Below are 111,984 nucleotides of genomic sequence, written 5' to 3' on the forward strand. Positions count from 1 at the left end.
CGGCTGGCTGCACACCTACAATCACCACCGTGGACACACCGCACTCGCAGGCAAACCACCCGCCAGCCGCGTCCCCAACCTCACAGGGCAATACATCTAGGGCGTGTTCCGGAAGTAGCGTCGTCTGCCCGGAGGGCGGGCTCGGGGGTGTCCGGTGCGTGCGATCCCGACAACGCGGCGAGCGTGAGCGCCGGGCGCCCCCGAGCAGACGGGACTTCCGAAACACGCCCCAGGGCGCCAGCACGTGGAAGAGGCCGGTCCCGCCGTGTACGCGGCGGGACCGGCCTCCTGCTGTTCGGGGGCCTCGGGGCGGTGGCCCCGGACACGGCATCAGACGCGGGCCCAGCTTCTGACGTACGGGCGTCTCGCGGCGGGGGCAGGGGCCGGTGCCTCCGCGGCGCGGAGCTCGCGGTCGATGCGGCGCTCCCGGGCGAGCCCGGCCAGGGTCGGCGCCAGGAAAAGAACGATGAGTGCGGATATGCCGAGTACGTTCTCGATTGCGGTCATGGCTCCACTCTCGCCCCCGCCGGAGGATCGCGGCAGTGGCAGGACTGTCATAGAGCATCGAATTACTGCCACACTGGTGCGATGCTGAACAATGTCGCCGCGCTGCTGCTGGACGAGGTCCACCCCTTCGAGCTGGGGGTGCTGTGCGAGGTCTTCGGGCTCGACCGCAGTGACGAGGGGCTGCCGTTCCACGACTTCGCGGTGGTCTCCGCCGAGGGCCCGGTGCTGCGCACCCACGCCGGTTTCACCCTCAGCACGCCGCACGGCCTCGACCGACTGGAGGAGGCCGACCTGATCGCCATCCCGGCCGGCGGCCACTACGTGGACCGGGAGTACCCCGAGGAGGTCCTGGACGCGCTGCGCCGGGCGGTGGACCGGGGCGCCCGGGTGCTGAGCGTCTGCTCCGGCGCGTACGTGCTCGGCGCGGCCGGACTGCTGGACGGGCGCCGCTGCACCACCCACTGGCGGCACACCGAGGAGCTGGCCCGCCGCTACCCGCGGGCCGTCGTCGAGCCCGACGTGCTGTACGTGGACGAGGGGCAGATCATCACCTCGGCCGGCACCGCCGCCGGGATCGACGCCTGCCTGCATCTGATCCGGCAGTCCTACGGCCCGGACGCCGCCAACGCCATCGCCCGCCGCATGGTGGTGCCGCCGCACCGGGACGGCGGCCAGGCCCAGTACATCGAGCGGCCGCTGCCCCGCACCTCCTGCGACACCGTGGGCGAGACGCTCGTCTGGATGGAGCGCCACCTCGACGAGGAGATGACCGTCGACCAGCTGGCCGCGCAGGCCCACATGTCGCCGCGCACCTTCGCCCGCCGCTTCCAGCAGGAGACCGGCACGACGCCGTACCGCTGGCTGCTGCGCCAGCGGGTCCTCCTGGCGCAGCACCTGCTGGAGACGTCCGACGAGACGGTGGACACCATCGCCGGGCGCACCGGTTTCGGGACCGCCGCCGCCCTGCGCCACCAGTTCGTCCGCTCCCTGGGCACCACGCCGAACGCGTACCGCCGCACCTTCCGCGGACCGGACGCCGTCGTCGACGTGGCCTGAACCCTGGAAGGTCTGACGTCTGACGATTCGTCCAAGCGCTCGCCGCACCTGTCCATGGACCGGCGCCCGGCGGGCCCAGCAGGGTCTCGGGCATGGACATGCAAAGGACAGGACGAAGGACCATCGGGGCCCTGGTCGTCGCGCTCGCCGCCGCACTGCTGCCCTGGCAGAGCGCCTCGGCCACGGACCCCTCCACCACCGCTCCGCCGCCCGAGGTGCTGCCCTCGCTACGGCAGTGGCAGCCCGCGGAGGGCGAGTTCACCCTGACCGGCCGGACCCGGATCGTGCTGGCCGGGGTTCGGGACGGCCGGACGGCCGCCGATGCCCGGCGGTTCGCCGGTGAGCTGGCCACCGGCCGGGCCCCGGTGACGCGGGGCCCCGCCGCGGCCCGGAGCGGGGACGTCGTACTGCGCCAGGACCCCTCGCTGAAGAGCTCGCTGGGCACGGAGGGCTACCGGCTCGACGTCGGGGACCGGATCACGGTCACCGCCGCGACCTCCACCGGCGTCTTCTACGGATCCCGGACCGTGCTCCAGCTGCTGAACGACGACGGCAGGGCCGCGCGCGGCACCGCGACCGACGTACCCGCGTACCGGGAGCGCGGAGTGGGCGTCTGCGCCTGCTACGTCAATGTGTCGATTCCCTGGTTCGAGCGGCTGCTCAAGGACATGGCGTCCCAGAAGCTCAACCAGTTGTGGATCGAGGCCAAGGTCAGAAGCGACACCGACCCGGCGTCCGCCTTCTGGGGCTACTACACGAAGCCCCAGGTGCGCACCCTCGTCGCGCTGGCGAAGAAGTACCACGTCGAACTGGTCCCGGAGATCAACTCCCCCGGCCACATGGACACCTACCTGGAGAACCACCCGGAGCTCCAGCTCAAGGACCGCGACGGGGTCTCCTCCCCGCCCCGCCTCGACATCTCCCGGCCCGAGGCGCTCACGTACTACACCTCGCTGGTCGACGAGGCGCTGGAGGTGTGGGACACCCGCTCCTGGCACATGGGCGCGGACGAGTACATGATCGGCTCCTCCTACCCCGACTACCCGCAGCTCCAGGCCGCCGCGACCGCGCGGTTCGGCGCGGACGCGACCCCGGACGACCTCTTCGTCGACTTCGTCAACCAGGTCGACGCGCATGTACGGGCCGGCGGCCGGTCGCTGCGGATCTGGAACGACGGCCTAGTGGGCCGCAACGGCGTGGTCCGGCTCGCCCCCGACATCACCGTCGAGCACTGGCTGGGCGGCGGGTCCATCCAGAAGCCGTCCGCGCTGCTCGCCGAGGGCCGCCCGGTCATGAACTCCGCGTACGCCCTGTACCTGGTGCGCGGCGGCTACACCAGCCGGACCCGCGAGCTCTACGAGAGCGACTGGACGCCGCTGCGCTTCGAGGGCGAGACCCTGCCCGCGCGGCCGGCCGGCCTCACCGGGGCGAAGATCAGCCTGTGGCCGGACAGCGCGGCGGCCGAGACCGAGAACGAGGTGGAGGCCAAGACCTTCATGCCGCTGCGCTTCCTGGCCCAGGCCACCTGGGGCGGCCCGAAGCCGAGCGACAGCTACGACGGCTTCGAGGCGATGGCCCGCCGGATCGGCCACGCCCCGGGCTGGTCGAACACCGACCGCACCCCGCTCCCCGACGGCACGTACCGGCTGACATCGGGCGCCAAGTCCCTGGCCCCCGGCAACAATGCGGGGGTGTCCCTGGTCCGGGGCGGCAGCACCGCGTGGACCCTGGCGGCGACCTCCGACGGCTACTACACGGTGCGGCCGGCCGGCACGGATCAGTGCCTGGACGCGGTGCGCGGCAGGAAGTACCTCGGGGCACCGCTGGAAGTGGGGGCCGAACTCTCGCTCGGCGCCTGCGCCACGGCCTCACGCACCCAGCGCTGGCAGCTGGACGCCTCGGCCGGGGCGCTCGTCCTGCGCAACGCCATCTCGCAGCTCCGCCTGACGGAGCGGGCCGCCGACGGCGCCGCCGTCCAGACGACGGACGGCACCCGGCTCACCGCGCACGCCGCCTGAGCCACCGGACGGAAAGGGTCCCGCGCACCGGAGGGCCGGTGCGCGGGACCCGGTGCGTCAGATGCCGCAGCTGGGCGCCGACCAGTAGTGCGAGGGGCCCTGGTTCACGTGGATGTGGTCGTTGTGGCCCGGGTAGCCGGGGCCGAGGATCCCGTTGAAGCCGTGGTTGCGGGCCTGCTTGGCGATGGTGCACAGCGCGTGCGGCCCGGCGCCGAGGTCGACGGCGTCCCCGTACATGTGGCGGCTGTTGGAGGCGCCGCCGACCGCCGAGTTGCAGGGAGCGGAGCGGAATCCGCTGGTGACCCGGAGCGGCTGATCGCCCAGCGCGTGCCGCAGCGCCTCCAGCTTCCACATGGAGCTGAGCGCGTTGGCCTTCGCCGTTCCGGCCGCGACCTTGCCCCCGGCCCAGGTGCTGTTGCACGTGTTCAGCTCGGGGTACGTGAAGTGCGCCGGGGTGCAGTCGTTGTCCTGGAGCGCGTAGATCTTGGCCTGGGTGGCGGGGCCCGCGATGCCGTCGGCGGCGAGGCCGTAGGCGGCCTGGAAGCGCTTGACGGCGGCGGTGGTGGCCGGCCCGTAGGACCCGTCGATGGCGAGCACCGAGTTGTAGCCGGGGTAGCCGGACACCCGGATCTGGAGCTGGACGACGTCGTTGCCGGTGGCGCCGGGGGACAGCGTGCGGGTCCAGGTGTAGCAGCCGTCGGCCTGTGCGGTGCCGGCGGTCACCACGGCACCACCCCAGGCGAACGCCATGGTCATGACAAGGCCGAGCAGGAGTCGTGCGGTGCGTTTGAGCATGAGGGGGCTCCCAACACGAAAGAGGTGTGGGGGGAAAGACTGGCGGACGAGTCGACGCGCGTCAACTTCTCGTAAAGGAACGGCAATTGACAGTTCCGGAACGGAACGGCGGACGGGCCCGGTCCCCCGCTGAGGAGGACCGGGCCCGTCCGCGGAAGCCCGACGCGTACGTACGGATCAGTCGTTCGGCACGGTCTCGTAGCGCGGCGTGCCCTCGGCCATCTGCCGCAGCGCGTCCTTGCGGTCGCGCTTGGAGAGCCGGTCGATGTACAGGTAGCCGTACAGGTGGTCCGTCTCGTGCTGGAGGCAGCGGGCGAAGTAGCCGGTGCCCCGGACGCGGATCGGGTTGCCCTTGGCGTCCTGCCCCGTGACCACCGCGTAGTCCGGGCGGGCCAGCTCGGCGTACGCGGTCGGCACCGAGAGGCAGCCCTCGTTGGAGTCGTCCAGGACCCGGAGCTCGGGCGCCAGCTCCTCCAGCACCGGGTTGCAGACGACGCCCACGTGCCGTGCGCCCTCGTCGTCCGGGCAGTCGTAGACGAAGACCTTCAGGCCGACGCCGATCTGGTTGGCGGCCAGGCCGACGCCCTCCGCCGCCCGCTGGCTCGCGAACATGTCGTCGATCAGCGTGGCCAGCTCGTCGCCGAACTCGGTGACGTCCGCGCACTCCTTGTGGAGCACCGGATTGCCGACGACCGTGATCGGACGGGCGGTGCCGCGCTCGCGGTACGCCGCCTCGCGCGCCTCGCAGTCCTCGGTGTCCACGACGAATCCCTCGTCGTCGAGGGTGATCTGCTCGTCCGTCTCCTGCTGCGCCATCTCCGCCGTACGCCTTCCTCAAAGCCCGAAACCGGCCGCCCGGCAGTCCCCGGGACCCGGTTGCCCGTGCACCGCGACCGGTGTCCGTACAGCCTACGGGCACCGGTCAGCAGACTTCTTCCAGATCCCGCCACTCGCGGCTGTCCGGGCTGTCGGCCACCCAGCCGTCCAGCAGACCGCGCACCAGCCCGGCCGGCGCGGCTATCCCGCACTCCCGCTCGGGCACCCACAGCTCGCCGGAGGTGCGGTGGCCCAGCGGACCGGGATGGCCCGGCTCGCTGTGGTCGTGCGGGTCGAGGTGCTCGCCGTCGCCCTCGTCGCTCTCCATCCGGCTCTCCGAGCAGGCCCGGCAGAGCAGCCGCACGGAGGACGACCAGTCCTCGGCGGCGAACCCGGCGTCGGAGGCCAGCCGCTCCAGCGCGTCCCGGTCCGCCTCGGTGGCCGCCTCCAGCAGCACCACCCAGGTCGGCACGGGGGACGGCGCCCACAGCTCGATCTCGTCGAAGACGGGGTAGGAGGGCCCGGCCGCGGTCACCCGCTCACCGTTCGGCACCCCGTCGTGCAGCACGACCTCGCCCCAGCGGCGGCCGGAGGACGGCAGCGGGATGGAGAGCACCTCCATCCGGGCCGGATCGAGCCTGCGCCCCCAGACCACCTCGGCCTCGCCCTCCGGCGACAGCCGCACCGCCGCGCTGCCCAGCTCCATGCCGAGCGGCTCGCTGTTGGCCGCCGAGACATGGGGGCCGGTGCCCGGCACCTTCAGCCCGTACGCCTGCCAGGCCCGGCGGGCCAGCGGCCAGTCCTGGAGCGCGGTGGCGGCGATCCCCACGTTCCACCAGTCCGGAGCGCCGGACTCCTTGCCCAGCAGCGCGACCGCCCGCAGACCGGCGGACCTCGCCTGTTCCCAGTCGTGCCGGAACTTGTGCAGCAGCGCCAGGTTGAACCACGACTCCGAGAGCCAGGGCTCCAGGTCCGCCGCACGCGTCAGCAGCGCGCCCGCGTCCTCGTACCGGCCGTCGCCGATCAGCGTGAACGCGCGGTCCGTGGCCTGCCGCCAAGAGGCGGAGGGCCGATGCCGTACCTTCCCGAAGATCCTCACGATTCCCGCCTGTCCCGACTGGACACCCTCTGATTTCCACTCTCTTCGCATCCAACCATGCCGGGCCGGACGCCCGCTCATTACCCGTGGGTTACCCGGGCGGGACCGGGACGGGAGCGCCCCGGGCCAGGACCCTGGCCAGCGACTCCACGACTTCGGGCTGATAGTCGTGGGCCGTGCCGAGCCTGAGTTGTTCGAGCGCGCCCAGTGGCCCGATGAGACCTTCCCCGCAGAGGTCGTCGTATGCGTTGACGACCCTGACGATCCTGGCGGACAACGGCTGCTCGCGGTAGGGGTCGGCCTGCCGTTCCACGACGACGGCGACCTCGGCGTCCACCCCGGTCTGCCGGACCACCGCGCCGCCGAGCAGGGCGATGCGGCGCTGCTCGGCGGCGGGCAGGGTGGCCGTCGCCCCGGCCGGGACCGGGTCGACCAGCGAGAGCTGGCCGATGTCGTGCATCAGGGCGGCGTACTCCAGGACGGTCAGCCGGCTCCCCGAGAGTCCCAGCTCGCGGCCGACGGCCCGGCACAGCGCCGCGACCCTGCGGGCATGGCCGGGCGGGGTGTACCCGGCGATCTCGGTGGACCGGGCGAGCGAGGCGATGGTCTGCCGGTAGGTGGTGCGGACGGCGATGAAGCGGCGGAACGAGACCTGGGTCAGCAGCAGCGGTACGCAGAGCACCGGCAGCGCCCACAGCCCGGCGACGGCCACCCCGATGGCCATCACCACCCCGGTTGCGCCGACCGCCGAGCCGATGCCGACGAGGCCGCGCAGCTCGTCGCGGAGGAGCGGCGGGTAGGGGTGGCGGGTACGGGCGCACAGCAGCAGCGCCGCCAGCACGGCGTCGCACAGCGCGGTCAGGACCAGGATCAGGACCAGCACGAGGACGTAGTACGGGCCCTCGGCGAGCAGTCCCCCGGCGTACAGCGGCTGGAAGCAGACCGCGGCGAAGGCGACCGTCAGGACGCGGCGGGCCACCCGGTCGGGAGAGGGTCCGGTGCCGCGCGCCACATGCGGCACCGAGGCGACCAGCTGGGCCGCGACGAGCACGGCGACCACCTGGTGCACCCCGTGCGTGGTCGGCGTACCGCCGCTGCGGCCGAGCAGGGCGTACGCCAGCGCCCCGGCGGCGCCGAGCGGAGCGGGCTCGCGCTCCCCGGGCAGCGCACCCCAGCGGGTCAGCTCGCCGAGCGCGATCAGCACCCCGAAGACGAGGGCGTGCCCGGGGTCGTGGACGCCCTCCCAGAGGGTGCGGCCGAGCCCGGCGGCGGCGAGCAGCACCGCGGCGACCCGGACGGCGGGGGCGCCGAGGAGCACGAGGGGCGCCCCGGCCCCGGCGCGGGTCATCCGCTGCGGTCCACGGACGCCTGCCGCCCCGGTACGGGACCGGCCCCCTCGGCCGCCACCGGCGCGGGAACACGGCCGGGACCGGGCCCGTCCAACGCCCCGGCCGCCGTCTCCGGCGCCCAGCCGTGCCGTTCCAGGCCGCGGGCCAGCGCCCGGACCATCCGCGGGTCGAACTGCGTGCCCGCGCACCTCTTCAGCTCCGCCAGCGCGGCGGGGACCGGCCTGCCCCGCCGGTACGAGCGGGTCGAGGTCATCGCGTCGAAGGCGTCGGCCACCGCGACCACCCGGGCGAACTCCGGGATCTCGCGCCCGCTGAGCCCGTACGGGTATCCGGTGCCGTCGAGCCGTTCGTGGTGGTGGAGGATGGCGGCCCGCGCCTCGCCGAGGAAGCCGATGCCACGCACGATCTCGTGACCGTACTCGGGGTGCAGCTCGATCACCTGCCGTTCCTCCGGGGTGAGCGGCCCGTCCTTGCGGAGCACCCGGGTGGGGACGCCGAGCTTGCCGACGTCGTGCAGGATCCCGGCGAACCGGACGACCTCCATCCGGTCCTGGTCCATGCCGAGTTCCCGGGCGATCAGGACGGAGGCCCGGCCGACCCGCTCGCTGTGGCCCCGGGTGTACGTGTCCTTGAGGTCGACGGCCTCGACCAGGGCCCGGATGGTGGCGCGGTGCGCGGCGTGCTCGCGGTGGTACTGCGCGAAGACCCAGCAGGAGATGTACATCGGCAGCAGGACGAGGAGCGCGGAGAGCGGCCCGTACGGACCGTGCCACAGGACCGCCATCATCAGCCCGGCCAGCCCGTGCACCAGGTGCGGTCCCAGCGAGCGGCCCAGCAGCCCGCTCCAGGCCCGCCGCGGCGGGACCCGTTCGGCGACGGCCAGGACCGATCCGTCCAGCGCCGCCAGCACCAGGCTGAAGGCGAGCACGGCGGCGCAGCCGGGCAGCATCGCGTACGGGAGGCCGGGGAGCCGGCCGGGGCCGCCGAGCGTGGCCGGGCCGCCGAGCAGCCCGTGGACGGCCGAGGCGGCCCAGACCGTGACGGCGAGCTGCGCGGCCCGCCAGACGCGCCGCTCGGCGGCGGGCGGCCGCTCCACCCGCCCGACGAGCGAGCCGGGCACGGCGACCAGGGCCGCGGCGGCGGGCGGCAGCAGGAAGGCGGCGGCAAGCAGCAGCGGAAAGAACGATCCGGCACTGATCGGCAGCGAGTTGCCCGGGAAGGGGCGGCGGCCGGGGAGTTCGCAGACGAGATAGAGCCCGGCGAGCAGTGCGGTGGTGCCCCAGGGTGTTCCGGCGCCGCCGGACAGCGCGGGGGCGGCGCAGCACAGGGCGCCTGCCGCGACGGTCGCGATGTACGCGCGGGCCGCCCCGCGTGTGGCTCTCACCCGCTCGGCCCGCCCTCCGACGTCGTCAATGGAGGCGCCACGCTAGCGATTCGTGCGAGCGGTCGAGCGTCAATGAGCCCAATTAGCACATTCGGGTGATGCGGTGGCGGCGGCCGGGGCGGACCGGCCGCCGTGGGTCACTCCTTGGCGGCGGTCGGCTGCTCGCTGCCGGTGGCCGTGATGTCCTGCTCGGGGACGGCCTGCCCGGAGCGGATCAGGTCGATCCGGCCCATGACCTTGGACCGGAGGTCACTGGGCACGTCGTCCTGACCGCAGCACCGCTTGACCAGCTTCTTGACGGCCTGCTCCAGGCCGTACTTCTCCAGGCACGGGGAGCACTCCTCGAAGTGCACCTCGAACTTGGTGCAGTCACTGTCGGGCATCTCGTGGTCGAGGAACTCGTAGAGATGGTCGAGGACTTCCGAGCAGTCCGTCTCGTGCGGCTCTCCGCAGCTCATGAGCCCGAGCCTTTCCGATCGTCCGACTCTCCGGCACCGGCCGGGACGAGCCCGCGCTCACGGGCGTAGTCCTCCAGCATGCCGCGCAGCTGGCGGCGGCCCCGGTGCAGTCGGGACATCACCGTACCGATGGGAGTCCCCATGATGTCCGCGATCTCCTTGTACGCAAAGCCCTCGACATCGGCGAGGTAGACGGCGATGCGGAACTCTTCGGGGATCGCCTGGAGAGCGGCCTTCACGTCGGAGTCGGGCAGGTGGTCGAGTGCCTGGGACTCCGCGGAGCGCAGACCGGTCGACATGTGCGACTCGGCGCGCGCCAGCTGCCAGTCCTCGATCTCCTCGGCGGCGCTGCGCTGGGGCTCGCGCTGCTTCTTGCGGTACGAGTTGATGAACGTGTTGGTGAGGATGCGGTACATCCACGCCTTGAGGTTGGTGCCCTCGCGGAACTGGTGGAACGAGCCGTACGCCTTCGCGTACGTCTCCTGGACCAGGTCCTCGGCGTCCGCGGGGTTGCGCGTCATGCGCAGCGCGGCCGAGTACATCTGGTCGAGGTATCCGAGCGCGTCCCGTTCGAAGCGCGCGTTGCGCTCGGCGGGCGTCTCCTGTGCGCGGCCGTCGTCGGTCCCTGTATCGGTCCCAGTGACCGGACCCACCTCCTCCAACGCCGTGGCGGAACCGAGACCGGATCCGCTCGAATCGGAGAATAGTCGACCTTGCTTCGGGACGGGCTGTCGATCCTTTCCGCCCAGCCCCCGCTCGGGAGCGGTCCTGGCCGCGTGCAGCACCGTCCACTCCAGGTCAGCGGTGTTCGAGCGGTGCGGGCAGATGGTCGGACCCATGCGACGGACTCCCTTTCCACAACGACGTCTGTGTACCGATGACTCGGACAACAGCGGTCCCGTGCCCGGCATTCCCGAGGTACGCCACAGGGGTACGCGGGGGTGCCGGGGGCACGTCGCGGCACACCGGCCCGGCCCGTCGCGGGGGGTGCGTCACGTCACATCCGCGGCGCCGCCGGGACGGGCGTCACGCCAGCTCGGCCAGCCACGCGGTCACGGCACCGGTCAGGAGTCCCAGCACCGCCTCCTGGCCGGGGTCGGCCCTCTTGGGTACGGCGAAGCCGTGGTCGCCGCCGGGCACCTCGGTGATCCCGTACTCCCCCGGCAGGAACTCGGCGGGGCGCCCGAACGGGTCGCGGCCGCCCTGGACGACGAGGGTGGGGACACCGGTGGAGAGGAGCTCGTCGGCCCGGGACTTCTCGGGCCTGCCCGGCGGGTGGAGCGGGAAGGCGAGCGCGAGCACCCCGTGCGCGCCCAGCTCCGACGCAGTCCGGCAGGCCACACGGGCCCCGGCGCTCCGCCCGCCCGCGACCACCGGCGCCCCGTCGGCGGCCAGCGCGGGCCAGAGCCCCCGCCATCCGGTGTCCAGGGTCTTCGGGGCGGGCGCGACCTTCTTCCCGGCCACCCGCCACGGCTGCTCCACCAGGGCGACGGTGATCCCGTGGGCGGGGAGCGCGGCGGCCAGGGCCGTCAGGTCGCGGGCCTCGATGCCGCCGCCCGCGCCGTGCCCGAGGGCCAGCACCAGGCGGGGGGCCGCGTCGCCGGCCGCGCGGTGCCAGGTGATCCTCGCCGGTCCGGCGCCGGTGTCGACCAGGTCGGTGGTGCGGGCGCCCCGGCCCGCCTCTGCTGTGCTCACGCGTCCCATCCTGCCGCCGACGCCCCGGAAGTCAGAAGAGGGTGCCGATCTCCGGCGCGGCCAGCTCCTCCAGCAGTTCGGGGCCGTTGTTGCGGACGTTGCTGACGGCCGTGGCCACCGGGTAGGCCCGCATCAGCCCGGCGGGGGGCGGCGCGAGCAGCGCCCGTACCTCGTCGACGTCGGTGCGGGCCGGGTCGAGCCAGGCGTCCCAGCGGTCCGGGGTCAGCATCAGCGGCATCCGGGGGTGGATGTCGGCGAGCGTGGCCGGGCCCTCGGCCGGGGCGACCGCGAGCGGGGTGGTCTCCGCCTCGGTGGTGATCACCGAGCAGGTCGCCCACCAGGCCATCGGGTGGTCGGCCGGAAGGGTTCGGTCGCGCCAGAACTCGTACAGTCCGGCCATCGCGAAGACCGAGCCGTCGGCGGGCGTCACGAAGTACGGCTGCTTGCGCGGGCGCTTGCGCTTCCCCGCCTCCTCCAGCTGCCGTTCGTCGACGCCGGTGACCCACTCGTAGTAGCCGTCGGCGGGCAGGATGCAGCGCCGCGCGGCGAAGGCGCTCCGGAAGGACGGCTTCTCGTGGACGGTCTCCGCGCGGGCGTTGATCATCCGGGCGGCGCCTTCCGGGGACTTGGCCCAGGACGGTACGAGCCCCCATTTCAGTACCCGCATCTGGCGAACCGGACGGGGGTCCCCGGCGTCCTTCAGAGGGCGCTCCACGATGACGTGGACCTCCTTGGTGGGGGCCACGTTCCAATCGGGCGCCAGGCTCTCGGCCGGATCCCACTTCTCGACCTGGAAGAGCTCGGTCAGGGCCTCGGGCCGCCGGCTCGCCGCATACCGTCCGCACATGGGTGCCAGACTGCCACGACCGCCGCACCGGCAGGACGCCGCCACCGCACCCCGAAACCACGAGGAGCCGCCCGCACCATGGACAGCACCGATCTGGGCAATCTCTGGGACCGGGTCTTCGGCACCCAGCCGGCTCCCGAGCAGTGGCTGGTGGTGGTGACCGGCACGCTCGCGCTGATCGCCACCGTGCCGAACCCGCTGTGGCGGCTGACCCGGAACGCGGTCACCATCGCGCACGAGGGCGGCCACGGGCTGATCGCGCTGCTCACCGGGCGGCAGCTCTCCGGCATCCGGCTGCACTCGGACACCAGCGGGCTGACCGTGAGCCGGGGCAGACCGACCGGCATCGGCATGGTCCTGACCGCCGCGGCGGGCTACACCGCCCCGTCCCTGCTGGGCCTCGGCGGCGCGTGGCTGCTGACCGAGGGCCGGATCACCCTGCTGCTGTGGGTGGCCACCGCGCTGCTCGCGGCGATGCTGGTGATGATCCGCAATGTGTACGGGGCGCTGACGGTGATCGTCACCGGCTCCGCCTTCCTGCTGATGTCCTGGCTGGCCTCGCCGGACTGGCAGGCGTTCTTCGCGTACGCCGTGGTCTGGTTCCTGCTGCTCGGCGGGGTGCGCCCGGTCTTCGAGCTCCAGTCGAAGCGGCGGCACGGCGGTGCGCCGGACTCGGACGCGGACCAGCTGTCGAGGCTGACGGACGTACCGGCCGCGCTCTGGCTCTTCCTCTTCCACGCGGTGTCGCTCTGCTCGCTGATCGGCGGCGGGCGCTGGCTGCTCGGGCTCTGAGCCGACGAGGACCGGTGCCGTTCCCGCCCTCGGGTACGGACCGGTTTCGACGCTTTCGGCAAGGATTGCGCACGGTGGGGAGCCACTAAGGTAAGGACCATGACCGAGAGTTCCGCGCACCCTGCCCTCTGGCCCGCCCCGCACGCGACGGGGGCCGTCGACGCGACGGTCACCGTCCCCGGATCGAAATCGGTCACCAACCGCGCGCTCGTCCTCGCCGCGCTCGCCGCCGAGCCCGGCTGGCTGCGCCGCCCGCTGCGCTCCCGGGACACGCTGCTGATGGCCGAGGCGCTGCGCGCGATGGGCGTCGGCATCGAGGAGGGCGTCGGGCCGGACGGCACGGGCGAGGCGTGGCGGGTCATCCCGGCCGGGCTGCGCGGCCCCACCACGGTCGACGTCGGCAACGCCGGCACGGTGATGCGCTTCCTGCCGCCGGTCGCGACCCTCGCCGACGGGCCGGTCCGCTTCGACGGCGACCCTCGTTCGTACGAGCGCCCGCTGACCGGCGTGATCGACGCGCTGCGGACGCTCGGCGCCCGGATCGACGACGAGGGGCGCGGATCGCTGCCGATGACGGTGCACGGCGGCGGGGCGCTGGACGGCGGCACCGTGGAGATCGACGCCTCCGCCTCGTCCCAGTTCGTCTCGGCCCTGCTGCTGTCGGCGCCGCGCTTCAACCAGGGGGTGGAGGTCCGCCACACCGGCTCCCGGCTCCCCTCCATGCCGCACATCCGGATGACCGTCGACATGCTGCGGGCGGTCGGCGCGCAGGTCGACGAGCCGGAGACGGGCGGCGAGCCGAACGTCTGGCGGGTCTCCCACTCGGCCCTGCTCGGCCGTGACCTGACCATCGAGCCCGACCTCTCCAACGCCCAGCCGTTCCTCGCGGCCGCGCTGGTCACCGGCGGCCGGGTCACCGTCCCCGACTGGCCCGAGCGCACCACCCAGCCGGGCGACGCCCTGCGGGAGATCTTCACGGCGATGGGCGGCAGCTGCGAGCTGACCGCACGCGGCCTCACGCTCACCGGCTCCGGCCGGATCCACGGCATCGACGCCGACCTCGGCGAGGTCGGCGAGCTGACCCCGGTCATCGCCGCGCTCGCCGCTCTCGCCGACTCCCCCTCCACCCTGAGCGGCGTCGCCCACCTCCGGCTCCACGAGACGGACCGGCTGGCCGCGCTGACCAAGGAGATCAACGAGCTCGGCGGCGACGTCACCGAGACCGCCGACGGCCTCCACATCCGGCCCCGTCCGCTGCGCGGCGGTACCTTCCATACGTACGACGACCACCGGATGGCGACCGCCGGGTCGGTGATCGGCCTGGCCGTCCCCGGAGTGGAGATCGAGAACGTGGCGACAACCGCCAAGACCCTGCCGGACTTCCCGCGGATGTGGACCGGAATGCTCGGGGCCTGAGACATGCGCCGCTACGGCAAGCACACCGACGAGGACGACGTCCGGGTCCGCCCCAACCGCAAGGGCAACCGGCCCCGTACCCACATCCGCCCCAAGCACGAGGACGCCGAGGAGGGCATGGTCCTCACCGTCGACCGGGGCCGCCTCACCTGCCTCGTCGACGACCGTACGGTCGTCGCGATGAAGGCCCGCGAGCTGGGCCGGAAGGCCGCCGTGGTCGGGGACCGGGTCTCGCTCGTCGGGGACCTCTCCGGCGACAAGGACACCCTCGCCCGGATCGTCCGGATCGGTGAGCGCCGCTCCGTGCTGCGCCGGACGGCGGACGACGACGATCCGTTCGAGCGGGTCGTCGTCGCCAACGCCGACCAGCTGGCCATCGTCACCGCGCTCGCCGATCCGGAACCCCGCCCGCGGATGATCGACCGCTGCCTGGTCGCGGCGTACGACGGCGGGCTCTCCCCACTCCTGGTGCTCACCAAGTCGGACCTGGCGCCCCCGGACAAGCTGCTGGAGGCGTACATCCCGCTGGGCGTCCCGTACGTGGTGACCAGCCGCGAGGAGCTGGAGAACGGCGACGCGGCCGACCGGGTCCGCGAGCAGCTCGACAACCGGATCACCGCCTTCGTCGGCCACTCCGGCGTCGGCAAGACCACCCTGGTCAACGCCCTGGTACCGAAGGACCGGCGGCGTACGACGGGGGTGGTCAACGCGGTCACCGGCCGGGGCCGGCACACCACCACATCGGCCCTGGCGCTGCCGCTGCCCGGCCACCGGGGCTGGGTGATCGACACCCCCGGCGTGCGCTCCTTCGGGCTCAACCACATCGACCCGTCCCGGGTGATCCACGCCTTCCCGGACCTGGAGCCCGGTGCCGAGGAGTGCCCCCGCGGCTGCACCCACGACAGCCGTCAACCGGAATGCGCCCTGGACGCCTGGGTGGCCGACGGCCACGCCGATCCGGCCCGGCTGGACTCGCTGCGCAGGCTGCTGGCCACCAGGGAACGGCGCGAGGGCGACTGACCCGATCGCGTTTGCGATCCACCCCAACAGGTAAATTCATCATCACACCGGGCGTGATCGCACTCGGCGTGGCGAGACGGCCCCCATGACGGGAGGGTATGGACGATGGCGTGGCTGCTGGTTGTGGTCGCAGGGATCCTGGAGACCGGTTTCGCCGTCTGTCTGAAGCTCTCGCACGGGTTCACCCGGCTCTGGCCGACCATCGCGTTCGCCGTCTTCGCCCTCGGCAGCTTCGGTCTGCTGACGCTGTCGTTGAAGAAGCTCGACGTGGGGCCCGCCTACGCCGTATGGACCGGCATCGGCGCGGCGGGCACCGCGATCTACGGCATGGTCTTCCTGGACGACGTGGTCTCCACGCTCAAGCTGATCTCCATCTCCCTGGTCATCCTCGGCGTGATCGGCCTCCAGCTCTCCGGCTCCTCGCACTGACCGGCGTGAACGGGGCCGTGTAGCTCCGTTCACCTTCGGTCGATACTGTGACGACATGCCCGATTACCACGATGATCTGCGCCTTGCCCATGTGCTGGCGGACGCCGCCGACGCGGCGACGATGGACCGGTTCAAGGCGCTCGACCTCAAGGTCGAGACCAAGCCGGACATGACGCCGGTGACCGAGGCCGACAAGGCCGCCGAGGAGATCATCCGCGGCCACCTCCACCGGGCCCGCCCGCGCGACGCGATCCTGGGCGAGGAGTTCGGGATCGAGGGCACCGGCCCCCGGCGCTGGGTCGTCGACCCGATCGACGGCACCAAGAACTACGTACGCGGCGTGCCGGTCTGGGCGACGCTGATCTCGCTGATGGAGGAGGGCGAGGACGGTTTCCAGCCGGTCGTCGGCGTGGTGTCCGCGCCGGCGCTGAACCGGCGCTGGTGGGCGGCGAAGGGCGCGGGCGCGTACACCGGCCGCAGCCTGACCTCCGCGACCCGGCTCCAGGTGTCCGGGGTGGAGCGGATCTCGGACGCCTCCTTCGCGTACGCCTCGCTGAGCGGCTGGGAGGAGCAGGGGCGGCTCGACGGGTTCCTGGACCTGACCCGGGCCTGCTGGCGCACCCGCGGGTACGGGGACTTCTGGCCGTACATGATGGTCGCCGAGGGGTCGGTGGACATCTGCGCCGAGCCGGAGCTCTCGCTCTGGGACATGGCCGCCAACGCCATCGTCGTCCAGGAGGCGGGCGGGCGGTTCACCAGCCTGAACGGGGTGTCCGGTCCGGGCGGCGGCAACGCGGCGGCGTCCAACGGGCTGCTCCACCACGAGCTGCTGGGCTACCTCAACCAGCGGTACTGACCGCCGCGCCACCGGGGCGGTGCGCGGTTGTTCCGCCCCGGTATCGGTGCAAGGCTGAAACCCCGGGCTCGTGAACACGTGAATCCGCCCGCGCGGCCGTCCCCCGAGGAGGTGGCCCGCCATGCTCGTCCGTGACGCCATGAGCACACTGGTCCTCACCGTACGGTCCACCGACACGCTCCGCCGGGCCGCCCGGCTGATGTCGGAGCACCGCGTCGGGGCGGTGGCCGTCCTCGACCTGGACGGGGCCGACGAGGACGCGGCCCTCGGCATCCTCACCGAACGGGACGTCCTCCGCGCGGTCGGCGCAGGCCACGACCCGGGCACCGAGACCGCCGGCCCGCACACCACCACCGACGTGGTCTTCGCCGCGCCCGCCTGGCCCCTGGAGCGGGCCGCGGAGGCCATGACCCGCGGCGGCTTCCGCCACCTGATCGTCCTGGACGGCCGGCTGCCGGTGGGCATCGTCTCGCTCCGCGACATCCTGCGCTGCTGGGCCCCGTCCGGGCACCGCCACGCGGACCTGCGCGGCTGATCCGGCGGAACGGCCGGTGGGCCGGCCCCTCCGAGGAGGAGACCGGCCCACCGTCGACGGCAGCCGCCCGGATCAGCCGCGCAGGGCCTGGACCGCGGCCTCCAGACGCTTGCCGAAGTCGCCGTCCGCCTGGCGGAAGTTGTTGACCGCGCGCTCGGCGATGTCGTCGCGCGACACCTTGGCGATGAACCCGGCGAGGTTCTCCACCAGCCGCGCCTTCTCGTCCTCGGAGAACAGCCGGTAGAGGTTCCCGGCCTGCACGAAGTCGTTGTCCTCGGCGTGGTTCGGCGCCACGTGCGTGTGGACGTCACCGCTGACCCGGGTGGCCTCCCACAGCGGGCGGCCGGTCTCGAACGGGCCGCCGAAGCTGTTCGGCTCGTAGTTCTTCGCGCCCTTGTGACGGCCGTCGTACAGGAAGCCGTCACGGCTGTTGGTCCGCGCCTCGGTGGCGTGCGGCCGGTTCACCGGCAGGTGGTCGGCGTTGATGCCGACGCGGTAGCGGTGGGCGTCGCCGTACGCGAACAGGCGGCCCTGGAGCATCTTGTCCGGGGACGGGCCGATGCCCGGCACGAAGTGCGCGGGGCTGAAGATCGACTGCTCGACCTCGGCGAAGATGTTCTCCGGGTTGCGGTTGAGCTCCAGCTTCCCGATCTCGATCGGCGGGTAGTCCTCGTGCGGCCACACCTTGGTGAGGTCGAACGGGTTGAAGCGGTACGCGGCCGCCTCGGCCGCCGGCATGATCTGGACCTGCACCGTCCAGCTCGGGAATTCGCCGCGCTCGATGGCCTCGCGCAGATCGCGCTGGTGGCTGTCGGGGTCCTCGCCGGCGAGCTTGTTGGCCTCGGCCTGGGTGAGGTTCTTGATGCCCTGGTCGGTCTTGAAGTGGTACTTGACCCAGAAGACCTCGCCCGCCTCGTTGCTCCACTGGTACGTGTGCGAGCCGTAGCCGTTCATGTGACGGTACGAGGCCGGAATGCCGCGGTCGCCGAAGAGCCAGGTCACCTGGTGGGTCGACTCGGGCGACAGCCCCCAGAAGTCCCAGACGTTGTCCGCCTCCTGCGAGCCGGAGTACGGGTCGCGCTTCTGGGTGTGGATGAAGTCGGGGAACTTGATGGCGTCCTTGATGAAGAACACCGGGGTGTTGTTGCCGACGAGGTCGTAGTTGCCCTCCTCGGTGTAGAACTTCAGCGCGAAGCCCCGGGGGTCGCGCACCGCGTCGGCCGCGCCGAGGTTGCCCGCCACGGTCGAGAAGCGGAGGAAGGTCTCCGTCTGCTTGCCGACCTCGGAGAGGAACTTCGCCCGCGTCCACTCCGAGACGTCGCGGGTCAGCGTGAACGTGCCGTACGCACCGGCGCCGCGGGCGTGCACGATGCGCTCCGGGATGCGCTCGCGGTTGAAGTGGGCGAGCTTCTCCAGCAGCGACTGGTCCTGCACCAGAACCGGACCGCCGACGCCCGCGGTCTGGCTGTTCTGGTTGTCGGCGACCGGCGCGCCGGCCTCCGTGGTGAGCGGTCCCTGCGTCACGTGCGCCTCCTGCGTCGTTCCTGCACATTCGTCATGTCGTGCACAGCCTGTCCCTTGGCGTATGCCGCTGCCGATCCTACAATGGACAAAGTCCAAGTCAAGCGAAAGTCCAGATTCACACCCGTTCGGGACACGGTCCCTTGACTGTTAGGCTTATCCCCATGAGTGACCTGTTGGAACGACTTCGCAGCCGCGGCTGGCGCATGACCGCGCAGCGCCGCGTCGTCGCCGAGGTCCTCGACGGGGATCATGTGCACCTGACGGCCGACGAGGTCCACGCCAGGGCCGTGGCCAAGCTGCCCGAGATCTCCCGTGCCACCGTCTACAACACGCTGGGCGAGATGGTGACGCTCGGTGAGGTCATCGAGGTCTCCACGGACCGCCGGGCCAAGCGGTACGACCCGAACGCGCACCGCCCCCACCACCACCTGGTCTGCGCGAACTGCGGCACGATCCGCGACGTGCACCCGGCCGGCGACCCGCTGGCGGACCTGCCGAGCGACGAGCGCTTCGGCTTCACGGTCTCCGATGTCGAGGTGACCTACCGGGGTATCTGTCCGGGCTGCGCGGCCGCCGCCTGAATCCGTACGCGAAGGGCCCCGGCGCACATCTCCGTGCGCCGGGGCCCTTCGCGCATGCACCCGCGGAAACCGCGCACACATGCAGAAGGCCGGATCCTCGAAAGGATCCGGCCTTCTGTTTCAGTAGCGGGGACAGGATTTGAACCTGCGACCTCTGGGTTATGAGCCCAGCGAGCTACCGAGCTGCTCCACCCCGCGTCGTTGTGTTTAGAACTGTACGTCACTGCTCCGGACCAGCGCAAATCGATTCCGGCGCGGTACGGGGCGGGCGGTCCGGCGGGCGGGCAGCCCGCCGGACGCCTCCTACGCGGTCAGCTCCTGGTGCAGCGCCTCCCGCAGTCGGGCGGCGCGCTCGGCGACCTCCGCCGGGCCCAGCTCGACGGCCCGGGCGCACCAGCGCTGCCCCTCGGTGAGCTCGCCGCGGCGGGCGGCCAGCAGGGCGAGGCGGAGCGCGGCCCGGCCGTGGCCGTCGTTCGCCGCCCGGCTCCACCAGAGCGCCGCCTCCCGCTCGCCGCCCTCGCGGGCCAGCAGCAGCCCGAGGTTGAAGGCGCCGTTGCGACTGCCCGCCTCGGCGGCCGCCCGGTACCAGCGGGCGGCGCTTTCCATGTCGCCACGGGCCGCGGCGAGCATCCCGGCGCGGACCTGGGCGCGGCGGTGGCCCTGTTCGGCGGCGCGCTCGTACCACTCCTCGCACTCGGTCTTCGCGGGCATCGGCTCGCCGAGGGCGGGCGCACCGGGCGGCGGCTGCCGCGAGTCCAGCACCCCGGCCAGCCGGAAGGCCGCCTCCGCGCTGCCGCCGCCGGCCGCGCACCGCAGGTGCCGCTCCGCCTCCTGCTCCTCGCCCTGGTGCAGCAGGGCCATGCCGACCTGGAGGGCCGCCTCGGTGTGCCCGGCCGCGGCGGCGCGCTCGTACCAGACCAGCGCCGTACGGTCCTCGTCCCGCCCGGAGTACAGGATGCCGAGGTTGAACGCCGCGTCCACGCTGCCCGCCTCGGCCGCCTTGGAGAACCAGGGCTCGGCACCGGTCGCGTCGTCCGCCTGGAGCAGGAGCACGGCCAGCGCGTTGGCGGCCTCGCGGTGGCCCGCGTACGCGGCTCGGCGGTACCACTGCTCGGCCTGCGGCGTACGGTCCTGGGCGGCGCAGAGCAGGCCCAGGTTGTAGGCGCCGTTGACGTCGCCCGCGTCCATGGCGGCGCGGTACCAGCGCTCGGCGGTCTGCTGCTCCCCCCGGGCGGCGTGCAGGGCGCCGAGCGCGTTGGCCGCGTTCCCGTCGCCCTCCTGGGCGGCGCGCAGCCACCAGACGGCCGCGCTCTCCTCGTCGCCCGCGTCCCGCAGCAGGAAGCCGAGCGCGCAGGCGGCCCGCGCTTCGCCGGCCTTCGCCGAGACGAGGTACCAGCGGCCCGCCTCCTTGGGCTCACCGCGCCGTTCGAGGATGGCGCCGAGGTGCAGGGCGGCCCGCCGGTGACCGCGTGCGGCGGCCTGCCGGTACCACTGCTCGGCCTCACCCGCCCGCCCCGTCGCCGGGCCGTTCCCGGTGCGCGCGGCACCCCGGCCGGACGGGCCGGGGCCCGTACGCGGCCACCCGAAGGCGTCGTGCGGGTCGTCGGCCGGAGAGCGGTCCAGCAGCCGGGCCAGACGGTACGCGGCTTCCCGGTGCCCCTGCTCCGCCGCGGCGCGCAGCCAGCGCTCGGCCCCGACGTCGCCGCGGTGCTCCAACAGCTCGGCCAGCGCGTACGCGCCCAGCGCGTGTCCCTGCTCGGCGGACTGCCGCAGCCAGTACTCGGCGCCGGGCTCGTCGCCCCGCTCGCGGTAGTGGCGGCCCAGCGCGTGCGCGGCGGGGGCCGAGCCCGCGACGGCGGCAATGCGCCACCAGCCGGCCGCGTCGTCCACGTATCCGCGCTGGTGGAGGAGGACGCCCAGGTTGTTGGCGGCGGCCCGGTCGCCTTCGGCGGTGGCCCCGCGCAGATAGGGCTCCGCCCCGTCCAGGTCCCCCCTGCGCAACAGCAGGGCACCGAGGACGCTCATCGACGCGGTGTCCCCGGCATCGGCGGCGCGGCTGTGCCGTGCCTCGCTCTCGGCGCTCTCCGGGCTCTCGGCGCTCTCCGCACCCCCGGTCTCCTCGGTCCCCGTGTTCTCGGCGGTCGCGGCACACCCCGCAGTCTCGGCGGTCTCGGTCGCCTTGATGATCTCAGGTGCCCCGGGTGTCTCACATGTGCCGGTGGTCTCTTTGTCCCCCACGACGGGACTACCAGAAGCCGCATCCGACGCACTCTCGTCCAGATGAGCGCGTCGCCGTATAAACCGCCCTGTCTCCAACAGAGTTGCCCTGTCCCCCATAAATTCCATCGTCGCACCACCCGTACCCCGCGTACACCGGTACAACGAGGGCCGTGAGGTCACTTCAGCGTTTTGTCGACATGCCCACAGAGAGACAAGTCAAACACGTTCGGAGCCAACACGTGCCCCCCGAACCGCACTTCACTCACCCTGCACATGAAAGTCGCCATGGCACGACGAAGGCCCGGATCCTCGAAAGGATCCGGGCCTTGGTCTTTCAGTAGCGGGGACAGGATTTGAACCTGCGACCTCTGGGTTATGAGCCCAGCGAGCTACCGAGCTGCTCCACCCCGCGTCGTTGTGTTGCAACCGTACCACGACGCGAGGTGGAGCTTTACCGGGTTGCTCAGCCGCCGCTGTCGCTTCCGGCCGGTTCGTCCTTCTTCCCGTCGGAACCGCCCGAGGAGGCCGCGCCCTTCGGGGCATCGCTCTCGCTGCCCGGCTTGGGCTGGGCGGCCGCCGCACGCTGGAGCGCGTCCTGGAGGTCCGCCTGGGCCTTGCCGTAAGCGGTCCAGTCCTGCTTCTTCAGGGCCGCCTCGCCCTCCGAGTAGGCCTTCTGCGCGTCCGCGATCGCCTTCTTCAGCGCCGCGTCGCCGGTGGCCGGCGGCTCGGTGGTCTCACCCGGGGGCCGGGTTTCGCCCGGCGGCTCGGTGGTGCCGGAGTCCGTCACCCCGAAGACCGCGTTGAGCGCCTCGCCGAGGCTGTTCTCGAAGACGGTCTTCGATCCGTACGAAGCGGCGACCTTGCGCAGCAGCGGGTAGTTCTGCGTACCACCGCGCGTGTACACCGGCTCGATGTAGAGGAAGCCCCCTTCGAGCGGCACGGTCAGCAGGTTGCCGTACTCGATGTCGGAGTCGGTCCCCTTCAGGTTCCGCACGAACTCGGCGACGTCGTCGTTGCCGTTGAGCTCACTCTGTACCTGACCGGGGCCCTTCACCGTGGTGGTGACCCTGAGCAGCCTTATCGTGCCGTAGTCCTTGCTGGCCGCGTCCGCGTCCACCGCCATGAACGCCCCGAGGTCGGGCCGCCCCTTCGGGGTGAAGGTCGTCGTCAGCGAGAACTTCTGAGCCGTCTGGTCCGGCATCTTTATGCTCAGGTAGTACGGCGGGACGGCACCGGAGTCCTTGTTGGTCGGGTCGTCCGGCACCTGCCACGCGTCACTGCCGCTGTAGAACTGCGCGGGGTTGGTGACGTGGTAGCGGGTGAGCAGCTCGCGCTGGACCTTGAACAGGTCCTGCGGGTACCGCAGGTGGTCCACGAGCTCCTGCGGAATGTCCGCCCGGGACTCCACGGTCCCGGGGAACGCCTTGCGCCAGGTCTTGAGCACCGGGTCCTTGGTGTCCCACTCGTAGAGCTTGACCGTTCCGTCGTACGCGTCGACGGTGGCCTTCACCGAGTTGCGGATGTAGTTGACCTGGTTCTGCTGGGCGACCACCGCGCGCTGGTTGGTGGTCAGCGAGTCGGCCGTGGTGTCACCGAGCGTCGTACGCGAGGCGTACGGGTAGCCGTTCATCGTGGTGTACGCGTCGACGACCCACTGGATGCGGCCCTTGACCACGGCCGGGTAGGCGTCGCCGTCGATGGTCAGCCACGGGGCGACCGCCTCGACGCGCTCCTTGGGCGTGCGGTTGTAGAGGATCCGCGAGCCGTCGCCGATGGCCCCCGAGTAGAGGATCTGCGGCTCGCTGAACGAGACGGCGTACGCGGCACGGTTGAAGGCGTTGGAGAGGCTGACCCCGCTGTCGCCCTTGTAGCTGGTGGTCTTCTCACCGTCCTCCTCGTAGTCGAGCTCCTTCTGGGGCCCGCCGACGATGGAGTACTGCTCGGTCTTCTCGCCGTAGTAGATCCGCTGCTCGTACGTACCCAGATCACCCGTGGTCGGCAGACCAGACTCGGTGAAGTCCGGAGAACCCTTCGGGTTCTTGCCGGTCGTCGTGCCGCGGGCCGCGATGGCGCCGTAGCCGTGGGTGTAGGTGAAGTGGTCGTTGATCCAGTTGCGCTTGGGGATGCCGTCGAGGTTGAGCTCGCGCAGGCCGATGACCGTGTCCTGGTCCTTGCCGTCGGCGTCCTTGTAGCGGTCGACGTCCAGCGTCTTGGGGAACTGGTAGTAGTTCCTCTTCTGCTGGAGCTGCTGGAAGGCCGGGGAGACGACGTTGGGGTCCATCACGCGGTAGCTGGCGGCGTCGTTCGCGCTCGCGCGCAGCTTGGCGTCGTCCTCGGTCGTGCTCTTGCCCGAGTAGTCCTGGACCTGCGCCCGGTCGATGTCGTACGCGTCACGCGTCGCTTCGATGTTCTTCCGGATGAAGGGGGCTTCCTTGGCCTGCTCGTTCGGCTGGACCTGGAACTTCTGCACGATCGCCGGGTACAGCCCGCCGATCAGGACGGCGGAGAGCACCATCAGCCCGAAGCCGATCACCGGGAGCTGCCAGGTGCGGCGCCAGAGCGTCGCGAAGAACAGCACCGCGCAGATCGCGGCGATGCAGAACAGGATGGTCTTCGCCGGAAGGTAGGCGTTGGCGTCGACGTACCGCAGACCCGTCCAGTTGTCCGTGGCCTTGAAGTCGCTGGACTTCACGGCCAGGCCGTACCGGTCGAGCCAGTAGGCCACGGCCTTCAGCGAGACGAAGACACCGAGCAGCACCGACAGATGGCCGGTGGCCGCGCCGGTCGCCCGCGCGCCGGGGCTGGTGACGCGGAGCCCGCCGTACAGGTAGTGGGTCATCGCGGCGGCGATCAGCGAGAGCACCGTGGCCGCGAAGCCGAAGCCGAGCAGGAAGCGGTACCAGGGCAGATCGAAGGCGTAGAAGGACACGTCCAGGTGGAACTGGGGGTCCTTCTGCCCGAACGCCACCCCGTTCACGTACATCAGCCAGGTACGCCACTGACCGGAGGCGGATGCTCCGGCGATCAGGCCGACGAGCGCGGTGATCGCGAGCAGCACCCACTTCTTGTGCGGGGCGAGGCTCATGCGGTAGCGGTCCAGGCTCTGCTGCTCCAGCGACATCGCGCTCAGCGGCGGCCGGAGCCGGTGCGCGAGCCAGATGTTCAGACCGACGGCGAAGGCCATCAGCAGTCCGAAGACGAGGAACAGCCCGATCTTGGTCCACAGAGTGGTGGTGAAGACGGACGAATAATCGACCGACCGGTACCACAACCAGTCCGTCCAGAACCCGGCGAACATGACGAACGCCATGGCGAGAACCGCCAGGACGCCCAGTGTCATGAGCAGGGTACGGGCACGCCGGGACGGGCGGCCGACTCTGATCCGTGGCCCGGTGGGGCCTCCGCCGCGGTCCGGCATCTGGAAAGCCAAGGTGCGCACCTCGAAGTTCGCGGGTCGTTGTGAAGCGGGCCCAGCGATCGTAGAGCCCGCCTGTTCAACTTACTGACGCTTTACCTAGTTCCCGTTTCCGGGGGCGAAGGAGGCAGGATATTGCCATGTCCAACGTTTCCCCCTCAGGCCCTCCGATGGCCGCGAGCCCGCTCACCGTGGCCGTGCTCGAAATCGACGAGTACATTTCCAGCCTCGGCTGGGACCAGCCGGCCCGGCTCTTCGCCCTGGTCGACACCGCCCGGCTGCGCCGCCAGGAGCCGGCCCTGGCAACCCAGCTCGGTCTGGACGGCGCCGAGGCGCCGGCCTCCGCACTGACCCCCGTCGAGCAGGACGAGCTGCCTCCGGGCACCGCCCTGGACGAGTTCCTCGCCACGATCGCCTGGCCGGACGCGGTGACGGGCTGCGCCATGTCGGTGGAGCGGCTGATGCTGCCGCCGTCCGCCGAGGCCACCGTGCCCGAGGGGCTCAGCGACGCCCAGCTCACCAAGTGGGTGGCCAAGCACCCGGAGCGCCAGGAGGTGCGGATGACCGTGGCGGTCCTCCGGGACGGCACCCGTGAGTCGGCCGTACGGCTGCGCGCGAAGGACACCCCGAGCGAGGTGCGGACCGGCGCCGGGCTGGTGCCCGGACTGGCCGACGCGCTGGCGGCGACCTTCGAGTCCTGACCCGTCACGCCCGCAGGGGGGCGCGGTCAGCCCGCCGAGCAGCTCGGCAGCCCGGCCGTGTCCCCCACCCGGATCTTCTCCAGCGACTTCTTCGCGTCGCCGATCGTCTTCACCTTCACCAGCGTGAGCCCGCTCGGGGTGTCCGAGGCGGCGGCCGCGCAGTTCTCCGCCGGGGTCAGGAAGTACTCCGCACCGGCGTCGCGCGCGCCGACCAGCTTCATCGTGATGCCGCCGATCGGGCCCACCTTGCCCTTGTCGTCCATCGTGCCGGTGCCCGCGACGAACTTGCCGCCGGTGAGATCGCCGGGCGTGAGCTTGTCGATGATGCCGAGCGAGAACATCAGACCGGCGCTCGGGCCGCCGACATCGGCGAGCTTGATGTCGATCCGGAACGGGAAGGTGTGGTCCGTCCCGGCCTGGATGCCGACGATCGCACGGTCCTCCTTGGGTGCCTTCACGGTCGTGATGACGACCTCCCGGCTGCCCTGGGGCTCCTTGCCCGCCTTCTCCGCCTCCTGGGCCGTACGCGCCGGGACGACGGTGAACGTGACCTTCTCGCCGGGATCGTTGCGGGTGACGAGCTTCGCGACGTCCTCGGGCCGCTTCACGGCCTCGCCGTCCACCTGCTTGATCACATCGCCGGCGTGCAGCTTCCCCTGGGCGGGGCTGCCCTTGACGACCGTGGAGACCACGACGCGCGACTTCACGGGAATGCCCAGTTCGTCGAGGGCGGCGACCTTGGCGCTCTCCTGGGACTGGCTGAACTCCTCGGCGTTCTCCTGCGTCGACTGCTGCTCGGTCTTGCCGTCCGGGTACAGGGTGTCGTGCGGCACGACCAGGCTGTCGTGCCCCAGCCAGCCGTAGACGGCCTCGACGACATTCATCCGGTAGTCGGCACCGGTGACCCTGACCGTCGTCATGTTGAGATGACCGGAGGTCGGATACGTCTTGTGCCCGGAGATCTGCAGGACCGGTTCGCCGCCCGCCTTGCCGAGGGTGTTCACGGTCGGGCCCGGGGACATCTCCGAGTACGGGACCTTGACCACCACGCCGACGCAGAGCAGCGCGATGAGGATCAGCGTGGAGGCGAGCAGCGTCGCGGTGCGGCGTGGCATGGAACGACAGTACGGGAAGGGTCTGTCAGTGCACTGTCGGGGCCGGTCCGTACGGACGGGGTACCGGGCGGGAGCGCCCCGGCGGCCGGAGCCGGTTCAGGGGCAGGCCGCAGCGCGGATTGGCGACCGCATACGCTCGGGGCCGTTCAGACGACGTCGGAACCGGAACGCGACTTCTCCATCGCTTCACGGAACCGGGCATAGCCGACGAGCTCCGAGGCATCGCCGGTGGTTCGATTTCGAGCGGCCCAGCTACTCCATATCGCAGAGCCGAGCGCAGCGAAAAGCGGAATCATCAACCAGGCAAGCGCTGCCATTACGACCTCCCTACCCGTGAGCGACCGCAACTGACCGATCAGCAGATTAACCGTCCGGTGAATCAACGCTCACGGCAGGGCCCGGGTTACGCAAATCGGGCCGCCCGGATGGCTCTCCGGCCGGGACGTGTCCGCCCCTGGCCCTTCGGACACGCCCCGGCGCTCAGCAGGCGCCGACCCATTCCTCGGTGCCGTCCGAGAAACGCTGGTGCTTCCAGATCGGGACCTCGTGCTTGAGGTCGTCGATGAGTCTGCGGCTGGCCGCGAACGCCTCGGCGCGGTGCGGGCAGGAGACTGCGACGATGACGGCGAGATCGCCCACCTGGAGGTCACCCACCCGGTGGACCGCCGCCAGTGCCCGGACCGGGAAGTCCGCGGCGACCTTCTCGGCCACCCGGCGCATCTCGTCCTGTGCCGAGGGGTGGCAGGAGTAGCCGAGCCCGCCGACGTCCTGGCCGCCGTCGTGGTTGCGCACCGTACCGACAAAGAGCGCCGTGCCGCCCGCCGCGTCGTCCCCGACGGCCCGGAAGACCTCGTCGACGGAGAGGGGGGTGTCACGGATCTCCAGCAGCCGGACGGGGTCGTCCGCCGCCCGCTCGCCGGGATGGTGGTTGGTGGGTGCCATGGGGCCCATGGTGCCGCACCGCGGCGCCGGGGCGGAATTGCGGATTTCACCGGCGGGCCGCCCCCGGCCTTGGAGCCTCCTACAGAAGGCCCTTGTCGGGGCGCGGCCGCGCCGCCCTCAGATCCGGCGGCGGGCCTTGCGGGCCCGGCGCACCAGGGCGGCGGTGCCGAGCAGTGCCACGGTCGCCCCGGCGGCACCGGCCGCGGTGGCGTCCTTGCGGCCGAGACGCCGCCCGGCGACGGTGTGCCGCCCCTCGACCTCCTCCAGGAGCGCGGCGAGCACCTCCTCGTTGGTCCAGCCCGGACGCCAGCCCACGTCGTGGAGCCGGCTCACGCTGACCACCCAGGGATGCATCGTGTACGCCAGGTCACCGGCCGGGGAGGGGGTGAGGCCGATCCGGTGCAGCCGGGCGGCGGCGCCCAGGGCCACTGCGGAGGGCAGCTCCATCCGCCGGACGCCGCTGAGCTCCTCCACCTCCTCCTGTTCCAGCCAGCCGTCGCAGCCGACCGCGAACTCCCCGTCGATCTTCTCCAGCGCGGCGTACTCCAGGGCCGTGACCAGGTCCTCGACATGGCAGAACTGCCAGGTCGGGCGGGATCCGGCGACGACCAGGAGACGCGGTGACTCGAAGTAACGGGTCAGCGCGGTGTCCGTACCGCCCACCAGGACCGTGGGGCGGACCACGGTCACATTGAGTCCGGGGTGGGCGCGGGGCGCGCGGCGGCCGAGCCGTTCGATCTCCAGCAGGTCGCCGACACCGGTGGCCTCCGCCGTGGCCCGCAGTTCGGCGTCCTCGGAGAGCGGGATGTCGTTGTCGGGCAGGGCCCCGTAGACCATCGCCGAGGTGCACAGCACGACCCGGTGCACACCGACGGCGGCGGCCGCGGTCAGCACGGTCTGGGTGCCGCGCACGTTGTACGCGGTACGGGCGGCCGGATCGGTCTCCAGGTCGAGATCGAGCGCGAGGTGCACCACGACGTCCGCGCCGCGCAGCTTCTCCGCGATGGCGGGATCGCGCACGTCGAGGATGTGCCAGGTCGCCTCCGAGACCTCGCCGCGTCGCTCGTCGATGGCGATGACCTGCTTGATCTCCTCGGACGCCGCGAGGCGCGCGGTGAGCAGTTCGCCCACGCCGCCGGCGGCCCCGGTGACCGCGACCACGGGGCCACGGTTCCTGGAGCGGCTCTTTTCCGGTTTGTTCTCGGTCGAGGGAGCGGACAGGTTTCGCGCTGCGCGAACCTGAGGATCTGGGGAACTCACCAGGCATCTCCAGCGGTTGTCTTCAGTACGTACCCGAATGACGCGTGCGTACCAGGTGGCGTCCATCCTGCCGCAGGCCGGGAGCCGGCGGAGCACTGAGGCCCTGCGGGGGCTTTTGGTGTCTACGCTGGATGGTGATGTCGGGCAGTCGCCGTCGGTTCGAGCCGGCGGCCCTACGAGCCGAGGAAACCCGTGAGTGACACCCCATTCGGATTCGGCCTTCCGCCGGAGGAGCCGGACAACGGCGACGAGGGCAAGAAGAAGGACCCCACCGGAGGTGGGCAGGGCTCGGGCGGGCCGGCGAACCCGTTCGGCTTCGGGCCGGGCGCGGGCGGGGACAACCCGTTCGCGGCGATGTTCGGCTCGATGAACCCCAACGACCTGGGCGCCGCCTTCCAGCAGCTCGGCCAGATGCTGAGCTACGAGGGCGGCCCGGTGAACTGGGACATGGCCAAGCAGATCGCCCGCCAGACGGTCTCGCAGGGCACGCCGGACGGCACGAAGGACGCCAGCGTCGGCGCCTCGGAGCGGTCCGCGGTCGATGAGGCGCTGCGCCTGGCCGACCTCTGGCTGGACGGGGTGACGTCGCTGCCCTCCGGTTCGGTCTCGACGGTGGCGTGGAGCCGCGCGGAGTGGGTCGAGGCCTCCCTGCCCGCCTGGCAGAAGCTGGTCGACCCGGTGGCGGAGCGCGTCGGCCTCGCCATGGGCGACGTGCTGCCCGAGGAGATGCAGGCGATGGCCGGCCCGCTGATCGGCATGATGCGGTCGATGGGCGGCGCCATGTTCGGCCAGCAGATCGGGCAGGCCGTCGGCGTGCTCGCCGGTGAGGTGGTCGGGTCGACCGACATCGGTCTGCCGCTGGGCCCGGCGGGCAAGGCGGCGCTGCTGCCGCTGAACGTGGAACGGTTCGGCAAGGACCTCAGCGTGCCGCAGGAGGAGGTGCGGCTGTACCTGGCACTGCGCGAGGCGGCCCACCAGCGCCTCTTCGCCCACGTCCCGTGGCTGCGGTCGCACCTGTTCGGCGCCGTCGAGGGCTACGCGCGCGGCATCAAGGTCGACACCAGCAAGCTGGAGGACGTGGTCGGCCAGTTCGACCCGTCGCAGCCCGAACAGCTTCAGGACGCCCTCCAGCAGGGCATGTTCCAGCCGGAGGACACGCCGGAGCAGAAGGCCGCCCTGGCCCGTCTGGAGACGGCGCTCGCGCTGGTCGAGGGCTGGGTGGACGCCGTGGTGCACGAGGCCGCGAAGTCCCGTCTGACCTCGGCGGACGCGCTGCGCGAGACGATGCGCAGGCGCCGTGCCTCCGGTGGTCCCGCCGAGCAGACCTTCGCGACGCTCATCGGTCTGCAGCTGCGCCCGAGGCGGCTGCGGGACGCGTCCCGGCTGTGGGCCTCCCTCACCGACGCGCGCGGTCTCGACGGCCGCGACGCCCTGTGGGAGCACCCCGACATGCTGCCGACCGCCCAGGACCTGGACGACCCGGACGGTTTCGTACACCACGAGCAGCTGGACTTCTCCGAGCTGGACAAGATGCTCGGCGAGGCGGCGAAGGACCCGGGCAAGCCCGAGGCGGACGGCGAGGATGGCAAGGACGACACCGGCCGGTGAACCTCCACGACGACGCCACCCTCGTACTGAAGGCGTACGGCAGCCCGGCGGATCCGGCGCAGGAGGGGCTGCGCCAGGTCTACCTCGACCACCTGGCGCACCACCCCGACGGCATGTGGAAGTCCTGCGGGGCGGGCCATCTCACGGCCAGCGCGCTGGTCGTCGACCCGGAGCACGGCCGGGTGCTGCTCACCCTCCACCGCAAGCTGCGGATGTGGCTGCAGATGGGCGGGCACTGCGAACCGCAGGACGCCTCGCTCGCCGCAGCGGCGCTCCGGGAGGCCACCGAGGAGTCCGGCATCCCCGGCCTGACCCTGCTCGGGGACAGCCCGGTCACGCTGGACCGCCACCCGATCCCCGCGCCCTGCCACTGGCATCTGGACGTGCAGTACGCGGCGCTGGCCCCCGCCGGCTCCACCGAGCGGATCAGCGACGAATCGCTGGACCTGCGCTGGTTCGCGTACGACGAGGTCGCCTCGGTGGCCGACGCCTCCGTCGTACGGCTGCTGGAGCGCACTCGCGCCACGCTGGCGGAACGCCGGTAGCGGCACCGGGCTTCGCGACCACGGCCGAGGGGCGGTCCCCGCGCGGGAACTGCCCCTCGGCCGTGGTGCGCGTGCCGGCGACCGGTGGCTCAGTTCCAGGCGTTGTTCTGGTTCTGGCCGTGGGCGCCCTGCTGCCCCATGCCGTACTGGGCCCGGATGCCCTGGCCGATGTCATGACTCTGCGGAGGCAGCACCTCGCTCGGCTGGACCAGGGCGAAACCCTGGCCGAGGAAGCTGAGTTCCCAGCCCTCGCCGGTGCTGCCGCGCCTGCGCCAGACGCCCGAGGAATGGGTCTGGGCCTGCATCTGCACCCGCAGCGAGCTGGACCAGGCGACGATCGCGTCGGCGTCGGCATTGACGTACTTGTCCGGCGTGACCTGCATCATCAGCGGCTGGCCCGAGGTCATCAGCGCGACCTTGCCGGTGCCGGAGATGTTGAGCTGGTACTTCCCGGTGCCCGAGATGCCGTACTGGCTGTCCACCGCGATGACCTCGGTGTGCAGCGCGGAGTCCAGAGCCAGGACGTAGGCACTGTCCACGGTGATGCCGTCGTGGTCGACGTCCACGACATGGATGTGCTGCGCCAGGTTGGCGAAGAAGACGGTGCCCTGGCCGGAGCACCGCATCAGTTCGAGGCCCTCGCCGGTGTGCGCGCGGGCATGACGCTGCCCCTGCGACTGGTATTCGCCGTCGAACTCCATCAGGCCCTGGTACGCGACCATGGCGCCCTTGCGGGCGAGGACGTCGTCGTGGCCGTTCAGCGAGACCCGCAGGAGCTGCGGGTTCTGGACGGTGTACCGCTCCTGGGACTGTTGCTCGGTGTGGCTGAAAAGCGGACTCTGCATGGTGTGTTTTCCCTCCCCCGTCAGTTCCGGATCCGCAGGCGGTCGGTACTGTCCTCGCTCGGCTGGACGACGACGATGCCCTGGCCGGAGAACGCCATCTGGTACGCCTCGCCGCTGCCCCGCCCGATGAGCGAGGACGCCTTGAAGCTGCGCTTCCCCTTCACCTTGAGGTTCGGGGACCAGGCCACGAGCGCGTCCGGGTCGACGTAGGTCTCGTCCTCGCCGCGTCCGCAGTCGACGACGATGGGCGTGCCGCGCGAGGTGATCGCGACCCAGCCGGTGCCGGAGATGCAGACGTTCCACAGTCCCTGCCCGGCGAACTTGGCAAGGCCCTTGACCCGCTCGACGCCCCAGGTGAGATGGGCGTCGAAGGCGAGGACATTGGTCCCGTTGACCGAGAGGGACTCGTTGTTGAGGTTGATGACGACCACGTCGGCGCCGTAGTCGGCGAGGTAGAGCAGACCGTCGCCGGAGCACTTCATGATCGGCGTGCTCTCACCGGTGAGCCACTGGGAGGCGATCTGCCGGACGGCGGGCGGGTTCGGCTCGTACTGGACGAAGCCCTCGTAGGCGACCATCGAGCCGGTACGCGCGTAAAGGTCCTGGCCGGTGGCCATGGCGACCTTGAGCATCGTGTGGCCGTGGTTCTCCATCCGGGCGGTGACCGGGGTCGGGGCGTAGCCCGCGAGCTGCTGGTTCATGACGGGCTCCCTCAGACCTCGTAGGGCTGGACGACGATGAAGTTGCCGGGGGCGCCCCGGAACTGGAGGTTCACGGTCTCCCCGCTGTGCCCGGGGTACGCGTTGCGGCGCAGCCGGACCTGGCTGGAGATGATCACCTGGGACCCGGAGGACCAGGCCACGACGGCGTTGCAGTCCGCGAAGGTGGTCGGCGTGACCGGCAGCACGACGGGGGTGCCGTGGGTCTTGACGACGACCGTGCCGGTGCCCTGGAACTGCATGGTGAACAGGGCACCGCCGGGGATGCCGTGGCCGTCGATCCTGCGGACCTCGTACTGAAGGGTCTCGTCGAAGGCGAGGACGTTCTCCGCCGAGACGCAGATCCCGTCGCCCTGGAGCTCGATGGGGTGCAGGTGGGAGCCCTCCTCGGCGAGGAAGACCTGGCCGCGGCCGGTGCAGCGCATCAGCTGCATCTCCTGGCCGGTGGCATTGCCGACGATGCGGCCGGCGAAACCGGCGCCCTTGTAGCCGAAGTCGACCTTGCCCTGGTACATCACCATGCTGCCCTGGCGGGCGAGCACGGGCGTGCCGCCCTTGTCGAGGTCGACCCGCATGAGCTGCTGGTTCTGCGAGGTCCAGCGCTGGCCGTTGTCCGTCTCCTTGTAGAGCTGAAGAGCTGCCTGGAGACCGGCACCGGCCTGCGGCACCCCCTGGGGAACGCCGTGCGGAACACCGGGAGGCTGCATCCCGGGAGGCTGCTGACCGAACGGGACCGCGGGCGGCTGGCCATAGGGCCCGGGGGGCTGCTGACCGTACGGGGCCGCGGGCGGCGCCTGACCGGGAACCTGCCCGAACTGCGGCTGCGGCGGCTGCCCGTAGGGCGCGGCGGGCGGGGGCGGGGGCGGCACCGGGCCGCCGTGCGGTGCCAGTGGTGCCACCATCGTCGGCGCGGCATGCATCTGCTGTGGTGTCACGGGGGCCGGGGCCGGCGGCGGCGCGGCGGGAGGCTGCGCGGCAGGGGCGCCGAAGGACGGGGCGGGGGGCGGTGCCGGTGCTGCGGGCGCGCCGAAGGACGGGGCCGGGGGCGGCGCGGACGCCTGGGCGGGCGGGGCGAACGCCGGGGGTGCGGCCGCCTCCGGCTGGGGCGCGGCGGGCTCCTCCTCGGCGACCTCGCCGCCGAAATTCTTCAGCAGTGCTTCGAGACCGCCGTCGAAGCCCTGGCCGACCGCGGCGAAGCGCCAGACGTCCTTCAGGTAGAAGTCGCCCAGCATCACCGCGCGCTCGGTGCTGAATTCCGAGCCGGTGAAGGCGTACCTGACGACCTCCTCGCCACCCGCGACGACCCGGATGTAACCCGGGCCGACCTGGGACATCTGCCCGGCCCCGTCGATCGTCGCGGTGAAGGACAGCTTGTGGATGTGTGCCGGGACGCGGTCCAGGGTGACGCGGAACGACTCGGTGTCACCGGCCTGCGGGCCGAGGAGCTGGATGGACTCCTCCGGCGATTTGGGCTGGTTGAAGAAGACGAAATAGCGGTCGTCGGAGAGCTGCTCGTTGGCGTCGAGACCGAAGCAGCTGATGTCGAAGGTCAGTCCCTGGCCGGCGATCTGCACGCCTACGTACAGGTCCGTCCCCGCTGTGAGGTCGCTGATCCTGGCCTTGTGGCCGCGTTGGAATTCCCTGGCCATACGTAACGACCGTCCCCCATCCCGAAGGTGAATGCGTCGCGCCAGGCTAACCGCAAACTCCGACATCGACCCAAGCCGGTGCAGACCCGGTACAGAATCGGCGCTGGTCACTCACCTCGTGCGGAGGGAAGGCGCGGCAACCGGTCGGCGGCGACCACGCCCTCCAGATATCCGCGCGCCCGTTCGGTACGGGGATACCCCTCCAGCAGCCGCCAGAAATCCGGGCCGTGCCCGGGGACGAGCAGGTGCGCCAGCTCGTGGAGGAGCACGTAGTCGACGACGTACTCGGGCATGCCCTGCAGCCGGTGCGAGAGGCGGATGCTGCCCTCCGCCGGGGTGCAGGAGCCCCATCGGCTGTTCTGGTTGGTGACCCAGCGCACCGAGGCCGGTCTGGCCCGGCCCTGGAAGTACTGGGCGGACAGCCGCTCGGCGCGCTCGGCCAGCTCGCTGTCGCCGAAGACTTTCTTGCTCTCCTGCGCCGCGAGCTTGTCGAGCATCACGCCTACCCAGCGCCGCTCCTCGGCCTCCGACATCCGGGCCGGGATGAGCACGATGGTGCGGTCGCCCTCCCGGTAGGCGGAGACCGTTCTACGGCGGCGGTTGCTCCTGCGGACCTCGACGGCGCTCGCCACCGGGGCGCGGGGCGGACGGCCCTCCGCACCTTGCTGCTGGGTTCCGGCACGGCGCGCGGGAGTCTCCCCGGCGATTCCGGGTGACGGGTCGGCGGGCACGCCACGACGTTACCCGGTGCCGGTGGGAGAAATCCCGGCTCCGGATGGTTCGGGCTCGATCCGTTCCCTTCTCCCACCATTTGAATGACTAATACCCCATGCCTGTGGATAACTTTCCGCACGTTTCGGCCCCTGCATGCATTCTGGCAACGGGTCCGGCGAGGATCCGGGTCCCGGCCCATGCGCGGGACCACGCGGGGAGCAGCACCGAGGGACACAGAGCAGACCGGGGGCAGCCATGTATCCGATGTATCCGATGTTGAAGCCCGCACTGCGCCGCGCCTGGCGCAGCGCGGGAACCGTGCAGTTCGGGGTGACGCACGCCCATGCGGTGAAGTTCGGTCCGCTGGACATCACCACGGGCAGTTTCCTGGAGATGCTCGACGGTACGCGTGGGCTGCCGCTGCTGTACGAGGAGGCCCGCACGCTCGGGCTGACCGAGGCCCATGTGGACACACTGGTGGGACGGTTGCTGGACGCCGGGCTGATCGACGACGTACGGGCCGCCGGTCCGGAGGCCGATGTGCTGCGCAACCGGCCCGGTGCGCTGGAGCGGCACCGCCCCGACCTCGCCTCGCTCTCCGTCGTGCATCCCGAACCGGGCGGCGGGATGAGGCGGTTGGCGGCCCGGCGGGCGATGCGGGTCCAGGTGCGGGGAGCGGGCCGGGTGGGGGCCGCGATCGCGGCGGTGCTGTCCGGGTCCGGGGTGGGCCGGGTGGAGGTGCTCGACGGCGGGCACACCGAGCCGTCCGACGTCTCGCCCGGCGGACTTCCGGCGACAGCTGTCGGGGAGCGCAGGGACACCGCTGCCCGGCAGTTGGTCCGCAGGTCCGCGCCGGGTACGGCGCCCCGGGCCGCGGAGACGGCGGGGCCGCCCGGCGGCGGCGAGCCGGGGCTGTCCCTGATCGTGGTGGCCCCGCGCGACGGCTTCTCGGTGTACGTCCCCGACCCCAGGTCGGCCGAGCCCTGGATCGCTTCGGGTACGCCGCATCTCTATGCCGGGGTGCTGGAGTCGACGGGGATCGTCGGGCCGCTGGTGCTGCCGGGCGGCACGGCCTGCGCGCAATGCAGGGCGTTGGAGCGCGCGGCCCGGGATCCCGACTGGACCAGGATGCTGTCGCAGTGGCGGTCCGGCCGGCGGACAGCGGTACAGGCCTGCGACCTGGGCCTGGCGACGGCGGTGGCCGGGCTGGCGGCCGCGCACGCGCTGTCCTTCCTGGACGGCGATCTGCCCGCGAGCACGGGAACCTGTTGGGAGGCGGCACTGCCGCTGCTGGAATGGCGTCCCGAGCGGTGGTCACCGCGCCTCGACTGTTCCTGCGGGGCGGCCGGGCACATTGAGGAGGATCGCTCCTCCGATAGCGAGGTACGGCAGGACACAATGGCCGGGTAGCCGCCGCGCGCGGTACGGCGGTCTGGGATTTGGAGGGGCTCATGTCTGATCTTCCCCGGAAAGCGGTCACCCGTACCGCCAAGCTGGCCGCCCTGCCTCTGGGCTTCGCGGGCCGGGCGACGTGGGGTCTGGGCAAGCGGATCGGCGGGAGATCGGCGGAGCTGGTCGCCCGGGAGGTGCAGCAGCGCACCGCGGACCAGCTGTTCCGCGTTCTGGGTGAGTTGAAGGGAGGGGCGATGAAACTCGGCCAGGCACTGTCGGTGTTCGAGTCGGCCCTGCCGGAGGAGGTCGCCGGACCGTACCGGGCGGCCCTCACCAAGCTGCAGGAAGCCGCGCCCCCGATGCCCAGTGACACCGTGCACGCGGTGCTGGCGGAGCGGCTCGGGGAGGACTGGCGGGAGCTGTTCCTCACGTTCGACGACAGGCCGTCGGCCGCCGCCTCGATCGGCCAGGTGCACCGGGCGGTGTGGCACGACGGGCGGGCCGTCGCGGTGAAGGTGCAGTATCCGGGTGCCGGGGAGGCGCTGCTCTCGGATCTGACCCAGCTCAGCAGATTCGCCCGTCTGCTCGGCCCGTTGATCCCCGGGATGGACATCAAGCCCCTGATCACGGAGTTGCGCGACCGGGTCTCGGAAGAGCTGGACTACGAGCAGGAGGCCGGCTCGCAGGGGGATCACGCCGAGGAGTTCGCGGACGATCCCGATGTGGTGATCCCCGGAGTGGTGCACCGTTCGGACCAGGTGCTGGTGACGGAGTGGATGGAAGGTGTCCCGCTCGCCGAGGTGATCGCCGGGGGTACGCCGGAGCAGCGGGACCGGGCCGGACAGCTGTTGGCGCGCTTCCTCTTCTCGGGGCCGGCGCGCACCGGTCTGCTGCACGCGGACCCGCACCCGGGCAACTTCCGGCTGCTGCCGCCGGAGGACGAAGGAGCAGGGGAAGGGATCTCGGGGTCGGGGGACGGCGGCGGGTCCGACCGGACCGGGGAGTGGCGGCTCGGGGTACTGGACTTCGGAACGGTGGACCGGCTTCCGGGCGGCCTGCCGGAGATCATCGGGGAATCCCTGCGGCTGACCCTGTCGGGCGAGGCGGAAGCGGTGTACGAACTGCTGCGGGGGGAGGGCTTCGTCAAGGAGACGATCGATCTCGACCCCGACGCGGTGCTGGACTACCTCCTGCCGATCATCGAACCGGCGCAGGTGGAGGAGTTCACGTTCACCCGGAGCTGGATGCGCAACCAGGCGGCACGGATCGCCGATCCCCGCTCCCCCGCCCACCAATTGGGCAAGCAGTTGAATCTGCCGCCCGCGTATCTGCTGATACACCGGGTGACGCTGAGCACGATCGGGGTGCTGTGCCAGTTGAACGCGACGGTGCGGCTGCGCGAGGAGCTCGACGCCTGGCTGCCGGGCTTCCTGCCGCAGGATGAACCGGATACGGACCGGGTGGCCGCGGACGGCCCCGCCGTGAGCGGGTCGGCCGAGGGTGGCCCGGAGGCGAGCGGAGCGGGGATGGACGAGCCGGAGCCGAGCGGGAAGGGGCTCGTGGTGCAGGAGTTGGCGGGCGACGCACCGTCAGGGGCATAGCGGGCCGGCCGGCCGACGGGCACGAGGGCAGGGACAGGCCCGCCGCAGTGGGCCGTCACCACCAGGCGGAGTCGAGGCGGCCCTCGATCGCCCTGATGTGGGTGCGGGCGCAGGTATCGCAGAAGTACTGGCGCCTGCCGTTCTCCACGGAACAGAGCCAGGTCGGCGGTACGTCCTCGCCCTCGGCCGAGGTGCCGCACAAGGCGCAGACGACGGGAGCGTCGTCGCCCGGCGCGGGCTCCTCGGTCCGGTGCGGCTTCTCCTCGTCCATCTCGTGACGATAACGCCGTTCCCGGCATGTCGCGCGGCGTCGTCCGGCGCCCCCGGACAGCACGACCGCGGGGCCGGTCCGTCCGGACCGGCCCCGCGGAAGGGGTACTGCTTGTCGGGTTCGCGTACCGCTGCGGGGCTCGAACCCCTGCCGGGCAGAGAGCGGCTGCCCGGCAGTGAGGTGGCCGGCGCAGGGCGCGGCCGGTGCCTGGCTAGGGCGTGTTTCGAAAGTGGCGTCGTCTGCCCGGAGGGCAGGCCCGGAGGGCAGGCCCGGGGGTGTCCGGTGCGTGCGATCGCAAGGCGGAGGGTCGCCCCGATACTGGATGTATCGGAGTGATCCCGACAACGCGGCGAGCAATGGGGGCTCCCCTGCTCGAGCGGAGCCGAGAGCTCGGGGAAGTGCCGGACACCCCCGGGCAGACGGGACTTTCGAAACACGCCCTAGTGCATGACCGCCATGGCCAGTGCCCGGCGGGCACGCATCGAGGCGCGCTCGGCCCGGCGCTGCATCCGGCGCGCGTTGACCAGGCGCACGGCCTGTCGCTGCGAGTCGGCCTCCTGCAGGCGCTCGTGCATATGGGCACGGGCCAGGGCTTCTGGGATGAGTTGCATGGCGCGGGTTCTGTTCTGACGCGAGTCGTTCGCGCCGATGATCGTGACGTTCGGTGTTGCGGAGCCGACGGGCTCGTGGGTGGGGACGGACATTTCTGCCTGATTTCGGGGATCGTGGGTGTGGGGACGGTCGATGGTGCCGATGCGTTGGGGGGCCGTGGCCCCCAGTCCGGCGATCACGCCGCGACCGGGTTCTTGCGCGGACGGCCACGCGGCCGCTTCCGGGCGACGACGACACCCTGGATGAAGAGCTCGCCACCCCAGACACCCCACGGCTCGCGGCGCTCCTTGGCGCCCGCGAGGCAGGCCTCGACGAGCGGGCAGGTACGGCAGAGGGACTTGGCGTACTCGACGTCGGCGGGCGACTCCGCGAAGAAGACCTCCGGGTCGTAGGAGCGGCACGGGACGGGGACGCCGAGGTTCTCGATGGCGTCGTCGAGCGCGGTGAGCGCGGTGAGGGGGGCGAGGGGGGCGAGGGGGGTCAAGGTGGAGTCCTCCGTGAGGCCGGGCGGCGGGAGCGTGTCGGAAGTCGGTACGGACGGGGCGTGCGTTTCGAGTTGCACGGTGGGTGGTGTCCTCGTCTGGTCGTTCCGGCCTGTTGGCCGAGTGGCGGCTGGTACCGGGTGGTGCTTGTCCCGAGGCCCCTTCGCGTCGTCTCGTCCGTTGGGACAAAACAAAAGGGCCGCGGATCCCGAGTGGGGTTCCGCGGCCCTGAAGGCGCCGGCCTGATGGTGCATCAGGCTGGATGACTCCAGGGTTCAGGCCCACGGAAGGCCCACATCGTGTGGTGCTGCTTCATCTGCTGCTTGGCGCCGGCTTCAGCTCCCGCACCGACGGCGGCAAAGGCATAGGCGTGGGCCTGTCCCTTCGCTACTGCTGCTGCCGGTGCCAGAGCCGGTCGCTCATTGCGCTCCTGCACCGGGAGGCTCGCCGGGGACAGCGGACGGACGGCGGGAATGCCGGACAGACCGGTGCCACGGAGCGAGGACTCGGAAGAGCAGGCGAGGCCGAGCGAGCAGGCGGAGACGACCGAAAGATCGGTCATTTTGTTGGTGCTGATGATGCTGATCACTTCAATCGCCTCCTCTCGGCGTCTCGGGCGGACCGGCGGGCCGGTCCTACGTATTCGGATAAGTACAGCACGGACCCAAGGCTTCCGAGAAGCCGTTGTTTCCGTGGTTAAGAACCTATGGTGATGACTGGTGCGGGCGCAAACTATTTTTCCGACGAGTTTTCCTCACTCCTCGCCTGCGCCCTCGCCGAGCGCTTCCTCCACCGTCCCACCTGCGCAAATGGCCAGAACGGCGGTTCCGAACCGGCCCAGCTTCCGCGCGCCGACCCCGGCGATCACCGCCAGGTCGCCCGCACTGCCCGGTACGGCCTCGGCGATCGCCATCAGTGTCTTGTCCGTGAACACGCAGTACGCGGGCTGGCCGATCTCCCGGGCCCTGGCCGCGCGCCAGTCGCGCAGCCGCTCGTACAGGGCCTCGTCCATGTCGGAGGGGCAGTCCTCGCAGCGCATCAGCTTCATCTCTCCGGCGTCGGTGAGGGTCCTGCCGCAGACCCGGCACCGGGCGGGGCCCCGGCGGCCCCGTCTGGCGGCGGCCGGTCCCGCGCCCCGTTCGATCCCGCCGCCGCCCGTGCCGCGCGCACTGCGGGTTCCGAGTGGGCCGGAGCCCGGGCGCAGGCCGCTGAGGAAGCGGCTCGGGCGCCGCCCGGCACGGCCGCCGGGAGAGCGGGCGAGCGACCACGACAGCGTCAGATGGAGCCGGGCCCGGGTGACGCCGACGTAGAGGAGCCGACGTTCCTCCTCGACCTGCTCGTCGGTCCTGGCGTACGCGATCGGCATCATGCCCTCGGTCAGCCCGACCAGGAACACCGCGTCCCACTCCAGGCCCTTCGCGGAGTGGAGGGAGGCGAGGGTGACGCCCTGGATCGTGGGGGCGTGCTGGGCGGCGGCCCGTTCGTCGAGCTCCGCCACCAGGTCGGAGAGGGTCGCGCCGGGCCTGGCCCGTTCGAAGTCCTCGGCGAGGCGGACCAGGGCGGCCAGGGACTCCCAGCGGTCGCGCACCGCGCCGGAGCCCGCGGGGGGCTCCGAGGTCCATCCTTTGGTGGAGAGCACCGCGCGCACCTCCGCGGGCAGTCCCTCGGCGTCGTCGAGCAGGGAGTCGTTGCCCCCGGCGCGGGCGGCGCCGCGCAGGGCGACGCCCGCCTCCCGTACCTCGGCGCGTTCGAAGAAGCGCTCCGCGCCCCGGAGCTGGTAGGGCACACCGGCGTCGGACAGGGCCTGCTCGTAGACCTCGGACTGCGAGTTGACCCGGTAGAGCACGGCGATGTCGCCGGCCGGGACGCCTGCGGCGATCAGGTCGCGGATGCGGCGGGCGGTGCCCTCGGCCTCCGATGGCTCGTCCGCGTACTCCGTGTAGGCGGGCTCGGGGCCGGGGTCGCGCTGCGAGACCAGTTCGAGCCGGTGCTCGGCGGCCCGGCCCCGGGCCTGGCCGAGCAGCCCGTTGGCCAGGTGGACGACCTGGGGGGTGGAGCGGTAGTCGCGGACCAGCTTGACCACCGTGGCCCTGGGGTGGCGGGTGCGGAAGTTCAGCAGGTGCTCGGGGGTGGCGCCGGTGAAGGAGTAGATCGTCTGGCTGGCGTCGCCGACGACGCAGAGGCTGTCGCGGTCGCCGAGCCAAAGGTCGAGCAGCCGCTGCTGGAGCGGGCTCACGTCCTGGTACTCGTCGACGACGAAGTGCTGGTACTGGCGGCGGACGTGGTCGGCGATGTCGTGGCGGTCCTGGAGGATGGCGACCGTGAGAAGCAGCACGTCCTCGAAGTCGATCACCGAGCGGTCGCGCTTCAGCTCCTCGTACGTGGCGTAGATCTGGGCGATCTCCGCCGGGTCGCGGGGGGCGTCGCGCTGGGTCTTGGCGACCACGGCCGGGTAGTCGGCGGGGACGGTCTGCGTGACCTTGGACCATTCGATCTCGCTGGTGACGTCCCGCAGCTCGTTGCGGTCGAGGCGGATGCGGCAGCGGGCCGCCGCCTCGGCGACCAGCTGGACCTTGCGCTCCAGCAGCCGGGGCAGCTCGCCCCCGACCGCCTTCGGCCAGAAGTACTGGAGCTGGCGCAGGGCGGCGGAGTGGAACGTACGCGCCTGGACACCGCCCGCGCCGAGCTGGCGGAGCCGGCCGCGCATCTCGCCGGCGGCCCGGTTGGTGAAGGTGACGGCCAGCACGCTGCTCGGCTGGAGGATCCCGGCGCGCACCCCGTAGGCGATGCGGTGGGTGATCGCACGCGTCTTGCCCGTACCGGCTCCGGCCAGCACGCACACCGGGCCGTGCAGGGCCGTGGCGACCTCGCGCTGCTCGGGGTCCAGGCCTTCGAGCACGGCGTCGGCCGACTCGGGGACCTGGGGGAAGAGGGAGGAATGCGTTGCTGCTGTCACTCCGCCCATGCTGCCAGGTCGGCGGGGACGGGTGCGGTGGGTCGTCCACAGGCGGGCCGTATTCGTCGTACCGGTCCCGGCGGGGAATGGTGGTCGCCCTGTGTACGTTGCCCTTCCGTGCGGTGACGCACGGTCCGGCTTCTCCGTGACGGACTTCTCCGTGTGACGGACGGGACGGGCGAGATGGACGAGACGACCATGCGACAACAGAGGAGCGCGAAGACATGTCGGGCACTGTGACGATGTACAGCACCACGTGGTGCGGCTACTGCCGTCGGCTGAAGAGCCAGATGGACCGTGAGGGCATCGCCTACAACGAGATCAACATCGAGCAGGACCCGGAGTCCGCCGCCTTCGTCGAGAAGGCCAACGGCGGCAACCAGACCGTTCCCACCGTCCTGGTCGTCGGCTCGACCGGCGCCGAGGCCGTCATGACGAACCCGTCGCTGGCGCAGGTGAAGCAGGCGCTCGCCGCCTGATCCGCGTGCCGGCGCGCCCCACGCCCCTTCCGGTGCCGTGCTCGGCCGGAGGGGGCGTCGGCGTGTCCCGCGGGCGGGTCAGCCGAGGCTGCCGGGCTTCGGGAGCGGCTTGCCGTACCAGAGCTCGATCAGCCGTGCAGCGATGGAGATGCCGTACGGGGGCATGACCTCGCCGGACTCGAAGGCGGCGGTCAGGTCCTCGCGGGAGAACCAGCGGGCCTCCTCGATCTCCTCGCCGTCCACGTTGATCTCGGAGCTGGTGGCGCGGGCCATGAAGCCGAGCATCAGGCTGGACGGGAAGGGCCAGGGCTGGCTGGCGACGTACTCGACCTCGCCGACCGTGACGCCCGCCTCCTCGAAGACCTCGCGGGCCACCGACTGCTCGATCGATTCGCCGGGCTCGACGAAGCCCGCGAGCGTCGAGAAGCGGCCCTCGGGCCAGTGCACCTGGCGGCCGAGCAGGGCGCGGTCCTGTTCGTCCGTCACGAGCATGATCACCGCGGGGTCGGTGCGCGGGTAGTGCTCGGCGCCGCAGGCCGGGCAGCGGCGGATGTGACCGGCCGCCGCGATGACCGTCCGCTCGCCGCAGCGGGAGCAGAAGCGGTGCAGGCGCTGCCAGTTCTCCAGGGCGACCGCGTGCACCATCAGGCTCGCGTCGCGCGGGCCGAGGAGCAGGCCCGCCTCGCGCAGTCCGGCCGGGCGGGCCGGCTGGTCCATACGGCCGGGCAGGGAGTCCTTCTGGAGCGCGAAGTAGCTGACGCCGTCCTCGTCGGTGCCGAGGAAGTAGCGGTGGGTCTCGGTGAGCGGGGCCTCGAAGGCCGGGGTCATGACGATCTCGGTGGAGCCGTCGGCCGAGTCGTCGATCAGCACCTGGCCGCCGGAGACGACGAACACACGGGTGGTCGGGTGGCTCCACGCGGCGGACAGCCAGGCCTCGTCGAGGCGGTGGTGGGCGGCGCGGTCGATGCCGCTGGGCGCGGTCAGGCCGATGGGCCGGACCGCGGCGGCGTTGTCGAAGGTGCTCACAGGTGCTTCCTACTCCCCCGGGGTGGAATCGGGTGTTCAGGACTCAGCGGAGTGCGGCGGCCAGCTCGCCCCACAGGTACGCGGCCGTCTCCACGCCCTTGAGGAGGAGGTCCAGCTCGACCTTCTCGTTGGGGGCGTGCCAGCCGTCCGACGGTACGGAGATGCCCAGGAAGAGGACGGGGGCGCCGAGCACGTCCTGGAGGTCGGCGGCGGGCCCCGAGCCTCCCTCGCGGGTGAAGAGGACCTTCTGGCCGAAGGCCCGTCCCATGGCGCGGGCCACCGCCTGGAGTGCGGGGTGGTCGAGCGGGGTCAGGCAGGGGCGGGTGGCCGGGGCGAAGGTGATCCGGTGCCGGATGCCGGCGGGGATCCGCGCCTCGGCCCAGGTCCGGACGGCCCGCTGGACGTGGTCGGGGTCCTGGCCCGCGACGAGCCGGAAGCTGATCTTGACCAGGGCGGAGGACGGGATGATCGTCTTGCTGCCGTCTCCCTGGTAGCCGCCGCCGATGCCGTTGACCTCGGCGGTGGGGCGGGCCCAGACGCGCTCCAGGGTGGAGTAGCCGGCCTCGCCGGACGCGGCGCGGGACTTGGCGGTGTGCAGCCAGGCCGCCTCGTCGAAGGGCAGCTCGGCGAAGAGCGCCCGCTCGGTGTCGGTGAGTCCGGTCACTCCGTCGTAGAAACCGGGGATCGCGACCCGGCCGTCCGCGTCGTGCAGCGCGGCGACGAGCCGGGCGACGGCGGTCGCCGGGTTGGGGACCGCGCCGCCGAACGAGCCGGAGTGGATGTCCTGCTCGGGGCCGTCCAGGACGATCTCGCACTCGGCGAGGCCGCGCATGCCGGTGCAGACCGTGGGGGTCGTCTCGTTCCACATGCCGGTGTCGGAGACGATCACGGCGTCGGCGGCGAGGCGGGCGACCCGCTCCTCGACCAGGGCGCGGAAATGCGGCGAGCCGGACTCCTCCTCGCCCTCGATCAGGAGCTTGAGGTGGACGGCGGGGGTGGTGCGGCCGGTGGCGGCGAGGTGGGCCCGGACGCCGAGCGTGTGGAAGAACACCTGCCCCTTGTCGTCGGCGGCGCCCCGCCCGTACATCCGGCCGTCGCGGACCACCGGCTCGAACGGGTCGGTGTCCCAGCCGTCCTCGCGGGCGGCGGGCTGCACGTCGTGGTGGCCGTAGACCAGGACGGTCGGGGCGTCCGGGTCGTCGGAGGGCCACTCGGCGAAGACCGCGGGGGCGCCGGGCGTCTCCCAGATCTCCGCGACCGGGAAGCCGGTCTCCTTGAGCTTGGCGGACAGCCACTCGGCGCTGCGCCGTACGTCCCCGTCGTGGACCGGCTGGGCGGACACGGACGGGATGCGCAGCCAGTCGGCGAGGTCGTCGAGGAAGGCGGCGCGGTGCTGCTCGGTGTACGTACGGACGGCGCTGTCCGGGGTGTCGCTCATGGCCACGAGCCTAGTGCCTCCCCCGACGGGGTCCGTTCCGCGCAGGGTGTCGGGGCCCGCGGCCCGCTCGGGGGGCCGTACGGCTGTCGGCGGGGCCCCTCCTCCAGTTGAATGACTCCGCCGAACGGTTCCGGGGGACGGTGCCCGGTGCCCGGCCGCGAAGGGGGAGAGCGGGTTGAGCAGTTCAGGTGGGGGAACGCCGCCGCGCCGGCGCACCGGTGAGGCGGCGGCCTGGGTCTCGGCGGTCACGGCGGTGGCCGGTCTGCTGCTGGCGGTGTTCGGGATTCCGCTCGTCGGCGGCTCGCCGGTCAACCGGGGCGTCGCCGACCACGCGGACGCCCCGGCGGCGTCGCAGTCGCCCGCGCCATCGCAGGAGTCGCCGGAGTCACAGGAGTCGCCTGAATCACAGGGCTCACCGGAGCCGCAGTCGTCAGCGCCCCCGGCCGTGCCCGAGGGGTGGCACCGGGTCCGGGAGGCCGGTCTCACGGTCGCCTTCGCCGTACCGGACGGCTGGACCCGGACGAGGCGGAACGGCATCCAGAGCAACTGGGCCTCCCCGGACGGTACCCATGAGATGAGCGTGAAACGGGACACGTCGTACGGGGCGACCGCCGAGGCGGCCGCCGAAGGGCAGCTCGCCTGGTACCGCGACACCGCGAAGTCGTCGATGGCCGGGCTCACGGCCGTCCGCCACACCACCCGGCAGAACGGCCGCGCGGCCCTCTGGCTGGAGATCGACTACCACTGGGCGGGCCAGAGCCGGGCCCGCAAGCGCGTCGAGGTGTTCGTCCCGGGCACCGCGGGCCGGGTCTACCAGCTGCTCCTCGACACCACAGCGACCACCGGCGGCCTCGCCGCGCAGCGGCGGCTCTTCGCGACCGCGCGCGGGCAGCTCCTGATCGACCGGCCCTGAACCGGCCGCGCGGGGCGGCGGTCAGCCGCGCGGGGGCGGCTCGTCCAGCAGGATGCGCTCCAGCTCGGCCCGGCCCGGGAGGCGGGTGGGGCGGGCGGTCTCCCCGGTGCGCACGTAGAGGAACGTGGCGGTGACGTCGGTCAGCGGCAGCCCGTGCAGCTCGGCCCAGGCCAGGCGGTAGACCGCGAGCTGGAGGGGGTCGGCGGTGTGGGCGCGGGTGGTCTTCCAGTCGACGATCTCGTACGTGTCCCCGGTGCGGTAGACGGCGTCGATGCGGCCCCGGACCACCCGTCCGGCCAGGGTGATCTGGAACGGCGTCTCGACGCGGTACGGGGTGCGGCGGGCGTACGGGGTGCGCTCGAACGCCTCCTTGAGCGCGGCGAGGTCGCGTTCGTCGGCGATCTCGGCGTCGTTCCCGTCCCCGCCGGGCAGCTCGTCGGGGCCGAGCATGGGCAGGGGCAGCTCCTCGAAGCGGGACTCCACCCAGGCGTGGAACCGGGTGCCCCGGCGGGCGGCCGGCTGCGGCGGTCTCGGCATGGGGCGGGCCAGCTCCTGGGCGAAGCCGTCGGGGTCGTCGGCGAGGCGCAGCAGCTGGGTGGCGGAGAGCGAGGCCGGTACGACCACGTCGCGCACGGTGGCGCGGGCGCGGCGCAGCTCCCCGGCGAGGGCGTCGAGGTCGCGGTCCCAGGAGGCGAGGGTGCGTGCCTCCTCGGGGGTGAGGCGGTGCTCCCCGGCGGGGCCGGGGGCGGGCTCGGGCTCGGGTGTGCGGGCCGCCGGGACGTGCGGGGCGGACGGGGGCGGGGGCTGCGTGGGCAGGGCGTCCCAGTCGTCGGCGTACCGCTCCTCGTCGGGGAACCCGGGGGGCTCCACGTCGGGGAAGGGCGCCTCCTCGTCCGGGAAGGGGGGCGGGGCGTCGGGGAAGGGGGCCTCGTCGTCCTCGAACGCGGACCCGCCGCGCGGGACCGGCTGCCGGTCGCCGCCCGGGAACGGCCCGGCCGGCCCTCCCGCGCCCGCCCCGGCCAGGGCATCCAGATGGGCCGTCACCGCGTCCGCCGCGGCCCTGCGCCGGGTCAGCGCGAGGTCGTCCAGCGGCAGCGGCCACGCCTGGTCGGCAGTCTCCTCGCCGAGGGCCGGGTTCTCCGCGTCCTCGGCCGGTTCGTCGGCCCAGACCTCGATCTCGCCGTACCCGGCCGCGCAGTGCTCGTACAGCGCGTGCAGGAAGGGGGACGGGCCGCGCGGCTTCTTCTGGGACGGGCCCCACCAGTGGCCGGAGCCGAGCAGCAGGCTGCGGGGCCGGGTGAAGGTGACGTACCCCAGCCGGAGCTCCTCGGTGTGCTGGTGCTCCTTCATCTCCTCCTTGAATGCCTTGAGGCCCTTGGCGTCCCATGTGCGGACGTCGGGGAGCGTCGCCCGGTCGCCGCGCAGGGCGTGCGGGAGGACCTGGGCCTGGGCGGTCCAGGCGTCGCGGGACTGGCCGCTGGGGAACTGGCCGCCGACCAGGCCGGGCACGGCGACGACGTCCCACTCCAGGCCCTTGGACTTGTGGGCGGTGAGCACCTTGACGGTGTTCTCGCCGCCGGGCAGGGCATTGTCCAGGCCCTTCTCGTACTGGACGGCGGTGCGCAGGAAGCCGAGGAAGGCGAGGAGGGTGGCGTCGCCCTCGACGGCGGAGAACCGGGCCGCGACGTCCAGGAAGTTGCCGAGGGTCTCCCTGCGGCGGGCGGCCAGCGCCTGCGGGGAGGCGGACAGCTCGACCTCCAGGCCGGTGGCGGCGAGCACCCGGTGCAGCACGTCCATCAGCGGGTCGGCCAGGGAGCGGCGCAGCTCGCGCAGCTCGGCGGCGAGCCGGGCGAAGCGGATCCGGGCCCCGGCGGAGAACGGAAGGCCGTCGTCCGCCTCGCCACCCGCTTCGAGGAAGGTGTCCAGCGCGTCGGCGAGCGAGACCACCTCGGCCGGGTCGACCCCCTCGACGGCCTCGGCGAGGCGGCGGTCCGGGTCGAAGTCCTCGTCGTCGGCGTGGGCCGCGCGGTGCACGAGGAGCCGGGCGCGGCGGCCGAGCAGGGCCAGGTCGCGCGGGCCGATCCGCCAGCGGGGGCCGGTGAGCAGCCGGACCAGGGAGGCGTTGGCGCCGGGGTCCTGGAGGACCTCGCAGACCGCGACGAGATCGGCGACCTCGGGCAGGTGCAGCAGCCCGGACAGCCCGACGACCTCGACCGGGACGTCCCGCGCCACCAGGGCGGCCTGGATCCGGGGGAAGTCGCCCGCGGTACGGCACAGGACGGCGATCTCGCCGGGTGCCCTGCCGGTCCGTACGAGGTGGGCGATGGAGTCGGCGAGCCAGTCGATCTCCTCGGCGTGGGTGGGCAGCAGGGCGCAGCGGACGGTGCCGTCGCGCTCGGCGCCGGGGGCGGGGCGCAGCGCCTCGACGCCCTCGTGCATGGCGCGCAGCGGTGCGGCGAGGCCGTTGGCGAGGTGCAGGAGGCAACCGCCGCTGCGGCGGTTCTCACTGAGCGAGTGGCGGGTGGCGGGGGTGCCGTCGGCGTGCGGGAAGTGGTGCGGGAAGTCGTCGAGGTTGGCGACGGAGGCGCCGCGCCAGCCGTAGATCGCCTGGCAGGGGTCGCCGACGGCGGTGACGGCGTGGCCGGTCACGCCCGCGGGGCCGCTCCCGAAGAGGGCGGAGAGCAGCAGCCGCTGGGCGACGGAGGTGTCCTGGTACTCGTCGAGGAGCACGACGCGGAACTCGTCGCGCAGGATCGTGCCGACCTCGGGGCGGGTGAGGGCCAGCTCGGCGGAGAGCGCGATCTGGTCGCCGAAGTCGAGGAGGTCGCGGCTCCGTTTGGCGTCGCGGTAGCGCCGGGTCAGCTGGAGCAGCTCGCGGCGGGCCTCGGCGGTCTCGGGGATCCGACGCAGCTCGGCGTTGCTGAGCCGGGCCGAGGCGAGCGTGTCCAGCAGGCCGGTGTCGTACTCCGCGAGCTGTTCGGGGCGTACGAGATGCTCGGCCAGCTCGGCGTCCAGGGCCAGCAGATCGCTGACGAGGCTGGGGAACGACCTGGTCAGGGCCGGGTACGGGCCGGGGGCCTCGCGCAGCACGCGGGCGGCGAGCTGGTAGCGGGTGGCGTCGGCAAGGAGGCGGGTGGTCGGTTCGAGCCCGATGCGCAGCCCGTGCTCGGTGAGGAGCCGGCCGGCGAAGGCGTGGTACGTGGAGATGCTGGGCTCGCCCGGGGGGTGGTCCGGATCGATGGCGTCCGGATCGGTGACCCCGGCGGCGATCAGGGCCTTGCGGACGCGCTCGGCGAGCTCGGCGGCCGCCTTGTTGGTGAAGGTGAGCCCGAGGACCTGCTCGGGGGCGACCTGGCCGGTGCCCACCAGCCACACCACACGGGCCGCCATGACCGTGGTCTTCCCCGAACCGGCTCCGGCCACGATCACCTGCGGGGCGGGCGGCGCGGTGATGCAGGCCGTCTGCTCCGGGGTGAACGGAATCCCCAGGAGCTCCTTGAGCTGCTCGGGATCGGTGATACGCGGGGACACCCCAGAAAGGCTAACCGGCCCCACCGACAACCGGCGGCGCCGAGGACCGCCGCCCCTCCCCCCGCTCACTCCACGACGTGGCGGCCCTCCGGCTGGGCGCTGCACGAGGCCCGGAAGGCGCAGTGCGTGCAGTGCTGGCCGGTCGTGGGGGTGAAGCGCTCGTCCAGGACCCGGCCCGCGGCGGTGGCCAGCAGTTCGGGCACCCACTCCCCGGCGAGGGGTTCCTGCGCCTGCACCTTGGGCAGGGTCTCGCCGCCCTCCTTCTTGGGGGCGGGCTGGCGCAGCTGGACGAGTTCGGCGCCGCCCGGCTCGGGGCGGCGGCCGTCGAACACCTCGTCGACCGCGCCCTCCCGGACGGCCAGCTGGTAGACGGCGAGCTGGGGGTGGTGGGCGACCTCGTCCCTGGTCGGGGCCTGTTTGCCGGTCTTGAAGTCGACGACGTAGGCCCGGCCGTCGGCGTCCTGCTCGACCCGGTCCATGGAGCCGCGGATGCGCACCTCGTACTCGCCCGCCTCCAGGGTCACGTCGAAGTCGTGCTCGCTGGCGACGGCGGTGCGCCCGGCGCGGTCCATGACGTGCCAGCGCAGGAAGCGTTCGAGGGCGGCCCGGGCCTGCTCCTTCTCCTGCCCGGACTTCCAGGGGGCGTCGAAGACCAGCCCGTCCCAGACCGAGTCCAGCCGCTCCATCAGGACGGCGAGGTCGGCGGGGGTGCGCCCGGAGGCCACCTCGTCGGCCAGTACGTGGACGACGTTGCCGAAGCCCTGGGCGGCCGTCGCCGGGGCGTCCGCCTTGACCTCGCGGCCGAGGAACCACTGGAGCGCGCAGGTGTGGGCGAGCTGGTCGAGGGCGCTGCCGGAGAGGGCCACGGGCCGGTCCCGGTCGCGGAGCGGGACGGCGGAGCGGGTCGGTTCGTACAGGCCCCACCAGCGGTGGGGGTGGGCGGCGGGGACGAGCGGCAGCCCGTCGTCGTCGGTGAGCGCGGCGAGCCGGGCGAGGCGGCGGGCGGCCTCCTCGCGCAGGGCGTCGGAGGCGGCGGGGTCGACGGTGGTGGCGCGGAGCTCGGCGACGAGCGCGGCGACGGCGAGCGGGCGGCGCGGGCGGCCGGTGACGTCGCGGGGCTCGGCACCCAGCTCGGTGAGGAAGCGGGACGGCTGGTCGCCGTCGTCGGCGGGGGCCTTCACGGCGGTGACGACGAGCCGTTCCCGGGCGCGGGTGGCCGCGACGTAGAAGAGCCGGCGCTCCTCGGCGAGGAGGGCGCCGGGGGTGAGCGGTTCGGCCAGGCCGTCGCGGCCGATCCGGTCCGCCTCCAGCAGCGAGCCGCGGCGGCGCAGGTCCGGCCAGAGCCCTTCCTGTACGCCCGCGACGACGACGAGCCGCCACTCCAGGCCCTTGGAGCGGTGCGCGGTCATCAGCCGTACGGCGTCGGGGCGAACCAGGCGCCGGGAGAGGGTGTCGGCGGCGATGTCCTGGGCGTCGACCTCCTCCAGGAAGTTGAGCGCGCCGCGTCCGCCGGTGCGCTCCTCGGCGCGGGCCGCGGTGTCGAAGAGGGCGCAGACGGCGTCGAGGTCGCGGTCGGCGTTGCGGCCGGCGGCGCCGCCGCGCAGGGCGGAGCGCTCCAGCCGGCCCGGCCACGGGGTGCCGGACCACAGGGCCCACAGGGCCTCCTCCGCGGTGCCGCCGCCTTCGAGGAGCTCGCGCGCCTTGCGCAGGAGCGCGCCGAGGCGCTGGGCGCCGCGGGCGTACGCCGGATCGTGCGTGACGAGCCGTTCGGGCTCGGCGAGCGCGCGGGCCAGCAGGTCCCCGGAGGGCGCGGGGACGCGGACGCCCGCGGCGCGTTCCTCGTCGCGCAGGGCCCGGCCGAGGCGGCGCAGGTCGGCCGCGTCCATGGCGCCGAGCGGGGAGCCGAGCAGGGTCAGCGCGGTCTCGGTGTCCAGCCAGGGGGCTTCGGCCGGGGTGGCGGGGGCGGTTCCCGGGTCGGGCTCGGTTCCCGAGTCGGGCCCGGCTCCCGGGTCGGGCTCGGACAGGGTTTCGGCACCGGGCTCGGCCCCGGGCTCCGGCCCGGCATCCGCACCGGCATCCGCATCCGCATCCGCATCGGCATCGGCATCGGCATCGGCATCGGGCCCAGGGTCCGGCCCCTCCCCTGCCTCTCCCCCGCGCCCTTCCTCCGCGCCCGGCGCACTCCGGCGCACCGCCGCCGTGGCGACCGCGCGCAGGGCGGTGAGCAGCGGGGCCACCGCGGGTTCGTGGCGGAGCGGGAGGTCGTCGCCGTCGACCTCCAGCGGGACGCCCGCCGAGGTCAGGGCCCGGCGCAGCGAGGGGATCGTGCGGCCGCCGGCCCGGACCAGTACGGCCATCTCGCGCCACGGGACGCCGTCCTCCAGATGGGCCCGGCGCAGCAGGTCGGCGATGTTGTCCAGCTCGGTGGAGGCGGTCGGGTAGGTGTACGCCTCCACGGCGCCGCCCTCGCGGACCGCGGCCAGCTCGCGGTGGGCGCGGACCTTCTCCGCGGGCAGCCGGGTCAGCGGCATCCGGCGGGTGAGCAGCCGGGTGGCGGCCAGCAGTTGCCCGGCCGAGCGCCGCGAGGTGGTGAGCACGCCGACCGGGGCGGGGGCGCCGTCCGCCCGCCGGAAGGTCTCGGGGAAGTCCAGGATGCCGTTCACGTCGGCGCCCCGGAAGGCGTAGATCGACTGGTCCGGGTCGCCGAAGGCGATCAGGTCCCGGCCGCCCCCGGCACCCGGGGCGCTCCCCCGGTTCCCGGCCAGCGCGTGCAGCAGCCGCACCTGTGCCGGGTCGGTGTCCTGGTACTCGTCGACGAAGACCGCGTCGTACGCCCCGGCGAGCATCGCCGACACCTCGGGCCGCTCCGCGAGCAGCACGGCCCGGTGCACCAGCTCCGCGTAGTCCAGCACCCCCTGCGCGTCCAGCACGTCCAGGTACTCGGCGAGGAACCCGGCGGCGGCGCCCCAGTCCGGCCGGCCGGTGCGGCGGGCGAAGGCGGCCAGCGCGTCCGGCCCGAGGCCCAGCTCACGGCTGCGGGCCAGCACCGCGCGCACCTCGTCGGCGAAGCCGCGGGTGGTCAGGCAGGCCCGCAGCTCGTCGGGCCAGCGGATGTGCGGGAAGCCGTCCCGCTCCAGCTCCAGCTGGCCGGCGAGGAGCTCGCGCACGGTGACGTCCTGCTCCGGTCCGGAGAGCAGCCGCATCGGTTCGGCGAAGAGGTCGGCGTCCTGGTGGGAGCGGACCAGGGCGTAGCAGAAGGAGTGGAACGTCGTCGCCTGCGGGCCGCGGGCGGCACCGAGGCGGGCGGCCATCCGGTCGCGCAGTTCGACGGCGGCCTTGCGGCTGAAGGTGAGCACCAGGACGCGCGCCGGGTCGGCGCCCCGGGCGATGCGCGCGGCGACCGCCTCGACCAGGGTGGTCGTCTTGCCCGTGCCCGGTCCGGCGAGCACCAGCAGCGGACCGCCGGGGTGGTCAACCACCGCGCGCTGTGCCGCGTCCAGAACAGGAGGGTCCACGGAGCCCGGCGGGGTACGCACCAGCCGGTACGCGACCGCGGACCGCTGCCGTGCCGGGCGGTGCGGACTGTGCCGGGTGGTGGAGGAGGAACTCACGTGGATCGCCGGTCCTGATGGGTGCGCTGATGCCGAGGGTGCCAAAGGTGTCGAAGGTTCCGAAGGTGTCGAGGGTTCCGAATGGGCCGCGGGGCCCCGGGGCCCAGAGTGTCGAAGGGGTCCGGGGTGCCGAGTCCGGGGTACGCGCGGTACGTACCGCGAACCTACGAAGCTACGCCAGTGACGGCACGATCCGGGCCGCCCGCGATGCGTCCCTCGCCACATTCCGCACATTCCGCGACGCCCGGCACCCCGTACGGCCCCGGTGCCGCCCGCCGCGCCGCCGGATGGCGGAAGCTGTCAGGTGTGAGCACCTCGGCCCTCGTCCCGGTCCGCGCCGCCGTCCCCGGTGGTGCCGTCCCACCGTGCCCGTCGCATGTCGAGACGCGGAAGGTGGCCCTCCGCCCCGCGCGGGGCCTCGCGCAGCGGGGTGCCCTCCGCGCGGTAGTGGTCCAGCGCCCGCAGCTCGTGGCCGGGCAGCAGCGACCCGTCCGCGCGCACCACGCGCCACCAGGGCACTGCGGCCCCGTACAGCGTCATGACCCGGCCGACCTGGCGCGGGCCGCCCTCGCCGAGCCACTCGGCGACGTCCCCGTAGGTCATGACCCGGCCGGGCGGGACCAGCTCGACGGCGTCGAGCACCCGCTCCGCGTACTCCGGCAGTTCGTGGACCGGCCCCTCGCCGCCCGCTCGCTGTTGGCTCATCCGCCCCATCCTGCCGTACGCCACCGACATCGCGGCCCGGTCCGCGCGTACCCGGTCATCAGGTGTGCGGGCGGCCGCGAAGGGGCGTATGTTGCGCTTCGCGCATCGGTGCGGCGCACCCTGGCGCCGCCCTCCGCCGCCGGACCGTGCCACCATCGTGCGGGCGGTGACCGGTGATACGAGAACACGAAGACCAATCAGAGGCGACGAAGGAGCAGGGCGTGCAGCCACCGAAGGCGGCCAACGCCCCTGATGCCGAGCCGCGACCGGACATTCCGGACAGCGCGGGCCCGGACACCCCCGGCGCGGCCGGATCGACGCTGTCGACCGTCGCCGAGGAGCAGGCCGAGCGCGTCTCCGGGGACGAGCCGCTGCTCCCCGCCCGGGTGCACCGCCCCTCCGACCTCATGCGGCTGCTCATCGGGGTGCTGGCCATCGCGGTGCTGTTCGCCGTCGCCGCCTTCGCCCACGGCACCACCACCGGCCTCGAACAGGACATCACCAAGGGCACCGGCCAGGCGCCCGACCTCCTGATCAAGATGGCGGGCCTGGTCTCCAGCATCGCCGTCCTGCTCGTCCCGGTCGTCTTCGCCATCGAGCGGCTGATCAAACGCGACGGGCTGCGGATCGCCGACGGGGTGCTCGCCGCCGTGCTGGCCCACGGCGTCACGCTCGCCGCCGATCTCTGGGTCGCCCGGTCCGCACCCGGCACCATCCAGGACGCCCTGACCCAGCCGCAGCCGGGGGACGCGCTCAGCGACCCGGTGCACGGCTATCTCGCCCCGGTGATCGCGTACATGACGGCGGTCGGGATGGCGAGACGGCCGCGCTGGCGGGTCGTGCTGTGGGTGGTGCTGCTGCTCGACGCCTTCGCGATGCTGGTCGGCGGCTACACCACCCCGTTCTCGATCATCCTCACGGTGCTGATCGGCTGGACCGTGGCGTACGGCACGCTCTACGCGGTCGGCTCGCCGAACGTCCGGCCGACCGGCCAGCACCTGATGGCCGGTCTGCGTCATGTCGGCTTCCGCCCGGTCAGCGCGATGCGCGCCGACGAGGCGCTCGACTCGGGCGACCAGAACGACCGGGGGCGCCGCTACCTGGTCCCCCTGGAGGACGGGCCACCGCTGGACGTGACGGTCGTCGACCGCGAACAGCAGGCCCAGGGCTTCTTCTACCGGGTGTGGCGACGGCTCACCCTGCGCGGCATCACCGAGCGCCGCTCCATCCAGTCGCTGCGCCAGGCCCTGGAGCAGGAGGCGCTCCTCGCCTACGCGGCGATCGCCGCCGGGGCCAACGCGCCCAAGCTGATCGCCACCTCCGAGCTCGGGCCGGACGCCGTGATGCTGGTGTACGAGCACATCGGCGGCCGCTCGCTGGACGCCCTGGAGGACGCGGAGATCACCGACGAGCTGCTGCACGGGGCCTGGCGGCAGGTGAAGGCGCTCCAGTCGCGCCGGATCGCGCACCGCAGGCTCACGGGCGACGCCATCCTGGTGGATCGTTCCGGCACGGTGTTCGTCACCGATCTGCGCGGCGGCGAGATCGCGGCCGGTGATCTGCTGCTGCGGATGGACGTGGCCCAGCTGCTCACCACGACCGGTCTGCGGGTCGGTGCGGAGCGGGCCGTCGCCGGGGCGCTGGAGGTCCTCGGACCGGACGCCGTCGCGGACTGCCTGCCGCTGCTCCAGCCGATCGCGCTGAGCCGCTCCACGCGGGCGGCGCTGCGCCGGCTCGCCCGGGAGCGTTCGCAGCGGGAGCGCGAGGCGGTGCTGGCGGCCTCGGACGCGGCGAAGCGGGCGCGGGCGCAGGAGCACGCCGCCCAGCCCGCCGCCCCGGACAGTGCGGTGACCGGCGCGGACCGCCGGGCGGACCGCAAGGCCGACCGCAGGGCGCTGCGCGACCACAAGCAGGCCGAGAAGCGCGCCCTGGACGACGCCCTCGAAGAGGCCCGCGAGGAGGACCTGCTCACCCAGATGCGGCGCCAGGTGCTGCTGATCCGCCCGCAGGCACCGGTCGAACCGGTACGGCTCGAGCGGATCAAGCCCCGCACCCTGGTCAGCTGCATCGCCGGGGCGATCGCCGCGTACTTCCTCATCTCCCAGATCACCCAGCCGGACTTCGGCGCGGTGGCCGAGCAGGCGGAGTGGGGGTGGGTGGCGGCGGCGGTCGGCTTCTCGGCACTCACCTACGTCGCGGCGGCGATGAGCCTGCTGGGCTTCGTACCGGAGCGGGTGCCGTTCGGGAAGACGGTACTGGCGCAGGTCGCCGGGTCGTTCGTGAAGATCGTCGCCCCGGCCGCGGTCGGCGGGGTCGCGCTGAACACCCGGTTCCTGCAGCGCGCCGGGGTGCGCCCCGGGCTCGCCGTGGCGAGCGTCGGCGCCTCGCAGCTGTTCGGCCTCGGCTGCCACATCCTGCTGCTGGCCGCCTTCGGCTATCTGACCGGCACCGAGAAGACCCCGTCGTCGCTCACCCCGTCCAGGACGGTCATCGCCGGTCTGCTGACGGTCGCCGTGCTGGTGCTGGTGGTGACGGCCGTCCCGTTCCTGCGGAAGTTCGTGGTGACCCGGGTGCGGTCGCTGTTCGCCGGGGTGGTGCCGCGCATGCTCGACGTGGTGCAGCGGCCGCAGAAGCTGCTGACCGGCATCGGCGGGATGCTGCTGCTGACCGGCCTGTTCGTGATGTGCCTGGACGCCTCGGTGCGGGCGTTCAGCGGTCCGGACGTCCCGCATCTGAGCTACGCCAGCATCGCGGTGGTCTTCCTCGCGGGCAACGCGCTCGGGTCCGCGGCGCCCACCCCGGGCGGAATGGGCGCGGTGGAGGGCGCGCTGACGCTCGGTCTGATCGCGGTCGGACTGCCGAAGGAGGTCGCGGCGCCCGCCGTGCTGCTGTACCGGCTGCTGACGCTCTGGCTGCCGGTGCTGCCCGGCTGGCTCTGCTTCAACCACCTGACCCGCCGGGGCGCGCTCTGACACTCCCTCACCACCCGGGCCGGGGCGGCCCCGAGGCCAGTCGGGCGACGCCCCGGCCGTCCGCCACCCGCTTGGACCGGCGCCCCGTGCGAAGCCCCCGGCGCCGCCGCAGCATGGGCGCATGAGGACCTCCCCTGCCCTGCGCACCGCCGCCCTGGCCACCGCGGCCGCCCTGCTCCTGCCCCTCGCCGCCTGCTCGAAGAGTGCCGACGGGAGCGGCCCGGCCGGGTCGGAGAACTCGCCCGTCGCGGCCGAGACCACCGGCTCCGGCCTCGCCGCCCAGAAGCTGACGTGGAAGCCCTGCCCCGCCCCGTCCGCGGCGCAGGGCGGCGGAAAGGCACCGTCCCCGCTGCCCGGCGGCACCCCCTGGGAGTGCACGTTCATGAACGCGCCGCTCGACTACGCGAAGCCCGACGGCGACACGATCCGGCTGGCGCTGATCCGGGCCCGGGCCAAGGACGAGAACCGGCGGATCGGCTCCCTCCTCTTCAACTTCGGCGGCCCCGGCGCCTCCGGCGTCGCCACCCTGCCCGCCTTCGGCACCGACTACGAGAAGCTCCGCGCCCGCTACGACCTGGTCAGCTTCGACCCGCGCGGCGTCGGCCGCAGCGAGGGCGTGAAGTGCGAGGACGACAAGCAGCTCGACGCCCGCTACGAGATCGACGCAACCCCGGACACCAGCGAGGAGGTGAACACCTTCGTCGAGAGCACCAAGAAGTACGCGCTGGCCTGCAAGCAGAACTCCGGCAAGCAGCTCCCCCACGTCGGCACCACCGAGGCCGCCCGGGACATGGACCTGATGCGCCAGGTCCTCGGCGATCAGAAGCTCCACTACTTCGGCATCTCGTACGGCACCGAGCTCGGCGGCGTCTACGCCCACCTGTTCCCGAAGAACGTCGGCCGGGCGGTGCTGGACGCGGTGGTCGACCCGACCGAGGACACCGTGCAGGCCTCGCTCGGCCAGGCCAAGGGCTTCCAGCTCGCCCTGGACAACTTCGCCCAGGACTGCGTCGACCGCGGCGACGCCTGCAAGCTGCCCGGCGCCAACGCGAAGGAGGTCGAGCAGCACATCTCCGACCTGCTGAACCGGCTGGAGAAGAAGCCGGTCCAGGGGCTCGGCCGACGCAACCTGACGCAGACCCTGGCGGTCACCGGCATCGCCGCCGCCCTCTACTCCAAGCAGACCTGGCCGCTGCTGGAACAGGGGCTCGACGAGGCCGACGGCGGCAACGGCGGCCTGCTCCTGGCCCTCGCCGACTCGATGAACGGCCGCTCCCAGAACGGCCGTTACGACAACTCGATGGCCGCCAACACCGCGATCAACTGCGCCGACTCCAAGCAGCGGTTCACCTCCGACCAGACCGAGGCCAAGCTCCCCGAGTTCCGCTCCGCCTCGAAGATCTTCGGCGACTACCTGGGCTGGTCCCTGATGACCTGCACCGGCTGGCCGGTGGCGGGCGCCTGGAACCACCCGGACGTCAGCGCCCCGGGCTCCGCCCCCATCCTGGTCGTCGGCAACACCGGCGACCCGGCGACCCCGTACGCGGGCGCCAAGGCGATGACCGACGCGCTGGGCAAGGGCGTCGGCGTGACGATGACGTACGAGGGCCAGGGGCACGGCGCGTACAACAGCGGCAACGCCTGTGTGCAGAAGGCCGTGGGCGGCTACCTGCTGGACGGCAAGGTCCCCTCGGCCGGCACCGTCTGCAAGTAGCCCCTCCTCACGTGCGCACCCCCTAGCATGGGCGGCCTCTCTTGCCCGGACGCCGGGCAGGCACACCGGGAGGACGCAACACGTGGTCGTACACGCACGCGCCGGGGCCCTGGCCGCCGCCGCGCTCCTGCTGACCGGGCTGCTCGCAGGCTGCGGCGGCTCCGCGGACGGGGAGGCGGACCGGGGGGCCGCCGCCCCGGCCGGCTCCTCGCCCGCCGCGGCCACCGGGGGGCCGGGCTCACCCCGGCTCCCCGCCTCCCTCCCCGCCCAGCGGCCGGACTGGAAGCGGTGCGGGGCCCGCGCCGGGGAGAGCGCGCCCGGCTCCGAGTGGCGCTGTGCGACGGTCCGGGTGCCGCTGGACTACGCGAAGCCCGACGGCGACACCCTCGGGATCGCGCTGATCCGCAAGCAGGCCACGGACCGGGACCGGCGCCTGGGCTCGATGCTCTTCAACTTCGGCGGCCCCGGCGGCTCCGGCGTCTCGACCCTGCCGCGCGCCGCGGGTTCGTACACGAACCTCAACACCCGCTACGACCTGGTGGGCTTCGACCCGCGCGGCGTCGCGGGCAGCGAGGGGGTGCGCTGCCGCACCGACGAGGAGCAGGAGGCCGACAACCGGAAGGTCGACATGACCCCGGACACCCCGGCCGAGGAGGCGGCCTTCATGAAGTACGGCGCCGACTTCGGCGCGGGCTGCGCCCGCCGCTCCGGCAAGGTCCTGCCGTACGTCGGCACATCGAACGCCGCCCGGGACATGGATCTGATCCGCGAGGTGCTCGGCGACCGGAAGCTCACCTACTTCGGCATCTCGTACGGCACCGAACTCGGCGGCACCTACGCCCACCTCTTCCCCGCACACGTCGGACGCACCGTCCTGGACGCCGTCGTCGATCCGACCGCCGACGCGATCGGGCACGCCCGCAACCAGGCGACCGGCTTCCAGCGGGCCCTGGACAACTACCTGAAGGACAGCGGCCAGGACCCGGCCGAGGGCACCCGGCGCATCGCCCGGCTGCTGGACCGGCTCGACCGGAAGCCGCTGCCGACCGGCTCGGGCCGTGAGCTCAACCAGTCGCTGGCCGTCATCGGCATCGTCACACCGCTCTACTCCAGGTCCAGCTGGCCGGTCCTCACCCAGGCGCTCGACGAGGCCGAGAGGAACGGCACCGGGGACACCCTGCTCCGGCTGGCCGACTCGTACAACGGCCGGGACGCCCAGGGCCACTACGGCACCCAGAGCCACGCCCAGCGCGCCGTCTCCTGCGCCGACAGCAAGCTCCGGCCGACCGCCGACGAGGCGCGGGCGCTGCTGCCGGAGTTCCGGAAGCTGTCCCCGGTGTTCGGCCCGTTCCTGGCGTGGGACACGGCCGGCTGGTGCGCGAAGTGGCCGGTGGCCGGGGAGCACGAGCACCCGGAGACGAGCGCCCCGGGCGCCGGTCCGGTGCTGGTCGTCGGCAACACCGGCGACCCGGCGACCCCGTACGAGGGTGCCCGGCGGATGGCGGACTCGCTGGGCAAGGGCGTGGGCGTCCTGCTCACCAACAAGGGCGAGGGGCACGGCGCGTACGGCCAGAACTCCTGCGTGACCTCGGCCGTGGACGCGTACTTCCTCGACGGGAAGGTCCCCGAGGACGGCCGGACCTGCTCGTAGGGCGGACATGGTGAAGGGGCCGGTCCGTGCGGACCGGCCCCTTCACCATGGCATCGGGTGTCTCAGTACACCGGCTTCTCGGGCTCGATCTGGTTGACCCAGCCGATGACGCCGCCGCCCACGTGCACCGCGTCGGCGAATCCGGCCGACTTGAGGACCGCGAGGACCTCGGCGCTGCGGACGCCCGTCTTGCAGTGCAGGACGATGCGCCTGTCCTGCGGGAGGTCCTGGAGGGCGTTGCCCATCAGGAACTCGTTCTTCGGGATCAGCTTGGCGCCGGGGATCGAGACGATCTCGAACTCGTTCGGCTCGCGGACGTCGATGATCTCGATCTTCTCGTCCGCGTCGATCCACTCCTTGAGCTGCTTGGGAGTGATCGTGGAACCGGCCGCCGCCTCCTGGGCCTCCTCGGACACGACGCCGCAGAAGGCCTCGTAGTCGATCAGCTCGGTGACGGTCGGGTTCTCGCCGCAGACCGCGCAGTCGGGGTCCTTGCGGACCTTGACCTGGCGGTACTGCATCTCCAGGGCGTCGTAGATCATCAGCCGGCCGACCAGCGGGTCACCGATGCCGGCGAGCAGCTTGATGGCCTCGTTGACCTGGATGGAGCCGATCGAGGCGCAGAGCACCCCGAGCACCCCGCCCTCGGCGCAGGACGGCACCATGCCCGGCGGCGGCGGCTCCGGGTAGAGGCAGCGGTAGCAGGGTCCGTGCTCGGACCAGAAGACGGACGCCTGGCCGTCGAACCGGTAGATCGAGCCCCAGATGTACGGCTTGTTCAGCAGTACGGCCGCGTCGTTGACCAGGTAGCGGGTGGCGAAGTTGTCCGTGCCGTCCACGATCAGGTCGTACTGGGCGAAGATGTCCATCACGTTGTCGGCTTCGAGCCGCTCCTCGTGAAGGACCACGTTCACGTACGGGTTGATGCCCAGCACCGAGTCCTTGGCGGATTCGGCCTTGGAGCGCCCGATGTCGGCCTGGCTGTGGATGATCTGGCGCTGCAGGTTCGACTCGTCGACCTCGTCGAACTCCACGATGCCCAGCGTGCCGACACCGGCCGCGGCCAGGTACATCAGGGCCGGGGAGCCGAGACCGCCGGCGCCGACACAGAGCACCTTCGCGTTCTTCAGCCGCTTCTGCCCGTCCATCCCGACATCCGGGATGATCAGGTGGCGGGAGTACCTGCGGACCTCGTCGACGGTGAGCTCGGCGGCCGGCTCGACCAGGGGTGGCAGCGACACAGGAACCTCAACAATGCAGGTGGTCGGTTTCTACGTACTTCGACTACGTACGGTTGTTCTTCCGGTAACACTGCCACGCCCCTCCTCATTCCGAGATACCAGGTCCGATCCGCGAGACGATTTCGTCCCAGTACCTGGGCAGCGTCACATATGGGTCGTTCTGTCCGCGCCGGCCGTCCCGGTCCGTGAAGAAGATCGTGCCCGCGCCCTGCCAGCGGGCCACCCGCATCGCCTCGTCCAGGTGGGTGCGCGGGACGCCGTGGACTAAGTGCGCGAACCGCTCCGGCGGGTAGGAGGCGGTCCACTCCGCCACCTGGGACCAGCGGTACTCGGTCCACCCCCCGTTGAAGGTGACCAGCTGGTCGGCGGCCTCGGCGTAGCCGGGGTACGGGTGGGTGCCCACCCCCAGCACCAGCGGCCCGCTCCCCTTCCCGTACGGGCGGCCACCGTGCTCCAGGAACGTCGCGAGGGTGCTGGTGAGCCGGCGCACCACCGGGAGGTGGCTCCGCTCGGCCGGGCAGCGGTCGAGGTAGAAGCCGTCGACGCGGTACCAGTCGAGGAAGCACTGGGCGTCGGCGATCAGCTCCGCGAAGAGACGGCTGCCGTACGCCAGGTCGAGATGGCCCAGCAGCCGCCCGCCACCGGGCCGCGCCTCCGGTCCGTGCCCGCTCCCGTGCGCGTGGCGGAGCCGGCCCACGACCTCCAGGCAGTGCGGGTCGGGGCGGGCGCCGGGGCCGTTGTCGATGTTCAGGACGGCCCAGTGCAGCGGGGTGCCGGGACGGGCCAGCTCGGCCCATTCGGTCGGCGCGAGCAACGGGTGGGCGTATCCGGGCACCCCGAAGCCGAGCCGCCCGGCACCGCTGGTCCGGCGGGCGGTGCCGGGGCTGGTCAGATGCGGCACGCGGCCTCCATCCAGATGTCCGCGAGGGATTCCTCCAGATTGATCCGGGGCCGCCAGCCCAGCCGGTCGCGGGCGGTGCGGACATCGGCCTGCTGCCAGGCGCCGCATCCGTCCGGGTAGGGCGACGGGGTCGCCGAGAGGTGCTCGATCACCGACTCGCTGGAGCTGCGCGGGGCGCCGATGGGCAGCCGGGGCGGGGGCGCGTCCAGCTCGTGGAGCGCGCCGGCGAACCCGGCGACCCGGGCGAGGACGGCGGCTGCGTCCCGCAGGCGCACGGCGCGGCCGGTCCCGATGTTGACGACGCCCTGGGCGGCGGAGAGCGAGGCGGCGTGCACGGCGCGGGCGACGTCGCGCACGTCCACGAAGTCGCGCTGCACGCCGAGGCCGCTGAGCTTCAGCTCGCCGTCGCCGGACTGCATGGCCCGGCGCATCGCCTCGGCCAGCCGCCCGAGCGGGGAGCCGGCCGGCGTGCCCGGCCCGACCGGCGAGAAGACCCGCAGCACCACCGCGTCGAGGCCGGAGCCGAGGACGAGTTCGGTGGCGGCGAGCTTGCTGACCCCGTACGGGCCGCCGGGGCGCGGGACGGCGTCCTCGGCCGTGGAGGAACCGGGCTGCGAGGGGCCGTACTCCGAGGAGCAGCCGAGCTGGACGAGCCGGGCGGTGCAGACGCTGCGCCGCATCGCCTCGCAGACGGTGGCGACGGCGACGGTGTTGTGCCGGGTCAGGTCGCGGGCCCCGCCGCGGGTGGCGCCCGCGCAGTTGACGACGACTCCGGGATGGACGGCGTCCAGGAAGCGGGTCAGCGCGCCGGGGCTGCCGCTGGCGAGGTCGAAGCGGACGTCGGCGTCGTCGCCGCGGCCGAGCGCCGTGAGGTGCACGGCGGGGTCGGCGAGCAGCCGGTCGGCCACGAAGCGGCCGAGGAAGCCATTGGCTCCGAGCAGCAGCACCCTCATCGCGCGCCCCCTCGGCGCCGACGGCCAGCTGCCGGGAAAGGGGGTTGGGGGGTCATGTCCGGTGTCTCCTAGGTATGTGAGGCGTTGGAAGGGCGGTGACCCGCGGCGTCGGCTCCGCGGGGCAGGCGTTGACGGTGATCTGGCGTGGTGTGGGTTACGCGGCGACCGGGCCTTCGTCGACCGGCCGGGCGGTGCTGTGGGCGGATGCGCGGGAGAGGACTGCGGTGGCCGCGATCAGCAGCCCGAGCGCGGCTCCGCCGCAGGCGACGGCCGGTACGGCTCCGGTGCCGGCCGTCAGGACGAGAAGGTCTACGGGGCGGGCCAGGAAGCGCAGTCCCGGCAGCCGCCCGGCCAGCACCAGGGCGGGTGCCAGCGCCTCGGCCGCGCAGGCGGCGGCGAGCCCGCCGGTGGCGAGCCCGGGGAAGCCGTGCACGGCGAGCAGCCGGGCGGCCAGCAGCAGCAGCCCGAGCGCGCCCGCTCCGGCGTACGCCCCGCCGCCCCCGTACGTCAGGTGCGCGAGGGAGAGCAGGGCGACGAGGGCGCAGAGGTGGAGAGCGACAGCGCCGAGGAGCAGGGGGCGCACGCCCGCGCCGAACTCCTCCAGGACCCGGCTGCCGATGAGCCTGCGGCGGGCGTGGACGGAGAAGAGGTGGGCGCACCAGGCGGCCGGGGCGAGCGCGAGGGCCAGGCCCAGCAGCGGTGCGGGGGTGAGCGCCCAGGGGCCTTCGGGGCCGCCGCTGAGCACCTGGTCGAGGAGGGGTTCGCCGTACAGGACGTAGCCGAGGAGCCAGCAGGTGTACGCCGTGGCGGTGGCGGAGGGGCGGGCCCCGGTGCGCAGCGGGCCGCCGCGCAGGGCGAGCGCGAGCGCGGTGAGGACGGCGAGGGCCCCGGTGAGGCCGATCGCGAGCCGGATCCGGCCGTCGAGCGCGTCCGGGGCGAGGGCGAGCGCCCCCAGGGTCGCGGCGCAGGCGGCACCCGGCAGGAGGGCGCGCAGGGTCCAGGCGGCGCGGGGCGCGGTGTCGCGCGCCGGAGCCTCCGGCGCGCCCGCGCGGCCGGTCGGCACACCGGGCACCCGGGCGAAGAGCTCCTCGGCGAGCGAGAAGACGTCGCGGTGCCGGTAGCGGGCGGCGGCGCGGTCGGTGACGCCGTGGGCTTCGAGCCCGGCGGCCAGTTCCAGCGGGTCGACGGCCCGTTCGCAGAGCTCGCGGTGGCGGTGCATCAGCGAGCGCACCGGGTCGGCGGGGCCGCGTCGCCCGGCGGCGGCCCGGCGGGCCGGGTGTCCGGGGGCGGAGTGGGCGATCTCGGGGGCGCGCGGGGCGGGGGCGCCGGGGGCCCCGGTCGGGCCGTCCATGGTGGTTCCTCCGTGGTCGTCGCCGTCCGGGTCCCGGCGGGCGGGACCGCCGGGACCCGCTCCGGTGCGCTCCGGGCCGGGGATCCACGGCGCCGGCTGTTCCGCTTCACACATCGCGGCCACCCGCTCCCCGCGTCCCCGCGCAGACGGCCCGTGGGTCGGTGGCCCAGCTGGGCTTGCGGCCGGCGGTGGCCGGGCCGGTCCAGGTGTCCAGGACGTGTGCCTCCGGCGGGGTGGCGAACGGGCGGGGCCCGCCGTCCGCGCGCTCCGCCGCCTGTCCGCGCACCGGGGCCCGGGCGATCAGTTCCAGGTAGAGACCGTGGAGGTCCGCGAGGTTCCGTTCGACGGTGAAGAGTTCGAGTGCGCGGGCGCGCGCCGCCGCGCCGAGCCGTGCACGGCGCTCGGGGTCGCGGAGCAGCGCGAGGCAGGCACCGGCCAGCGCCCGCGGGTCGCGCGGCGGCACCACGAGCCCGGTGCCGCCGATGGTCTCGACGACCGCGCCGACGTCCGTGGAGACCGTGGCCCGGCCGCAGAGCATCGCCGCGACGAGATCGGCGGGGAAGCCCTCCGCCACGCTGGACTGGACGACGACGCCGCCCGCCGCGTAGGCGTCGGCGGCCCCGGACGGACCGGCCCCGCCGGTCTCCTCGAAGGAGACCGGGGCCGCTGTTCCGCCGGGGAACAGCCGGGCCGCGAGCGCCCGGCACCGTACGAGATGGCCCTCGCCCCGGGGGCCCGGTGGAGCCGTGGTGATGATCCGCAGCCGGGTCCCCGGCTCGGCCCCGCGCACCTCGGCGAAGGCGTGCAGCAGCGTCGTCAGGTCCTTGGCGGGCTCGATCCGGCCGACCCAGACCAGGGTGTCGCCGGGGCCGCAGTCGTCGCGCTCGCCGAGCTCCGCGAAGTGGTCGGCGGCCATGCCGGGCCGGAGCGTGCGGAGCTTCGCGGGGTCGGCGCCGCACCGCTCCTGCCAGCGGCGGGCGTGGGTGGTGCCCGAGGTGACGATCGTGGCCCGGCGGTACACCTCGGTGGCCAGCCTGCCGTGGAAACTCGCGAGGAGGGCGCGCGCCGGCGCGTTCAGCAGGGTGGAGCCGGCGGCGAGGTAGTGCTCCCGCAGCCGGGCGCCGTCCTCGCTGACCAGTAAGGGGGTCCGGAAGAAATGTCCGGCCAGCAGCCCGGGGAGGGCGGCGGCACCGCCGGAGGCCGCGTGGCAGAGGTCGACGGCGCCGAGGCCCCGCTCGTCGTACCAGTCCAGCGAGAGCGGGCGCAGTGCCCGGCCGAGCTCCTGGGCGAAGGCGAGGAGGTCCGGGACGGTGGCGCTCTGCACGGTGCGTGCGGTGCCGGGGGCCCGGCAGGCCGCTTCGAGTACCTGGACGGCCGCTTCGGAGCGCAGCGCCGTGGCGAGTCCGCCGTGCTCGCGGGCCAGTTCGGCCAGGCCGTACAGGCCGTCGGCGAACCGGGGGTCCGTGTCGGCGGGGCCCCGTACGGCGGTCTCGTCCTCGCCGCCGGCCGCGCAGACCGCGGCCACGAGGTCCGCGAGCCGGTCCGTGAACCACTGCCGCTCGCGGCGGCCGTACGGGCGGGCGGTGCCGCCCGTCGCCATCCGGGCGAGCAGGCCCTTCGGGGCCCGGGGCCCGGGGCGGTGCCCGTCGTCGGCCCAGAGCGGCGCCGTACGCACCCGGCCCCCGTGCTCCGGGAACGCGCCGCACGCCTCCTGCTCCACGGAGCGGACCAGCGCGAAGAGGTCGAACTCGTGCTGCGGGAGCCCGCGTACCAGCCGGTCGCACCATGCCCCGGACTCACCGGTCGCACAGGGATGGCCACCGTCGGTGAGTAGCCCGATCCTCACGAGTACACCTCCGTTCTCCCTCGTGGGTGTCCACCGGAAAAAACGGCGGCTCACAGCGGGAAGAAGGTAAGCGCATACGCCGGTGGCGCGACGGACGGTTGTCCGTCGCACCACCGAAAGGGGTGAACCGTCGTAACTTTCCCGCCCGGACAACGTTCTGTTGTGCTGGACATACGGAAGGTCACGGGGTGTCAGGCGGCGGCCAGCTCCTTGCGGGCCGCGCGGCGCACCGCCGCCAGCGCCGGGTCGAGCGCGGGCACGGCCGCCAGAAGCTGCCGGGTGTACGGGTCCTTCGGGTCCCCGTAGACCTGGTCCACCGTGCCCTGTTCGACGATCCGGCCGCGCCGCATGACCACGACCCGGTCGCTGACCTGGCGGACGACGGCGAGGTCGTGCGCGATGAAGACCAGGGCCAGCCCGAGTTCCCGCTGGAGCCGGGCCAGCAGCGCGGTCACCTGGGCCTGGGTCGTCACGTCGAGCGCGGAGACGGCCTCGTCGCAGACGATCAGCTCCGGCTCGGCGGCCAGCGCGCGGGCGATCCCGACGCGCTGGCGCTGCCCGCCGCTGAACTCGTGGGGGTAGCGGTCGTAGCCGTCCGGGTCGAGTCCGACGCGGGTTAGCAGCTCGCCGACCCGCGCCCTGATCGCCTTCTCGTCGCGCTCGCCGGCGGCCCGCAGCGGGTCGGCGACCGACTCGCCGATCGAGCGGCGCGGGTTGAGCGAGGAGACCGGGTCCTGGAAGACCATCTGCACCCGGGCGTCCCGGGTGAGCCGGCCCGAGGTCGGCTCCAGCAGCCCGACGAGCATCCGGCCGAGGGTGGTCTTGCCGCTGCCGCTCTCGCCGACGACGCCGAGCGTCTCGCCGCGCCGCACGGCGAGCGAGACCCCGTCGACGGCGGTGAACGCGCCCTTCCCCCGGCCGAAGACCTGCCGTACGTCGACGGCCTCGACCAGCACCTCGGCGTCGGCCGTCGGCTTCGTGCCGGAGCCGGTGCGCTCCCCCGTCACCCGGGGCACCGCCGCCAGCAGTTCCCGGGTGTACGGCTCGCGCGGGGCCACCAGCACCTGGCCCACCGGGCCCCGTTCGACCGCCCGCCCCGCGCGCATGACCAGCACCTCGTCGACCGACTCGGCCGCCACGCCCACGTCGTGGGTGACCAGCAGCAGCCCCATCCCCGTCTCCCGGCGCAACTCGTGCAGCAGGTCAAGGATCTGGGCCTGCACGGTGACGTCGAGGGCGGTGGTCGGCTCGTCGGCGATGAGCAGCCGGGGTTCGCAGGCCAGGGCCATCGCGATCAGCGCCCGCTGCCGCATCCCGCCGGAGAACTCGTGCGGCCGGGACCGGGAGCGCCGGGCGGCGTCGGGGATGCCGACCCGGTCCAGCACCTGGACCGCACGGGCCCGCGCGGCCCGCCGGGAGGCCTTGTTGTGGACCCGGTACACCTCGGCGATCTGGTCGCCGACCGCGTAGTACGGGTCGAGCGAGGAGAGCGGGTCCTGGAAGACCATCGCGGCCCCGGCGCCCCGCAGGGCCCGCAGTTCCGCGTCGCTCGCGGCGGTCACGTCCACCCCGGCGACCCGGATCGAGCCGGTGACCCTGGCGCCGGTGCCCCGGTGCAGTCCGAGCAGGGCGTACGCCGAGGCGCTCTTGCCGGAGCCGGACTCGCCGACCACCCCGAGCGCCCCGCCGGGCTCCAGCGAGAACGACAGCCCGTCCACCGCCCGTACGTCGCCGAACGAGACGGACAGATCGGAGACTTCGACCAGGCTCATGCCAGCACCACCCGTCGGTCGGCCATCGCCTGGAGGATGTCGGCGACGGTATTGGCGAGGACGACGAAGAACCCGGTGACGAGCACCAGCCCCACGACGACCGGAAGGTCCACGTGCTTCACGGCGTCGACCAGTTCGCGGCCGACCCCCGGGATACCGAAGAGCGATTCGGTGAGCACGGCGCCGCCGAACATCGAGCCGATGTCCAGTGCGCCGAGCGCGATCACCGGCGCCAGCGCGCCGCGCAGCGCGTGCCGCCCGACGAGCGCCCGCTCGCCGACCCCGTACGCCCGGAAGGTCCGCACATGGTCCTCGGCCAGGGTCTCCAGCATCGAGGCCCGGGTCATCCGGGCGTACGGCGCCGCCGACACCAGGGCCAGCGAGATCCACGGCAGCAGCAGGTTCCACGCCCACTGCTCCGGGTCCTCGGTGAACGGCACGTAGTCCGGGAAGGGCAGGATCTGGAGCGCCGTGACCAGGACGATGATCAGCAGCAGCCCGATGACGAAGACGGGGGTGGCCATCCCGGCGAGGGTGATCCAGGTGAGGACGCGCTCGGTGAGCCGGCCGCGCCGCCACACCGAGAGCAGCCCGGTGCCGACGCCCAGCAGCATCCACAGCACGAAGGCGCCGAGCGCGAGCGAGGCGGTGGCCGGGAGCTTGGCCAGGATCAGCTCGGTGACCTGCTGGTCGCTCTGGTAGGAGAGCCCCAGGCACGGCGCCTGGCAGTGCAGCACACCGGTGCCGGTCGAGTAGTCGCGGCCCGCGAAGAGCCCCTGGAGGAAGTGCGCGTACTGCACGTACAGCGGGTCCCCGAGGTTCAGTTGCTCGCTGACCTGGGCGACCTGGGCGGGCGAGCAGCGCGGTCCGCAGGCGATCTGCGCGACGTTGCCGGGGGCGACGTAGAAGGCGGCGTAGACGACGACGCTGAGCACGAACAGGACGAGCACCGCCCCGCCGAGCCGTCTGAGCAGGAACCACTTCACGCGTCGGCCTCCTTCTTCCGGCCGGTGCCCACCCGCAGCCGGGACTCGGCGCGCGGGTCGAGCGCGGTGCGCACGCCCTCGCCGAGGACGGTCAGCGCCAGCACGGTGATGAAGAGCAGCAGCGCGGGGATGAGCAGATAGGTGGGCGCCGCCTGGTACCAGGTGTCGGCGTCGCTGAGCATCTGCCCCCAGGACGGGGTGGGCGGTTTGATGCCCACGCCGAGGAAGGACAGGGCCGCCTCGACGACGATGTTGCCCGGGAAGAGCAGCACGGCGTACGTGATGACGGGGGCGGCCAGCGAGGGGAGCAGTTCGCGCCGGGCGATCTGCCAGGAGCCCCAGCCGCTGAGCCGGGCGGCGGCGACGTGGTCGCGCGATTTCAGCGACAGCGTCTGGGCGCGCACGATCTTCGAGATGCCGGACCAGCCGACCAGGCCGATGATCACGGCGATCAGGACCGGGCGCGGGAAGCCTGCGGGTACGACGGCGAGCGCGCCGAGCGCGATCACCATGACCGGCAGCGCGACCACCACGTCGGTGACCCGGCTGAGCAGCTGGTCGACGAGGCGGTTGCCGAGCCCGGCGGCGAGGCCGACGGCGAGGCCGATGGCCACCTGGAGCAGGGTGGCGGCCAGCGCGACGCCGAGCGAGACCCGGGCCCCGTACACGACCCGGGCGAACAGGTCGCGCCCGGTGAGCGGTTCGACGCCGAGCCAGTGCTCGGCGCTCATCCCGCCGAAGGAGCCGAGCGGCACCCCGCCGGTGGCGGAGTCGACGAGGTCCGGGTGGTACGTGGTCGGGTCCTGGCCCTCGACGGCGGTGAGCAGCGGGGCGGCGAGCGCGGCCAGGACGAGCAGGGCGACGACGGCCGCGGCCACCAGCGCCGAGGGCCGGGCGCGCAGCCGCCGCCAGAACGGACGGGCCCCGGAGGCGGGGGCCGCCACGGCCCCCGCCTCCTCGGCCGCAGTAGCGTCGGCCATGGTTACTTGACCGCTACCTGCGAGATGTCGAGCACGCCGGTCCAGTCGCTGATCACGACGTTCTTGATGTCCTCGCCGTACAGGCGCTTGTAGACCGGGTGGAAGAGCGGCACGGTCAGGGCCCGCTCACCGACCTTCTCGTCCAGGGCGCCCCAGCGCTTCGCGGCGGCCTCGAGGTCGGTCAGCTTGTTGATCTCGTCGATCTCCTTGTTGACCGCGGGGTCGTCCAGCTGGCCGGAGTTGAAGTTGTAGCCGGCCCTGACGATCTGCCGTCCGTCGAAGACCGGCGCGAAGAACGGGCCGCCGGACGGCCAGTCGGCGCCCCAGCCGCCGAGGAAGAAGCCGGGCTCGCTCTTCACGTTGTAGACGGTGTCGGAGTAGTCGTTGCTCTCCAGACCCTTGAGCCGGACGGTGATGCCGGCCTTCTTCAGGGCCTCCTGGAGCGCGGTGGCGATCTCCGGGCCGGTGGCGAAGTCCTTCTCGTTGGAGTGGGTGAGGGTGACGGTCAGCCCGTCGGGGTGGCCGGCCTCCTTCAGCAGCTCCTTTGCCTTGGCGGCGTCGCCGTTCTTCCCGGCCGGGAAGTGGTCGTACGGAGTGTGGCCGAAAGCCGCCTGTGCGGGCAGGAAGGTGGTGGCGGGTTCGGCGAGCGAGGAGCCGCCGGCCGCGTTGATCACGGAGGAGCGGTCCACGGCGTAGGCGATGGCCTGACGCACCTTCGGGTCGTCGAAGGGCTTCACCTTCGGGTTGAAGGCGATGTAGTTGGTGTAGCCGAAGTGTCCGGTGCCGACGCGGGCGGCGAGCTTCTTGTCGCCGGTGACCTTGGCGAGTTCGGCCGGGCCGAGGTTGGTGTCGGTGGTGACGGCGGCGGCGTCGGCGCCCTGCGAGGCGGAGAGCCGCTGGTTGATGACGGCGGAGTCGAGCCCGGAGCGGACGTCGATCCGGTCGGGGTAGGCCTTGCGCTGGTCGTCGGTGGCGGCCGACCAGTGCGGGTTGCGCTCCAGGGCCAGCCGTTCGCCGTCGCCCTCGTTGCGCACCACCTTGTACGGGCCCGAGGAGACCGGGTGCTCCTCGTACTTGGTGCCGGTGTCCTTGGCCTTCGGCACCGGGGTGGTCTGGGTCTGGGTGGCCAGGAAGGGGAATTCGCCCTCCGGCTTGTTGAGGTGGAAGACGATGGTCTTCGCGTCGGGCGTCTCGATCGAGTCGAGGCCCTTCTTGTCCTTGTACGGGCCCTGGTAGTCGGCGCCGCCGATGAGCCAGTCGCGCAGGTAGGGGGCGCCGCCGGAGAGTTCGGCGGCGAAGGAGCGCTCGATGCCGTACTTGATGTCGGCGCTGGTGATCGGGGTGCCGTCCTCGTACTTCAGCCCGTCCTTGAGCGTGTACGTCCACACCGTGGCGTTCTTGCTGGGACGGCCCAGGTCGGTCGCGAGGTCGGGGACGACCTTGGCACCGGCCGCGCCGTCGGCCCGGTTGCGGGTGGTGAGCGTACGGAAGACCAGGGACGGGACGTTGCCGCCGCCGGAGGTGTAGAGCCGGGCGGGGTCGAAGTCCGACTGGGGCTTGCTGTTGAGGACGGTGAGCGTGCCGCCCTTCGCCGGCTTCCCGGCCGCTCCGGCACCGCTGTCGCCGCCCTTCTTGTCCTCGGGCCCGCAGGCAGCGACACTCGCGGCGACGACGAGTACGGCGGTGGCCGCTGCCACGCGGCGCGATATGACGGACGGTTGACGCATCGGAAGATGACCTCTCGGACGTACTGCCTGAAAACGGGAGAAAATAATTCCGCGCGGGCAGCGGCGAGAGGCGGCCGAGGGGCCGTGGAGGGCCGGGGGGACACCGGTGACTGCCGCGCCTGCGGACGGAGGGGTCCGGCGCGGCGGGACCACGGGGCGGCACCGGCCCCTCAGGGCCGGACCGCGGGCGGACGCGCGCTCGGACGGGCGTCAGCAACAGTGGATGTCGGCGACACTGTGCCCGGTCACACCGATGAGCGCGAGTTCGATGACTGCGCGATCGGGGAGGACGGGGCCGTGTGACATGCCGAGAAATATGGTGGAGCGCCCGAATGATGTCAACGCGATTCGAGACGGTAATCTCACCATGCGGACAGAACGGGGGTACGCACAGCCGTTACTCCGAGTACGGCGAGAAGGCGCGGACGGTCCGGAAGCGGACCCGCGGCGTCCGCGGGCCCGCCCGGCACGGCGTCAATCCGTGGGGTACACCCAGGAGTTGGGGCGGCACTTGATGCCGTCGATGTCCAGCGACTTGGTCTGCTGCTGCATCACCGGGGCGAGCGCCCCGGGCGTGCGGCAGCTCACATGGTTGTGTCCCAGCCGGTGGCCCACCTCGTGGTTGATCAGCATCCGGCGGTACGCGAGGAGCTTGTCCGGCCCGAAGGTCGACGAGCCCTGCGCCCAGCGGTAGGCGTTGATCATGACACGCTCGGTCGCCGCGGAGTCGCAGCTGACGTTGTCCACGGTCGTGTCCAGCCCGGACTTGGCGCACCAGTCGCCGGTGGTCCCGGGGCTGGCCAGGGTGATCACGAAGTCGGCGTCGGCGGTGGAGACCCGCTCGAAGGTCATCGCCCCGTCGTGCGCCCAGCTTCGGTCGTCGTTGAGCGTCTCCTGGACGGCCCGCGCGAAGAGCGCGGTGTCGAGGCCGAGCCCCTTCTCGACGTCTATCCGGTAGCGGTACCTGTGGCCGCGCCCGGGGGCCTTCGCCGTGCCGGGCACCGTCTCGAACTTCCCGGACGCCTTGAGCTTCGGGTCCAGCGGATAGGCCTTGGCCATCTTCTGGGCGTACGAGAGCGGCTTGGCCGCGGCCTCCTGCGGGGCCGGCGTCCCCCGGCCGTCCGAGCGGGAGGCACCGTCGGCGCCGCCCCGGTCGACGCCGGAGGGCTGGGCGGCGGCGCTCTTGGCCCCGTCGTCCTGGGCGACCTGACCGGCGACGACCACCGCGAGCACGGTGGTCACCGCGGCGGCCGCGATCCCGGCGAAGGCACGGCCCTTGCCTCCCTTGTCGCCCTTGGCCGGAGCACCGTCCGAGGGCGCGGGCGGCTCCTCGTCCCACTCACCGACCGAGGCGTACGGATCGGCGGGGCGGGCCGGGGGTACGGAGGTCCCGCGCGGCGCGGCCGGTGCGGCCGGTGCGTCGAACGCCTCGACGAACTCGCGCCGCGGTCCCGGTATCAGCGGCCGGGTACCGGCCTGCGGCTGCCCCGGGCCCGTACGCCGCGGCCGGGCCGGAGGGGTCGGCGCGGCGGGCCCGGCCCCGTCGGCCCGGAGGCGGGGCTGCGGGCCGGTGCCCCAGCCGCCGCCCGGCTCGTGCTGCTCGGGGTGGCCGCCGCGCACCTGGCCGGCCTGCTGGAACGGGTCGTGTCCGCCGGAACCGGCCGGCGCGTCCGCCTCCGCCGGCTTGCGCCGGCGCCCATTGCCGGGGCCCGGCGATCCGGCGGCCCCCCGCTCGCCGCCCGCTTTCGCGGCGGCGGCCTCGATCTCGGACCCCGAGGGTCCGGGGCCCTTTCGACTATGTCGTCCCACGCCCCGGATCAGCTCCCGCCGCGTTCGTCCAGCAGTTCCCGGAAGGCCTGGGCGACCGCCTCCGGGTACTCCATCATCGCCACGTGCCCCGCGTCGGGCAGCGTCAGCAGCCGCGCGTCCCGGAAGGCCGCGGACGCCTTGCGCGCCATCCGGTACGAGACGAGCTGGTCCCGTCCGCCGTACACCAGCAGGGTCGGTGCGAGCACCCGCTCGGCCTGGCGCCACAGTCCGTGCTGCCCGCCGAGCGTGTACGCATCGACAATGCCACGTGCCGAGCGCGCCATCGCGTCCCAGAAGTACGGCAGCGCGATCCGGCGTTCCATTTCGGCCACCGCGTCACGGAAGCCGGCCTCGGTGACCCTGGCCGGGTCCCCGTAGCAGAGCGCCATCACACCCCGGGTGCGGTCCTCCGCCGTCCAGTCCCTGGACATCCGGGCGAACAGGGCGGCGATCCCGGGCACCGCGAGCAGCCCGGTCGGCACGGCCGTCCGCTGCACCCGGAGTTCGGGCAGCGCGGGCGAGACCAGCGTGAGCGTGCGCACCAGGTCGGGCCGGACCGCGGCGACCCGGGTGACCACGGCGCCGCCGAGCGAATTGCCGAAGAGGTGGACCGGGCCGCGCTCGGCCGCGTCGAGGAGGCGGATCACGGCGCGGGCGTGGCCGGTGACCGAGTAGTTGCCGTCGTCGGGCGGCGGGGAGTCGCCGAAGCCCGGGAGGTCGACCGCCTCGCCGTCCACCACGTCTTGGAGCAGCGGCATCAGCGCCGACCAGTTGTGCGAGGAGCCGCCGAGCCCGTGCACATAGAGCGCGGGCGGCAGCCCGGTCCGCCCGGCGGGCCGGGACCGGACGGTCAGCGTCAGCCCGGGAAGGGCGACGGACCGCAGCTCCTCCCCCTCCGCGACCCCGTCGGCACCGGGCGTCGGGGACACCGCGGCGGTTGCGGCACGGACTCCCGGCAGCTCGGTCGAAGACATGCGGCAATGTTACGAGACGATCACACCTCGATTCATGTGTTCGCGGTCACAGGCACCCCATGGCGGACCGCCGGGACTGCTCCTACGCTCGAAGGCGAGGAAGGGAGTCACCATGACGGTCGACCCCAGCGACCCGGAGACCTTCGCGGCCGTGCAGCCGGACGAGCCGGACCAGGAGACCCCCCGCGCGGACGCCGCCGAGCAGCGCGCCGATCTCCAGCAGCGGGACGACGAACCGCTCACGGACCTGGACCCGGACGCCGCGAACGAGGCGGACGCGGTGGAACAGACCCGCGTCGTCGCACAGGATGAGGACGATTACCGCTGATACAAGCTGCTTTGTCCAGGTGGCCGGGGAACCCACGGCTACCGCAGCCGTCCGGTCCATGAAATTCTGCGTCCGCGCCACGCACAGCCGGGTTACCCAAAAGTACGATGGCCGCAGGGCGCAGCGTGTACGGAAGGGCTGAGTCAGATCACACACTTGGGAGGCGGCGTGACAGCCATCGAGCAGACCGAGGCGGCGCGCCCGCGGGGCACTCGACTGCCTCGCCGCGCCCGACGCAACCAGCTGCTGGGCGCCGCGCAGGAAGTCTTCGTGGCGCAGGGCTACCACGCCGCCGCGATGGACGACATCGCCGAGCGGGCCGGGGTCAGCAAGCCGGTGCTCTACCAGCACTTCCCCGGAAAGCTGGAGCTCTATCTGGCCCTGCTCGACCAGCACTGCGAGTCGCTCCTCCAGGCGGTCCGCACGGCCCTGGCGTCGACCACCGACAACAAGCTCCGGGTCGCCGCGACGATGGACGCCTACTTCGCGTACGTCGAGGACGAGGGCGGCGCCTTCCGGCTGGTCTTCGAGTCCGACCTGACCAACGAGCCCGCGGTGCGCGAGCGCGTGGACCGGGTGTCGCTGCAGTGCGCGGAGGCGATCTCCGACGTCATCGCCGGTGACACCGGGCTCTCCAAGGACGAGTCCATGCTGCTCGCGGTGGGCCTGGGCGGCGTCTCCCAGGTCGTGGCCCGGTACTGGCTCTCCAGCCGGTCCGCCATCCCGCGTGACACCGCGGTCCAGCTGCTGACGTCGCTGGCCTGGCGGGGCATCGCCGGTTTCCCGCTGCACGGCATCGAGCAGCACTGACGCGGGCCGCCCGGCGCGGCCGCCGTCCGTGTTCGCTGCGGGCGTTGCCCGCCGACGCCGACGGCCCCGCTCAGCGGGCTAATGTGTGCTGCGTACGGCGCGGCTCACCGCGCAGGGACTGACCGTCGGAGGGACATAGCCGTGGAGGTCAAGATCGGGGTGCAGCACTCGCCCCGCGAGATCGTTCTGGAGAGCGGGCTTTCCGCCGAAGAGGTCGAGAGCACCGTCGCAGAGGCGCTCAACGGCAAGGCGCGGCTGCTCAGCCTCACGGACGAGAAGGGCCGCAAGGTCCTGGTGCCGGCCGACCGGATCGCCTACGTGGAGATCGGCGAGCCCACCGCGCGCCGCGTGGGGTTCGGCGCGCTGTAGGCCGCGCGCTCCGAGCGACGGACGGGCGGCGGCCCGGTGGGACGACCACCGGGCCGCCGCCCGTCCGCATGCGTACCGCGGGTCCGCGGTGCGCGGCGGGATTCCGGTTGCGGAGGCGGCGCGGAGGAGGGTTGCGTTCCGGCCACCTCGGGTAGGACCACCAACGACCGTATCCGGGGGTCCGTCCGGCACGAACGCGCCGGTCGCCCCCTGACCGCCCCGCTATCCGCGAGGTGATCCACTGTGATCCTGGAACCGCTCGGCGCCGTCGCCCTCGGGCTCGTTCTCGCCTGGCTGGCGCTCCGCTCGCTGCCCCACCGGCTGCCGTCCCGCCGCACCGTCCTCACCACCGGCGCGCTGGGCGCGCTGTTCGGCGTCTACCTCATGCATTCGATGCTGGGGCCGGGCCATGCCGTGGCCGCGCTGATCGGCTCGGTGCTGATCGGAGCCGTGACGCTCTCCCTGCTGATCCGCCCGCGCAGTCAACGGCTGAGCCGATCAGCGGCGGCCTGAGGCCGGCCCGGCGGCCGGCCCCGGCGGATTCCCTACGCCGCGAGTCCGAGCGCGGCCATGCGCTTGGTGTGCGCCTCGGTGATCCGCGAGAACATCCGTCCGACCTCCGCCAGGTCGAAGCCGTCGGCCACGCCGCCGACGAGCATCGTCGAGAGCGCGTCGCGGTCGGCCACCACGCGCTGGGCCTGGGAGAGCGCCTCGCCCATCAGCCGGCGGGCCCACAGCGCGAGCCGGCCGCCGACGCGCGGTTCGGCCTCGATCGCGGCGCGCACCTTCTCCACGGCGAAGTTGCCGTGTCCGGTGTCGTCGAGCACGGCGAGGACCAGCGAGCGGGTGTCGGAGTCGAGCCGGGCGGCGACCTCCCGGTAGAAGTCACTGGCGATCGAGTCGCCGACGTACGCCTTGACCAGGCCCTCCAGCCAGTCAGACGGCGCGGTCTGGCGGTGGAAGTCGTCGAGCGCCTTGGCGAACGGCTCCATCGCGGCGGTCGGGTCCGTCTCGATCTCGGCCAGCCGCTCGCTGAGCCGCTCGAAGTGGTGGAATTCGGCGGAGGCCATCTTCGCCAGCTCCGCCTTGTCGGACAGCGTCGGCGCGAGTTTGGCGTCCTCGGCAAGCCGCTCGAAGGCCGCCAGCTCCCCGTACGCGAGCGCTCCCAGCAGGTCCACGACGGCTGCCCGGTACTGCGGGTCCACCGACGCGGTGGCCCAGTCCTGGGCGGCGATTCCGGTGGGTTCGGGGGTTTCAGTGGCGTTGTCAGGCGTCTCCATGGAGCGCAGAATAGCCCGCCCGGAGGAGTGCGGAAGGGCCCGGCCAACCAGTGACATCACACCGTTCCGACGAATTCGCCCAACACACATGCGCGAATCCGGGGTACAGTGGTATTGCGCCTACTGAGTATTTTGGATGTACCGGTGGCGTGAAAAAGGTGAAAACGAATGAGGATGCCCGGTCGGTGGCCCGATCGGCTCCGACCCGACAGCCCTCCGCGCGAGTCGTGCGACACGTACGACCGCAGATGAGGGACCCCCTCAGCGGCACGAGCGCTCGAGCGACGGCAGTGGTCCCGCGCCACCCGGCCCATCCGCGGCCGGATGACCCATACCGGCGTGGTACGACCCCCAGCGTTCGCCTCGGGCCGCGTCTCACAGAAGAGGCAGCACCCTGACTACGTTCCGTGACCTCGGGATTCTTTCCGAGACCGCCGAGGCCCTCGAAGCCGTCGGCATCGTGTCCCCGTTCCCCATCCAGGAGATGACGCTCCCCGTCGCGCTCTCCGGCTCCGATGTCATCGGCCAGGCCAAGACCGGCACCGGCAAGACCCTCGGTTTCGGTCTGCCGCTGCTGGAGCGCGTCACCGTCCCGGCCGACGTCGAGGCCGGCCGGGCCGCACCCGAGGAGCTGACCGAGGCGCCGCAGGCGCTGGTCGTCGTCCCGACCCGTGAGCTCTGCCAGCAGGTGACCAACGACCTGCTGACCGCCGGCAAGGTCCGCAACGTCCGCGTGCTCGCGATCTACGGCGGCCGGGCGTACGAACCGCAGGTCGAGGCGCTCAAGAAGGGCGTCGACGTGATCGTCGGCACCCCGGGCCGCCTGCTCGACCTGGCCGGTCAGCGCAAGCTCGACCTCTCGCACGTCCGCGCCCTGGTGCTCGACGAGGCCGACGAGATGCTCGACCTGGGCTTCCTGCCCGACGTCGAGAAGATCATCACCATGCTTCCGGCGAAGCGGCAGACGATGCTGTTCTCGGCGACCATGCCGGGCGCGGTCATCGGTCTCGCCCGCCGCTACATGTCGCACCCGACGCACATCCGCGCCACCTCGCCCGACGACGAGGGCGCGACCGTCGCGAACATCTCGCAGCACGTCTACCGGGCCCACTCGATGGACAAGCCGGAGATGGTCTCCCGCATCCTCCAGGCCAACGGCCGGGGCCTCGCGATGATCTTCTGCCGCACCAAGCGCACCGCGGCCGACATCGCCGAGCAGCTGGAGCGGCGCGGCTTCGCGTCCGGCGCGGTCCACGGCGACCTCGGCCAGGGTGCCCGCGAGCAGGCGCTGCGCGCCTTCCGCAACGGCAAGGTCGACGTGCTGGTCTGCACCGACGTCGCGGCCCGCGGCATCGACGTCGAGGGTGTGACCCACGTCATCAACTACCAGTCGCCCGAGGACGAGAAGACCTACCTGCACCGCATCGGCCGGACCGGCCGCGCGGGCGCCAAGGGCATCGCGATCACGCTGGTCGACTGGGACGACATCCCGCGCTGGCAGCTGATCAACAAGGCGCTCGAACTCGACTTCAACGACCCGGTGGAGACCTACTCCACCTCGCCGCACCTCTTCGAGGAGCTGGACATCCCGGCGGGCACCAAGGGTGTGCTGCCGCGTTCCGAGCGGACCCGGGCGGGGCTGAAGGCCGAGGAGATCGAGGACCTGGGCGAGACGGGCGGCCGGGGCCGGAAGTCCGCCGCGCCCGCCGCGCGCGAGGAGCGCCCGCCGCGTACGCCGCGTCAGCGCCGTCGCACCCGGGGCGGCTCCGACGTCTCCGCCGAGGACGCCACCGCCGCTCCGGCGCCGGCCGAGGCCGCGCCCGCCGACGCCCCGGCGGAGCCGCGTACCCCGCGTCGCCGTCGCCGTACCCGGGTCTCCGCCGCTCCGGAGGTCGCGGCCGAGGTGGTGCTGAACACGGTGGAGGCCGTGATCGAGGTGGAGCCGCAGCCCGCCGCCGCGCCGGAGCCGGCCGCCGAGGAGGCCCCCGCGGCCAAGCCGCGCCGCCGCCGTACCCGGGTGGCCAAGCCGGCCGAGACCGAGGTCGACTTCCAGATCGCGCCCGCCGTCGAGCCGGCCGCCCCGGCGAAGACGGTCACCAAGCCGCGCCGTCGCCGGGTCGTCAAGCCCGCCGAGGACGAGGTCGACTTCCAGATCGCGCCGATCTCCGAGCCGGTCCAGGAGAGCAGGCCGCGCCGCCGTACCCGTACGGCCGCCAAGCCGAAGACGGAGGTCGTCGTCGAGGCCCCGGCAGCCGAGGGCGAGGCGAAGCCGCGCAGGCGCCGGGCGCCGCGTGCCGCGGCCGCCAAGACCGAGGGCTGAGCCGCCACCGCTCCGCACCGATACGCCGGACGGGCCCGAGGGACATCCTCGGGCCCGTCCGGCGTTTCCGGCGCCCTCCCGCCCCGCCTCCCCGGCGCACCGCGGCATACCCTCCTCCCATGAGCCGGCCGCACACCTTCACCCCGCCCCCCTGCGCCCACGCCCGTCAGCTGAGCACCCCGCGCGGCGACTTCGCGGTGCTGGACGCCTCGCCGAGCGGCGCCGTGCGCGGCACCGCCCTGCTGCTGCCCGGGTACATGGGCAGCAAGGAGGACTTCGTCGCGCTGCTCGAACCGCTCGCGGCCGCCGGGTACCGCACCGTCGCGGTGGACGGCCGCGGGCAGTACGAGACCCCGGCCGGGGCGGACCGCCCCGAGGAGTACGCCCAGGGCGAGCTGGCCCTCGACGTACTGGCCCAGGCCACCGCGCTCGGCTCCGACGGGGCGGGCACCGTCCATCTGCTCGGGCATTCGCTCGGCGGGCTGATCGCCCGCGCCGCGGTGCTGCTCGACGCCGCCCCGTTCCGTTCGCTGACGCTGATGTCGTCGGGGCCCGCCGCCGTCGTGGAGGACCAGCGGCGCAAGGCGAAGGTGCTCGGCGACGCCCTCGCGACGATGAGCATGGCCCGGGTGTGGCAGGCGATGCGCGCCCTCGATCCGCCGGAGGACACGGTCTCGGGCGGCGAGGCGCTGCGCCGGCGCTGGCTGCTGAACCGGCCCGCCCAGCTGATCGCCACCGGCCGTCAGCTGGCGACCGAGCCGGACCGGGTGGCCGAGCTGGCCGCCCTGGACCTGCCGGTCCATGTGCTCTCCGGGGAGAGCGACGACACCTGGCCGGTGCCGGTGCTCGACGAGATGGCGGTCCGGCTCGGCGCGCGCCGTACCCGGATCGACGGCGCCGGGCACTCCCCCAACACGGACCGCCCGGCGCCGACGGCCGCCGCCCTCGCCGCGTTCTGGGACGGCCGGTAGGGCGGCGTTCCCCCGGAGCCCCTCAGTACTGCGACTGGAGGTGCTGCCAGAAGCCGTCGCGCAGCGCCCGGCGCAGGTGCGCGTGGCCGCGCAGCGAGTGCTGGAGCAGACGTTCGGCCTCGACCAGCAGGTCCTGGTCGACGGAGCCGGGCAGATAGGGGTGGCCGGGCAGCAGGTCGGCGAGGGATTCCCGGCCCCGGGCGGCCAGCCAGGCCGCGGCGATCTGCGCGCCGACGAAGCGGACGTCGTCGCGCGGCGGTGCCGGGGTGTCGTCCTCGTAGGTGGTGACGGGCCGTCTGGTGACGTACGGGCGGCAGAAGTCCAGGTCGAAGGTGCGCTGGCTGTCGACCTCCCAGAGCAGCGGTTCGGCCTGGTTGCGCCCCTCCCCCGCCTCAATGCCCCACAGGTGCACCCGGGCCCCGTACCCCTGTGCGGCCTCCACCGCGGAGACCAGGTCCTCGTCGCCGCCGACCAGGGCCGCGTCGCTGATGGCGCGGTGGCGGGCGAGCGATTCGAGGTCGGTGCGGATGAGCGAGTCGACGCCCTTCTGCTGGTTGTTGGCGTTGAGGTTGCCGAGTCTGACCTTGACGTCGGGGAGTTCGGCGATGGACTGCTGCTCGACGGTGTGGATGCGCCGTCTGGCTCCGTCGTACCAGTAGACGCGGAGCAGTCTGCTGTCGGCGAAGATCGTCCGGGCCTTGTCGATGAAGGCCTCGATCATTCCCTCCGCGTCGAGATCGAAGGAGCGGCGGTCCTCGGTACCGGTGACGAGCAGTCCGGCCGCGGCGTAGACATAGCCCGCGTCGACGAAGATCGCGTGGGTCGAGGGCGTTCTCGACACCTCGGCGAGCACGCGTTCGAGCAGCTCATTGGTGCGGTCCAGCCGCTCGCGGATCTCTTCGTCGTTCATCCGCGCCTCGTCGCGCTCGCCCGCCCGGTGACCAGCTGATACTTAGACATCCAAAAAATTTCCTTAGCGTAGGGAATGTTTGCCCCGGGCAAGCCGTTGTTACCCCTGTGGAGCGCGGGACAGCGGTGTCCGGCGCCCTCATCCTTGCGGACGGTTCATCCGTCCTCCCAGTAGTTCTCCATCAGGAGGATCAGACGAAGGGGAGCCTTATGCGCTTCGAGATCATGCGCCTGGACGATGTCGACGGTACCGCCGTCGACAGCACCGTCGTGGACGCCGCCTCCGTCAACCGGATCGTGCAGCAGGCCGCAGCCATGGGCCAGCGCATCTACATCCGCCCGGCCGAATCCTCGGCTTCGTAACGCGGTAAGACGTACAAAGACGAAGCGCCCCCGCACGGAAGGTCCGTGCGGGGGCGCTGTGGTGTCCACCCGGGCCGTCAGGAACCCTGTATGACCTGGGTGACCCCGTTGATGATCTGCTGCACGGCGATGGCGGAGAGCATCATTCCGGCGAGCCTGGTCACCAGCACGACACCGCCGTCCTTGATGACCCGGATGATCAGCAGCGAGTAGCGCATGGCCACCCAGAGCACCAGATGCATGGCTATGATCGCCGACCAGACCGAGAGCTGACTGGCGAAGGTGTCGGCGTGCTGCACCGCGAGTATCACCGAGACGATCGCGCCGGGGCCGGCCAGCAGCGGCATGCCCAGCGGCACGAGCGCCACGTTGACGTCCTTGGTCTGCGTCGGCTCGTCGGTCTTGCCGGTCAGCAGATCGAGCGCGATCAGCAGCAGGAGCAGCCCGCCCGCGATCATCAGGGCGGGCACGGAGACATGCAGATAGCCGAGGATCTGCTGGCCGAGCACACCGAAGACGGCGATCACACCGAAGGCGACCGCGACCGCCTGGAACGCCATCTTGCGCTGCGTCTTGGCGGGGCGGCCCGCCGTGAGCGCGAGGAAGATCGGCGTGATCCCAGGCGGATCCATAATCACAAATAGCGTGAGAAAAAGGGATCCAAAGACAGCGACGTCGAACACAGTGAGCCTTGTGGGAGAAGGGGGCGAGCAGAAGGGCGGGACAGAAGGGCCCCGAGGGGCGCATCGCGGAGCAATGATCGACCGGATGGCCGGGCGCGCGACAGCGGTGCGCGGTGACGGGTCGAGGTAAGAGGGACGCGGCGGGGTACGTGCCCCGGCGCGTGTGCCGTTACGCCGGGCGGGGTCCGCCGGCCCCCGGCACGGGGAAGGCTCCCGTGGCGCGCCGGGTGATCTCGCCGTAGATCTCGGGGTCGGTGACGCACTCACCGAGTCCGACGGTCTTGCGGCTGCCGTGGTAGTCGCTCGACCCGGTGGTCAGCAGCCCCAGGTCGCGGGCGATCCCGCGCAGCCTGGCCCGGGTCGGCCCGTCGTGGTCCGTGTGGTCGACCTCGATGCCGTCGAGCCCGGCGGCGGCGAGCCGCTCCATCGCGGACTCGGGCACCACCCGGCCCCGTTTGACGGCGGCGGGGTGGGCGAAGACCGTGACGCCGCCAGCCGCCTTGACCAGCCGGATCGCCTCGAAGGGGTCGAGCTCGTGCTTCTCGGCGTAGGCGCGTCCGCCGTCGGCGAGCCAGTCGGGCGTGAAGGCGTCGGAGACGGTCTCGACGACACCCAGCTCGACGAGGGCGGTGGCGATGTGCGGCCTGCCGACGGAGCCGTCCCCGGCGATCTCGGCGACCCGCTCCCAGGTGACGGGCACGCCCAGCTCCTGGAGCTTGCGCACCATGGTCCGGGCGCGCGGCACCCGGTCGTCGCGCACCAGCTCGCGCTCGCGGGCCAGCTCGGGCTCGTCCGGGTCGAAGAGGTACGCCAGCATGTGCACGCCCACGCCGTCGAGGCGGCAGGACAGCTCGGCGCCGGTGACGAGGGTGAGCCCCTCGGGCAGGGCGGCGACCGCCTCGGCGTGGCCGCGCACGGTGTCGTGGTCGGTGAGGGCGACGACGTCCAGCCCCGCGGCGGCGGCGCCCAGCACCAGCCCGGCGGGGGTGTCCGTGCCGTCCGAAGCGGTGGAGTGGGTGTGCAGGTCGATGCGCACGACGCGTACTCCAGGGCTCGGGGCCGGACAAGGGGACATTCAAGGATAACCGGCACTCGAACACCCTTGGGTCGGATGTGACGGACGTGACGGACAGGGAGGAACGGGACGCCCGGCGCGGGGCTCAGCCGAGCAGCCGGGGGGTGAGCGCCCCGCAGGGCACCAGGTCCATCTCGCCCCCGGCCTCGCGCAGATCGGCGAGGACCAGCTCGTCGTACATCAGCAGTCCGGACTGCTCGGGCCAGACGATCGCCCAGAGCCAGAGGCCGCGCGCCTCGCCCGCGAAGACCGCGCGGTCGGGCGGGGCGCCCTTGACGTTCCAGAGCGGGGTGGGGCGGCCGGCGGCGAGCATCTTGACGTCCGGCGGGCCGTCGACATCGAGGTAGGGAGCGGGATCGGGGCCCTCGACCCCGGCGTAGCGGGCACCGAGGCCGACGCCCAGGTCCTCGGTGACGAGCAGCAGCTCGCCGATGCCGCCGACCGGGCCGGGACCGGAGCAGGCGACGGCGGTGGCCCGGCCTCCGCTGCGGTCGTCGCCCGCGCTCGCCACTCCGGTGAACAGCCAGCCCACCGGCAGCGGCCAGGGCATCCACACCGGGACCTTCGAACGGCGCACCACCACGCCCAGCGCGTCGACGCTGGGCGGGATCACCGGCTGGAGCGGCTGCACACTGCCGTGCTCGGCGCACTGCCAGGTGTCGGCGAACAGACCGGGCGCCCTGACCCGGCCTCCGCACTTCGGGCAACTGGGTTCGCCCCTCATAGCGACCAACGGTCCTCCACGACCGCCGCCGCGTCAAGCAAGATCACCCGTACGCGGCGGGCACCTCACCAGCGGAAATAGATGTAACTTGCACTCATTAGGTTGTCTAACTTATTCTGTGCATAGCGCAGCTACTCAGGGCGATCAATCGGAGAGCGAGAGGGCCCATGCAGACAGAGGATCCGTTCGACCAGGGCGCCGGCAGCATCCTGCGGCAGCCGAAGGCCGTCTGGGCCACGGCGGGCGCGTCCGTCGTGGCGTTCATGGGGATCGGGCTGGTGGACCCGATCCTGCCGTCCATCGCCAAGGGCCTGGAGGCGACACCGAGCCAGGTGTCACTGCTCTTCACCTCGTACTTCCTGATCACCGCCGTGGCGATGCTCGTCACCGGATTCGTCTCCAGCCGGATAGGCGGCCGCAAGACGCTGCTCCTCGGCCTCGCGCTGGTGGTCGTCTTCGCCGGGCTCTCCGGCACCTCGTCGTCGGTCGGCGAGCTGGTCGGCTTCCGGGCCGGCTGGGGGCTGGGCAACGCGCTCTTCGTCTCGACCGCGCTGGCCGTGATCGTCGGCGCCGCGGCCGGCGGCAGCGCGGCGGCGATCCTGCTGTACGAGTCGGCGCTCGGCCTCGGCATGGCCTGCGGGCCGCTGCTCGGCGCCCTGCTCGGGGACGCCAGCTGGCGCTACCCGTTCTTCGGTACGGCCGCGCTGATGGCCATCGGCTTCGTCTGCATCACCGCGTTCCTGAAGGAGCAGCCCCGGCCCGCGCGGAAGACCTCACTGCTCGACCCGGTGAAGGCGCTCGGCCACGGCGGGCTGGCCTCGGTCGCGGCCTCGGCGTTCTTCTACAACTACGCGTTCTTCACGATCCTGGCGTTCACCCCGTTCGTGCTGAACATGACGCCGTACAAGTCGGGGGCGGTGTTCTTCGCCTGGGGGCTGCTGCTCGCGGTGTTCTCGGTGCTGGTCGCACCGCGGCTCCAGGAGCGGTTCGGCTCGCTGAAGGTGCTGGGCGCCTCGCTGGTGCTGCTCGCCGCCGACCTGCTGGTGCTGGGATACGGCGACCACACCGCCGCGATCGTCTGCACGATCGTCTCCGGCGCCTTCATCGGCATGAACAACACCGTCTACACCGAACTGGCGCTCGGCGTCTCGGACGCACCGCGCCCGGTGGCCAGCGCGGGCTACAACTTCGTCCGCTGGTTCGCCGCGGCCGCCGCCCCCTTCCTGGCGCCGAAGATCGAGGAGTGGAGCGACATCCACATCCCGTTCGTCGTCGCCGCGGCCGCCGCCGTGATCGGCGCGGTCGTCGTCTGGCTGCGCCGCTCGGCCCTGACCCACGAGGCCGCGGAGCTGGCGCCCGAGCACGCCACCGAGGACGGCGTCACGGTCTTCGCCGACTGACGGCCCCGCTCCCCCGCACCGCCCCGCCCGCGGCTCCCCCTCCTTGGCCGCGCGGCGGGGCTTTCCGTGGGGGACCCCGGGCTCAGTCCAGCGACACCGAGCCGCGCAGCGGGTCCCGCAGGTCCGTACCGTGCGAGAGCCACCGCTCCTGGAGCTCCTGCGCGCCCCTGACCCGCTTCCACGCCGCCTCGTTGGGCGTCATCGGCAGCAGCGGCAGGAAGCGCACCGGCTCCCTCGGCGCGTCCAGCTCCAGATCCTCCACCAGCCCCCCGGACTCGGCGACCAGCACCGAGTCGAACGGCGCCCCGGGCCAGAGCGGACCGCCGAGGTCCAGCGAGGCACCCGGCGCCACGACCACCCCTTCGACCTGCGGCGACGCCGCCAGCACGGCCAGCGGGCGCAGCACCTTGTCGGTGTCGGCGAGCCCGGCCCGTACGGAGAGGACCAGCTCGGCGCGCGGCCCCTTCAGCGGGTCCACGACCGCGGCGGTCGGATCGGCCATCGGCTGCGCCGACATCCCGAGCGTGGCGTAGCGCACCACGTCCCCGTCGAGGAAGCGCAGCACCTCGATCCGGTCCGTGCCGAGGAAGGTCACCGAGGCGCGCGCGTCCGGTTCGCCGAGGGCCGTGCGCAGCCGTGCCTCGACCAGAGCAAGAATTTCTTCCATCCCGCGAGCATAGGTCGCGTATGGAACGGGCAAAGTAAGGGATTGACCGTCAGTCGGCTGATAGTGTTGGCCGCTGTTCGGGGCAGCACGCAGAAGCGTCGCTCTCCGCCCCGACGAGACGTCATCCCCCACGGGGGACCGGCTGGAGGAGGTGGGGCTGTCATGGATCGAAGTCGATCGTGCAGTACCAACCGCCCTTCCGCCCCTCGCCTCCCTCGGTGACCCAAGGCCCCACCGGCCGAGGTTCGAAGCACCGCGCCACACCCCCGGCCCCGTGCCCGGAGTACATGGCGTCGCGCACGACGGAAGAGCATCCCCCTTCTGCCTGTCCGTAGCGAACGCCGTCGCGCGCCGCCGCGGTGCCGCCCGCTTTGCGGACGTGGGTCCACGTCCCCATTCCGGGCTGTTCCACGTGCCCGCCGACGGCCCTCCGTGAAGGAGCCAGCATGTCGATGATCCGTGACCTCCGTGCCGCCGTCCGGCCGTCCCTGCGCAGGACCAGCCCCCTGCACAACAGTTACGACACCACCCGCGACCCCTCCGTCTCCAGCGCGGTCGTCGACTGCGCGGTCTACCGCGACGGGCGGCGCCTGGAGCGTGCGAACTGCCTCACCCCGCACGAGGCGATGCTCCAGGTGCGCGAGGAGGGCGGCTTCGCCTGGATCGGTCTGCACGAGCCGACCGAGGAGGAATTCGCCGGTATCGCCCGGGAGTTCGGCCTTCACCCGCTGGCCGTCGAGGACGCCGTCCACGCCCACCAGCGGCCCAAGCTGGAGCGGTACGACGACACCCTCTTCACCGTCTTCAAGACCATCCACTACGTCGAGCACACCGAGCTCACCGCCACCAGCGAGGTCGTCGAGACCGGTGAGGTGATGTGCTTCACCGGCCGGGACTTCGTGATCACCGTGCGGCACGGCGGCCACGGCTCGCTGCGCGCGCTGCGCCACCGGCTCCAGGACGACCCCGAGCTGCTCGCCAAGGGCCCCTCCTCGGTGCTGCACTCCATCGCCGACCACGTCGTGGACGGGTACATCGCGGTGGCGGGCGCGGTCCAGGACGACATCGACGAGGTGGAGATCGGGGTCTTCTCGGCCCCGGCGAAGGGCAGCCCGCGCGGCACGGACGCCGGGCGGATCTACCAGCTGAAGCGCGAGGTACTGGAGTTCAAGCGGGCGGTGTCGCCGCTGCTGCGGCCGATGCAACTGCTCAGCGAGCGGCCCATGCGGCTGATCGACCCGGACATCCAGAAGTACTTCCGGGACGTCGCCGACCACCTGGCCCGCGTCCACGAGGAGGTCATCGGCTTCGACGAGCTGCTGAACTCGATCCTCCAGGCGAGCCTGGCACAGGCGACGGTGGCGCAGAACGAGGACATGCGCAAGATCACCTCCTGGGCGGCGATCGTCGCCGTGCCCACGATGATCTGCGGTGTCTACGGCATGAACTTCGACCACATGCCGGAGCTGCGCTGGACGTACGGCTATCCGACGGTGCTGGGCGTCATCGGGGTGGTCTGCTTCTCCATCCACCGCACCCTCAAGCGCAACGGCTGGCTCTGAGCCTCGACGGCGGCCCCGCGGCCCGTTCCCTTAGAGTGCGGGCATGACTGCTGCTGCCGCCGATACGCCGCTGGCCCGGGCCCTCGTCGAGGAGGCCACCAAGAAGTCCGGCCTCGTCTGGGTGCGGGGCACCGGTCCCGCCCGGGCGGTGTGGCACGTGTGGCACGAGGGGGCGGTGCATCTCGTCGGGGACGGCCCCGGCGAGCAGCCGCTGCCCACCGGGCTCACCGACGGCTCCGCCGCCGAGGTGACCGTGCGCAGCAAGGACAAGGGCGGCCGGCTGGTCGCCTGGACGGCCGCCGTCACCGAACTCGCGCCCGGATCGCCCGCGTGGGAGGCGGCGGTCGGCGAGCTCAAGGGCAAGCGGCTGAACGCGCCGGACGCCGAGACGATGACGGAGCGCTGGGCCCGCGAGTGCCGGGTGCTGCGGCTGACGCCGGGCGAGGTCCGCACCGGTCTGCCGGACGGCTCTCTGGCCGCCGCCCCGCTGCCGACGCCCGCCACCACCCGGCGGCCGGTGCCGGCCGGGCTGCCGCGCCTGCTGAAGCGCGGCCTCAAGGGCTGAGCGCCGCCCGCTCAGGACCCCGTACGGGGCAGCTGCTTGCCGTAGTCGACCGTGTCCACCTCGGACGGGGCCTCCAGCGGGAAGTCCTTGCCCCAGTCCGCGAAGGTGACGGTCCCCGCCTCGCCGCCGCGCGCGAAGCGCAGCGGGTACGCGGTGCCCTCCAGCGAGACGTCGAGCGTGCCGCCCTCGCCCGCGCCGCCCATGATCTGGACGGTCCGGGTCCCGTCGACCGTGTCCCGGTCGCCCTTGTTGAGGGTGCCGTGCAGGCCGAGCAGGCCGTCGAGCAGGGTCTTCTTGTCGGTGAAGCCCCGCAGTTGCCGGTACACGGGGTCGCCCTCGGGGACCTTGACGTACTTGTTCCGCAGCTTGTCCGCCGCGCCGCCCGCCTGGCTGTCGGCGCCGGACTTCTCGTCGTGGTTCCAGAACCCCGAGTCGGCCTTCAGATAGAGCTCGTCGCCGATCCGCAGCAGCTCGAACCTGCTGTCCTTGGACACCACGGAGCCGGTGCCACCCTCGGCCTTGAGCCGCATGTTCAGCTTGTACGTGCCGCCCTTGCTGACCAGCGTCCCGGCCAGCCGCACCGTGTCGGCGGCGTTCGCCGCGCCCTGCGTCTTCTTCTCGATCTGCGCGGCGGTCAGCTTGCCGACGCCGTTGGTCCCCTCGTCCGGGTCCTCGCCGCACGCCGTGGCGACGGTGGCCAGCCCGGCGCAGAGCAGAACGGCCAGGGCGGTCCGGTGTCGGGCCCGGACGGGCGGAACGGAGGAGGTCACAGGCGCACTGCCTCTCAGCTGCATCGCGGGGGTGGCTGACGGCAGCGTACCCGGGCCGCCCGGCCCCTTCGGCAGGGAGCCGGACGGACCGCTCGCCGGGACACCCCGGAGCGGTACGGGCTAGCCTGATCACGTCATAACGGTTGATTCAGCATTTAATCGGACCGACCGGTGGCGTCCCGTACGGAGAAAGGAGGCGCGCGATGGCGGCAGGCACCCCCCGGGTCTTCGTCTCCCACCTCGCCGGCGTCCCGGTCTTCGACCCCAACGGCGAACAGGTGGGACGCGTCCGCGACCTGGTCGCGATGCTCCGGGTCGGCGGCCGGCCGCCCCGGCTGCTGGGCCTCGTCGTCGAAGTGCTCAGCCGCCGCCGGATCTTCCTCCCGATGACCCGGGTCACCGGCATCGAGTCCGGCCAGGTCATCACCACCGGCGTGGTCAACATGCGGCGCTTCGAACGCAGGCCCACCGAACGCCTGGTGCTGGGCGATTTCCTCGACCGGCGGGTCCGCCTGGTCGAGACCGGCGAGGAGGTCACCGTCCTGGACGTCTCCATCCAGCAGCTCCCGGCCCGCCGCGACTGGGAGATCGACAAGTACTTCGTACGCAAGGGCAAGGGCGGGGCGCTGCGCCGCAAGGGCGAGACCCTGACGGTCGAGTGGTCGGCGGTGCGCGGATTCTCCCTGGAGGAGGAGGGGCAGGGCGCGGAGTCCCTGGTCGCCACCTTCGAACAGCTGCGCCCGACCGACGTGGCCAACGCGCTCCACCACCTGTCGCCGAAGCGGCGGGCCGAGGTCGCCGCCGCGCTCGACGACGACCGGCTCGCCGACGTCCTGGAGGAGCTGCCCGGGGACGACCAGGTGGAGATCATCGGCAAGCTCCAGGAGGAGCGCGCCGCCGACGTCCTGGAGGCGATGGACCCGGACGACGCCGCCGACCTGCTGTCGGAGCTGCCCGAGGAGGACAAGGAGCGGCTGCTGACCCTGATGCGCCCGGACGACGCGGCCGACGTACGGCGCCTGATGTCGTACGAGGAGCGGACGGCGGGCGGCCTGATGACCACGGAGCCGGTCATCCTGCGGCCGGACGCGACGGTGGCCGACGCGCTGGCCCGGGTCCGGCAGGCCGACCTCTCCCCCGCGCTCGCCGCCCAGGTGTACGTGTGCCGCTCGCCCGACGAGACGCCGACCGGCAGATACCTGGGCACCGTCCACTTCCAGCGGCTGCTGCGCGATCCGCCGTACACCCTGGTCAGCTCGGTGGTGGACAGCGATCTCGTCCCGCTCGGCCCGGACACCCCGCTCCCCGCCGTGACGAGTTATCTGGCCGCGTACAACCTGGTCTCGGTGCCCGTGGTGGACGAGAGCGGGTCGCTGCTCGGCGCGGTGACGGTCGACGACGTGCTCGACCACCTGCTGCCCGACGACTGGCGGGAGACCGACTTCCACGCCGTGGAGGCCCCCCATGGCCAGTGAGGACCGGGCGAAACCCGCGTCCACGGGCGCCTCGGGCATCGTGCGCCCGCCCCGCACCCGCCTCGACCAGCCGAAGCTCCCCAAACGGCGGCTGGTCCCGGAGTACGACGCGGAGACGTTCGGCAGGTTCTCCGAACGGATCGCCCGCTTCCTGGGAACCTGGCGCTTCATCGCCTGGATGACGCTGTTCATCTTCGCGTGGCTCGTCTGGAACGTCTTCGCACCGCCGGACCTGCGGTTCGACCCGTACCCCTTCATCTTCCTGACGCTGATGCTGTCGCTCCAGGCGTCCTACGCCGCCCCGCTGATCCTGCTCGCGCAGAACCGGCAGGACGACCGCGACCGCGTCACCCACGAGCAGGAACGCAAGCAGAACGAGCGCTCCATCGCGGACACCGAGTACCTCACCCGGGAGATCGCGGCCCTGCGGATCGGGCTCGGCGAGGTCGCCACCCGCGACTGGATCCGCTCCGAGCTGGAGGACCTGGTGCGGGACCTGGACGACCGGAGGGAACTGTTCCGGGCCGAGGGTGACGAAGACCGCTGACAAGCGCTACTCGCGCGTAGCAACCAGCGCCGCGCGCCCCCGTACTATCGAGGTATGGCTACGGAAGACGCGGTGCTTGAGGCACTGGCGACAGTGAACGACCCGGAGATCCACCGCCCGATCACCGAGCTCGGCATGGTGAAATCGGTCGAGATCGACGCTGACGGTGCAGTCGCTGTCACGGTCTATCTCACGGTCTCCGGCTGCCCGATGCGCGAGACGATCACCAAGAACGTGACGGACGCGGTCGCCCGCGTCGAGGGCGTCTCGCGGGTCGACGTCACGCTCGACGTGATGAGCGACGAGCAGCGCAAGGAACTGGCGGCCTCGCTGCGCGGCGGTACGGCCGAGCGCGAGGTCCCGTTCGCCAAGCCCGGCTCCCTGACCCGCGTCTACGCCGTCGCCTCCGGCAAGGGCGGCGTCGGCAAGTCCTCCGTGACCGTCAACCTGGCGGCCGCGATGGCCGCCGACGGCCTCAAGGTCGGCGTCGTGGACGCGGACATCTACGGCCACAGCGTGCCCCGGATGCTCGGCGCGGACGGCAAGCCGACCCAGGTCGAGAACATGATCATGCCGCCGTCGGCGAACGGCGTGAAGGTCATCTCCATCGGCATGTTCACCCCGGGCAACGCCCCGGTGGTCTGGCGCGGGCCGATGCTCCACCGCGCGCTCCAGCAGTTCCTCGCCGATGTGTACTGGGGCGACCTGGACGTGCTGCTGCTCGACCTGCCGCCGGGCACCGGCGACATCGCGATCTCCGTGGCGCAGCTCGTGCCGAACGCCGAGATCCTGGTCGTCACGACCCCGCAGCAGGCGGCGGCCGAGGTCGCCGAGCGGGCCGGTTCGATCGCGGTGCAGACCCACCAGAAGATCGTCGGCGTCGTCGAGAACATGTCGGGCATGCCCTGCCCGCACTGCGACGAGATGGTCGACGTGTTCGGCACCGGCGGTGGCCGGAAGGTCGCCGAGGGACTGACGAAGACGGTCGGCGCGGAGGTGCCGGTACTGGGTTCCATCCCGATCGACGTACGGCTGCGCGAGGGCGGCGACGAGGGCCGGCCGGTCGTGCTCTCCGACCCGGACTCCCCCGCCGGCAAGGCGCTGCGCACCATCGCCGACAAGCTGGGCGGCCGTCAGCGCGGCCTGTCGGGCATGTCGCTGGGCATCACCCCGCGCAACAAGTTCTGAGAGAACGGGGCGAGCGGTGACCGGGCCACCCGGTCACCGCTCGCCCCGCTCCGAATCCCTTCGAGCCGCTTCGAGCCGTTTCAGGCGTACGTCTCGATGTCCTCGATCAGCGAGAAGCCCAGCCCGTACGCGCTCATCCCGCGCCCGTACGCCCCGAGGTGCACGCCCTCGGGCGTGGAGCCCGCCAGCACCCAGCCGTACTCGGACTCGCGGTAGTGGAAGTGGACCGGAACGCCGTCCACCGGCAGCGACAGGGCCGACCAGGCCGGTCCGTCCAGGTCGTCGGCGAGCTCGAACGCCGTCTCCGTCTGCTGGTCGAGCCAGTCGTCGCGCAGCGAGTGGTCCATCTGGGCGGGCCAGGTGCAGGCGAGCAGGCCGGAGCCGGCCAGCCAGGCCGCGGAGGACACCGTGGTCGCGTCCAGCACCCCCGTGCCGTCGCCGCTGCGCCGCACCGGGCTGCTGGCCATCGACACGACGACCGCGAACCGCTGCTTCTCGGCGCCCGCCTCCCGGACCGAGAGCTCGTCGCCGTGGCCGATGGAACCGTGCTGCACCGTGCCGTCCGCGGCGGTGCCCACCTGCATCAGCCGACGCGGGCCGGTGAAGGCCCCGTCCAGTCCGTACCAGGGGAACGTGGCCGCGAGGAAGCCGTCGACGACCGTACGCCGGGCGGCCGACACCCCGTCCGCGGTGGCCGTGCCCTGCGGGTCTTCCGCGGTGGTTGTGTCCGGCGCGGTTCCCGCGCCCACCCGACTCGTGGTCTCCATCTGCCCGGCCGCCTCCTCGATCCGTTGGGTCCGGAACGGCCCGCCCCCCGGCGGGCGTACTCACAACCGGACAGATGGAGAATAGCCATAGCCTCCGGACGAGCCGGGATTGGCAGGGGGTCAGGTGGCGTCGGCGTCGAACGGCGGACGGTCGTCCTTGCCCGGCTGGTCACGCTTCTTGAGCAGGTCGGGAGCGCCGGCGGAGCCGTTGGCGGCGGTGATCGCCGAGCCGCCGGACACGCTGCTGCGGGAGTCGGCGGACTCCACCTCCCGGCCGTTCACCGCGTCGGCGACCTCGCTCAGGTCCTTGCGGAGGTCGAAGCTCTCGCGGATCTCCTTCAGCCCCAGGTCGTCGCCGCCCTCCATGAGCTGCTTGCGGACGAACGTCTTGGGGTTGAGGTCCTCGAACTCGAAGTCCTTGAACTCCGGACCCAGCTCGGTGCGGATGTCCTGCTTGGCGTTCTCGGAGAACTCACGGACCTTGCGGATGAAGCGCGAGGCGTCCTGGATGACCTTCGGCAGCTTGTCCGGGCCGAAGATCAGCATGCCCAGAACCGCGATGGTCACCAGCTCCAGTACGCCTATGTCATTGAACACCCTGTTGCTCCCTGTGTTCTCCTCCGAGACCTTGTCGGTCGAGGTCCGGACTCGGGCCACGGTACCCGTCGAAACCGCCCAGGCGGTAGCGCGCCGGACCTGTCACGTTCCGCTGGCGGAGCCGAGTGTCAAAGAGATGGACAGGTCTTTACCACCACGGGTCAGCTTCAGTTCCAGACGGTCGCCGGGGCGGTGCGCCCGGATCTTCACGATCAGCTCCTCGCCGCTGTGCACCCGCCGGCCGCCGACCTCGGTGATGACGTCCCCGGGCCTGATCCCGGCCTTGGCCCCCGGGCCGCCCGGCGTCACCGCGGGCGCCCCGCCCGTGCCCTTGGCACCAACCCTCGCGCCGTCCCCGGCGTACTTCATGTCGAGCGTGACACCGATCACCGGGTGGGTGGCCTTCCCGGTGTTGATCAGCTCCTCGGCGACCCGCTTGCCCTGGTTGATCGGTATCGCGAAGCCGAGGCCGATGGAGCCCGCCTGGCCGCCCTCCTCGGACGAGCTGCTGTCGGCGGCCCGGATGGCGCTGTTGATGCCGATGACATGGGCGGCGGCGTCGACCAGCGGACCGCCGGAGTTGCCCGGGTTGATCGGCGCGTCGGTCTGGAGCGCGTCGACATAGCTGATGTCGCTGCCGTCGCCCTTCTCGCCGCCCGCGGTGATCGGCCGGTCCTTGGCGCTGATGATGCCGGAGGTGACGGTGTTGGACAGGTCGAAGGGGGCGCCGATGGCCACCACCGGGTCGCCGACCCGCACGTTGTCGGAGTTGCCCAGCGGCAGCGGCTTGAGGCCGGAGACCCCGCTGACCTTGACCACCGCCAGGTCGTAGCCGCTGTCCTTGCCGACGACCTCGCCGCGCGCGGTCTCCCCGCCGCTGAACGTGACGGTGATCCGGCCGCCCTGGCCGGCCGGGGCCACGACATGGTTGTTGGTGAGGATGTGGCCCGAGGAGTCCAGGACGAATCCGGTGCCGGTGCCGGACTCGGTGGAGCCGCTGACGTGCAGGGTGACCACGCTGGGCAGGGCGCTGGCGGCGATTCCGGCGACGCTGTCGGGGGCGCGGCCGCCGGTGTCCCGGGAGGCCTGCGGGAGTTCGACCCGGGTGAGGCCGCCGTTGCGCTCGATGTAGGCGCCGATGCCGCCGCCGATCCCGCCCGCCACCAGGGCGAGCAGCAGCCCGCCGATCAGCAGGGAGCCGCCGCGGCCCTTCTTCCGGCCGGTCCCCGACCCGGACGGCGGGCCCGGGTTGGTGAGCGGCTGCCCGGGGGCGCCCCAGGGGTCGTACTGCAGCCACTGCGCGGGCCCCGCCTGAGGCTGCTGGGGCTGCGGCTGCTGGGAGTGCGGCGGGGGGACGGGAGCGGGCACCGGCGGTACGGGGACGCCCGCGCCGTTCGTCCCCGGGTACTGCGGGGGTACGGGCGTGCCGTGCGCCGGGGTCGGGACCGGCCGCTGCACGGGAGGCGCGGGGGCCCAGGGGCCGGGGCCGCCGTAGGGCGGGGTGCTGTACTCGTCGGGCTCGTGCAGCGGCGTCACCGGCCGGGCCGCCGGTACGTCGGACAGCGCCGGCGGCGCGTCGGCCGGGGGCGGCGGGGCCGGCGCGTCGACCGGGAGCGGGGTCTCCGCCAGGGCGGGCGGCTCGTCCGACGCGGTGCGGGTGGCGCCCACCGGCGTGGGCCTGCTCCACCACTTCGCCTTCGGGCCGGTGGACTTCCCGTCTTCCATGCTCTCCCCGCAACTGCCGCGACTGGCCTGTGCACGCCCCACCAGGGAGCGTCCCTCCCGGAACTGCTCCCGGAATTCAACCAGGTTTGCGAATGCTTGCGCAGACCCCGTCAGCGCCGGGCGGAGAGCGGCAGGCGGAGTTCGGCGGGGGTGGGCATGGCGGAATCCGACGGCTCCGCCCCGGACTGCGGCACGGCGGACGCCGGGGGCCGGGCGGCCGGCCGCCCGAAGACCTCGGCGAAGAGCGGGGTGGTGGTGGTCGGACGTATCAGCGGCGGCGCGGGCACGCTGTTCAGCATCCCCGTGGTGAACGGGGAGCCCGCGAGGCTCTCCCCGGAGAGCACCGCGGGGGTGACGGCGGTGACGGGCCGCACCGCGACGGCGTCGCCCGGCACACCGGACGGGGCCGCGGCGGAGGGGCCGCTGCCCGACTCGCGCACCCTGAGCAGGCCCTGACCACCGCTGTTGCGACGGCTGACCGAGCCGGTCTTCTCGCCCCTGAGCGCGGTGTCGAGCGGAGTCACCGTGTTTCCGCCGCCCGCCGCCCGCGCGGCCGTGCTCGTGCCGGACCCCGAGGGCAGCGCACCACCGAGGGCGATCGCCGCCAGCGAGACGGCGCTCGCCGCCGCGAAGGCGAACCTCCGGCCGCGCCAGGGCGACCGCTCACCCTCCCGCCCCACCTCGTGAATACGGAAGCCGGAACGGGCCGGGACGGCCGGCAGCACGGCGGACGAGCCGTGCGGGACCGGAAGGTAGCCGAAGCCGCCGAGCGGCCCGTTCGCCGGTGCGTCGGGGCGGCTGCCGGACGGCCGGGTCACGGGGAAGAATCCGTCGGCGATCCGTCCGGAGCCGCCGAATGGTCTGTCCGGGCCGTCGTCGTCACCCCCCGGTCCCCCGGGAAGGCCCTGCAGCCGGGCAAGGAAGCCCTCGGACGGCGACGGCGGGGCGGACTGGGCGAAGACGTTCTTGAGGCGCCGCTGCGCCGCGGCCTCCGCCTTGCACTTGGCGCAGGTCGCGAGGTGGGCGAGGACCCGCTCCCGGGCGTCGTGCTTCAGCTCGCCGTCGACAAGCGCGGCGAGGCGGTCCCCCAGATGCTGTTCCGCGGGGGTCGGACCTGTGCCACTCACGCCGTTCCGCCCTCCCCCGCCAGGACCGCGCCCGCCAGCGAGCGCTGCTCGGCGCGGGCCTCGGGCGAACGGTGCCGCAGGGCCTTGCGCAGATGCGAGCGCCCGCGGTGGATACGGCTGCGCACGGTGCCGAGCTTCACGCCCAGCGTCGCGGCGATCTCCTCGTACGAGAGGCCCTCGATGTCACAGAGCACGACGGCGGCCCGGAACTCCGGCGCGAGGGTGTCCAGCGCCTGCTGCACGTCCGCGTCGAAGTGGGTGTCGTTGAAGACCTGCTGCGGGGAGGGCTCACGGCTCGGCAGCCGCTCGGCGGCGTCGTCACCGAGGGAGTCGAACCGGATCCGCTGCTTGCGGCGGACCATGTCCAGGAACAGGTTGGTCGTGATGCGGTGCAGCCAGCCCTCGAACGTGCCAGGCGTGTAGGTCGACAAGGACCTGAACACCCGGACGAAGACCTCCTGCGTGAGGTCCTCCGCATCGTGCTGGTTGCCCGTCAGCCGGTAGGCGAGGCGGTAGACCCGGCCGCTGTGCGTGCTGACGATCTCTTCCCAAGAGGGCGGTGTCCACGCCTGGGATTCCGCGTCGGAGGCGAAGGTCGCGGTCGTTGCGGAGTCGTTGGAAGAACGGTCAGCGATGTTGGTCACGGATTTCGGCTCACCCGCCGACCTGAGAAAGCGCCGCAGCACTCCTCCCCGATCCACAGGCGCAGCCGCACCTCCCCTATCGGCTCTGGTGGTGTCCAGTGGAGCCCCTACCATAGCCACCTCGCCCGTTAGCTCCGGATAAGCCTTATTCCTGCTGGGGCCGGGGGGTCGCCCCGGGAACCGCCGGCCCGCGGAAAACCGACCCGATCCGCGGGCCGTTTCCACGGGCTTTCCCCCGCCCCTGCATAACGCCCGGTCCCATCTGCGGGTTCCCGGGCACAGCGGATACAGTCACCGTTGCGCCAACTAAGGGGACAGGAGAGGGTCATTACCGCCAACCGGCAGACGAGCTGGGCGTTCGCCGACGCCTTTGTCGCCGAGGACGAAGCACTGCTCTGGGCCCGCGACCGGGCCCACGAGACGGGGCTCCGCCCGGTGTCGCCAGGTACCGGCGCCGCGCTGCGTCTGCTCGCCGGTACGACGGACGCCAAAGCGGTGGCCGAGATCGGCACCGGCACGGGCGTGTCCGGGCTCTACCTGCTGGCCGGGATGCGGCCGGACGGCGTGCTGACCACGGTCGACCCGGAACCCGAGCGCCAGCAGTTCGCCCGCGAGGCCTTCCGGGCCGCGGGCTACGCCGCCAACCGGGCCCGGTTCATCCCGGGCCGCGCCCTGGACGTGCTGCCGCGGCTCGCGGACGGCGGCTACGACCTCGTGTTCTGCGACGGCGACCGGCTGGAGACCCTCGAATATCTCGCTGAATCGTTGCGCCTGCTGCGCCCCGGCGGCCTGGTCTGCTTCGAGGGCATGTTCGCGGACGGCCGGACGGTCGACTCGGCGGCGCAGCCCGCCGAGGTGCTGCGGGTGCGGGAGCTGCTGCGCGCGGCGCGGGAGAGCCAGGAGCTGATGGCGACGCTGCTGCCGGTGGGCGACGGGCTGCTGTGCGCGGTGCGCCGGGGCTGAGCCCGGCCCCGCCGGATGCGGACTGTTTCGGACATGCCACTGCCCCGGTACGGACGACGTACCGGGGCAGTGGCGGAAGTCTGGGCTCCTGGGTTCAGCCGACGACCTTCTTGAGAGCGTCGCCGAGCGCATCGGCCTCGTCCGGCGTCAGCTCCACGACAAGCCGACCGCCGCCTTCGAGCGGAACTCGCATGACGATGCCCCGCCCCTCCTTTGTCACCTCGAGCGGGCCGTCGCCCGTCCGCGGCTTCATGGCCGCCATGCTCGTTCCCCTTCCTGAAACCAGCTCATTGCAACCGGCGGCCCCAATGAAAGGCGCTGTGTCACCGGCATCGAACACATTGCTTCCAGGCCATTATCCCGCATCACCGACCCCAATGACCAACATCGGTCTGCATCGCTTGTGCAACGCGCTCTCGCAAAACCACCCAATTCGGCGATCGGCCTGCGATACTCCGCCCCTCGTGCCCCCATGGTGGAGCGCGAATATTAGACGCAGGTCACATGTCGGCCGTCGCCGGAGTCGGCCATGCTTGCCTGGACAGGCATGGCCCAGGTGCGAAGGGACGACGAAATGGCCGACCACATGGCGGACAGCGTGCTCTGCGAAGTGAGCGACGGACTGGCGACGATCACGATCAACCGCCCCGATGCGATGAACGCCATGAACACCGCGGCCAAGGAGGCGCTGCGGGACGCGCTGGAGGCCGTGGCCGCCGACACCGCCGTACGGGCCGTGCTGCTCACCGCGACCGGGCGGGCGTTCTGCGTCGGTCAGGACCTGAAGGAGCACGTCGCCACGTTGGAACGCACCCGGGAGGCGGGCGGCGGCAACGCGCTGAGCACCGTGCGGGAGCACTACAACCCGATCGTGCGGGCCATCACCGGCATGGCGAAGCCGGTCGTGGCCGGGGTGAACGGGGTGGCCGCCGGGGCGGGCTTCGGCTTCGCCCTCGCCTGCGACTACCGGGTGGCCGCCGACACCGCCTCGTTCAACACCTCCTTCGCCGGGGTGGCCCTCACCGCGGACTCGGGCGTCTCCTGGACGCTGCCGCGGCTGATCGGCCAGAGCCGCGCCGCCGACCTGCTGCTCTTCCCCCGCTCGGTCCCGGCGAAGGACGCCTACGAGCTGGGCATCGTGAACAGGCTGGTGCCCGCGGCCGAGCTGGCCTCGGAAGCCGCGGCGGTGGCCCGCGCCCTGGCCGACGGGCCGACGGTGGCGTACGCGGCGCTGAAGGCGTCGCTGGCCTACGGAGCGGACCACGGCCTGGACGAGGCGCTGGAGAAGGAGGACGAGCTCCAGACCAGGGCGGGCGCCTCCGAGGACCACACGATCGCGGTGCGGGCGTTCCTGAACAAGGAGAAGCCGAAGTACCTCGGCCGGTAGCCCTCTACTCCCCGGTGCCGCGCGCCACGCAGTCGGCGAGGTGGTCGTCGACCAGGCCGCACGCCTGCATCAGGGCGTAGGCCGTGGTGGGGCCGACGAAGCGGACGCCGCGCTTCTTCAGGTCCTTGGCGAGGGCGGTGGACTCCGTGGTGACCGCGGGGACGTCGCCCGTGGTGCGCGGGGCCGGGCGGCCGGCCGGATCCGGGGCGTGCGACCAGATCAGCTCGTCCAGCTCGCCGGGGCGCCAGTCGGCCAGCACCTTGGCGTTGGCGAGGGTCGCGTCGATCTTCGCGCGGTTGCGGATGATGCCCGCGTCGGCGAGGAGGCGCTCCCGGTCGGTGTCGGTGAACTCCGCGACCTCGGCGATCCGGAAGCCCGCGAAGGCGGTGCGGAAGCCCTCACGGCGGCGCAGGATCGTCAGCCAGGAGAGGCCGGACTGGAACGCCTCCAGGGAGAGCCGTTCGAAGAGGGCGTCGTCGCCGTGGACGGGGCGGCCCCACTCGGTGTCGTGGTACGCGAGGTAGTCCTCGGTGGACAGGCCCCAGGGGCAGCGCGGCGCGCCGTCCGGGCCCTTCTCGGTGCCTTTGCTCATCGCCGGGGCTCCTCTCCGGACTCGTCCGTGGACCGGGGCTGCTCGGCGGGCGCCTCCCAGGGGGCCCTCGGCCGGTCCTCGGGGATCCGCTCGCGCGCCTCGGCCCCGGCCCCGGTCTCGTCGATGAGGCCGGGGCCGCCGACCGCCGCGGCCTGCACACCGGCGAGCGCGGACTCCAGCTCCGCGATCCGCGCGTCCCGCTCGGCGAGCTCGGCGCCGAGCCGGTCGAGCGCCACGTCGACGTCCATCATCCGGTAGCCGCGCAGGGCCACCGGGAGCCGCAGGGCGTCGAGGTCCGCCCGGCCGACCGGGCGGTTCTCCGGCAGCGGGTCGGTCAGCCGCTCGGGCGCCACGTCCTGGAGGATCGCCGTTCTCCCCCCGCCGACCACCGCCAGGGTGACCGCGGCCACCACCACGACCATCGTCACCAGCAAGAACCAGAACACGCGCATCTCCCCGGAAGCGGAAACCTGTCCGGGTCCGATCGTGCCATGCGGCACCGACAGCCGGTGCCCGGTCCGGCGGCCGTCCCCGATCGCTTAGGGTCACAGGCGACCCACCGGCGACGGAGCAGAGGAGAGACCCGGATGCGAAGCGGTGCGCTCAGGCTGGGGCGGCGCGAGTTCGGTGCGCACGAGCCGGTGATCATGGCGATCGTGAACCGTACCCCGGACTCCTTCTACGACCAGGGCGCCACTTTCCGGGACGAGCCGGCGCTGGACCGGGTCGAGCAGGCGATCGCGGAGGGTGCGGCAATCGTCGACATCGGCGGGGTGAAGGCGGGCCCCGGCGAGGAGGTCACCGCCGAGGAGGAGGCGCGCCGCACGGTGGGCTTCGTCGCGGAGGTGCGCCGCCGCCACCCGGACGTGGTGATCAGCGTCGACACCTGGCGCCACGACGTGGGCGAGGCGGTCTGCGAGGCCGGGGCGGATCTGCTGAACGACGCCTGGGGCGGCGTCGACCCGAAGCTCGCGGAGGTCGCCGCGCGGTACGGGGCCGGCCTGGTCTGCACGCACGCGGGCGGTGCCGAGCCGCGCACCCGGCCGCACCGGATCGCGTACGACGACGTGATGGCGGACATCCTGCGGGTGACGGTGGGGCTGGCCGAGCGGGCGGTGGCGCTCGGGGTGCGGCCCGACGGGATCATGATCGACCCCGGTCACGACTTCGGGAAGAACACCCGGCACTCCCTGGAGGCGACCCGGCGGCTCGGCGAGATGACGGAGACCGGATGGCCGGTTCTCGTCTCCCTGTCCAACAAGGACTTCGTCGGCGAGACCCTGGACCGGCCGGTGAAGGAGCGGGTCATCGGGACGCTGGCGACCACGGCCGTGTCGGCCTGGCTGGGCGCGCAGGTGTACCGGGTCCACGAGGTGGCCGAGACCCGCCAGGTGCTGGACATGGTGGCGTCCATCGCCGGCCACCGGGAGCCCGCCGTCGCCCGGCGCGGCCTGGCCTGACGGGGCGGGGCCGGGGCCGGGACCGCCGCTCCCGCGACGGCCCCGCGCGGCTCTAGGGGGTGTCTGACAAATGCCTGCGGCGTCGCGGGGTCCGGCACGCACGCTCGCGGCGTTGCCGAACCGCCCACGTGGCTCCGCCACGCGGACGCCCCGGCGCCTTGCGACCGCACGCACCGGACCCCGCTCCTTCACCCGCACTCATTTATCAGACACCCCCTAGCGGCCGACCTCCTTGGTGACGAGCGCGACCGCCTCGTCCACGTCGTCGGTGACGTGGAACAGCATCAGGTCGTGCTCGGACGCCTTGCCCTGGGCCACCACCGTGTCCCGCAGCCAGTCCACCAGCCCGCTCCAGTACGCCGTGCCGAACAGCACGATCGGGAAGCGGGTGACCTTGCGGGTCTGGACGAGGGTGAGGGCCTCGAAGAGCTCGTCCAGCGTGCCGAGGCCGCCGGGCAGCACGACGAACCCCTGGGCGTACTTCACGAACATCGTCTTGCGGACGAAGAAGTAGCGGAAGTTGACGCCGATGTCGACGTGCGGGTTGAGGCCGGACTCGAAGGGCAGCTCGATGCCGAGGCCGACCGAGACGCCCTTCGCCTCCCGCGCGCCCTTGTTCGCCGCCTCCATCGCGCCCGGGCCGCCGCCGGTGATCACCGCGAATCCGGCCTCGACCAGGGCCTTGCCGATCCGTACGCCCGCCTCGTACTCGGGCCCGTCGGGCCCGGTGCGGGCCGAGCCGAAGACGCTGATCGCGCTCGGCAGTTCGGCCAGCGCGCCGAACCCCTCGACGAACTCCGACTGGATGCGCATCACCCGCCAGGGGTCGGTGTGGACCCACTCGGAGTCGCCCTCGCTGTCCAGCAGCCGCTGGTCGGTGGTGCCGGGCTGCACCTGTTCCCTGCGGCGCAGTACCGGTCCGAGCCGCTGTTCCTCGGGGACGCGCGTTCCCTCGGGGTTGCCCATGACCTGCTCCCTCCGACGACGGTGGGCGGCCGTCGGGCGACGGCCGCCCCTGGTCAGGTCAGGGTAGATCGCCGGAGGTTGCGGACGGGGGAATGCCGTGGGTCAGGCGGTGAGCCAGGAGCGGAGCCGCTCCTCGCAGTGGGTGATCCGCTCGGTCCGCACGTGCTCGTCCCGCTTGTGGGCGAACAGCGGGTCGCCCGGTCCGTAGTTGACCGCGGGGATGCCGAGGGAGCCGAAGCGGGAGACGTCCGTCCAGCCGAACTTGGGCCGGGCGGTGCCGCCCACCGCCGCCATGAACGCGCGGGCCACCGGGTGGGAGAGGCCGGGCATCGCCGCGCCCGAGTGGTCGTCGACGGTGAACTCGGCGACGCCGCAGTCCGCGAAGACCTCCCGGACGTGGGCCAGCGCCTCCTCGGGGCTCCGGTCGGGCGCGTACCGGAAGTTGACGACGACGGTGCAGGCGTCCGGGATGACGTTGTTGGCGACGCCTCCCTCGATCCGGACCGCGTTCAGGCCCTCGCGGTATTCGAGCCCGTCGATGACCGGGCGGCGCGGCTCGTAGGCGGCGAGCCGGGCCAGGACCGGGGCGGCGGCGTGGATGGCGTTCGACCCCATCCAGCTGCGCGCGGAGTGGGAGCGCTCGCCCTCGGTACGGAGGAAGACCCGCAGGGTGCCCTGGCAGCCGCCCTCGACCTCGCCGTCGGAGCCCTCCAGCAGGATCGCGAAGTCGCCCGCGAGCCAGTCGGGGTGCGCGTCGACGACGTGGCCGAGCCCGTTGAGGTGCGCGGCGACCTCCTCGTTGTCGTAGAAGACGAAGGTGAGGTCGCGGTTGGGCTCGGGCACGGTCGCGGCGATCCGCAGCTGGACGGCGACGCCCGACTTCATGTCGGAGGTGCCGCAGCCCCACAGCACCCCGTCGTCGTCCAGCCGGGAGGGCACGTTGTCGGCGATCGGCACGGTGTCGATGTGCCCGGCGAGCACCACCCGCTCGGCCCGGCCCAGGTTCGTCCGGGCCACGACGTTGTTGCCGTACCGGTCGACGGTCAGGTGCGGAAGGGGGCGCAGGGCGGCCTCGATGGCGTCCGCGAGGTCCTTCTCCTGACCGCTGACCGACGGGAAGTCGACGAGCCGGGCGGTGAGCGCGGGGCCGTCGAGGGTGAGGTCAAGTGTGGTTTCGGGCATGGGACCGACCCTAAAGGACCGGACTTGGGCGGTGCTGCCCCGGAACATTGGGCCCGGCGTTCCCGAACAGGGTCCCCGGGCCCTCGGAGCCGGGGCGGACACTCCAGTACGGTGGGCGCGTGCCCCGGACCACCTCCCCCACCCGCCGCAGCCGCCTCGTGCGCATCACTGCCGCACTCGTCGTTCTCGCCGCGCTCTGCGGCTACATGACCGTGCAGTACATAACGAGCAGCAAGATCGTCGACGGCTGTGTCGTGGAATCCGCCGACGGCTCGGCCGGCGAGCGGCGGACGTTCCGGATGAGCCCGGAGCAGGCCGTCAACGCGGCGATGATCGCGGCGGTCGGCACCTCGCGCGGGATGCCGGAGCGCGCCGTGACGATCGCGCTGGCGACCGCGCTCCAGGAGTCCGGGCTGCGCAACATCGAGCACGGCGACCGGGACTCGCTGGGGCTCTTCCAGCAGCGCCCCTCGCAGGGCTGGGGCACCGGGAAGCAGATCCTGGACCCGGTGTACTCCGCCGGGGAGTTCTACCGCCACCTCGCCGAGGTCCCCGGCTACTCGCGGCTGCCGCTGACGGTCGCCGCGCAGCGGGTCCAGCGCAGCGGCTACCCGCAGGCGTACGCGAAGCACGAGCCGGACGCGGCCCTGCTGTCGGCGGCGCTGACCGGCCGTACGCCCGCCGCGCTGAACTGCTCGCCGCCCCGGGCCACGGCCGCCGGTGCCGACCCGGCGAAGGTGCGGGCGGAGCTGGTGCGCGCCTTCGGCAAGGACGTGCTGCCGGCCGTGGACAAGGCGCCCGCGGAGGGCGCGGGCGCGGCCGGCTCGGCGGCGGCCGGTGTCGTCTCGGTGCCGGTGCCCCCGGCCCGGGAGCCCGCGGAGGGCTCCGGGAAGGACGCCGGGAGCGGCGGTGCGGCCCGGCGCGGCTGGGAGCTCGCGCACTGGGCGGTCGCGCAGTCCGAGGCGCTCCGGCTGGACCGGGTCTCGTACGGGGGCCGGGTGTGGGAGGCCGGGGCGGGCTGGCGGACGGAGCGTGACGGCGCGGGCGGCGCGGACGTCCGGATCCGGCTCGCACGGTAGACCACTCCCGTACCGAACGGGAGTTCGCGAGGTCGCCCGAGGGGTGTGCTCCGGTCCGTTTCGAGCGCCCCCTCGCGCACCCCTCCCGCCCTCGCGCGGCGGTTCACGGGTTCCCTTGCGGGAGCGGTGGAGTGACGGTTCGCCACGCCCCGCTGGAATGCCGTGTTCGCCCGGTTTCCTCCGGCACGGGCCGCGCGTCGCGTTACCGACTCTTTACCTTGGCCCACCGCAACCTCCCCCGCCCTTTCGACGGTTGTCATTGCGTCCGATCAACGGACAGACTCATTTCTCACTCCGTCGAAGGAGCATCATGTCCCTCCCCCTGACCCGCCGGATCGCCCGTGCCGCGCTGCTGATCGCCGCAGGCGCTGCCCCCGTGGTCGGCGCGGCCGGAGCCGCGGGCGCCGCTGAGCTCCCGCAGACCCCGGACCTCGGCGGTCTGACCAGCGTCGACGGCTCCCACCTGGGCAAGACGGTCGACGGCGTGACCAAGCAGGGCAACCGGGTCGCGGGCGACACCGGCGGCCGCCTCGTCGGTACGGCCCTCCCGGCCGCGCAGCGGACCGCCGGCGACGCCGCCCCGACCGTGCAGAAGACGGCCGGCGGCGCCGCCGGTACCGCGGGCCAGCTCCTCGGCAACGCCGCCGGTGCCGCCACCCAGGGCGGCCTCCCGCTCGGCTGACCGTCCTCCACGCGCGAGGGGCCCCGGGAGTGCGCACTCCCGGGGCCCCTCGCGTACGGGACGGATCAGGCCAGCCGCTTGACGGCCGCCGCCACCCGCTCGTCCGTGGCCGTGAACGCCACGCGTACGAAGCGGTCGCCGGCCGGGCCGTAGAAGTCGCCCGGCGCGACCAGGATGCCGAGCTCCGCCAGGTACTCCACGGTCTGCCAGCACGGCTCGTCGCGGGTCGCCCACAGGTAGAGGCTGGCCTCGCTGTGCTCGATGCGGAAGCCGTGCGCCTCCAGCGCGCCGCGCAGGGCGGTGCGCCGCTCCGCGTACCGGGCCCGCTGCTCGGCCACGTGCGCGTCGTCGCCGAGCGCCGCGACCGCCGCCGCCTGGACCGGGGCCGGGGTCATCATGCCGCCGTGCTTGCGGATCTTCAGCAGCTCGCCCAGGACCGCCGCGTCGCCCGCGACGAAGGCCGCGCGGTACCCGGCCAGGTTGGAGCGCTTGGACAGCGAGTGGACGGCGACGACGCCCTCGTACGTACCGCCGCAGACGTCCGGGTGGAGGACGGAGACCGGCTCGGCCTCCCAGCCCAGCTCCAGGTAGCACTCGTCGCTGAAGACCAGCACCCCGTGCTCGCGGGCCCAGGCGACGATCCGGGTCAGCTCCTCCTTGGGCAGGACCCGGCCGGTCGGGTTCGACGGCGAGTTGAGCCAGAGCAGCTTCAGCCCGGCCGGGTCCAGCTCCGTCGGGTCGTCGTAGACGACGGGCTCGGCGCCGCAGAGCCGGGCGCCCACCTCGTACGTCGGGTAGGCGAGCCGGGGGTAGGCCACCCGGTCGCCCGCGCCGAGGCCCAGCTGGGTCGGCAGCCAGGCCACCAGCTCCTTCGAGCCGACGACCGGCAGGACGTTCTCGTGGCCGGCCCCGCGCGCGCCGAGCCGCCGCTCCAGCCAGCCGGTGATCGCGTCGCGCAGCTCGGCGGTCCCCCACACCGTCGGATAGCCGGGGCTGTCCGCGGCGGCGACCAGCGCCCGCTGGACCAGTCCGGGCACCGGGTCGACGGGCGTGCCGACGGACAGGTCCACGATGCCGTCCGGATGGGCCTCGGCCGTCGTCTTGTAGGGCGTGAGCTTGTCCCAGGGGAAGACCGGGAGGCGGGAGGAGACTGCGGACACGGATCTCTGCTTTCTCGTACGTCTCGTACGGGGCTGAAAACGCCTCGGTCCCGCACGGTGACGAGCCGTGCGGGACCGGGGCGGCGCACCTGGCGGCCGCCTGCTACTGGTTCTGCGGCGGGAGCGCGGCGACGAACGGGTGGTCACGCTCGATCAGGCCGAGCTTGGAAGCACCACCGGGCGACCCGAGGTCGTCGAAGAACTCGACGTTCGCCTTGTAGTAGTCCTTCCACTCCTCCGGAGTGTCGTCCTCGTAGAAGATCGCCTCGACCGGGCAGACCGGCTCACAGGCTCCGCAGTCGACACACTCGTCCGGGTGGATGTACAAGGACCGCTGGCCCTCGTAGATGCAGTCGACGGGGCACTCTTCGATGCAGGCCTTGTCCTTGACGTCGACACAAGGCTGCGCGATGACGTAGGTCACGCTGTCGTTCCTCCTCGGTAGGGCGTTGGCTCTCGCGCGGGAGCGCGGCGTCGTCGATGCCCGCCCCTAGTATCTCCGTTCCGGGGCACGAACCGAACAGGAGGGGCGTACAGAGCTGTGGAATTCACCATCGGCGGACAGCTCACGGTCCGAATCACACCTGCTGACGTGGGCAAACGCGTATCAGTCCGGCGTATGTACGAGAGTGGATCACAAGGGGCGCTCTTCACCGACACGGTCGGCGTTCTCACATCGTGGGACAGCGGTGTGCTCTCGATCACACCCAGGAACGGTGAGCCGGTCCGGATCGCCGAGGCGGATCTGGCGGCGGGAAAGGTGGTGCCCGCCGCCCCGGCCCGGCGGCGGGGTCCGGCGGCCTCCTTCGAGGAGCTGACCGGGGCCGGTGCCCGCGCCTGGCAGCCGGTGGAGAGCGAACGGCTGGGCGACTGGCGGCTGCGCTCCGCCCACGGCTTCACCCGGCGGGCCAACTCCGTCCTGCCGCTCGGTGATCCCGGCCGTCCGCTCGACGACGCCCTCGGATACGTGCGCCAGTGGTACGGGCGCCGGGGGCTGCCCGCGTACGTCCAGGTCGCGACCGGCGCCGAGAGCACCCAGGAGGTGCTCGCCGCCGAGCTGGCCGGGCGCGGCTGGCGCCGCGAGGTGACGGCGGAGGTGCGGGTGGCCGGGCTGGCCCCGGTCGGCGACCTGGATGCGGAGGTGTCCGGGGTACGGCTGGACCGGGAGCCGGACGTGAGCTGGCTCGCCCGCTACCAGCGCGCCTCCGCCCCGGGGCCGCACGTCCTCGCGGTGCTGCGCGGCGGGCCCTCGGTGTGGTTCGCCTCGGTCCCCGGTGACGAGGAGGGCGCGCCGCCCGCCGCGATCGGACGGTGCGTGGTGGACGGGCGGTGGGCCGGATTCATGGCCGTCGAGGTCGATCCGGCGCAGCGGCGCCGGGGGCTGGCCACCGCCGTGATGACCGCGCTCGCCCGCCGGGCCCTGGCGGAGGGCGCCTCGGCGGCGTGGCTCCAGGTGGAGCAGGACAATCCGGGGGCGCGGGCGCTGTACGACGGCATGGGCTTCGCGGTGCACCATCTGTACCACCACTTCCGGTCGGCATGAGCGGGACGGGCGGCTGCGATGAGTGCTGAGTCCGCGGGGCGGGAGGAGTGGTTCGGGCAGTTCGCCGAGGAGGCACGGGCGGAGCGCCCGGACCTGGCGCTGCTCTGCCTGCTGCTGGGCGCGGTGGCCGATCCGGGGCTGGACGCGCACGGGATCGACGCGGCGCAGATCGAGCTGGACGAGCTGGCGGGGCGGCTGCCGTACGGGATCCGGGGCGGCCGGGCCTGGGCGTCGGCGCTGGCCGAGCTGCTCGGTGAGCGGTGCGGTTTCGCGGGGTCGTCGGCGGACTACCAGCGGCTGGAGTCGTCGTTGCTGCACACGGTGCTCCGCAGGCGCCGCGGGCTGCCGATCCTGCTGTCGGTGGTGTGGATCGAGGTCGCGCGGCGGGCGGGCGCCCCGGTGTACGGGGTGGCGCTGCCCGGGCATTTCGTCGTCGGCTTCGGCGATCCGGACGAGCGGGTGCTGGCCGACCCGTTCGACGGCGGGCGGCCGATGACCGGTCAGGACGCGGAACTGCTGGCGGCGGGGGCGACCGGCCGGCCGCTCGACGCCTCGGTGCTGGAGCCCGCGCGGACCCTGGACATCGTGCGGCGGATCCTGAACAACATCCGGGTCTGGGCGGCGACCCGGCCGGAGCGTACCGATGTGGCGCTGTGGGCGGTGGACCTGTCGCTGCGGCTCCCCTCGCACCCCGCCCGGCTCCGCTACGAACGGGCCCAGCTCCTCGTACAGAGCGGCCAGTTCATGCGGGGTGCGGCGGAGATGGAGGAGTACGCGGACGTGGTCGACGGGGTCGAGCCCGTGGCGGCGGAGGCGATCCGCCACCGGGCCCGGGCGGCCCGGTCGCTGCTCAACTAGTTCTGGATCCCTGGTCGGCCCACCGGCGCAGCAGGCGTTCCCGTTCGGCGCTCCGGGGCGCCCCGCCCTCGGTGCGGCCCCACTCCGCCATGGCCGCCAGCGTCGTGGACATCGTCGCGGCGCCCTCGGTGAGCCGGGACAGGACGGCCCCGGAGAGGGCGGCCTCGGTCTCGGAGTAGCCGGCCGCGGCGGCGGCGTACGCGTGCAGCAGGCGCCCGGAGCCGTCCGACTCCACCCGCAGCGTCATCAGCGGCGGGGCCTCGCCCGAGCGGAGCGGGCGCTCGGGCAGGACCAGGTTCAGCACCGTCTCCACGGCCGCTCCCCCGACGATCCCGGCCTGCCGCAGCAGGGACTTCATGGGGACGTCGGTCATGGTCAGGGCCGTCACGTCCTCCCAGAGGAGAAGACTGGACTGCCCGTCGCCGAGACCCAGCACGCCTTCGGGCGTCAACCGCACCCCGGGGGCCGTGCCGGACGGCTTCGCGCCCAGGTAGACATCGCCCTCGGCTATCCAGAACAGGCCCACCATGGCCATCGGCCGCTCACTCCCCCGTCGGTCGGTCCGGGCCGCCCGGTCGGGCGGCCCGGACCGATCCTAAGGGGTGTCCTGGCTGGTCAGCGCGGGTCCGAACCGGCGGCGACCCCGCGCGTGGTGCGCAGCAGGTACTCCTTGCGGTGCAGCGGATCGCGGTCGGTGCGCGGACGGGACGGGGGCGGGCCGACGACGGGCCGGTGGCGGGCGAAGCCGGATTCGAGCACCCCCTCGCCCCGGGTCAGGGACGGCAGCAGCTGCTGGAGCTCATGGACCCCGGCCGCCGGGATCTCCCCCTCCAGCACGCAGACGTCGCCGTGCGGGGCGGGTGTGCCCGGGACGGCCCGCAACCGGGCGAGTACGGGCAGGACCGGGCCGAGCAGCTCCGCGGGCAGCTCCAGCCGGAACCGGTGGATCGGCTCGTGGACGGTGGTGCCGGCCCGCCTCAGCGCGTCCATCAGCACCAGCGGGGTCAGATTGCGGAAATCGCCCGCGGTGCTCGACATGCTCTTGTCGAAGGTCGCGTGGGAATGGCTCTGGCGGGGCCAGTATCCGGAGTGCGTCATGGTGACGGCGCAGTCGGTGACCCGCCAGCCGTGGATTCCCTGTTCCAGGGTCTCCCGCACGGTTTCCTCCACCGCCCGCATCAGGGAGGAGGGCATCGATCCGAGTTCCACCTCCAGCCGGTAGGAATTACCGCTGCCGGCCGGTGCGGGATCGACCCTCAGTCCGACGGTCGCCAGAAAGGGATTGTCGCCCTCGTCGATGATCTCGTGCGCCGCGCCGGTGCCGTTCGGCCGCTCCAGGCAAATGGTGGTGGTCTCGCGGAAGGTGACGCCGATTCCGAATTCGTCGGCCAGCGTCGCCTGGACGACCTCCTTCTGCACTTCGCCGTAGAGCGAGACGGACACCTCCTTGCGGACGTCGTCCTGGCGCAGGCCGATCAGCGGGTCCTGCTCGGCGAGCCGGGCGAGCGCGGCGTGCAGCTCGCCCCGGCCCGCCGGGGGGACCGGGACGACGACGGATTCCAGCGTGGGCGGCGCGAACCAGCGGCCTCGGACCGTCGCGTCCGGTACGCCGACCGGATCGCCGATCCGGATGCCGTCGAGCCCCTGGAGCCTCGCGATCCGGCCCGCGCCGACCTCCGTGCCGCGTACGGCGGAGCCCTGGTCGAAGAGGTCGATCCCGGTCACCTTGGCCTCGGCTCGCCGGTCGTCCCGGCCGAAGGGCAGCCGGTCGCGGAGCCGGACGGTGCCGGAGAACATCCGTACGTAGGCCGTCCGCTCGCCGCCCGGTCCGCGCTCCACCTTGAAGACCGTGCCCGAGACCGGCCCGGCGGCGTCGCCACGGCTCGCGGGGAGCAGCTCCCTGACCCCGTCGACCAGGGCGTCGATCCCGGCGCCGGTGATCGCGGAGCCGAAGTACACCGGATGCACCAGGGCCCGCCCGGTCTGTGCGGCCAGCTCCGCGCGGAGCCGGTGGTACGGGAGCGGCGCGGCGTCCTCGACGTACGCGGCCAGCAGTGTGTCGTCGTGGTCGGCGAGCAGTTCGGCGAGCCGGTCCGTGTGGGCGGTGTCGGCGCCGGTGTACGGCACGCAGCGGGCGCCGGGGGTGCCCGGTTGCTCGACGCGGCCCATGGCGAGGACGGCCGGGGTGAGCTTTCCGGCGACGGCCCGCAGCACGGCCCCGTCCCGCGCGCCGCCCCGGTCGACCTTGTTCACGAAGACCAGTGTCGGGATGCGCAGGCGCCGCAGCGTCCGCATGAGCACGCGGGTCTGCGCCTGTACGCCCTCCACGGCCGAGACGACCAGGACTGCGCCGTCGAGCACGTTCAGTACGCGCTCGACCTCGGCGATGAAATCGGGGTGCCCGGGGGTGTCGATCAGATTGACCGTGGTGTCCTCGACGGC

103 protein-coding genes and 2 tRNA genes (1 of these 105 only partly in view) are annotated in these 111,984 nt (G+C 72.7%); 39 read left to right on the forward strand and 66 right to left on the reverse strand.

All coding sequences use genetic code 11. The annotated features are described in order from the left end of the window. Positions 1–330 precede the first annotated feature (330 nt). A complete protein-coding gene (locus ACIQGQ_RS00005; RefSeq protein ID WP_402388615.1) occupies positions 331–507 on the reverse strand; it encodes a hypothetical protein in 177 nt (58 codons plus the stop codon). 81 nt (positions 508–588) lie between these two features. Here ACIQGQ_RS00005 and ACIQGQ_RS00010 point away from each other — a divergent pair, with 81 nt between their 5' ends. Together ACIQGQ_RS00010 and ACIQGQ_RS00015 are read left to right on the forward strand one after the other, a co-directional pair. After that, positions 589–1,563: a helix-turn-helix domain-containing protein gene (locus ACIQGQ_RS00010; RefSeq protein WP_402388617.1), complete on the forward strand. Its 975-nt coding sequence runs from the start codon at positions 589–591 to the stop codon at positions 1,561–1,563. A 92-nt stretch (positions 1,564–1,655) separates the two neighbouring features. After that, positions 1,656–3,581 carry a family 20 glycosylhydrolase gene (locus ACIQGQ_RS00015; RefSeq protein ID WP_402388620.1) on the forward strand — a complete coding sequence of 642 codons (1,926 nt, stop codon included), beginning with the start codon at positions 1,656–1,658 and terminating at the stop codon, positions 3,579–3,581. A gap of 57 nt (positions 3,582–3,638) precedes the next feature. Here ACIQGQ_RS00015 and ACIQGQ_RS00020 read toward each other — a convergent pair whose 3' ends face one another. From ACIQGQ_RS00020 to ACIQGQ_RS00060, 9 genes are all read right to left on the reverse strand, one after another. Next, positions 3,639–4,376 (reverse strand): D-Ala-D-Ala carboxypeptidase family metallohydrolase, encoded by a 738-nt coding sequence (locus ACIQGQ_RS00020; protein ID WP_366293070.1) that lies wholly within the window; start codon positions 4,374–4,376, stop codon positions 3,639–3,641. A gap of 177 nt (positions 4,377–4,553) precedes the next feature. Continuing rightward, positions 4,554–5,192, reverse strand: coding sequence for a peptide deformylase (gene def / locus ACIQGQ_RS00025; RefSeq protein WP_402388623.1), 639 nt, complete (start codon positions 5,190–5,192; stop codon positions 4,554–4,556). Positions 5,193–5,298: 106 nt separating this feature from the next. Beyond that, complete coding sequence (locus ACIQGQ_RS00030; RefSeq protein ID WP_402388625.1) at positions 5,299–6,291, reverse strand: tetratricopeptide repeat protein; 993 nt, start codon at positions 6,289–6,291, stop codon at positions 5,299–5,301. A 91-nt stretch (positions 6,292–6,382) separates the two neighbouring features. Beyond that, positions 6,383–7,639, reverse strand: coding sequence for an HD-GYP domain-containing protein (locus tag ACIQGQ_RS00035; protein ID WP_402388627.1), 1,257 nt, complete (start codon positions 7,637–7,639; stop codon positions 6,383–6,385). Continuing rightward, entirely contained in the window at positions 7,636–9,024 is a 1,389-nt protein-coding gene (locus ACIQGQ_RS00040) for an HD-GYP domain-containing protein (protein ID WP_402388629.1), read from the reverse strand. The genes ACIQGQ_RS00035 and ACIQGQ_RS00040 overlap by 4 nt, the downstream gene beginning before the upstream one ends. 137 nt (positions 9,025–9,161) lie before the next feature. Next, a complete protein-coding gene (rsrA, locus tag ACIQGQ_RS00045) occupies positions 9,162–9,482 on the reverse strand; it encodes a mycothiol system anti-sigma-R factor (RefSeq protein WP_402388631.1) in 321 nt (106 codons plus the stop codon). Further along, on the reverse strand, positions 9,479–10,135 hold the full coding sequence (locus tag ACIQGQ_RS00050; RefSeq protein WP_366293385.1) for a sigma-70 family RNA polymerase sigma factor: 657 nt from the start codon (positions 10,133–10,135) through the stop codon (positions 9,479–9,481). The genes rsrA and ACIQGQ_RS00050 overlap by 4 nt, the downstream gene beginning before the upstream one ends. Before the next feature lie 373 nt (positions 10,136–10,508). Beyond that, on the reverse strand, positions 10,509–11,177 hold the full coding sequence (locus tag ACIQGQ_RS00055; RefSeq protein ID WP_402388634.1) for an alpha/beta family hydrolase: 669 nt from the start codon (positions 11,175–11,177) through the stop codon (positions 10,509–10,511). Positions 11,178–11,208: 31 nt separating this feature from the next. Then, entirely contained in the window at positions 11,209–12,024 is an 816-nt protein-coding gene (locus tag ACIQGQ_RS00060; protein WP_402388637.1) for an SOS response-associated peptidase, read from the reverse strand. A gap of 78 nt (positions 12,025–12,102) precedes the next feature. Here ACIQGQ_RS00060 and ACIQGQ_RS00065 point away from each other — a divergent pair, with 78 nt between their 5' ends. From ACIQGQ_RS00065 to ACIQGQ_RS00090, 6 genes are all read left to right on the forward strand, one after another. Continuing rightward, positions 12,103–12,816 carry a M50 family metallopeptidase gene (locus tag ACIQGQ_RS00065; RefSeq protein ID WP_402388640.1) on the forward strand — a complete coding sequence of 238 codons (714 nt, stop codon included), beginning with the start codon at positions 12,103–12,105 and terminating at the stop codon, positions 12,814–12,816. Between the two features lie 99 nt (positions 12,817–12,915). Further along, positions 12,916–14,232 (forward strand): 3-phosphoshikimate 1-carboxyvinyltransferase, encoded by a 1,317-nt coding sequence (gene aroA / locus ACIQGQ_RS00070; protein ID WP_402388643.1) that lies wholly within the window; start codon positions 12,916–12,918, stop codon positions 14,230–14,232. A gap of 3 nt (positions 14,233–14,235) precedes the next feature. Next, the gene (rsgA, locus tag ACIQGQ_RS00075; protein ID WP_402388646.1) at positions 14,236–15,252 is read left to right on the forward strand and encodes a ribosome small subunit-dependent GTPase A; all 1,017 of its coding nucleotides are present in this window, start codon (positions 14,236–14,238) and stop codon (positions 15,250–15,252) included. 105 nt (positions 15,253–15,357) lie between these two features. Beyond that, a complete protein-coding gene (locus ACIQGQ_RS00080; RefSeq protein WP_352278363.1) occupies positions 15,358–15,681 on the forward strand; it encodes a multidrug efflux SMR transporter in 324 nt (107 codons plus the stop codon). A 55-nt stretch (positions 15,682–15,736) separates the two neighbouring features. Then, positions 15,737–16,537: a histidinol-phosphatase gene (gene hisN / locus ACIQGQ_RS00085; protein ID WP_402388649.1), complete on the forward strand. Its 801-nt coding sequence runs from the start codon at positions 15,737–15,739 to the stop codon at positions 16,535–16,537. A gap of 121 nt (positions 16,538–16,658) precedes the next feature. Next, positions 16,659–17,072: a cyclic nucleotide-binding/CBS domain-containing protein gene (locus ACIQGQ_RS00090; RefSeq protein ID WP_402388651.1), complete on the forward strand. Its 414-nt coding sequence runs from the start codon at positions 16,659–16,661 to the stop codon at positions 17,070–17,072. Between the two features lie 72 nt (positions 17,073–17,144). Here the strand turns inward: ACIQGQ_RS00090 and ACIQGQ_RS00095 are convergent, their stop codons facing one another. Further along, positions 17,145–18,596, reverse strand: coding sequence for a catalase (locus ACIQGQ_RS00095; RefSeq protein ID WP_402388654.1), 1,452 nt, complete (start codon positions 18,594–18,596; stop codon positions 17,145–17,147). A gap of 161 nt (positions 18,597–18,757) precedes the next feature. Between ACIQGQ_RS00095 and ACIQGQ_RS00100 the strand changes: the two genes are divergently transcribed. Continuing rightward, a complete protein-coding gene (locus ACIQGQ_RS00100; protein WP_402388656.1) occupies positions 18,758–19,177 on the forward strand; it encodes a Fur family transcriptional regulator in 420 nt (139 codons plus the stop codon). 124 nt (positions 19,178–19,301) lie between these two features. Here the strand turns inward: ACIQGQ_RS00100 and ACIQGQ_RS00105 are convergent. From ACIQGQ_RS00105 to ACIQGQ_RS00120, 4 genes are all read right to left on the reverse strand, one after another. Next, a tRNA-Met gene (locus ACIQGQ_RS00105) sits at positions 19,302–19,375 on the reverse strand. 105 nt (positions 19,376–19,480) lie between these two features. Then, on the reverse strand, positions 19,481–21,523 hold the full coding sequence (locus ACIQGQ_RS00110) for a tetratricopeptide repeat protein (RefSeq protein WP_402388659.1): 2,043 nt from the start codon (positions 21,521–21,523) through the stop codon (positions 19,481–19,483). Positions 21,524–21,735: 212 nt separating this feature from the next. Beyond that, a tRNA-Met gene (locus ACIQGQ_RS00115) sits at positions 21,736–21,809 on the reverse strand. 51 nt (positions 21,810–21,860) lie between these two features. Further along, the gene (locus ACIQGQ_RS00120; protein ID WP_402390254.1) at positions 21,861–24,815 is read right to left on the reverse strand and encodes a UPF0182 family protein; all 2,955 of its coding nucleotides are present in this window, start codon (positions 24,813–24,815) and stop codon (positions 21,861–21,863) included. A gap of 137 nt (positions 24,816–24,952) precedes the next feature. On the opposite strand from ACIQGQ_RS00120, the gene ACIQGQ_RS00125 reads away from it, so the two are divergent. Next, positions 24,953–25,513 carry a PPA1309 family protein gene (locus ACIQGQ_RS00125; protein WP_402388662.1) on the forward strand — a complete coding sequence of 187 codons (561 nt, stop codon included), beginning with the start codon at positions 24,953–24,955 and terminating at the stop codon, positions 25,511–25,513. A 26-nt stretch (positions 25,514–25,539) separates the two neighbouring features. Here ACIQGQ_RS00125 and ACIQGQ_RS00130 read toward each other — a convergent pair whose 3' ends face one another. The 4 genes from ACIQGQ_RS00130 to ACIQGQ_RS00145 form a co-directional block, all read right to left on the reverse strand. Beyond that, complete coding sequence (locus ACIQGQ_RS00130; RefSeq protein WP_402388664.1) at positions 25,540–26,628, reverse strand: PDZ domain-containing protein; 1,089 nt, start codon at positions 26,626–26,628, stop codon at positions 25,540–25,542. Between the two features lie 146 nt (positions 26,629–26,774). Further along, positions 26,775–26,945, reverse strand: coding sequence for a hypothetical protein (locus ACIQGQ_RS00135; protein ID WP_352278352.1), 171 nt, complete (start codon positions 26,943–26,945; stop codon positions 26,775–26,777). Positions 26,946–27,108: 163 nt separating this feature from the next. Further along, positions 27,109–27,570, reverse strand: coding sequence for a molybdenum cofactor biosynthesis protein MoaE (locus ACIQGQ_RS00140; protein WP_366293019.1), 462 nt, complete (start codon positions 27,568–27,570; stop codon positions 27,109–27,111). A 117-nt stretch (positions 27,571–27,687) separates the two neighbouring features. After that, entirely contained in the window at positions 27,688–28,830 is a 1,143-nt protein-coding gene (locus ACIQGQ_RS00145) for an SDR family oxidoreductase (RefSeq protein ID WP_366293016.1), read from the reverse strand. 192 nt (positions 28,831–29,022) lie between these two features. Between ACIQGQ_RS00145 and ACIQGQ_RS00150 the strand changes: the two genes are divergently transcribed. Further along, complete coding sequence (locus tag ACIQGQ_RS00150; RefSeq protein ID WP_366293013.1) at positions 29,023–30,438, forward strand: zinc-dependent metalloprotease; 1,416 nt, start codon at positions 29,023–29,025, stop codon at positions 30,436–30,438. Beyond that, the gene (locus ACIQGQ_RS00155; RefSeq protein ID WP_402388668.1) at positions 30,435–30,983 is read left to right on the forward strand and encodes an NUDIX hydrolase; all 549 of its coding nucleotides are present in this window, start codon (positions 30,435–30,437) and stop codon (positions 30,981–30,983) included. The genes ACIQGQ_RS00150 and ACIQGQ_RS00155 overlap by 4 nt, the downstream gene beginning before the upstream one ends. 89 nt (positions 30,984–31,072) lie before the next feature. Here ACIQGQ_RS00155 and ACIQGQ_RS00160 read toward each other — a convergent pair whose 3' ends face one another. The 4 genes from ACIQGQ_RS00160 to ACIQGQ_RS00175 all read right to left on the reverse strand — a co-directional run bounded on the left by ACIQGQ_RS00160 (position 31,073) and on the right by ACIQGQ_RS00175 (position 34,927). Next, on the reverse strand, positions 31,073–31,828 hold the full coding sequence (locus tag ACIQGQ_RS00160) for an AIM24 family protein (protein WP_402388671.1): 756 nt from the start codon (positions 31,826–31,828) through the stop codon (positions 31,073–31,075). 20 nt (positions 31,829–31,848) lie between these two features. Then, positions 31,849–32,529 carry an AIM24 family protein gene (locus tag ACIQGQ_RS00165; protein ID WP_402388674.1) on the reverse strand — a complete coding sequence of 227 codons (681 nt, stop codon included), beginning with the start codon at positions 32,527–32,529 and terminating at the stop codon, positions 31,849–31,851. A gap of 11 nt (positions 32,530–32,540) precedes the next feature. Next, positions 32,541–34,196, reverse strand: coding sequence for a TerD family protein (locus tag ACIQGQ_RS00170; RefSeq protein WP_402388676.1), 1,656 nt, complete (start codon positions 34,194–34,196; stop codon positions 32,541–32,543). Positions 34,197–34,303: 107 nt separating this feature from the next. Then, positions 34,304–34,927, reverse strand: a complete 624-nt coding sequence (locus tag ACIQGQ_RS00175; protein WP_402388678.1) for a M48 family metallopeptidase — start codon at positions 34,925–34,927, stop codon at positions 34,304–34,306. Positions 34,928–35,174: 247 nt separating this feature from the next. Here ACIQGQ_RS00175 and ACIQGQ_RS00180 point away from each other — a divergent pair, with 247 nt between their 5' ends. After that, positions 35,175–36,320 carry a ThiF family adenylyltransferase gene (locus ACIQGQ_RS00180; RefSeq protein ID WP_402388680.1) on the forward strand — a complete coding sequence of 382 codons (1,146 nt, stop codon included), beginning with the start codon at positions 35,175–35,177 and terminating at the stop codon, positions 36,318–36,320. A gap of 41 nt (positions 36,321–36,361) precedes the next feature. Next, entirely contained in the window at positions 36,362–37,903 is a 1,542-nt protein-coding gene (locus ACIQGQ_RS00185) for an ABC1 kinase family protein (RefSeq protein WP_402388683.1), read from the forward strand. Between the two features lie 55 nt (positions 37,904–37,958). Here ACIQGQ_RS00185 and ACIQGQ_RS00190 read toward each other — a convergent pair whose 3' ends face one another. The 5 genes from ACIQGQ_RS00190 to ACIQGQ_RS00210 form a co-directional block, all read right to left on the reverse strand. Then, positions 37,959–38,174: a hypothetical protein gene (locus tag ACIQGQ_RS00190; protein ID WP_402388685.1), complete on the reverse strand. Its 216-nt coding sequence runs from the start codon at positions 38,172–38,174 to the stop codon at positions 37,959–37,961. Positions 38,175–38,614: 440 nt separating this feature from the next. Beyond that, positions 38,615–38,965, reverse strand: a complete 351-nt coding sequence (locus tag ACIQGQ_RS00195; protein ID WP_402388688.1) for a hypothetical protein — start codon at positions 38,963–38,965, stop codon at positions 38,615–38,617. Then, a complete protein-coding gene (locus tag ACIQGQ_RS00200; protein ID WP_352278330.1) occupies positions 38,962–39,348 on the reverse strand; it encodes a WhiB family transcriptional regulator in 387 nt (128 codons plus the stop codon). Before ACIQGQ_RS00200 ends, ACIQGQ_RS00195 begins: the two co-directional genes overlap by 4 nt. A 173-nt stretch (positions 39,349–39,521) precedes the next feature. Further along, positions 39,522–39,857, reverse strand: coding sequence for a hypothetical protein (locus ACIQGQ_RS00205; RefSeq protein WP_402388691.1), 336 nt, complete (start codon positions 39,855–39,857; stop codon positions 39,522–39,524). A gap of 165 nt (positions 39,858–40,022) precedes the next feature. Continuing rightward, a complete protein-coding gene (locus ACIQGQ_RS00210) occupies positions 40,023–42,224 on the reverse strand; it encodes an ATP-dependent DNA helicase UvrD2 (protein ID WP_402388694.1) in 2,202 nt (733 codons plus the stop codon). A 224-nt stretch (positions 42,225–42,448) separates the two neighbouring features. Here ACIQGQ_RS00210 and ACIQGQ_RS00215 point away from each other — a divergent pair, with 224 nt between their 5' ends. Continuing rightward, positions 42,449–42,703 carry a mycoredoxin gene (locus ACIQGQ_RS00215; RefSeq protein ID WP_366292978.1) on the forward strand — a complete coding sequence of 85 codons (255 nt, stop codon included), beginning with the start codon at positions 42,449–42,451 and terminating at the stop codon, positions 42,701–42,703. A gap of 78 nt (positions 42,704–42,781) precedes the next feature. Here the strand turns inward: ACIQGQ_RS00215 and nudC are convergent, their stop codons facing one another. Beyond that, entirely contained in the window at positions 42,782–43,729 is a 948-nt protein-coding gene (nudC, locus tag ACIQGQ_RS00220; protein WP_402388698.1) for an NAD(+) diphosphatase, read from the reverse strand. A 43-nt stretch (positions 43,730–43,772) separates the two neighbouring features. Continuing rightward, positions 43,773–45,167, reverse strand: coding sequence for a dipeptidase (locus ACIQGQ_RS00225; protein ID WP_402388701.1), 1,395 nt, complete (start codon positions 45,165–45,167; stop codon positions 43,773–43,775). 175 nt (positions 45,168–45,342) lie between these two features. Between ACIQGQ_RS00225 and ACIQGQ_RS00230 the strand changes: the two genes are divergently transcribed. Continuing rightward, positions 45,343–46,080, forward strand: a complete 738-nt coding sequence (locus ACIQGQ_RS00230) for a hypothetical protein (RefSeq protein WP_402388704.1) — start codon at positions 45,343–45,345, stop codon at positions 46,078–46,080. Between the two features lie 21 nt (positions 46,081–46,101). Here ACIQGQ_RS00230 and ACIQGQ_RS00235 read toward each other — a convergent pair whose 3' ends face one another. The 3 genes from ACIQGQ_RS00235 to ACIQGQ_RS00245 form a co-directional block, all read right to left on the reverse strand. Next, positions 46,102–49,611, reverse strand: coding sequence for a UvrD-helicase domain-containing protein (locus ACIQGQ_RS00235; protein ID WP_402388707.1), 3,510 nt, complete (start codon positions 49,609–49,611; stop codon positions 46,102–46,104). A gap of 65 nt (positions 49,612–49,676) precedes the next feature. Continuing rightward, positions 49,677–53,222 carry an ATP-dependent helicase gene (locus ACIQGQ_RS00240; protein WP_402388710.1) on the reverse strand — a complete coding sequence of 1,182 codons (3,546 nt, stop codon included), beginning with the start codon at positions 53,220–53,222 and terminating at the stop codon, positions 49,677–49,679. A 300-nt stretch (positions 53,223–53,522) separates the two neighbouring features. After that, on the reverse strand, positions 53,523–53,927 hold the full coding sequence (locus ACIQGQ_RS00245; RefSeq protein WP_402388713.1) for an MGMT family protein: 405 nt from the start codon (positions 53,925–53,927) through the stop codon (positions 53,523–53,525). A 221-nt stretch (positions 53,928–54,148) separates the two neighbouring features. On the opposite strand from ACIQGQ_RS00245, the gene ACIQGQ_RS00250 reads away from it, so the two are divergent. The 3 genes from ACIQGQ_RS00250 to ACIQGQ_RS00260 all read left to right on the forward strand — a co-directional run bounded on the left by ACIQGQ_RS00250 (position 54,149) and on the right by ACIQGQ_RS00260 (position 60,264). Then, entirely contained in the window at positions 54,149–56,899 is a 2,751-nt protein-coding gene (locus ACIQGQ_RS00250) for a YbhN family protein (protein ID WP_402388716.1), read from the forward strand. Positions 56,900–57,020: 121 nt separating this feature from the next. Next, positions 57,021–58,613 (forward strand): alpha/beta hydrolase, encoded by a 1,593-nt coding sequence (locus ACIQGQ_RS00255; protein WP_402388719.1) that lies wholly within the window; start codon positions 57,021–57,023, stop codon positions 58,611–58,613. A gap of 82 nt (positions 58,614–58,695) precedes the next feature. Continuing rightward, positions 58,696–60,264, forward strand: coding sequence for an alpha/beta hydrolase (locus tag ACIQGQ_RS00260; RefSeq protein ID WP_402388721.1), 1,569 nt, complete (start codon positions 58,696–58,698; stop codon positions 60,262–60,264). A gap of 62 nt (positions 60,265–60,326) precedes the next feature. Here the strand turns inward: ACIQGQ_RS00260 and moeZ are convergent, their stop codons facing one another. From moeZ to ACIQGQ_RS00320, 12 genes are all read right to left on the reverse strand, one after another. Beyond that, positions 60,327–61,505 carry an adenylyltransferase/sulfurtransferase MoeZ gene (moeZ, locus tag ACIQGQ_RS00265; protein ID WP_366292948.1) on the reverse strand — a complete coding sequence of 393 codons (1,179 nt, stop codon included), beginning with the start codon at positions 61,503–61,505 and terminating at the stop codon, positions 60,327–60,329. Between the two features lie 85 nt (positions 61,506–61,590). Continuing rightward, positions 61,591–62,406: a spherulation-specific family 4 protein gene (locus ACIQGQ_RS00270; RefSeq protein ID WP_402388724.1), complete on the reverse strand. Its 816-nt coding sequence runs from the start codon at positions 62,404–62,406 to the stop codon at positions 61,591–61,593. Continuing rightward, positions 62,394–63,359 (reverse strand): NAD-dependent epimerase/dehydratase family protein, encoded by a 966-nt coding sequence (locus ACIQGQ_RS00275; RefSeq protein WP_366292942.1) that lies wholly within the window; start codon positions 63,357–63,359, stop codon positions 62,394–62,396. The genes ACIQGQ_RS00270 and ACIQGQ_RS00275 overlap by 13 nt, the downstream gene beginning before the upstream one ends. Positions 63,360–63,513: 154 nt before the next feature. After that, positions 63,514–64,710 carry a hypothetical protein gene (locus ACIQGQ_RS00280; protein WP_402388727.1) on the reverse strand — a complete coding sequence of 399 codons (1,197 nt, stop codon included), beginning with the start codon at positions 64,708–64,710 and terminating at the stop codon, positions 63,514–63,516. 106 nt (positions 64,711–64,816) lie between these two features. After that, positions 64,817–66,556 (reverse strand): DUF3492 domain-containing protein, encoded by a 1,740-nt coding sequence (locus tag ACIQGQ_RS00285; RefSeq protein WP_402388730.1) that lies wholly within the window; start codon positions 66,554–66,556, stop codon positions 64,817–64,819. Between the two features lie 191 nt (positions 66,557–66,747). Further along, on the reverse strand, positions 66,748–68,328 hold the full coding sequence (locus ACIQGQ_RS00290) for a dipeptide ABC transporter ATP-binding protein (RefSeq protein ID WP_402388733.1): 1,581 nt from the start codon (positions 68,326–68,328) through the stop codon (positions 66,748–66,750). After that, on the reverse strand, positions 68,325–69,314 hold the full coding sequence (locus ACIQGQ_RS00295; protein ID WP_402388735.1) for an ABC transporter permease: 990 nt from the start codon (positions 69,312–69,314) through the stop codon (positions 68,325–68,327). The genes ACIQGQ_RS00290 and ACIQGQ_RS00295 overlap by 4 nt, the downstream gene beginning before the upstream one ends. Next, on the reverse strand, positions 69,311–70,294 hold the full coding sequence (locus tag ACIQGQ_RS00300) for an ABC transporter permease (protein ID WP_402388738.1): 984 nt from the start codon (positions 70,292–70,294) through the stop codon (positions 69,311–69,313). Before ACIQGQ_RS00300 ends, ACIQGQ_RS00295 begins: the two co-directional genes overlap by 4 nt. A 2-nt stretch (positions 70,295–70,296) precedes the next feature. Next, positions 70,297–72,021 carry an ABC transporter substrate-binding protein gene (locus tag ACIQGQ_RS00305; protein ID WP_402388741.1) on the reverse strand — a complete coding sequence of 575 codons (1,725 nt, stop codon included), beginning with the start codon at positions 72,019–72,021 and terminating at the stop codon, positions 70,297–70,299. Positions 72,022–72,231: 210 nt separating this feature from the next. Further along, positions 72,232–72,390 (reverse strand): Ms4533A family Cys-rich leader peptide, encoded by a 159-nt coding sequence (locus tag ACIQGQ_RS00310; RefSeq protein WP_402388742.1) that lies wholly within the window; start codon positions 72,388–72,390, stop codon positions 72,232–72,234. Positions 72,391–72,495: 105 nt separating this feature from the next. After that, on the reverse strand, positions 72,496–73,830 hold the full coding sequence (locus tag ACIQGQ_RS00315; protein WP_402388745.1) for a DUF3152 domain-containing protein: 1,335 nt from the start codon (positions 73,828–73,830) through the stop codon (positions 72,496–72,498). Positions 73,831–73,838: 8 nt separating this feature from the next. Next, positions 73,839–74,804: an alpha/beta fold hydrolase gene (locus ACIQGQ_RS00320; protein WP_402388747.1), complete on the reverse strand. Its 966-nt coding sequence runs from the start codon at positions 74,802–74,804 to the stop codon at positions 73,839–73,841. 112 nt (positions 74,805–74,916) lie between these two features. Between ACIQGQ_RS00320 and ACIQGQ_RS00325 the strand changes: the two genes are divergently transcribed. The 4 genes from ACIQGQ_RS00325 (at position 74,917) to ACIQGQ_RS00340 (ending at position 76,824) form a co-directional block, all read left to right on the forward strand. Beyond that, entirely contained in the window at positions 74,917–75,132 is a 216-nt protein-coding gene (locus ACIQGQ_RS00325) for a hypothetical protein (RefSeq protein WP_402388750.1), read from the forward strand. 168 nt (positions 75,133–75,300) lie between these two features. After that, positions 75,301–75,942 carry a TetR/AcrR family transcriptional regulator gene (locus tag ACIQGQ_RS00330; RefSeq protein WP_352278293.1) on the forward strand — a complete coding sequence of 214 codons (642 nt, stop codon included), beginning with the start codon at positions 75,301–75,303 and terminating at the stop codon, positions 75,940–75,942. A gap of 141 nt (positions 75,943–76,083) precedes the next feature. Further along, entirely contained in the window at positions 76,084–76,311 is a 228-nt protein-coding gene (locus ACIQGQ_RS00335; RefSeq protein ID WP_352278291.1) for a DUF3107 domain-containing protein, read from the forward strand. A gap of 243 nt (positions 76,312–76,554) precedes the next feature. Further along, positions 76,555–76,824: a hypothetical protein gene (locus ACIQGQ_RS00340; protein WP_366292912.1), complete on the forward strand. Its 270-nt coding sequence runs from the start codon at positions 76,555–76,557 to the stop codon at positions 76,822–76,824. A gap of 32 nt (positions 76,825–76,856) precedes the next feature. Here the strand turns inward: ACIQGQ_RS00340 and ACIQGQ_RS00345 are convergent, their stop codons facing one another. Continuing rightward, the gene (locus ACIQGQ_RS00345) at positions 76,857–77,591 is read right to left on the reverse strand and encodes a ferritin-like fold-containing protein (protein WP_402388754.1); all 735 of its coding nucleotides are present in this window, start codon (positions 77,589–77,591) and stop codon (positions 76,857–76,859) included. Between the two features lie 484 nt (positions 77,592–78,075). Here ACIQGQ_RS00345 and ACIQGQ_RS00350 point away from each other — a divergent pair, with 484 nt between their 5' ends. Both ACIQGQ_RS00350 and ACIQGQ_RS00355 read left to right on the forward strand, forming a co-directional pair. Then, on the forward strand, positions 78,076–79,911 hold the full coding sequence (locus tag ACIQGQ_RS00350; RefSeq protein ID WP_402388757.1) for a DEAD/DEAH box helicase: 1,836 nt from the start codon (positions 78,076–78,078) through the stop codon (positions 79,909–79,911). Between the two features lie 119 nt (positions 79,912–80,030). After that, the gene (locus tag ACIQGQ_RS00355) at positions 80,031–80,882 is read left to right on the forward strand and encodes an alpha/beta fold hydrolase (RefSeq protein ID WP_402388759.1); all 852 of its coding nucleotides are present in this window, start codon (positions 80,031–80,033) and stop codon (positions 80,880–80,882) included. A gap of 22 nt (positions 80,883–80,904) precedes the next feature. On the opposite strand, the gene ACIQGQ_RS00360 is transcribed toward ACIQGQ_RS00355, so the two are convergent. Next, positions 80,905–81,792 (reverse strand): NYN domain-containing protein, encoded by an 888-nt coding sequence (locus tag ACIQGQ_RS00360; protein WP_402388761.1) that lies wholly within the window; start codon positions 81,790–81,792, stop codon positions 80,905–80,907. Between the two features lie 209 nt (positions 81,793–82,001). Between ACIQGQ_RS00360 and ACIQGQ_RS00365 the strand changes: the two genes are divergently transcribed. Then, positions 82,002–82,154, forward strand: coding sequence for a hypothetical protein (locus ACIQGQ_RS00365; protein WP_015611185.1), 153 nt, complete (start codon positions 82,002–82,004; stop codon positions 82,152–82,154). Positions 82,155–82,231: 77 nt separating this feature from the next. On the opposite strand, the gene ACIQGQ_RS00370 is transcribed toward ACIQGQ_RS00365, so the two are convergent. The 3 genes from ACIQGQ_RS00370 to ACIQGQ_RS00380 all read right to left on the reverse strand — a co-directional run bounded on the left by ACIQGQ_RS00370 (position 82,232) and on the right by ACIQGQ_RS00380 (position 84,636). Then, the gene (locus ACIQGQ_RS00370; protein WP_402388764.1) at positions 82,232–82,837 is read right to left on the reverse strand and encodes a MarC family protein; all 606 of its coding nucleotides are present in this window, start codon (positions 82,835–82,837) and stop codon (positions 82,232–82,234) included. A gap of 169 nt (positions 82,838–83,006) precedes the next feature. Continuing rightward, positions 83,007–83,873, reverse strand: a complete 867-nt coding sequence (locus ACIQGQ_RS00375; RefSeq protein ID WP_402388766.1) for a PHP domain-containing protein — start codon at positions 83,871–83,873, stop codon at positions 83,007–83,009. A 124-nt stretch (positions 83,874–83,997) separates the two neighbouring features. Next, on the reverse strand, positions 83,998–84,636 hold the full coding sequence (locus ACIQGQ_RS00380; RefSeq protein WP_402388768.1) for a DUF6758 family protein: 639 nt from the start codon (positions 84,634–84,636) through the stop codon (positions 83,998–84,000). A gap of 167 nt (positions 84,637–84,803) precedes the next feature. Between ACIQGQ_RS00380 and ACIQGQ_RS00385 the strand changes: the two genes are divergently transcribed. Continuing rightward, entirely contained in the window at positions 84,804–86,036 is a 1,233-nt protein-coding gene (locus ACIQGQ_RS00385) for an MFS transporter (protein ID WP_402388771.1), read from the forward strand. An 82-nt stretch (positions 86,037–86,118) separates the two neighbouring features. Here ACIQGQ_RS00385 and ACIQGQ_RS00390 read toward each other — a convergent pair whose 3' ends face one another. Next, a complete protein-coding gene (locus ACIQGQ_RS00390; protein ID WP_402388774.1) occupies positions 86,119–86,703 on the reverse strand; it encodes a suppressor of fused domain protein in 585 nt (194 codons plus the stop codon). A gap of 446 nt (positions 86,704–87,149) precedes the next feature. Here ACIQGQ_RS00390 and ACIQGQ_RS00395 point away from each other — a divergent pair, with 446 nt between their 5' ends. After that, on the forward strand, positions 87,150–88,265 hold the full coding sequence (locus tag ACIQGQ_RS00395; RefSeq protein ID WP_402388777.1) for a magnesium and cobalt transport protein CorA: 1,116 nt from the start codon (positions 87,150–87,152) through the stop codon (positions 88,263–88,265). A 43-nt stretch (positions 88,266–88,308) separates the two neighbouring features. Beyond that, entirely contained in the window at positions 88,309–88,830 is a 522-nt protein-coding gene (locus ACIQGQ_RS00400; protein WP_402388779.1) for a hypothetical protein, read from the forward strand. Positions 88,831–88,841: 11 nt separating this feature from the next. Here ACIQGQ_RS00400 and ACIQGQ_RS00405 read toward each other — a convergent pair whose 3' ends face one another. Continuing rightward, positions 88,842–89,600: a hypothetical protein gene (locus ACIQGQ_RS00405; RefSeq protein WP_402388781.1), complete on the reverse strand. Its 759-nt coding sequence runs from the start codon at positions 89,598–89,600 to the stop codon at positions 88,842–88,844. Between the two features lie 203 nt (positions 89,601–89,803). Here ACIQGQ_RS00405 and ACIQGQ_RS00410 point away from each other — a divergent pair, with 203 nt between their 5' ends. Genes ACIQGQ_RS00410 through ACIQGQ_RS00420 form a run of 3 tightly spaced genes read left to right on the forward strand, consistent with a single transcriptional unit; the run spans position 89,804 to position 92,810 of the window. Further along, positions 89,804–91,075: a magnesium transporter MgtE N-terminal domain-containing protein gene (locus tag ACIQGQ_RS00410; protein WP_402388784.1), complete on the forward strand. Its 1,272-nt coding sequence runs from the start codon at positions 89,804–89,806 to the stop codon at positions 91,073–91,075. Further along, on the forward strand, positions 91,065–91,622 hold the full coding sequence (locus tag ACIQGQ_RS00415) for a DUF1003 domain-containing protein (protein WP_402388787.1): 558 nt from the start codon (positions 91,065–91,067) through the stop codon (positions 91,620–91,622). Before ACIQGQ_RS00410 ends, ACIQGQ_RS00415 begins: the two co-directional genes overlap by 11 nt. A 54-nt stretch (positions 91,623–91,676) precedes the next feature. Further along, the gene (locus tag ACIQGQ_RS00420) at positions 91,677–92,810 is read left to right on the forward strand and encodes an Mrp/NBP35 family ATP-binding protein (RefSeq protein WP_385214037.1); all 1,134 of its coding nucleotides are present in this window, start codon (positions 91,677–91,679) and stop codon (positions 92,808–92,810) included. Between the two features lie 80 nt (positions 92,811–92,890). Here ACIQGQ_RS00420 and ACIQGQ_RS00425 read toward each other — a convergent pair whose 3' ends face one another. From ACIQGQ_RS00425 to sigE, 5 genes are all read right to left on the reverse strand, one after another. Then, entirely contained in the window at positions 92,891–93,577 is a 687-nt protein-coding gene (locus ACIQGQ_RS00425) for a hypothetical protein (RefSeq protein WP_402388790.1), read from the reverse strand. Positions 93,578–93,697: 120 nt separating this feature from the next. Then, a complete protein-coding gene (locus ACIQGQ_RS00430; protein ID WP_402388792.1) occupies positions 93,698–94,174 on the reverse strand; it encodes a sec-independent translocase in 477 nt (158 codons plus the stop codon). Positions 94,175–94,276: 102 nt separating this feature from the next. Next, positions 94,277–95,899 carry a S1C family serine protease gene (locus tag ACIQGQ_RS00435; RefSeq protein WP_402388795.1) on the reverse strand — a complete coding sequence of 541 codons (1,623 nt, stop codon included), beginning with the start codon at positions 95,897–95,899 and terminating at the stop codon, positions 94,277–94,279. Between the two features lie 110 nt (positions 95,900–96,009). Continuing rightward, complete coding sequence (locus tag ACIQGQ_RS00440; RefSeq protein WP_402388798.1) at positions 96,010–97,026, reverse strand: zf-HC2 domain-containing protein; 1,017 nt, start codon at positions 97,024–97,026, stop codon at positions 96,010–96,012. Beyond that, a complete protein-coding gene (gene sigE, locus ACIQGQ_RS00445) occupies positions 97,023–97,784 on the reverse strand; it encodes an RNA polymerase sigma factor SigE (RefSeq protein ID WP_352278258.1) in 762 nt (253 codons plus the stop codon). The genes ACIQGQ_RS00440 and sigE overlap by 4 nt, the downstream gene beginning before the upstream one ends. A 183-nt stretch (positions 97,785–97,967) precedes the next feature. On the opposite strand from sigE, the gene ACIQGQ_RS00450 reads away from it, so the two are divergent. Then, a complete protein-coding gene (locus ACIQGQ_RS00450; protein WP_366292864.1) occupies positions 97,968–98,633 on the forward strand; it encodes an O-methyltransferase in 666 nt (221 codons plus the stop codon). Between the two features lie 94 nt (positions 98,634–98,727). Here the strand turns inward: ACIQGQ_RS00450 and ACIQGQ_RS00455 are convergent, their stop codons facing one another. After that, the gene (locus tag ACIQGQ_RS00455; RefSeq protein ID WP_003966491.1) at positions 98,728–98,895 is read right to left on the reverse strand and encodes a DUF3117 domain-containing protein; all 168 of its coding nucleotides are present in this window, start codon (positions 98,893–98,895) and stop codon (positions 98,728–98,730) included. A gap of 312 nt (positions 98,896–99,207) precedes the next feature. Here ACIQGQ_RS00455 and ACIQGQ_RS00460 point away from each other — a divergent pair, with 312 nt between their 5' ends. Next, entirely contained in the window at positions 99,208–100,020 is an 813-nt protein-coding gene (locus tag ACIQGQ_RS00460; protein ID WP_402390257.1) for an enoyl-CoA hydratase/isomerase family protein, read from the forward strand. Between the two features lie 4 nt (positions 100,021–100,024). Here ACIQGQ_RS00460 and ACIQGQ_RS00465 read toward each other — a convergent pair whose 3' ends face one another. Then, positions 100,025–100,612 carry a DNA-3-methyladenine glycosylase I gene (locus ACIQGQ_RS00465; RefSeq protein ID WP_402388801.1) on the reverse strand — a complete coding sequence of 196 codons (588 nt, stop codon included), beginning with the start codon at positions 100,610–100,612 and terminating at the stop codon, positions 100,025–100,027. After that, complete coding sequence (locus ACIQGQ_RS00470; protein ID WP_402388803.1) at positions 100,609–101,058, reverse strand: hypothetical protein; 450 nt, start codon at positions 101,056–101,058, stop codon at positions 100,609–100,611. The genes ACIQGQ_RS00465 and ACIQGQ_RS00470 overlap by 4 nt, the downstream gene beginning before the upstream one ends. Before the next feature lie 141 nt (positions 101,059–101,199). On the opposite strand from ACIQGQ_RS00470, the gene folP reads away from it, so the two are divergent. Next, positions 101,200–102,072 (forward strand): dihydropteroate synthase, encoded by an 873-nt coding sequence (folP, locus tag ACIQGQ_RS00475; RefSeq protein WP_366292857.1) that lies wholly within the window; start codon positions 101,200–101,202, stop codon positions 102,070–102,072. Between the two features lie 216 nt (positions 102,073–102,288). Here folP and ACIQGQ_RS00480 read toward each other — a convergent pair whose 3' ends face one another. Both ACIQGQ_RS00480 and dapE read right to left on the reverse strand, forming a co-directional pair. Continuing rightward, complete coding sequence (locus tag ACIQGQ_RS00480) at positions 102,289–103,038, reverse strand: TIGR00730 family Rossman fold protein (protein ID WP_402388806.1); 750 nt, start codon at positions 103,036–103,038, stop codon at positions 102,289–102,291. Between the two features lie 102 nt (positions 103,039–103,140). Continuing rightward, positions 103,141–104,220 carry a succinyl-diaminopimelate desuccinylase gene (gene dapE, locus ACIQGQ_RS00485; protein WP_402388809.1) on the reverse strand — a complete coding sequence of 360 codons (1,080 nt, stop codon included), beginning with the start codon at positions 104,218–104,220 and terminating at the stop codon, positions 103,141–103,143. A gap of 119 nt (positions 104,221–104,339) precedes the next feature. Here dapE and ACIQGQ_RS00490 point away from each other — a divergent pair, with 119 nt between their 5' ends. Together ACIQGQ_RS00490 and ACIQGQ_RS00495 are read left to right on the forward strand one after the other, a co-directional pair. Beyond that, positions 104,340–105,299, forward strand: a complete 960-nt coding sequence (locus ACIQGQ_RS00490) for a hypothetical protein (RefSeq protein WP_402388812.1) — start codon at positions 104,340–104,342, stop codon at positions 105,297–105,299. Positions 105,300–105,609: 310 nt separating this feature from the next. Further along, positions 105,610–105,981, forward strand: coding sequence for an ATP-binding protein (locus tag ACIQGQ_RS00495; protein WP_402388815.1), 372 nt, complete (start codon positions 105,610–105,612; stop codon positions 105,979–105,981). A gap of 65 nt (positions 105,982–106,046) precedes the next feature. On the opposite strand, the gene dapC is transcribed toward ACIQGQ_RS00495, so the two are convergent. Both dapC and fdxA read right to left on the reverse strand, forming a co-directional pair. Beyond that, entirely contained in the window at positions 106,047–107,141 is a 1,095-nt protein-coding gene (gene dapC, locus ACIQGQ_RS00500) for a succinyldiaminopimelate transaminase (protein WP_402388817.1), read from the reverse strand. A 103-nt stretch (positions 107,142–107,244) separates the two neighbouring features. Next, the gene (gene fdxA, locus ACIQGQ_RS00505; RefSeq protein WP_014048159.1) at positions 107,245–107,565 is read right to left on the reverse strand and encodes a ferredoxin; all 321 of its coding nucleotides are present in this window, start codon (positions 107,563–107,565) and stop codon (positions 107,245–107,247) included. A gap of 117 nt (positions 107,566–107,682) precedes the next feature. Here fdxA and ACIQGQ_RS00510 point away from each other — a divergent pair, with 117 nt between their 5' ends. Both ACIQGQ_RS00510 and ACIQGQ_RS00515 read left to right on the forward strand, forming a co-directional pair. Further along, positions 107,683–108,684 carry a GNAT family N-acetyltransferase gene (locus ACIQGQ_RS00510; protein ID WP_402388820.1) on the forward strand — a complete coding sequence of 334 codons (1,002 nt, stop codon included), beginning with the start codon at positions 107,683–107,685 and terminating at the stop codon, positions 108,682–108,684. 18 nt (positions 108,685–108,702) lie between these two features. Beyond that, entirely contained in the window at positions 108,703–109,542 is an 840-nt protein-coding gene (locus ACIQGQ_RS00515) for a transglutaminase-like domain-containing protein (protein ID WP_402388823.1), read from the forward strand. Here ACIQGQ_RS00515 and ACIQGQ_RS00520 read toward each other — a convergent pair. Together ACIQGQ_RS00520 and ACIQGQ_RS00525 are read right to left on the reverse strand one after the other, a co-directional pair. Then, positions 109,535–110,077: a hypothetical protein gene (locus tag ACIQGQ_RS00520; RefSeq protein ID WP_402388826.1), complete on the reverse strand. Its 543-nt coding sequence runs from the start codon at positions 110,075–110,077 to the stop codon at positions 109,535–109,537. The two genes, ACIQGQ_RS00515 and ACIQGQ_RS00520, sit on opposite strands and share 8 nt — an antisense overlap. A gap of 80 nt (positions 110,078–110,157) precedes the next feature. Further along, a protein-coding gene (locus ACIQGQ_RS00525; protein WP_402388829.1) for a GTP-binding protein crosses the window boundary here: on the reverse strand, positions 110,158–111,984 show its 3' portion. The gene runs 189 nt beyond the window's last position; only the last 1,827 of its 2,016 coding nucleotides appear in the window; its start codon lies beyond the right edge, outside the window; its stop codon occupies positions 110,158–110,160.

Origin of the sequence: Streptomyces sp. NPDC092952 (assembly GCF_044754785.1) — a bacterium.
Lineage (GTDB): Bacteria > Actinomycetota > Actinomycetes > Streptomycetales > Streptomycetaceae > Streptomyces.

Excerpts from the sequence above, each read along its gene's own strand:
- ACIQGQ_RS00395 (WP_402388777.1), top strand. The coding sequence starts at position 87,150 with ATGTCGATGATCCGTGACCTCCGTGCCGCCGTCCGGCCGTCCCTGCGC.
- ACIQGQ_RS00400 (WP_402388779.1), top strand. The coding sequence starts at position 88,309 with ATGACTGCTGCTGCCGCCGATACGCCGCTGGCCCGGGCCCTCGTCGAG.
- ACIQGQ_RS00110 (WP_402388659.1), bottom strand. The coding sequence starts at position 21,523 with ATGGAATTTATGGGGGACAGGGCAACTCTGTTGGAGACAGGGCGGTTT.
- ACIQGQ_RS00190 (WP_402388685.1), bottom strand. The coding sequence starts at position 38,174 with ATGGACGAGGAGAAGCCGCACCGGACCGAGGAGCCCGCGCCGGGCGAC.
- ACIQGQ_RS00300 (WP_402388738.1), bottom strand. The coding sequence starts at position 70,294 with ATGGCCGACGCTACTGCGGCCGAGGAGGCGGGGGCCGTGGCGGCCCCC.
- ACIQGQ_RS00180 (WP_402388680.1), top strand. The coding sequence starts at position 35,175 with ATGTATCCGATGTTGAAGCCCGCACTGCGCCGCGCCTGGCGCAGCGCG.
- aroA (WP_402388643.1), top strand. The coding sequence starts at position 12,916 with ATGACCGAGAGTTCCGCGCACCCTGCCCTCTGGCCCGCCCCGCACGCG.
- ACIQGQ_RS00435 (WP_402388795.1), bottom strand. The coding sequence starts at position 95,899 with ATGGAAGACGGGAAGTCCACCGGCCCGAAGGCGAAGTGGTGGAGCAGG.
- rsrA (WP_402388631.1), bottom strand. The coding sequence starts at position 9,482 with ATGAGCTGCGGAGAGCCGCACGAGACGGACTGCTCGGAAGTCCTCGAC.
- ACIQGQ_RS00425 (WP_402388790.1), bottom strand. The coding sequence starts at position 93,577 with ATGGAGACCACGAGTCGGGTGGGCGCGGGAACCGCGCCGGACACAACC.
- ACIQGQ_RS00455 (WP_003966491.1), bottom strand. The coding sequence starts at position 98,895 with ATGGCGGCCATGAAGCCGCGGACGGGCGACGGCCCGCTCGAGGTGACA.
- ACIQGQ_RS00080 (WP_352278363.1), top strand. The coding sequence starts at position 15,358 with ATGGCGTGGCTGCTGGTTGTGGTCGCAGGGATCCTGGAGACCGGTTTC.
- ACIQGQ_RS00280 (WP_402388727.1), bottom strand. The coding sequence starts at position 64,710 with ATGGACGGCCCGACCGGGGCCCCCGGCGCCCCCGCCCCGCGCGCCCCC.
- ACIQGQ_RS00065 (WP_402388640.1), top strand. The coding sequence starts at position 12,103 with ATGGACAGCACCGATCTGGGCAATCTCTGGGACCGGGTCTTCGGCACC.
- ACIQGQ_RS00480 (WP_402388806.1), bottom strand. The coding sequence starts at position 103,038 with ATGGGCAACCCCGAGGGAACGCGCGTCCCCGAGGAACAGCGGCTCGGA.
- ACIQGQ_RS00415 (WP_402388787.1), top strand. The coding sequence starts at position 91,065 with ATGGCCAGTGAGGACCGGGCGAAACCCGCGTCCACGGGCGCCTCGGGC.
- ACIQGQ_RS00385 (WP_402388771.1), top strand. The coding sequence starts at position 84,804 with ATGCAGACAGAGGATCCGTTCGACCAGGGCGCCGGCAGCATCCTGCGG.
- ACIQGQ_RS00060 (WP_402388637.1), bottom strand. The coding sequence starts at position 12,024 with ATGTGCGGACGGTATGCGGCGAGCCGGCGGCCCGAGGCCCTGACCGAG.
- ACIQGQ_RS00325 (WP_402388750.1), top strand. The coding sequence starts at position 74,917 with ATGACGGTCGACCCCAGCGACCCGGAGACCTTCGCGGCCGTGCAGCCG.
- ACIQGQ_RS00035 (WP_402388627.1), bottom strand. The coding sequence starts at position 7,639 with ATGACCCGCGCCGGGGCCGGGGCGCCCCTCGTGCTCCTCGGCGCCCCC.
- ACIQGQ_RS00310 (WP_402388742.1), bottom strand. The coding sequence starts at position 72,390 with ATGGTGAGATTACCGTCTCGAATCGCGTTGACATCATTCGGGCGCTCC.
- ACIQGQ_RS00515 (WP_402388823.1), top strand. The coding sequence starts at position 108,703 with ATGAGTGCTGAGTCCGCGGGGCGGGAGGAGTGGTTCGGGCAGTTCGCC.
- ACIQGQ_RS00165 (WP_402388674.1), bottom strand. The coding sequence starts at position 32,529 with ATGAACCAGCAGCTCGCGGGCTACGCCCCGACCCCGGTCACCGCCCGG.
- ACIQGQ_RS00255 (WP_402388719.1), top strand. The coding sequence starts at position 57,021 with ATGAGGACCTCCCCTGCCCTGCGCACCGCCGCCCTGGCCACCGCGGCC.
- sigE (WP_352278258.1), bottom strand. The coding sequence starts at position 97,784 with ATGGTAGGGGCTCCACTGGACACCACCAGAGCCGATAGGGGAGGTGCG.
- ACIQGQ_RS00460 (WP_402390257.1), top strand. The coding sequence starts at position 99,208 with ATGGCCGACCACATGGCGGACAGCGTGCTCTGCGAAGTGAGCGACGGA.
- ACIQGQ_RS00465 (WP_402388801.1), bottom strand. The coding sequence starts at position 100,612 with ATGAGCAAAGGCACCGAGAAGGGCCCGGACGGCGCGCCGCGCTGCCCC.
- ACIQGQ_RS00360 (WP_402388761.1), bottom strand. The coding sequence starts at position 81,792 with ATGAACGACGAAGAGATCCGCGAGCGGCTGGACCGCACCAATGAGCTG.
- ACIQGQ_RS00185 (WP_402388683.1), top strand. The coding sequence starts at position 36,362 with ATGTCTGATCTTCCCCGGAAAGCGGTCACCCGTACCGCCAAGCTGGCC.
- ACIQGQ_RS00410 (WP_402388784.1), top strand. The coding sequence starts at position 89,804 with ATGGCGGCAGGCACCCCCCGGGTCTTCGTCTCCCACCTCGCCGGCGTC.
- ACIQGQ_RS00100 (WP_402388656.1), top strand. The coding sequence starts at position 18,758 with ATGAGTGACCTGTTGGAACGACTTCGCAGCCGCGGCTGGCGCATGACC.
- ACIQGQ_RS00010 (WP_402388617.1), top strand. The coding sequence starts at position 589 with ATGCTGAACAATGTCGCCGCGCTGCTGCTGGACGAGGTCCACCCCTTC.
- ACIQGQ_RS00005 (WP_402388615.1), bottom strand. The coding sequence starts at position 507 with ATGACCGCAATCGAGAACGTACTCGGCATATCCGCACTCATCGTTCTT.
- ACIQGQ_RS00225 (WP_402388701.1), bottom strand. The coding sequence starts at position 45,167 with ATGAGCGACACCCCGGACAGCGCCGTCCGTACGTACACCGAGCAGCAC.
- ACIQGQ_RS00305 (WP_402388741.1), bottom strand. The coding sequence starts at position 72,021 with ATGCGTCAACCGTCCGTCATATCGCGCCGCGTGGCAGCGGCCACCGCC.
- ACIQGQ_RS00215 (WP_366292978.1), top strand. The coding sequence starts at position 42,449 with ATGTCGGGCACTGTGACGATGTACAGCACCACGTGGTGCGGCTACTGC.
- ACIQGQ_RS00160 (WP_402388671.1), bottom strand. The coding sequence starts at position 31,828 with ATGCAGAGTCCGCTTTTCAGCCACACCGAGCAACAGTCCCAGGAGCGG.
- ACIQGQ_RS00140 (WP_366293019.1), bottom strand. The coding sequence starts at position 27,570 with ATGGCACCCACCAACCACCATCCCGGCGAGCGGGCGGCGGACGACCCC.
- ACIQGQ_RS00015 (WP_402388620.1), top strand. The coding sequence starts at position 1,656 with ATGGACATGCAAAGGACAGGACGAAGGACCATCGGGGCCCTGGTCGTC.
- ACIQGQ_RS00345 (WP_402388754.1), bottom strand. The coding sequence starts at position 77,591 with ATGGAGACGCCTGACAACGCCACTGAAACCCCCGAACCCACCGGAATC.
- ACIQGQ_RS00120 (WP_402390254.1), bottom strand. The coding sequence starts at position 24,815 with ATGCCGGACCGCGGCGGAGGCCCCACCGGGCCACGGATCAGAGTCGGC.
- hisN (WP_402388649.1), top strand. The coding sequence starts at position 15,737 with ATGCCCGATTACCACGATGATCTGCGCCTTGCCCATGTGCTGGCGGAC.
- ACIQGQ_RS00380 (WP_402388768.1), bottom strand. The coding sequence starts at position 84,636 with ATGAGGGGCGAACCCAGTTGCCCGAAGTGCGGAGGCCGGGTCAGGGCG.
- ACIQGQ_RS00390 (WP_402388774.1), bottom strand. The coding sequence starts at position 86,703 with ATGGAAGAAATTCTTGCTCTGGTCGAGGCACGGCTGCGCACGGCCCTC.
- ACIQGQ_RS00275 (WP_366292942.1), bottom strand. The coding sequence starts at position 63,359 with ATGAGGGTGCTGCTGCTCGGAGCCAATGGCTTCCTCGGCCGCTTCGTG.
- ACIQGQ_RS00125 (WP_402388662.1), top strand. The coding sequence starts at position 24,953 with ATGTCCAACGTTTCCCCCTCAGGCCCTCCGATGGCCGCGAGCCCGCTC.
- ACIQGQ_RS00355 (WP_402388759.1), top strand. The coding sequence starts at position 80,031 with ATGAGCCGGCCGCACACCTTCACCCCGCCCCCCTGCGCCCACGCCCGT.
- rsgA (WP_402388646.1), top strand. The coding sequence starts at position 14,236 with ATGCGCCGCTACGGCAAGCACACCGACGAGGACGACGTCCGGGTCCGC.
- ACIQGQ_RS00495 (WP_402388815.1), top strand. The coding sequence starts at position 105,610 with ATGTCCCTCCCCCTGACCCGCCGGATCGCCCGTGCCGCGCTGCTGATC.
- ACIQGQ_RS00135 (WP_352278352.1), bottom strand. The coding sequence starts at position 26,945 with ATGGCAGCGCTTGCCTGGTTGATGATTCCGCTTTTCGCTGCGCTCGGC.
- ACIQGQ_RS00020 (WP_366293070.1), bottom strand. The coding sequence starts at position 4,376 with ATGCTCAAACGCACCGCACGACTCCTGCTCGGCCTTGTCATGACCATG.
- ACIQGQ_RS00420 (WP_385214037.1), top strand. The coding sequence starts at position 91,677 with ATGGCTACGGAAGACGCGGTGCTTGAGGCACTGGCGACAGTGAACGAC.
- ACIQGQ_RS00090 (WP_402388651.1), top strand. The coding sequence starts at position 16,659 with ATGCTCGTCCGTGACGCCATGAGCACACTGGTCCTCACCGTACGGTCC.
- ACIQGQ_RS00350 (WP_402388757.1), top strand. The coding sequence starts at position 78,076 with ATGACGCTCCCCGTCGCGCTCTCCGGCTCCGATGTCATCGGCCAGGCC.
- folP (WP_366292857.1), top strand. The coding sequence starts at position 101,200 with ATGCGAAGCGGTGCGCTCAGGCTGGGGCGGCGCGAGTTCGGTGCGCAC.
- ACIQGQ_RS00320 (WP_402388747.1), bottom strand. The coding sequence starts at position 74,804 with ATGTCTTCGACCGAGCTGCCGGGAGTCCGTGCCGCAACCGCCGCGGTG.
- dapE (WP_402388809.1), bottom strand. The coding sequence starts at position 104,220 with ATGCCCGAAACCACACTTGACCTCACCCTCGACGGCCCCGCGCTCACC.
- ACIQGQ_RS00520 (WP_402388826.1), bottom strand. The coding sequence starts at position 110,077 with ATGGCCATGGTGGGCCTGTTCTGGATAGCCGAGGGCGATGTCTACCTG.
- def (WP_402388623.1), bottom strand. The coding sequence starts at position 5,192 with ATGGCGCAGCAGGAGACGGACGAGCAGATCACCCTCGACGACGAGGGA.
- ACIQGQ_RS00130 (WP_402388664.1), bottom strand. The coding sequence starts at position 26,628 with ATGCCACGCCGCACCGCGACGCTGCTCGCCTCCACGCTGATCCTCATC.
- ACIQGQ_RS00170 (WP_402388676.1), bottom strand. The coding sequence starts at position 34,196 with ATGGCCAGGGAATTCCAACGCGGCCACAAGGCCAGGATCAGCGACCTC.
- ACIQGQ_RS00245 (WP_402388713.1), bottom strand. The coding sequence starts at position 53,927 with ATGAGCCAACAGCGAGCGGGCGGCGAGGGGCCGGTCCACGAACTGCCG.
- ACIQGQ_RS00290 (WP_402388733.1), bottom strand. The coding sequence starts at position 68,328 with ATGAGCCTGGTCGAAGTCTCCGATCTGTCCGTCTCGTTCGGCGACGTA.
- ACIQGQ_RS00365 (WP_015611185.1), top strand. The coding sequence starts at position 82,002 with ATGCGCTTCGAGATCATGCGCCTGGACGATGTCGACGGTACCGCCGTC.